119 protein-coding genes and 2 tRNA genes (2 of these 121 cut by a window edge) are annotated in these 112293 nt (G+C 64.0%); 77 read left to right on the top strand and 44 right to left on the bottom strand.

What is annotated here, in order from left to right; genetic code table 11:
• The 3 genes from ACWA1U_RS04395 to ACWA1U_RS04405 all read right to left on the bottom strand — a co-directional run.
• Positions 1–615, bottom strand: partial view of an SDR family oxidoreductase gene (locus ACWA1U_RS04395; protein ID WP_463724131.1) — the 5' portion only. The gene continues 183 nt to the left of window position 1, outside the view; only the first 615 of its 798 coding nucleotides appear in the window; it begins with the start codon at positions 613–615; its stop codon lies off the left edge, out of view.
• Positions 616–732: 117 nt separating this feature from the next.
• Complete coding sequence (locus ACWA1U_RS04400; protein WP_463724132.1) at positions 733–1173, bottom strand: Hsp20/alpha crystallin family protein; 441 nt, start codon at positions 1171–1173, stop codon at positions 733–735.
• A 174-nt stretch (positions 1174–1347) separates the two neighbouring features.
• Positions 1348–1421 (bottom strand) — tRNA-Val (locus ACWA1U_RS04405).
• Positions 1422–1585: 164 nt separating this feature from the next.
• On the opposite strand from ACWA1U_RS04405, the gene ACWA1U_RS04410 reads away from it, so the two are divergent.
• The 4 genes from ACWA1U_RS04410 to ACWA1U_RS04425 all read left to right on the top strand — a co-directional run bounded on the left by ACWA1U_RS04410 (position 1586) and on the right by ACWA1U_RS04425 (position 4375).
• Positions 1586–1828, top strand: coding sequence for a DUF2630 family protein (locus tag ACWA1U_RS04410; RefSeq protein WP_463724133.1), 243 nt, complete (start codon positions 1586–1588; stop codon positions 1826–1828).
• A gap of 27 nt (positions 1829–1855) precedes the next feature.
• Complete coding sequence (locus ACWA1U_RS04415) at positions 1856–2464, top strand: flavodoxin family protein (protein WP_463724134.1); 609 nt, start codon at positions 1856–1858, stop codon at positions 2462–2464.
• Between the two features lie 46 nt (positions 2465–2510).
• Positions 2511–3335 carry a formate/nitrite transporter family protein gene (locus ACWA1U_RS04420; RefSeq protein ID WP_463724135.1) on the top strand — a complete coding sequence of 275 codons (825 nt, stop codon included), beginning with the start codon at positions 2511–2513 and terminating at the stop codon, positions 3333–3335.
• 143 nt (positions 3336–3478) lie between these two features.
• Positions 3479–4375 carry an alpha/beta fold hydrolase gene (locus tag ACWA1U_RS04425; RefSeq protein WP_463724136.1) on the top strand — a complete coding sequence of 299 codons (897 nt, stop codon included), beginning with the start codon at positions 3479–3481 and terminating at the stop codon, positions 4373–4375.
• Between the two features lie 16 nt (positions 4376–4391).
• Here the strand turns inward: ACWA1U_RS04425 and ACWA1U_RS04430 are convergent, their stop codons facing one another.
• Both ACWA1U_RS04430 and ku read right to left on the bottom strand, forming a co-directional pair.
• Positions 4392–4640, bottom strand: coding sequence for a hypothetical protein (locus ACWA1U_RS04430; RefSeq protein ID WP_463724137.1), 249 nt, complete (start codon positions 4638–4640; stop codon positions 4392–4394).
• Positions 4640–5497: a non-homologous end joining protein Ku gene (gene ku, locus ACWA1U_RS04435; RefSeq protein ID WP_463724138.1), complete on the bottom strand. Its 858-nt coding sequence runs from the start codon at positions 5495–5497 to the stop codon at positions 4640–4642. The genes ACWA1U_RS04430 and ku overlap by 1 nt, the downstream gene beginning before the upstream one ends.
• Before the next feature lie 47 nt (positions 5498–5544).
• Here ku and ACWA1U_RS04440 point away from each other — a divergent pair, with 47 nt between their 5' ends.
• Positions 5545–6024, top strand: a complete 480-nt coding sequence (locus tag ACWA1U_RS04440) for an SRPBCC family protein (protein ID WP_463724139.1) — start codon at positions 5545–5547, stop codon at positions 6022–6024.
• Between the two features lie 152 nt (positions 6025–6176).
• Here the strand turns inward: ACWA1U_RS04440 and ACWA1U_RS04445 are convergent, their stop codons facing one another.
• Together ACWA1U_RS04445 and ACWA1U_RS04450 are read right to left on the bottom strand one after the other, a co-directional pair.
• On the bottom strand, positions 6177–6890 hold the full coding sequence (locus ACWA1U_RS04445) for a S1 family peptidase (RefSeq protein WP_463724140.1): 714 nt from the start codon (positions 6888–6890) through the stop codon (positions 6177–6179).
• Positions 6891–6898: 8 nt separating this feature from the next.
• Positions 6899–7612 carry a S1 family peptidase gene (locus ACWA1U_RS04450; protein ID WP_463724141.1) on the bottom strand — a complete coding sequence of 238 codons (714 nt, stop codon included), beginning with the start codon at positions 7610–7612 and terminating at the stop codon, positions 6899–6901.
• 284 nt (positions 7613–7896) lie between these two features.
• On the opposite strand from ACWA1U_RS04450, the gene ACWA1U_RS04455 reads away from it, so the two are divergent.
• From ACWA1U_RS04455 to ACWA1U_RS04480, 6 genes are all read left to right on the top strand, one after another.
• On the top strand, positions 7897–10365 hold the full coding sequence (locus ACWA1U_RS04455; RefSeq protein WP_463724142.1) for an ATP-dependent DNA ligase: 2469 nt from the start codon (positions 7897–7899) through the stop codon (positions 10363–10365).
• 36 nt (positions 10366–10401) lie between these two features.
• On the top strand, positions 10402–11013 hold the full coding sequence (locus tag ACWA1U_RS04460) for a cyclodeaminase/cyclohydrolase family protein (protein ID WP_463724143.1): 612 nt from the start codon (positions 10402–10404) through the stop codon (positions 11011–11013).
• 53 nt (positions 11014–11066) lie between these two features.
• Positions 11067–11531 (top strand): SRPBCC family protein, encoded by a 465-nt coding sequence (locus tag ACWA1U_RS04465; protein ID WP_463724144.1) that lies wholly within the window; start codon positions 11067–11069, stop codon positions 11529–11531.
• Positions 11532–11671: 140 nt separating this feature from the next.
• Positions 11672–13234 carry a flotillin family protein gene (locus tag ACWA1U_RS04470; protein ID WP_463724145.1) on the top strand — a complete coding sequence of 521 codons (1563 nt, stop codon included), beginning with the start codon at positions 11672–11674 and terminating at the stop codon, positions 13232–13234.
• 123 nt (positions 13235–13357) lie between these two features.
• Positions 13358–14134 carry an electron transfer flavoprotein subunit beta/FixA family protein gene (locus ACWA1U_RS04475; RefSeq protein WP_463724146.1) on the top strand — a complete coding sequence of 259 codons (777 nt, stop codon included), beginning with the start codon at positions 13358–13360 and terminating at the stop codon, positions 14132–14134.
• Between the two features lie 10 nt (positions 14135–14144).
• Entirely contained in the window at positions 14145–15131 is a 987-nt protein-coding gene (locus ACWA1U_RS04480; protein WP_463724147.1) for an electron transfer flavoprotein subunit alpha/FixB family protein, read from the top strand.
• Here ACWA1U_RS04480 and ACWA1U_RS04485 read toward each other — a convergent pair.
• Complete coding sequence (locus tag ACWA1U_RS04485; protein WP_463724148.1) at positions 15128–15616, bottom strand: hypothetical protein; 489 nt, start codon at positions 15614–15616, stop codon at positions 15128–15130. The two genes, ACWA1U_RS04480 and ACWA1U_RS04485, sit on opposite strands and share 4 nt — an antisense overlap.
• A 214-nt stretch (positions 15617–15830) precedes the next feature.
• Between ACWA1U_RS04485 and ACWA1U_RS04490 the strand changes: the two genes are divergently transcribed.
• The gene (locus ACWA1U_RS04490) at positions 15831–17003 is read left to right on the top strand and encodes a cytochrome b/b6 domain-containing protein (protein WP_463724149.1); all 1173 of its coding nucleotides are present in this window, start codon (positions 15831–15833) and stop codon (positions 17001–17003) included.
• 18 nt (positions 17004–17021) lie between these two features.
• Here ACWA1U_RS04490 and phnE read toward each other — a convergent pair whose 3' ends face one another.
• From phnE to ACWA1U_RS04510, 4 genes are read right to left on the bottom strand one after another with little or no spacing between them, the layout of a single operon-like run.
• Entirely contained in the window at positions 17022–17855 is an 834-nt protein-coding gene (phnE, locus tag ACWA1U_RS04495) for a phosphonate ABC transporter, permease protein PhnE (protein WP_463724150.1), read from the bottom strand.
• Positions 17852–18646 (bottom strand): phosphonate ABC transporter ATP-binding protein, encoded by a 795-nt coding sequence (locus ACWA1U_RS04500; RefSeq protein ID WP_463724151.1) that lies wholly within the window; start codon positions 18644–18646, stop codon positions 17852–17854. The genes phnE and ACWA1U_RS04500 overlap by 4 nt, the downstream gene beginning before the upstream one ends.
• Entirely contained in the window at positions 18639–19547 is a 909-nt protein-coding gene (locus ACWA1U_RS04505; protein WP_463724152.1) for a phosphate/phosphite/phosphonate ABC transporter substrate-binding protein, read from the bottom strand. The genes ACWA1U_RS04500 and ACWA1U_RS04505 overlap by 8 nt, the downstream gene beginning before the upstream one ends.
• 11 nt (positions 19548–19558) lie before the next feature.
• Positions 19559–20722 (bottom strand): TIGR03364 family FAD-dependent oxidoreductase, encoded by a 1164-nt coding sequence (locus ACWA1U_RS04510; RefSeq protein WP_463724153.1) that lies wholly within the window; start codon positions 20720–20722, stop codon positions 19559–19561.
• Between the two features lie 164 nt (positions 20723–20886).
• Between ACWA1U_RS04510 and ACWA1U_RS04515 the strand changes: the two genes are divergently transcribed.
• Together ACWA1U_RS04515 and ACWA1U_RS04520 are read left to right on the top strand one after the other, a co-directional pair.
• Positions 20887–21642: a GntR family transcriptional regulator gene (locus ACWA1U_RS04515; RefSeq protein WP_463724154.1), complete on the top strand. Its 756-nt coding sequence runs from the start codon at positions 20887–20889 to the stop codon at positions 21640–21642.
• 11 nt (positions 21643–21653) lie between these two features.
• Entirely contained in the window at positions 21654–22319 is a 666-nt protein-coding gene (locus ACWA1U_RS04520; protein ID WP_463724155.1) for a phosphonatase-like hydrolase, read from the top strand.
• 69 nt (positions 22320–22388) lie between these two features.
• On the opposite strand, the gene ACWA1U_RS04525 is transcribed toward ACWA1U_RS04520, so the two are convergent.
• Positions 22389–23624 (bottom strand): metallophosphoesterase family protein, encoded by a 1236-nt coding sequence (locus ACWA1U_RS04525; protein WP_463724156.1) that lies wholly within the window; start codon positions 23622–23624, stop codon positions 22389–22391.
• A gap of 123 nt (positions 23625–23747) precedes the next feature.
• Between ACWA1U_RS04525 and ACWA1U_RS04530 the strand changes: the two genes are divergently transcribed.
• Positions 23748–24239, top strand: coding sequence for a tetratricopeptide repeat protein (locus ACWA1U_RS04530; RefSeq protein ID WP_463724157.1), 492 nt, complete (start codon positions 23748–23750; stop codon positions 24237–24239).
• Positions 24240–24272: 33 nt separating this feature from the next.
• On the opposite strand, the gene ACWA1U_RS04535 is transcribed toward ACWA1U_RS04530, so the two are convergent.
• Entirely contained in the window at positions 24273–25163 is an 891-nt protein-coding gene (locus ACWA1U_RS04535) for a LysR family transcriptional regulator ArgP (protein ID WP_463724158.1), read from the bottom strand.
• Between the two features lie 68 nt (positions 25164–25231).
• Between ACWA1U_RS04535 and ACWA1U_RS04540 the strand changes: the two genes are divergently transcribed.
• Positions 25232–25831 carry a LysE/ArgO family amino acid transporter gene (locus tag ACWA1U_RS04540; RefSeq protein ID WP_463724159.1) on the top strand — a complete coding sequence of 200 codons (600 nt, stop codon included), beginning with the start codon at positions 25232–25234 and terminating at the stop codon, positions 25829–25831.
• A gap of 4 nt (positions 25832–25835) precedes the next feature.
• Here ACWA1U_RS04540 and ACWA1U_RS04545 read toward each other — a convergent pair whose 3' ends face one another.
• Complete coding sequence (locus tag ACWA1U_RS04545; RefSeq protein WP_463724160.1) at positions 25836–26924, bottom strand: GTP pyrophosphokinase; 1089 nt, start codon at positions 26922–26924, stop codon at positions 25836–25838.
• Between the two features lie 154 nt (positions 26925–27078).
• Between ACWA1U_RS04545 and ACWA1U_RS04550 the strand changes: the two genes are divergently transcribed.
• Positions 27079–27831 (top strand): alpha/beta hydrolase family protein, encoded by a 753-nt coding sequence (locus tag ACWA1U_RS04550; protein WP_463724942.1) that lies wholly within the window; start codon positions 27079–27081, stop codon positions 27829–27831.
• Between the two features lie 57 nt (positions 27832–27888).
• Positions 27889–28323 (top strand): PGPGW domain-containing protein, encoded by a 435-nt coding sequence (locus tag ACWA1U_RS04555; RefSeq protein WP_463724161.1) that lies wholly within the window; start codon positions 27889–27891, stop codon positions 28321–28323.
• A gap of 151 nt (positions 28324–28474) precedes the next feature.
• On the opposite strand, the gene ACWA1U_RS04560 is transcribed toward ACWA1U_RS04555, so the two are convergent.
• Entirely contained in the window at positions 28475–30043 is a 1569-nt protein-coding gene (locus ACWA1U_RS04560; RefSeq protein WP_463724162.1) for an HNH endonuclease signature motif containing protein, read from the bottom strand.
• Between the two features lie 121 nt (positions 30044–30164).
• Positions 30165–30404, bottom strand: a complete 240-nt coding sequence (locus tag ACWA1U_RS04565; RefSeq protein WP_463724163.1) for a hypothetical protein — start codon at positions 30402–30404, stop codon at positions 30165–30167.
• A 140-nt stretch (positions 30405–30544) separates the two neighbouring features.
• On the opposite strand from ACWA1U_RS04565, the gene ACWA1U_RS04570 reads away from it, so the two are divergent.
• The 7 genes from ACWA1U_RS04570 to ACWA1U_RS04600 all read left to right on the top strand — a co-directional run bounded on the left by ACWA1U_RS04570 (position 30545) and on the right by ACWA1U_RS04600 (position 34672).
• A complete protein-coding gene (locus ACWA1U_RS04570; protein ID WP_463724164.1) occupies positions 30545–31468 on the top strand; it encodes a carbohydrate kinase family protein in 924 nt (307 codons plus the stop codon).
• Positions 31465–31992, top strand: a complete 528-nt coding sequence (locus tag ACWA1U_RS04575; RefSeq protein WP_463724165.1) for a YbhB/YbcL family Raf kinase inhibitor-like protein — start codon at positions 31465–31467, stop codon at positions 31990–31992. The genes ACWA1U_RS04570 and ACWA1U_RS04575 overlap by 4 nt, the downstream gene beginning before the upstream one ends.
• A gap of 27 nt (positions 31993–32019) precedes the next feature.
• A complete protein-coding gene (locus ACWA1U_RS04580; RefSeq protein ID WP_463724166.1) occupies positions 32020–32247 on the top strand; it encodes a zinc-ribbon domain-containing protein in 228 nt (75 codons plus the stop codon).
• A gap of 67 nt (positions 32248–32314) precedes the next feature.
• Positions 32315–33121, top strand: a complete 807-nt coding sequence (locus ACWA1U_RS04585) for an HAD family hydrolase (protein WP_463724167.1) — start codon at positions 32315–32317, stop codon at positions 33119–33121.
• A gap of 45 nt (positions 33122–33166) precedes the next feature.
• The gene (locus tag ACWA1U_RS04590; RefSeq protein ID WP_463724943.1) at positions 33167–33961 is read left to right on the top strand and encodes a glycerophosphodiester phosphodiesterase; all 795 of its coding nucleotides are present in this window, start codon (positions 33167–33169) and stop codon (positions 33959–33961) included.
• Positions 33962–34016: 55 nt separating this feature from the next.
• Complete coding sequence (locus ACWA1U_RS04595) at positions 34017–34229, top strand: hypothetical protein (RefSeq protein ID WP_463724168.1); 213 nt, start codon at positions 34017–34019, stop codon at positions 34227–34229.
• Positions 34226–34672 carry a MarR family winged helix-turn-helix transcriptional regulator gene (locus ACWA1U_RS04600; RefSeq protein WP_463724169.1) on the top strand — a complete coding sequence of 149 codons (447 nt, stop codon included), beginning with the start codon at positions 34226–34228 and terminating at the stop codon, positions 34670–34672. The genes ACWA1U_RS04595 and ACWA1U_RS04600 overlap by 4 nt, the downstream gene beginning before the upstream one ends.
• Here ACWA1U_RS04600 and ACWA1U_RS04605 read toward each other — a convergent pair.
• A complete protein-coding gene (locus tag ACWA1U_RS04605) occupies positions 34669–35271 on the bottom strand; it encodes a class I SAM-dependent methyltransferase (protein WP_463724170.1) in 603 nt (200 codons plus the stop codon). The genes ACWA1U_RS04600 and ACWA1U_RS04605 overlap by 4 nt on opposite strands.
• A 57-nt stretch (positions 35272–35328) precedes the next feature.
• On the opposite strand from ACWA1U_RS04605, the gene ACWA1U_RS04610 reads away from it, so the two are divergent.
• Positions 35329–36708: a dihydrolipoyl dehydrogenase family protein gene (locus ACWA1U_RS04610; protein ID WP_463724171.1), complete on the top strand. Its 1380-nt coding sequence runs from the start codon at positions 35329–35331 to the stop codon at positions 36706–36708.
• On the opposite strand, the gene ACWA1U_RS04615 is transcribed toward ACWA1U_RS04610, so the two are convergent.
• From ACWA1U_RS04615 to ACWA1U_RS04635, 5 genes are all read right to left on the bottom strand, one after another.
• A complete protein-coding gene (locus tag ACWA1U_RS04615; RefSeq protein ID WP_463724172.1) occupies positions 36689–37693 on the bottom strand; it encodes a hypothetical protein in 1005 nt (334 codons plus the stop codon). The two genes, ACWA1U_RS04610 and ACWA1U_RS04615, sit on opposite strands and share 20 nt — an antisense overlap.
• 71 nt (positions 37694–37764) lie before the next feature.
• Complete coding sequence (locus tag ACWA1U_RS04620) at positions 37765–38457, bottom strand: aspartate/glutamate racemase family protein (protein WP_463724173.1); 693 nt, start codon at positions 38455–38457, stop codon at positions 37765–37767.
• Positions 38458–38666: 209 nt separating this feature from the next.
• Complete coding sequence (locus ACWA1U_RS04625) at positions 38667–39995, bottom strand: uracil-xanthine permease family protein (RefSeq protein ID WP_463724174.1); 1329 nt, start codon at positions 39993–39995, stop codon at positions 38667–38669.
• Positions 39996–40106: 111 nt separating this feature from the next.
• Positions 40107–41738: a phosphoglucomutase (alpha-D-glucose-1,6-bisphosphate-dependent) gene (pgm, locus tag ACWA1U_RS04630; protein ID WP_463724175.1), complete on the bottom strand. Its 1632-nt coding sequence runs from the start codon at positions 41736–41738 to the stop codon at positions 40107–40109.
• A gap of 80 nt (positions 41739–41818) precedes the next feature.
• On the bottom strand, positions 41819–42322 hold the full coding sequence (locus ACWA1U_RS04635) for a hypothetical protein (protein WP_463724176.1): 504 nt from the start codon (positions 42320–42322) through the stop codon (positions 41819–41821).
• A gap of 81 nt (positions 42323–42403) precedes the next feature.
• Here ACWA1U_RS04635 and ACWA1U_RS04640 point away from each other — a divergent pair, with 81 nt between their 5' ends.
• Complete coding sequence (locus ACWA1U_RS04640) at positions 42404–42562, top strand: hypothetical protein (protein WP_463724177.1); 159 nt, start codon at positions 42404–42406, stop codon at positions 42560–42562.
• A gap of 82 nt (positions 42563–42644) precedes the next feature.
• On the opposite strand, the gene ACWA1U_RS04645 is transcribed toward ACWA1U_RS04640, so the two are convergent.
• Together ACWA1U_RS04645 and ACWA1U_RS04650 are read right to left on the bottom strand one after the other, a co-directional pair.
• The gene (locus tag ACWA1U_RS04645) at positions 42645–44111 is read right to left on the bottom strand and encodes a peptide MFS transporter (RefSeq protein WP_463724178.1); all 1467 of its coding nucleotides are present in this window, start codon (positions 44109–44111) and stop codon (positions 42645–42647) included.
• A 58-nt stretch (positions 44112–44169) separates the two neighbouring features.
• A complete protein-coding gene (locus tag ACWA1U_RS04650; RefSeq protein ID WP_463724179.1) occupies positions 44170–45570 on the bottom strand; it encodes an amidase in 1401 nt (466 codons plus the stop codon).
• A gap of 85 nt (positions 45571–45655) precedes the next feature.
• On the opposite strand from ACWA1U_RS04650, the gene ACWA1U_RS04655 reads away from it, so the two are divergent.
• The 4 genes from ACWA1U_RS04655 (at position 45656) to ACWA1U_RS04670 (ending at position 48406) form a co-directional block, all read left to right on the top strand.
• On the top strand, positions 45656–45982 hold the full coding sequence (locus tag ACWA1U_RS04655) for a rhodanese-like domain-containing protein (protein WP_463724180.1): 327 nt from the start codon (positions 45656–45658) through the stop codon (positions 45980–45982).
• A complete protein-coding gene (pheA, locus tag ACWA1U_RS04660; RefSeq protein ID WP_463724181.1) occupies positions 45979–46926 on the top strand; it encodes a prephenate dehydratase in 948 nt (315 codons plus the stop codon). The genes ACWA1U_RS04655 and pheA overlap by 4 nt, the downstream gene beginning before the upstream one ends.
• Before the next feature lie 47 nt (positions 46927–46973).
• Positions 46974–47945, top strand: a complete 972-nt coding sequence (locus ACWA1U_RS04665) for a DNA topoisomerase IB (RefSeq protein WP_463724182.1) — start codon at positions 46974–46976, stop codon at positions 47943–47945.
• A gap of 86 nt (positions 47946–48031) precedes the next feature.
• Positions 48032–48406, top strand: coding sequence for a hypothetical protein (locus ACWA1U_RS04670; RefSeq protein WP_463724183.1), 375 nt, complete (start codon positions 48032–48034; stop codon positions 48404–48406).
• On the opposite strand, the gene ACWA1U_RS04675 is transcribed toward ACWA1U_RS04670, so the two are convergent.
• Complete coding sequence (locus tag ACWA1U_RS04675; RefSeq protein ID WP_463724184.1) at positions 48403–49509, bottom strand: diacylglycerol/lipid kinase family protein; 1107 nt, start codon at positions 49507–49509, stop codon at positions 48403–48405. The genes ACWA1U_RS04670 and ACWA1U_RS04675 overlap by 4 nt on opposite strands.
• A gap of 68 nt (positions 49510–49577) precedes the next feature.
• Here ACWA1U_RS04675 and serS point away from each other — a divergent pair, with 68 nt between their 5' ends.
• Together serS and ACWA1U_RS04685 are read left to right on the top strand one after the other, a co-directional pair.
• Positions 49578–50843 (top strand): serine--tRNA ligase, encoded by a 1266-nt coding sequence (serS, locus tag ACWA1U_RS04680; RefSeq protein WP_463724185.1) that lies wholly within the window; start codon positions 49578–49580, stop codon positions 50841–50843.
• 98 nt (positions 50844–50941) lie between these two features.
• Positions 50942–51799: an HAD family hydrolase gene (locus ACWA1U_RS04685; protein ID WP_463724186.1), complete on the top strand. Its 858-nt coding sequence runs from the start codon at positions 50942–50944 to the stop codon at positions 51797–51799.
• A 6-nt stretch (positions 51800–51805) separates the two neighbouring features.
• Here ACWA1U_RS04685 and ACWA1U_RS04690 read toward each other — a convergent pair whose 3' ends face one another.
• The 6 genes from ACWA1U_RS04690 to ACWA1U_RS04715 form a co-directional block, all read right to left on the bottom strand.
• Positions 51806–52432, bottom strand: coding sequence for a hypothetical protein (locus ACWA1U_RS04690; RefSeq protein WP_463724944.1), 627 nt, complete (start codon positions 52430–52432; stop codon positions 51806–51808).
• A gap of 43 nt (positions 52433–52475) precedes the next feature.
• A complete protein-coding gene (locus ACWA1U_RS04695; RefSeq protein WP_463724187.1) occupies positions 52476–53264 on the bottom strand; it encodes a hypothetical protein in 789 nt (262 codons plus the stop codon).
• Positions 53261–54223 (bottom strand): hypothetical protein, encoded by a 963-nt coding sequence (locus ACWA1U_RS04700; protein ID WP_463724188.1) that lies wholly within the window; start codon positions 54221–54223, stop codon positions 53261–53263. Before ACWA1U_RS04700 ends, ACWA1U_RS04695 begins: the two co-directional genes overlap by 4 nt.
• Positions 54224–54324: 101 nt before the next feature.
• Entirely contained in the window at positions 54325–54894 is a 570-nt protein-coding gene (locus tag ACWA1U_RS04705; RefSeq protein WP_463724189.1) for a dihydrofolate reductase family protein, read from the bottom strand.
• A 7-nt stretch (positions 54895–54901) separates the two neighbouring features.
• Positions 54902–55402: an RDD family protein gene (locus ACWA1U_RS04710; protein ID WP_463724190.1), complete on the bottom strand. Its 501-nt coding sequence runs from the start codon at positions 55400–55402 to the stop codon at positions 54902–54904.
• Between the two features lie 24 nt (positions 55403–55426).
• Positions 55427–55993, bottom strand: coding sequence for an inorganic diphosphatase (locus ACWA1U_RS04715; RefSeq protein ID WP_463724945.1), 567 nt, complete (start codon positions 55991–55993; stop codon positions 55427–55429).
• A gap of 165 nt (positions 55994–56158) precedes the next feature.
• On the opposite strand from ACWA1U_RS04715, the gene dacB reads away from it, so the two are divergent.
• The 23 genes from dacB to dhaM all read left to right on the top strand — a co-directional run bounded on the left by dacB (position 56159) and on the right by dhaM (position 80012).
• The gene (dacB, locus tag ACWA1U_RS04720) at positions 56159–57580 is read left to right on the top strand and encodes a D-alanyl-D-alanine carboxypeptidase/D-alanyl-D-alanine endopeptidase (protein WP_463724191.1); all 1422 of its coding nucleotides are present in this window, start codon (positions 56159–56161) and stop codon (positions 57578–57580) included.
• Positions 57581–57705: 125 nt separating this feature from the next.
• The gene (locus ACWA1U_RS04725) at positions 57706–58815 is read left to right on the top strand and encodes a zinc-dependent metalloprotease (RefSeq protein ID WP_463724192.1); all 1110 of its coding nucleotides are present in this window, start codon (positions 57706–57708) and stop codon (positions 58813–58815) included.
• A complete protein-coding gene (tilS, locus tag ACWA1U_RS04730; protein ID WP_463724193.1) occupies positions 58812–59852 on the top strand; it encodes a tRNA lysidine(34) synthetase TilS in 1041 nt (346 codons plus the stop codon). The genes ACWA1U_RS04725 and tilS overlap by 4 nt, the downstream gene beginning before the upstream one ends.
• Before the next feature lie 17 nt (positions 59853–59869).
• Positions 59870–60421 carry a hypoxanthine phosphoribosyltransferase gene (hpt, locus tag ACWA1U_RS04735; RefSeq protein ID WP_463724194.1) on the top strand — a complete coding sequence of 184 codons (552 nt, stop codon included), beginning with the start codon at positions 59870–59872 and terminating at the stop codon, positions 60419–60421.
• A 178-nt stretch (positions 60422–60599) separates the two neighbouring features.
• Positions 60600–62705: an ATP-dependent zinc metalloprotease FtsH gene (ftsH, locus tag ACWA1U_RS04740; RefSeq protein WP_463724195.1), complete on the top strand. Its 2106-nt coding sequence runs from the start codon at positions 60600–60602 to the stop codon at positions 62703–62705.
• A gap of 46 nt (positions 62706–62751) precedes the next feature.
• On the top strand, positions 62752–63369 hold the full coding sequence (gene folE, locus ACWA1U_RS04745; protein WP_463724196.1) for a GTP cyclohydrolase I FolE: 618 nt from the start codon (positions 62752–62754) through the stop codon (positions 63367–63369).
• 14 nt (positions 63370–63383) lie between these two features.
• Complete coding sequence (gene folP, locus ACWA1U_RS04750; protein WP_463724197.1) at positions 63384–64289, top strand: dihydropteroate synthase; 906 nt, start codon at positions 63384–63386, stop codon at positions 64287–64289.
• Complete coding sequence (gene folB, locus ACWA1U_RS04755) at positions 64289–64654, top strand: dihydroneopterin aldolase (RefSeq protein ID WP_463724198.1); 366 nt, start codon at positions 64289–64291, stop codon at positions 64652–64654. The genes folP and folB overlap by 1 nt, the downstream gene beginning before the upstream one ends.
• The gene (folK, locus tag ACWA1U_RS04760; RefSeq protein WP_463724199.1) at positions 64651–65145 is read left to right on the top strand and encodes a 2-amino-4-hydroxy-6-hydroxymethyldihydropteridine diphosphokinase; all 495 of its coding nucleotides are present in this window, start codon (positions 64651–64653) and stop codon (positions 65143–65145) included. The genes folB and folK overlap by 4 nt, the downstream gene beginning before the upstream one ends.
• A 3-nt stretch (positions 65146–65148) precedes the next feature.
• Complete coding sequence (locus tag ACWA1U_RS04765; protein ID WP_463724200.1) at positions 65149–65640, top strand: DUF3180 domain-containing protein; 492 nt, start codon at positions 65149–65151, stop codon at positions 65638–65640.
• A complete protein-coding gene (locus ACWA1U_RS04770; RefSeq protein WP_463724201.1) occupies positions 65633–66148 on the top strand; it encodes a PH domain-containing protein in 516 nt (171 codons plus the stop codon). The genes ACWA1U_RS04765 and ACWA1U_RS04770 overlap by 8 nt, the downstream gene beginning before the upstream one ends.
• Positions 66149–66186: 38 nt before the next feature.
• A complete protein-coding gene (locus ACWA1U_RS04775; protein ID WP_463724946.1) occupies positions 66187–67698 on the top strand; it encodes a PH domain-containing protein in 1512 nt (503 codons plus the stop codon).
• A complete protein-coding gene (locus ACWA1U_RS04780; RefSeq protein ID WP_463724202.1) occupies positions 67685–68620 on the top strand; it encodes a Rossmann-like and DUF2520 domain-containing protein in 936 nt (311 codons plus the stop codon). The genes ACWA1U_RS04775 and ACWA1U_RS04780 overlap by 14 nt, the downstream gene beginning before the upstream one ends.
• Positions 68617–69528, top strand: coding sequence for a pantoate--beta-alanine ligase (gene panC / locus ACWA1U_RS04785; RefSeq protein ID WP_463724203.1), 912 nt, complete (start codon positions 68617–68619; stop codon positions 69526–69528). Before ACWA1U_RS04780 ends, panC begins: the two co-directional genes overlap by 4 nt.
• Before the next feature lie 133 nt (positions 69529–69661).
• A complete protein-coding gene (lysS, locus tag ACWA1U_RS04790) occupies positions 69662–71116 on the top strand; it encodes a lysine--tRNA ligase (RefSeq protein ID WP_463724947.1) in 1455 nt (484 codons plus the stop codon).
• Positions 71117–71400: 284 nt separating this feature from the next.
• Positions 71401–71721 carry a histone-like nucleoid-structuring protein Lsr2 gene (locus tag ACWA1U_RS04795; protein WP_463724204.1) on the top strand — a complete coding sequence of 107 codons (321 nt, stop codon included), beginning with the start codon at positions 71401–71403 and terminating at the stop codon, positions 71719–71721.
• A 124-nt stretch (positions 71722–71845) separates the two neighbouring features.
• A complete protein-coding gene (locus tag ACWA1U_RS04800) occupies positions 71846–74353 on the top strand; it encodes an ATP-dependent Clp protease ATP-binding subunit (protein ID WP_463724205.1) in 2508 nt (835 codons plus the stop codon).
• A gap of 162 nt (positions 74354–74515) precedes the next feature.
• Positions 74516–76603, top strand: a complete 2088-nt coding sequence (locus ACWA1U_RS04805; RefSeq protein ID WP_463724206.1) for a S9 family peptidase — start codon at positions 74516–74518, stop codon at positions 76601–76603.
• Between the two features lie 18 nt (positions 76604–76621).
• Positions 76622–77131, top strand: coding sequence for an amino-acid N-acetyltransferase (locus ACWA1U_RS04810; RefSeq protein ID WP_463724207.1), 510 nt, complete (start codon positions 76622–76624; stop codon positions 77129–77131).
• 30 nt (positions 77132–77161) lie between these two features.
• Entirely contained in the window at positions 77162–77407 is a 246-nt protein-coding gene (locus ACWA1U_RS04815; protein ID WP_463724208.1) for a CsbD family protein, read from the top strand.
• A gap of 224 nt (positions 77408–77631) precedes the next feature.
• Positions 77632–78633 (top strand): dihydroxyacetone kinase subunit DhaK, encoded by a 1002-nt coding sequence (dhaK, locus tag ACWA1U_RS04820; protein WP_463724209.1) that lies wholly within the window; start codon positions 77632–77634, stop codon positions 78631–78633.
• Positions 78634–79290, top strand: coding sequence for a dihydroxyacetone kinase subunit DhaL (gene dhaL, locus ACWA1U_RS04825; RefSeq protein WP_463724210.1), 657 nt, complete (start codon positions 78634–78636; stop codon positions 79288–79290).
• Positions 79287–80012 (top strand): dihydroxyacetone kinase phosphoryl donor subunit DhaM, encoded by a 726-nt coding sequence (gene dhaM / locus ACWA1U_RS04830; protein WP_463724211.1) that lies wholly within the window; start codon positions 79287–79289, stop codon positions 80010–80012. Before dhaL ends, dhaM begins: the two co-directional genes overlap by 4 nt.
• 4 nt (positions 80013–80016) lie before the next feature.
• Here dhaM and ACWA1U_RS04835 read toward each other — a convergent pair whose 3' ends face one another.
• Entirely contained in the window at positions 80017–80505 is a 489-nt protein-coding gene (locus ACWA1U_RS04835; RefSeq protein ID WP_463724212.1) for a hypothetical protein, read from the bottom strand.
• Positions 80506–80572: 67 nt separating this feature from the next.
• Entirely contained in the window at positions 80573–81514 is a 942-nt protein-coding gene (locus ACWA1U_RS04840; protein ID WP_463724213.1) for an HhH-GPD family protein, read from the bottom strand.
• 131 nt (positions 81515–81645) lie between these two features.
• On the opposite strand from ACWA1U_RS04840, the gene ACWA1U_RS04845 reads away from it, so the two are divergent.
• Positions 81646–82326: a hypothetical protein gene (locus tag ACWA1U_RS04845; RefSeq protein ID WP_463724214.1), complete on the top strand. Its 681-nt coding sequence runs from the start codon at positions 81646–81648 to the stop codon at positions 82324–82326.
• Between the two features lie 3 nt (positions 82327–82329).
• Here ACWA1U_RS04845 and disA read toward each other — a convergent pair whose 3' ends face one another.
• Positions 82330–83406 carry a DNA integrity scanning diadenylate cyclase DisA gene (gene disA / locus ACWA1U_RS04850; protein ID WP_463724215.1) on the bottom strand — a complete coding sequence of 359 codons (1077 nt, stop codon included), beginning with the start codon at positions 83404–83406 and terminating at the stop codon, positions 82330–82332.
• A gap of 240 nt (positions 83407–83646) precedes the next feature.
• Between disA and ACWA1U_RS04855 the strand changes: the two genes are divergently transcribed.
• Positions 83647–84048, top strand: coding sequence for a VOC family protein (locus ACWA1U_RS04855; protein WP_463724216.1), 402 nt, complete (start codon positions 83647–83649; stop codon positions 84046–84048).
• A 42-nt stretch (positions 84049–84090) separates the two neighbouring features.
• Here the strand turns inward: ACWA1U_RS04855 and radA are convergent, their stop codons facing one another.
• The 3 genes from radA to ACWA1U_RS04870 are packed head-to-tail and all read right to left on the bottom strand — an operon-like array spanning position 84091 to position 87429.
• The gene (gene radA, locus ACWA1U_RS04860; protein ID WP_463724217.1) at positions 84091–85467 is read right to left on the bottom strand and encodes a DNA repair protein RadA; all 1377 of its coding nucleotides are present in this window, start codon (positions 85465–85467) and stop codon (positions 84091–84093) included.
• Positions 85468–85523: 56 nt separating this feature from the next.
• Positions 85524–86651 carry an FUSC family protein gene (locus tag ACWA1U_RS04865; protein WP_463724218.1) on the bottom strand — a complete coding sequence of 376 codons (1128 nt, stop codon included), beginning with the start codon at positions 86649–86651 and terminating at the stop codon, positions 85524–85526.
• Between the two features lie 10 nt (positions 86652–86661).
• Positions 86662–87429, bottom strand: coding sequence for a hypothetical protein (locus ACWA1U_RS04870; protein ID WP_463724219.1), 768 nt, complete (start codon positions 87427–87429; stop codon positions 86662–86664).
• Positions 87430–87683: 254 nt separating this feature from the next.
• Between ACWA1U_RS04870 and pstS the strand changes: the two genes are divergently transcribed.
• The 4 genes from pstS (at position 87684) to pstB (ending at position 91818) form a co-directional block, all read left to right on the top strand.
• Complete coding sequence (gene pstS / locus ACWA1U_RS04875) at positions 87684–88808, top strand: phosphate ABC transporter substrate-binding protein PstS (protein WP_463724220.1); 1125 nt, start codon at positions 87684–87686, stop codon at positions 88806–88808.
• Between the two features lie 165 nt (positions 88809–88973).
• A complete protein-coding gene (pstC, locus tag ACWA1U_RS04880; protein ID WP_463724221.1) occupies positions 88974–89906 on the top strand; it encodes a phosphate ABC transporter permease subunit PstC in 933 nt (310 codons plus the stop codon).
• Positions 89907–91010 carry a phosphate ABC transporter permease PstA gene (gene pstA / locus ACWA1U_RS04885; RefSeq protein ID WP_463724222.1) on the top strand — a complete coding sequence of 368 codons (1104 nt, stop codon included), beginning with the start codon at positions 89907–89909 and terminating at the stop codon, positions 91008–91010.
• 28 nt (positions 91011–91038) lie between these two features.
• Entirely contained in the window at positions 91039–91818 is a 780-nt protein-coding gene (gene pstB / locus ACWA1U_RS04890) for a phosphate ABC transporter ATP-binding protein PstB (protein ID WP_463724223.1), read from the top strand.
• A 163-nt stretch (positions 91819–91981) separates the two neighbouring features.
• Here the strand turns inward: pstB and ACWA1U_RS04895 are convergent, their stop codons facing one another.
• From ACWA1U_RS04895 to ACWA1U_RS04905, 3 genes are all read right to left on the bottom strand, one after another.
• The gene (locus ACWA1U_RS04895; RefSeq protein WP_463724224.1) at positions 91982–92992 is read right to left on the bottom strand and encodes an anion permease; all 1011 of its coding nucleotides are present in this window, start codon (positions 92990–92992) and stop codon (positions 91982–91984) included.
• A complete protein-coding gene (locus ACWA1U_RS04900) occupies positions 92993–93610 on the bottom strand; it encodes a DUF47 domain-containing protein (protein ID WP_463724225.1) in 618 nt (205 codons plus the stop codon).
• A 424-nt stretch (positions 93611–94034) separates the two neighbouring features.
• A complete protein-coding gene (locus ACWA1U_RS04905) occupies positions 94035–94682 on the bottom strand; it encodes a hypothetical protein (RefSeq protein WP_463724226.1) in 648 nt (215 codons plus the stop codon).
• A 242-nt stretch (positions 94683–94924) separates the two neighbouring features.
• On the opposite strand from ACWA1U_RS04905, the gene ACWA1U_RS04910 reads away from it, so the two are divergent.
• The 3 genes from ACWA1U_RS04910 (at position 94925) to ACWA1U_RS04920 (ending at position 97404) form a co-directional block, all read left to right on the top strand.
• A tRNA-Lys gene (locus ACWA1U_RS04910) sits at positions 94925–94997 on the top strand.
• Positions 94998–95484: 487 nt separating this feature from the next.
• A complete protein-coding gene (locus ACWA1U_RS04915) occupies positions 95485–96090 on the top strand; it encodes a hypothetical protein (RefSeq protein ID WP_463724227.1) in 606 nt (201 codons plus the stop codon).
• A 36-nt stretch (positions 96091–96126) separates the two neighbouring features.
• Positions 96127–97404 carry an endonuclease/exonuclease/phosphatase family protein gene (locus ACWA1U_RS04920; RefSeq protein WP_463724228.1) on the top strand — a complete coding sequence of 426 codons (1278 nt, stop codon included), beginning with the start codon at positions 96127–96129 and terminating at the stop codon, positions 97402–97404.
• 6 nt (positions 97405–97410) lie between these two features.
• Here the strand turns inward: ACWA1U_RS04920 and ACWA1U_RS04925 are convergent, their stop codons facing one another.
• Both ACWA1U_RS04925 and ACWA1U_RS04930 read right to left on the bottom strand, forming a co-directional pair.
• Positions 97411–98295, bottom strand: coding sequence for a diacylglycerol/lipid kinase family protein (locus ACWA1U_RS04925; RefSeq protein ID WP_463724229.1), 885 nt, complete (start codon positions 98293–98295; stop codon positions 97411–97413).
• Positions 98296–98405: 110 nt separating this feature from the next.
• Complete coding sequence (locus ACWA1U_RS04930; RefSeq protein WP_463724230.1) at positions 98406–98909, bottom strand: hypothetical protein; 504 nt, start codon at positions 98907–98909, stop codon at positions 98406–98408.
• Positions 98910–99043: 134 nt separating this feature from the next.
• On the opposite strand from ACWA1U_RS04930, the gene ACWA1U_RS04935 reads away from it, so the two are divergent.
• From ACWA1U_RS04935 to ACWA1U_RS04950, 4 genes are read left to right on the top strand one after another with little or no spacing between them, the layout of a single operon-like run.
• Positions 99044–100570, top strand: coding sequence for a pyridoxal phosphate-dependent decarboxylase family protein (locus ACWA1U_RS04935; RefSeq protein WP_463724231.1), 1527 nt, complete (start codon positions 99044–99046; stop codon positions 100568–100570).
• Positions 100567–101910: a lysine N(6)-hydroxylase/L-ornithine N(5)-oxygenase family protein gene (locus ACWA1U_RS04940; protein WP_463724232.1), complete on the top strand. Its 1344-nt coding sequence runs from the start codon at positions 100567–100569 to the stop codon at positions 101908–101910. The genes ACWA1U_RS04935 and ACWA1U_RS04940 overlap by 4 nt, the downstream gene beginning before the upstream one ends.
• On the top strand, positions 101907–102449 hold the full coding sequence (locus tag ACWA1U_RS04945) for a GNAT family N-acetyltransferase (protein ID WP_463724233.1): 543 nt from the start codon (positions 101907–101909) through the stop codon (positions 102447–102449). The genes ACWA1U_RS04940 and ACWA1U_RS04945 overlap by 4 nt, the downstream gene beginning before the upstream one ends.
• Complete coding sequence (locus ACWA1U_RS04950; protein ID WP_463724234.1) at positions 102446–104290, top strand: IucA/IucC family protein; 1845 nt, start codon at positions 102446–102448, stop codon at positions 104288–104290. The genes ACWA1U_RS04945 and ACWA1U_RS04950 overlap by 4 nt, the downstream gene beginning before the upstream one ends.
• Before the next feature lie 101 nt (positions 104291–104391).
• Here the strand turns inward: ACWA1U_RS04950 and ACWA1U_RS04955 are convergent, their stop codons facing one another.
• Positions 104392–105690 (bottom strand): multidrug effflux MFS transporter, encoded by a 1299-nt coding sequence (locus ACWA1U_RS04955; RefSeq protein WP_463724235.1) that lies wholly within the window; start codon positions 105688–105690, stop codon positions 104392–104394.
• A gap of 195 nt (positions 105691–105885) precedes the next feature.
• On the opposite strand from ACWA1U_RS04955, the gene ACWA1U_RS04960 reads away from it, so the two are divergent.
• The 8 genes from ACWA1U_RS04960 to ACWA1U_RS04995 form a co-directional block, all read left to right on the top strand.
• Positions 105886–106704, top strand: a complete 819-nt coding sequence (locus ACWA1U_RS04960) for an ATP-binding cassette domain-containing protein (RefSeq protein ID WP_463724236.1) — start codon at positions 105886–105888, stop codon at positions 106702–106704.
• Positions 106705–106766: 62 nt separating this feature from the next.
• On the top strand, positions 106767–107861 hold the full coding sequence (locus tag ACWA1U_RS04965; RefSeq protein ID WP_463724237.1) for a sugar ABC transporter substrate-binding protein: 1095 nt from the start codon (positions 106767–106769) through the stop codon (positions 107859–107861).
• 71 nt (positions 107862–107932) lie between these two features.
• A complete protein-coding gene (locus ACWA1U_RS04970; RefSeq protein ID WP_463724238.1) occupies positions 107933–108949 on the top strand; it encodes an ABC transporter permease in 1017 nt (338 codons plus the stop codon).
• Positions 108946–109947, top strand: a complete 1002-nt coding sequence (locus tag ACWA1U_RS04975) for an ABC transporter permease (protein WP_463724239.1) — start codon at positions 108946–108948, stop codon at positions 109945–109947. Before ACWA1U_RS04970 ends, ACWA1U_RS04975 begins: the two co-directional genes overlap by 4 nt.
• On the top strand, positions 109944–110897 hold the full coding sequence (locus ACWA1U_RS04980) for an aldo/keto reductase (RefSeq protein WP_463724240.1): 954 nt from the start codon (positions 109944–109946) through the stop codon (positions 110895–110897). The genes ACWA1U_RS04975 and ACWA1U_RS04980 overlap by 4 nt, the downstream gene beginning before the upstream one ends.
• Positions 110890–111603 (top strand): ThuA domain-containing protein, encoded by a 714-nt coding sequence (locus tag ACWA1U_RS04985; protein WP_463724241.1) that lies wholly within the window; start codon positions 110890–110892, stop codon positions 111601–111603. Before ACWA1U_RS04980 ends, ACWA1U_RS04985 begins: the two co-directional genes overlap by 8 nt.
• Positions 111603–112094 (top strand): hypothetical protein, encoded by a 492-nt coding sequence (locus ACWA1U_RS04990; protein WP_463724242.1) that lies wholly within the window; start codon positions 111603–111605, stop codon positions 112092–112094. The genes ACWA1U_RS04985 and ACWA1U_RS04990 overlap by 1 nt, the downstream gene beginning before the upstream one ends.
• Positions 112087–112293 carry the beginning of a LacI family DNA-binding transcriptional regulator gene (locus ACWA1U_RS04995; RefSeq protein WP_463724243.1) on the top strand. 795 nt of this gene lie beyond the right edge of the window, so the window shows 207 of its 1002 coding nt (coding positions 1–207); it begins with the start codon at positions 112087–112089; its stop codon lies beyond the right edge, outside the window. The genes ACWA1U_RS04990 and ACWA1U_RS04995 overlap by 8 nt, the downstream gene beginning before the upstream one ends.

Genomic DNA, 112293 nt, shown 5'->3' on the forward strand with positions numbered 1-112293 from the left:
GCTGATCTTGTAGGGATCCTGCCCTTCGGGCGAGTCCGGACGAACATGCACGCCGCCGGGCAGCACCGCGTTGACCGTGATCCCCTGATCCGCGAGTTCAATCGCCATCGTGCGGACCAGACCTCCCAGCGCGTGCTTCGAGGCGTCATAAGCGGAGAAGGTCACTTTGGGCTGCTCTTGGTGAACGCTCGTGACGGCAATGATGCGGCCGCCCTGCCCGGCTGCGACCATACTCCGGGCAGCACGCTGCATACACACGAAGGCACCGTCCAGGTTGGACGCAAGGATTGTGCGCCACGTTTCGTAGTCGGTCTCGAGGAAGTGCTGGGGCTTATTCATCCCCGCGTTGTTCACGAAGACGTCGAGGCCCCCGAGCTCGCTGATCAGCCCATCAATCACGTCACCGCAGGCAGGAGCATCTGCTGTATCGAGGTGGGCGACCACAGCTTCACGGCCCAACCCGCGCACCAGCCCGGCGGTCTTTTCTGCCCCCTCCTGGCCCGTATGCCAGGTGATGCCGACGTTATATCCGGATTCAGCGAGGGCGACGGCGGTTGCCTGGCCAATACCGGAGCTGGAGCCGGTCACGATTGCAGTCTTCTGTGAGTCAGTCATGCACTCCATCTTCATGGCGCCCGAACGCCCGCGCAACGCCCCTAATCGCCCGCCCCATGAAACGAACGACGACGACGGCCCGCGGACCGTCGTCGTCGTTCTCTGTTGTTCGCGGGCTCAGGCCTCCACGGCGCTGTTGCCGGAAATGGCCTGGGCGTCCTCGCCTGTGAGAATCTCGATCTTGCGCGGCCGGGCACGTTCGCTGACCGGGATGGTCACGCTCAGCACACCGTTCTCATACCGCGCGGAGATTGCGTCGATGTCGATACCCTGCCCGAGGTTCAGCTGCCGCAGGAACGAGCCGCTCTCACGTTCGCGGGTAAGCCACTTGACGCCCTCGGTGTTCCGAAGGGTCCGCTCGGCGCGGATGGTCAACAGCTGCCCGTCAACGTCAATGTCGACAGATCCTGGGTCAATGCCCGGAAGGTCCGCGCTGAGAATGTAATGATCACCCTCTCGGAACAGGTCAATCGGCATCACGCGAAGGCCCTGGCGAGTATCCAGCAGGGCGCCGGCGACGCGGTCTAGTTCACGAAACGGATCGAATTTCATTGCCATGATGGTTCACTCCCTATGCGATTTGAGGTTTGCGAGTTGAGCGTCATTCGCTCAACTCGGTAAAAAGATTAGCACTCTACGGTCCCGAGTGCTAAGCCTTTTTGTTCGCTCAGGATGAACCGGCTGAACACGAAAAAGCCCGCCCCGCTTGCAGCGGGACGGGCTCGTGAACAGTGCCTGCGCGGGGCCTCGATCCCCGGGCCTTCCGCGTGTGAAGCGGATGCTCTACCAGACTGAGCTACACAGGCGAATAGTTCCCAGTTAGTTTAGGTCATTCACTTAGGCAGCGCCCAATTAGGGACGGCCAGCGGTAGATATCCGGACGAATAGTAAGTAGCCTGATTATTCCAGCGAGATCCATATTCAGGGCCAGGCAGCAGGGGGTTCTGAGCCGGAACGAAGGAGGAAGTCGATGAATGATCAGGACATTCTGGCACGCATCCAGTCACTGGTTGATGAGGAGCATGAGCTGCGCAGCCCTGGCGAGTCCGGTGTGCCGGACGAGGACCGCCCGGCGAGGCTCCGCAGACTCGAGGAAGAACTGGACCAGTGCTGGGACCTCCTCCGTCAACGACGCGCCAAGCAGGACGCCGGCGAAAGTCCTCAGGACGCAGAAACCAGGCCGGTCAATCAGGTCGAGGGATACAAGCAGTAAGCACGCCCCGCCAACCGAAGGAACTCAATGGATAACCTGAAAGCATTCGCATTGATCTGCACGCTTACGCCGTCACCGGACACATCGAGCAGCGAACTCATGGCCAACCTCATCCTCGACAAGCTGAAGGAACAGGGGGTGACGACGTCGTCGGTCCGGGTTGTCGACCACAACGTCGTCCGGGGTGTCCAGATCGACATGGGCAGCGGCGACGAGTGGCCCAAGTTGCGCCAGCAAATCCTTGACGCCGATATTTTCCTGCTGTGCGCGCCCATTTGGGTGGGTCATATGAGCAGCGTCGGCCAGGGCGTCTTCGAGCGTCTCGACGCTGACCTCTCCTCCACAGATGAGGAAGGCCGCCCGATCATGTACAACCGTGTGGCACTCACAGCCGTTGTCGGGAACGAGGACGGCGCGCACCACGTCACGGCCGAGATGCATCAGGGCCTCAACGACATCGGCTTCACCATTCCTGCACAGGGCGGCGTCTACTGGGTGGGCGAGGCGATGCAGAAAGTAGACTTCAAGGACCTGGACGAGGTGCCGGAAGCGGTCGCTTCGTCCATTTCCTCTATGGCCGCCAATGCGGTACATCTCGCTAAATCGCTCAAGGTGGCCCCGTACCCCGCTCCGTAGGTCCATTGGGAAAAAGGGCGGAGACACTACAGACAGGCAGGCCGGCTTGAACCACGACGACGACGGCGACGCCCGGCGCAGGGAGCTTGGTGACAACGCCGGGCCGGTAGAGGAGGACATCGAGGAGTCTTTCGACCGGACCGTCGACGAGGGTGCGCAACGCCTTCACAGGACCTTCCCGGATGTGCTGATCACCGGCCTGTTCGGCGGTTTTGAGATCGGCATCGGGGTGATGGCTTACCTGGCAGTGCTGCACGAGACCGAGAACCATCTGCTGGCGGGGGTGGCCTTCAGCGCTGGTCTCATTGCGCTGCTCCTCGCCAAGAGTGAACTGTTCACCGAGGGGTTCCTGGTCCCCATTGCAGCTGTGACCGCGAAAAAAGCCAGCCTCGCCCAACTCGGCAAGCTTTGGGGCGGCACGCTGTTTGCGAACCTCGTGGGTGGGTGGATCTTCATGGCCCTGGTGATGACCGCGTTCCCGCAATGGACCGAGACCGTCACCACGTCAGCCGAGCACTACGTTGACGCCGGTCTGAGCTGGCAAACGGCGTGCCTGGCGCTGCTCGGCGGCAGCACCATCACCCTCATGACGCGCATGCAGCACGGCACCGACCAAATGAGCGGAAAGTTGGCGGCCGCCGTCGTTGGGGGTTTTGTTCTCTCGGGACTGCAGCTCTTCCACTCAATCCTGGACTCACTGTTGATCTTCGGAGCTATCCAATCTGGTGCCGAAATCAGCTACCTGGACTGGCTCGGCTGGTTCAGCTACACGGTTGTGTTGAACATCGTCGGGGGCATTCTCCTGGTCACAGCGCTCCGCCTGGTCCGTGACCGGAAATTGGTGGAGAAGGAACGCGAAGAGGCGTCTTAGGGCGGCTGATTTACCGGACTTTAGGGTGAATATGACGCTACCGGGTACCCTTCCGGCATAGTTGCTGATACGAATTGAATCTAATTGTCTGGACTCAATTCGCGGTGGTAGGGGGAATCTTCCGCTTCGGGAGGATTCCCCCTATGCACGCTGCTGTACTTCACGATGGCACCCGCCTGCCCGTGACCGTTGCTGGCCGAGGACCTGCGCTGTTGGTCTCACTCGGTTTGACGCCCGCTTCCGGCAATACGGCAAGGACTATGCTGGCAGAAGGGCTCGACACCCAACCGGGCCGCACGCTGCTCGCAGCGCTTTCGGTCCACTTCACAGTTGTCGCCTTCGATTATGAAGCGCACCGTATACAGCACCCGGCACCAAAAACCCTGACGCCCGAAGCGATCAGTTCAGACCTGCTTGCGGTCGCCGACGCCACCGGAACCGCTTCCTTCGCCTACTACGGTTACTCGTGGCTGGGCATTGCTGGCATCCGGCTGGCGATGGTCTCAGACAGGGTTTCCGCGCTGGCGGTCGGCGGGTTCCCGCCGGTGGATGCGCCTTTCGAAGCGCTCTGGCGGCTGTCCGTTCAGGCCCACCGCGCCGCCGTCGGGCGTTCACAGGCAACCAACCCCGCCACCTCAGCCAGCTTCCTCCGCCCGGGGGAACTGGTGCAGCCGGTTGGGGAGGAGGAGCGTGCCCTCCTGCCGATGCGGGCGGCACAGGCGCGCCAGTTCGTGACCCTGTTCCGTCATTTGAAGGACGACGACGGCGCCCCGCCCAGTGTGCCTTGCCCCGCCCTGTGCTTCGCGGGTTCGGAGGACGTGGTGGCTGGGCTGGACGGGCAGATCTCCATGGCGGCACCCCTCCGCAAGCGGCGGGGAGAGCTCGAAAACTTGGGCTGGGGCGTTGAGGTGCTGGAAGGCCTGGATCAGGTGGATGCCATGCAGCCCGGGGTGGTTCTCGACGTCGTAGTGCCTTGGCTGCGCAGGCAGGTTGGGGAGACGTCGAAGAGCCGGGTGGCAAGAAAGGCCAGCGACAACTAAGGGATCCGGGGGGCTGCTAGCTTCGCCGTGCGAGCCAGCCCAGGGTCGCTCCGCCCAGCGCCTTGCGCAGCACGCTCTCGCCCTCGGATAGTTCCAGCGCCGCCCAGACCATGAGACAGGCAGTACTCGCAGCCGAAAGCACCCGGCGGTTTTCCTCCTCCAGTGCCATCATCGAAGCCGCACCGAGCAACGCCCACCCGACAATGGGGGCGTTGGGCGGCTGGGCGATTGTCTGCTTTCCGAGGTCATTCCTAATGAAGCCCATTACGCACCCTTCTTCGTTTTCGACTTCGAGCCCGCGGACGCCTTCTCCTTGGGAGCTGCTGCGCCCTTCTTCTCGCGGTTCTTTTCGACGCTCCTGCGGAGGGCCTCCATCAGGTCCAGGACGTTCCCGCCTTCGACCTCATCGCTGGTCTCGCCGAACGTTTCGTCGGTGTCGAGAGCCTCGCCCTTCTCCAGCTTGGCCTCGATCAGTGTGCGCAGCTGTTCCTGGTACTCGTCCTTGAAGTTCTCGGGATCGAAATCCGAGGAGAAGGACTCGACAAGCGCAGCCGACATCTCCTTTTCCTTCGAAGAGATCCGCACCTTCTCATCCAGTGAGGGGAACTTGGCCTCACGGACCTCGTCTTCCCAGAGGAGGGTCTGCAGCATCAGTACATCCCCACGGACGCGCAGCGCCGCCAGGCGGGACTTCTGCCGGAGCGAGAACTGGACAATCGCTGTACGCTCCGTCTCCTCAAGCGTCCGGCGCAGCAGGACATACGCCTTGGTGGACTTCGAATCCGGCTCCAGATAGTACGCGCGGTCAAACATGATCGGATCGATCTGGTCGCTCGGCACAAACTCCACGACGTCGATCTCGCGGCTCTTCTCCACCGGTAGCGACGCGAAATCCTCCGCCGAGAGCACAACGGTGCGCTCGCCGTCGTCGTACGCCTTGTCAATGTTCTTGTACTCGACCACTTCGCCGCAGATCTCGCACCGGCGCTGGTATCGGATGCGGCCGCCGTCCTTGTCATGGACCTGGTGAAGGCTGATGTCGTGATCCTCGGTGGCGCTGTAAACCTTCACCGGCACGTTGACCAGCCCAAACGCCACTGCGCCCTTCCAAATAGCTCTCATGTTCCTAGTGAACCAGTGAAGAGCCACGCCGGTCTACGATTGCTTAGGTGAACTCAGAACCGATGGTTACCAGGACGCTCGCTGACGGCCAACCCGCACTCTGGTTCGAAATGCGCTTCGGCGTTCCAGCCAGGGTGCTGTGGAAGCACCTCACCGACCCAGCGAAGCTCAAGTACTGGTTCCCGTGCGAGCTGGACATCCTCCCCAAGGCCGGCACCACAGTCACCTTCACATTCCCCGGCCAGAAGCCCATGGAGGGTACCGTTCTCGAGGCCGAGAAGCCGCACCTGCTGGCTTACACCTGGGACGAGGAAGTGCTGCGGTGGGAGCTGGAGAACGACGACGACGGCTGCCTCCTCACGCTGACCAACACGGTGCAGGAGGGCCAGGAAATGGCGCTTTCTGCAGCTGGCTGGCACCTGACGCTGATGGGGCTGGACGATTACCTCAACGAGCGTTCCCTGGGACAGGACCCGGCTAAGTGGGATGAGTACGTGGCCCGGTACCGGAAACAGCTCGCGGACTGACTACTTCAAACGTTTGCTGCCTTAGGCGCTCACTGGCTTAAACGCTGAGTGCATTAAACGCTGAGTGCATTAAACGCTGAGTGCATTAAACGCTGAGTGCGCACATAATCAGTCTTCCGACGGCGATTATGTGCGCACTCAAGTGTTGTTTCCTAAGAGCCGGTCACTCCTGAGATCGAAGTGATCCAGCTGATTGCGTGGGGGACCGAGGAGTACCAGGAGGAAGCGGTGGTGCTTGACCCGCCGCTTGCGCTGGTGGATGCTACGCCGACCACTTTCCCTGCAACCACCAGTGGTCCGCCGGAGTCGCCCTTCCAGGCCTGGCCGTCGACGCCGCTGTGCCGGTAGGCTGGTCCGCCGTAGGCATCGTCCTCAAGGGATTCGATATAGACCGACGCCGTCTTCAGGACAGGTGAGGCGGGCCCGGTGGGGGTGGTTCGTCCCCAGCCGTAGATATTGCCGGATGTCTGCTGCGTCAGCTGATCCTTCTCGAGGCTGGCGTAGGTGCCCGAAACTGCCCGCGAGAGTTTCAGCAGCGCAATGTCCCCGCCGCCGTAGGAATAGGTCTGGGCAACGGACACGCGCGTTCCGCCACCCAGGTTCGCAGATCCCACATTCACGGACATGTTGCTGCCGAGGCAGTGCTTGGCCGTCAGTACCCACTGTGCCGAGATGTGTGAAGCGGTGCAGTTGAAGGTTCCATTCAAGTTGACCTGGGCTGCGAACGGTGCGGCGGAAATGCCGACTTCCTTGCCGCCCACAATTGTGGTGCCGGCTTCATCGGGAGCAGCCGTTGCCACCCCGGATGGACCCAGCAGAGCCGTGGTTGCCAGTGCCGCAATGGCGGCGAACTTGAGCTTCCTCATGGCCGCTTCTACCTTCCGCTCACGCCGGAGATGGACGTGATCCACGGCATCGCATTGTGGACCGCAGTGTAGTTTGCGGGGCGGTTGTAGGTATCGGGGTCGCCGCTGCCGGTGGACAGGACACCCGTCTGCTGGCCGTTGACCATGAGGGGTCCGCCGGAATCTCCCTTGAAGACCTGGCCGTCCTGGCCGATGGTCTGCAGGGCGGTTCCACCGTAAGCGTCAGTTGAGTAGGCGGTGATGTTGACCTTGGCTGTCTTCAACGTCGGCGAGGCATCGCAGACACCGCAAGTGCGGCCCCAACCGAAAGCGGTTGCGGGTCCTGCCTGGGTGACCTGGTCCTTGTCCAGGGTCACTACCGATCCGTTGTAGGGCGAGCTGAGCTTCAGGAGGCGCGCATCCCCACCGGACCAGGCGCGGTCTTCGATGACCGTGCGCACTACTCCGCCGGAGCCATTCGACGCGGTGCCAAGACGCACTGAACGGGTGCCTTCACAGTGGCGTGCAGTGAGAACCCACTGGGAAGAGATGAGCGATCCGGTGCAGTTGAAGGCGGTGCCTGTGGTGTTGACGTGGATCTGTACTGCGTAGGGTGCCGAGCTGATAGGAACGGGCGATCCGCCGACAATGTCGGTTCCTGCGGGCGCTGCAACAGCTGCTGTAGGGGCAAGGAGGCTTCCCGCTGCGAGAGCGGCGGCTGCGAGTAATTTGATCGATTTCAAGGGACAACTTTCAGTTCTGGCACTGGCGCGAGGGTGACGAGCCTGTGCTGGCAAAGGTGGACCGATCGCGGGTGGGCTGGCCAGCGGTGAACCGGATCAGGGTAACCGTAAGGAAACTTCTGTCGCCTGATCCACCTTTCCGAGTGTTTGATCCGATCTTCATCAAAACAATCCCAAAACGAACGTTAGGTATTGACAGCCCAGATTCGGGACGCTTGGATGACGCTTCCGCGACCTTGGGAGCGCCGCTGGCGCAAAGCCCGCATCCCTACAAGACTGTGTCCATGGCTACCAGCGCGCAGCAGACGGTCACCGTCGATGGGCGGCGCCTGAAGCTGACCAGCCTTGACCGGGTGATGTACCCGGAGACCGGCACCACCAAGGCCGATGTGCTGGCTTACTACGCCGCCGTCGCCGATTGCCTGATTCCCCATGCGCGGAACCGGCCCGTCACCCGCAAAAGGTGGGTCAACGGCGTCGGGACCGAGGAAAAGCCGGGAGAAGTGTTCTTCCAGAAGAACCTCGACAAATCGGCGCCGTCGTGGATTCAGAGCTTCGGGATCGAGCACAGCGACCACACCAACGTGTATCCGTTGCTGAATGACCTGGCGACGCTGACCTGGCTTGGCCAGATTTCCGCGCTGGAGATACACGTTCCGCAATGGAAATTCGGAGCCGACGGTGAGGTCACAAACCCTGACCGGTTGGTGCTGGACCTCGACCCCGGGCCGGGTGCTTCGCTGCTGGAATGCGCTGAGGTGGCGCGGCTGGCACGCGAGATCCTCAACGACATGGGCCTCGATCCACGCCCGGTGACCAGCGGTTCGAAGGGCATCCACCTGTATGCGCCGCTTGACGGAAAGCAGTCATCCGATGAGGTGTCCACCGTGGCGAAGGAACTCGCCCGCGTGCTTGAGGCTGACCATCCGGAGCTCGTGGTCAGCGACATGAAGAAGTCGTTGCGCGGAGGGAAGGTGCTCCTCGACTGGAGCCAGAACAACCGCAACAAGACCACCATCACGCCCTACTCCCTGCGCGGCAAGGCGCATCCCATGGTTGCTGCCCCGCGCACCTGGGAGGAACTCGATGATCCCAACCTGGCCCACCTGGATTACGGGCAGGTGATGGAGCGGGTCCGGGACCTCGGTGACCTGCTCGCCGACATGGAGCCCAGAATTTCCACCGGGTCCAAAAACTCCAACAACAACAACAACGACGACGACGACAGTGCTGCCGCTCCCGCGCCTGACCGGCTGCACACCTACCGTTCCATGCGGGACGCTTCAAAGACGCCGGAACCCGTTCCGGATGCGGTTGGTGAATCCGGAGGCAACAGCTTTGTGATCCAGGAACACCATGCCCGCCGCCTGCACTACGACTTCCGTCTCGAACGCGATGGCGTGCTGGTTTCCTGGGCCATTCCGAAGGGACCGCCGACCACCGCTGACCAGAATCATCTGGCCGTGCAGACAGAGGACCATCCCTTGGACTACGGATCCTTTGAAGGAGTCATTCCGAAGGGGGAATATGGCGGTGGTGAGGTGTTCATCTGGGATTCGGGCACTTACGAGGCGGAGAAATGGCGGCCAGGCAAGGAAGTCATCTGCACGTTGACAGGGCGCGATGACGGCGGCCTCGCCAAGGGCGGAAACGCCGTTCGGCGGTTTGCGCTCATCCACACCGGCGGGCCTACCGAGGCGGCCGAGAAGAACTGGCTGATCCACCTGATGAAGGAACAACCCGGCCAGCCTTCGCCCCCTGCCTTCAAGGAGCGCGTGAAGGAGGACCTGCCTACCCTGAAGCCGATGCTCGCCTCCTCCGGTTCCCCCGGCCTCATCCGGTCAGAGGAGAACTGGGCATTCGAGATGAAGTGGGACGGCATCCGGGCGTTGGCCACGGTCACGCCGGACGGTGTCCGGCTGACGAGCCGCAACGGCAATGATCTCACCAATGCCTACCCGGAACTCGCCGACCTCGGGCAGTACGTCAACGGTGAGCAGGCACTCCTCGATGGTGAAATCGTCGCCATCAACAAGGCTGGCCGCCCAGACTTTGGCCTGCTTCAAGGCCGGATGAACCTCACCAAGAAGTCGGACATCGAGGCCGCGCGGAAGCGGATTCCGGTCCATTTCCTGCTCTTCGACCTGCTGCACCTGGACGGTTCCTCCCTGCTGGACCTCGGGTACGCCCAGCGACGGGAGGTGCTCGAGGACGCCGTCGACCCTCCCCACGACGGACACGTGCAGGTGCCTCCCGCTCTCGACGCGACGCTCGACGAAGCAGTCGAGGCGAGCAAGGAACTTGGCCTCGAGGGGATCATGGCCAAGCGGACCAAGAGCGCGTACGCGCCCGGCCGGCGGTCGGAATCGTGGGTGAAGATCAAGCATTCACTGACGCAGGAGGTGGTGGTGGTCGGCTGGCGGCCCGGTAAGGGCAACCGGGCCCACAAGGTCGGTTCCCTGCTGGTCGCCATCCCGGACGGTGTGGAGCTGAAGTACATTGGCCGGGTGGGTTCCGGGCTGACAGAGCGCGAGCTCGCGGAGATCGGCTCACGCCTGAAGAAAATGGGCCGCAAGACCGCACCGCTCGACGACGTTCCGGCCCTTGACGCTTCTGATGCGCGTTGGGTTCGCCCGGCGCTGGTGGGTGAGGTGCAGTTCAGCGAGCGTACGTCCGCTGGAAAGCTGCGCCATCCGGTGTGGCGGGGGTGGCGGCCGGACAAGAAGCCGTCGGACGTCGTCGTCGAAATCTAGGATCGAGAATCGATTCTGGGAGAAGGAGGGTTGAGGATGGCTGGTTCAGAATCGATAGACCACTATCTCGTGCGGCTTGGCTCGGGCGAGCCGACGCCGGGTGCCGGCGCAGTGGGTGCCATCCATGTAGCCCAGGCTGCGGCCCTTGTCGCAAAGGTGGCCCGCTTTTCCGAGCGGGACGACGACGTCGACGCCGTCCTTGCGGAGGCAACCGACCTTAGGCGTGCGGCAGTGGACACTGCGGAGTCCGACGAGGAGAAGTTCCGCCGGGTAGTGGACTGCTACAAGCTGCCGACGAATTCGGACGAGGAGCGCGCCCGGCGAAGCGCAGCAATCCACGAAGCATTGGTCGAGGCGACGCTGCCGGCGAGGTCGCAGCTGGACCTGGCTGCCGCCGTCGTCCGCTTGTGTGTTGCCCTCGCGGACCGGTGCAAGCCGGATTTCCTCAGCGACGTCGCTGTTGCTGCCGAGACCGCGCGTGCGGCTGCTGCGACGGCTGGGATCGTGGTGGAGGCCAACCTGGCTTCGATTGGTGAGGACGTGATCCAGGAATCCCTCGCCGAGCACACCCGCAAGGCCGCTCGGGTGGTGCATCATGCGGAGGAACTTTCCGCGAGCGTAAGGCGTCGGATTCTGCACCCAGAATAAAGTAAGCTTGCTGATGGTTAATGTAGCAACACGTCTCAACACCAGGAGGAATCATGGCAGAGCAGAGCATTTCCGCTACCCGCACCATCGACTCATCGGCCAAGGCGATTTTCAACGTGCTGTCCAACCCGGAGCGGCACGCGCAGATTGACGGCTCCGGAATGGTGCAGTCCGACGCGAAGTCCAACCGCATCACCGGCGTGGGACAGGTGTTCACCATGAACATGCACTGGGACAAATTGGGCGGTGACTACAAGACCGACAACCATGTGACTGGTTACGACGAGAACAAGCTTGTCTCCTGGAAAACCGCCGACGAGGGCGAGGAACCCGCCGGCTGGGAGTGGCTCTGGGAGCTGCAGCCACAGGGTCCTGATTCCACTGACGTGACCGTCACCTACAACTGGAGCGCCGTCACAGACAAGGCCGTGTTGAAGAAGGTCCAGTTCCCCGTGGTCTCCGAGCACGCCCTGCAGTCCACGCTGGACAAAGTTGCCGCTGCGGTCTCAGAGGCATAGGCACTTAGCGCACGACGACGCCGGTCCCCTTCCTGGGGGACCGGCGTCGTGCGTTGCAGGAAAGGGCGATGACCTGTGGATTCCGGGGGCGGGTGCCCGCCCTTCGTGTAGCGTCAATTGTGGCGGCATCGCTGCCAGTCATGAAAAGTCTTATCGAGGGGGAAATCTTGGACATTGCTTTGTTGATCACCATCGGGGTGGTCGTCGGCGCCATCATTGTCATCGGCTTGCTCGTCGCGATCATTGCCCGGATGGCGCTGCGCATCGCAAGCCCGTCTGAAGCCCTGATCATCACCGGCAAGGGCGACCAGGAGAGTCAGCGCGTGGTCTTCGGCCGCACGTTCATCAACCCGTTCAGCCAGCGCGCGTACTCCATCTCCCTGGCTTCCCGGCAGGTGACCCTCCAGATCGAGGGCATCTCCATGAACGGCATCAAGCTTCACCTGACGGGTGTAGCCCAGATCAAGGTGGGCGGGGATGAAGAAGCCGTTCGTCGTGCAGCCCAGCGCTTCCTGAACCAGCAGGACCAGATTGACCACTACACCCAGGAAACCCTCTCGGGCTCGCTGCGTTCCATCGTCGGAACGTTGACCGTGGACTCGATCATTAAAGACCGTGCTTCCTTCGCCAAGAGCGTCAAGGAGGAGGCCGAGCACTCCATGCACAACCAGGGCCTGGTCATCGACACCTTCCAGATCCAGTCCGTGAATGATGATTCCAGCTACCTAAAGAACCTCGGTAGGCCCGAAGCCGCGCTCGCCGAGAAGCTCGCGAAAATCGCTGAAGCCAACGCTGCGCAGGAAGCTGCACAGGCCTCGGCCATTGCCGATGAGCAGGTTGCCCTCGCAGAGCAGCGCCTCGCGATCCGCCGTGCCGAGCTGAAGGAAGTTGCCGACGCACGGCAGGCCCAGGCCGACGCCGCCGGGCCGCTTGCCGCCGCTGACCAGAAGGAGGCGATCCTCCTCAAGGAACAGCAGGTCGCGTCCCGTCAGTCAGAGCTGAGGGAGCGGGAGCTGGACATCGAGATCCGCAAGCCCGCGGATGCAGACAAATACCGCGTGGAGCAGGAAGCCGCCGCGAAGCTGGAACAGCGCAAGCGCCAGTCTGAAGCGGACCAGGTGGAGGCGGAAGTGCTCCTCACCAAGCGGAGGCTGACGGCAGAGGGCGACAAGGTATCGGCGGAAGCCGAAGCTGCGGCAACCACTGCCCGAGGCAACGCCGCAGCGGCGGTGACCCGCGCCAACGGTGCCGCCGAGGCGGAGATCATCAAGGTCCGTGGTCAGGCTGAGGCCGACGTCGTACGGCAGAAGGCCGTTGCCGAAGCAGAGGGCATCGAGGCTCAGGCCCGCGCCTACGAGCAGTTCAATGACGCGGCTGTACTCAACAAGGTCATGGAAATGCTCCCTCTGGTGGCCCGTGAAATCGCGGCTCCGATGTCCGCAATCGACAACATGACGGTGATCTCAAGTGACGGCGCCAGCCAGCTGAGCAAGAACGTCACCGGTGGGCTGCAGCAGACCTTCCAGCTGCTGAAGGACACCACGGGCCTTGACGCTGTGGAGATGCTGAGGAACTGGGGAGGCGATGGAGAGAAAGCATCTGCTTACTCCCGCTCGACACCTCCGCCGTCGTCTTCCGCGGCAGCAGAGCCTACGGCGAAGGTGACCCGCGCGCACGCTGCGGACGGGGAAACCAACTCCTAAGCGTTACCTTGATGCACCCCCGGCCACGGCCGGGGGTGCATTTCACTGTATTCTCAATGCGGGAAAACTCGACGGGCCTGCGGTGCACACACGGCCAGGCGCTGTCATACATAAGGAGGATCAATGAGGATCATCGTTCTCATGAAAGAGGTTCCCGACACCTACGGGGAACGCACTCTGGACCTTGAGACCGGACTGGCCGACCGCGGTGCCACGGAGGCCGTGCTCGACGAGATCGGCGAACGCGCCCTCGAGGCCGCGCTGTCGCTGACGGGCGACATCGAGGACGTGGAAATCGTCATCGTCTCCATGTCACCGGAATCCGCCACTGCAACCCTGCGCAAGGGCTTGGCCATGGGTGCAGCGAAGCTGGTGCACGTCGCGGACGAGTCCCTTGCCGGTGCGGACCTCACCCTCACAGCCGAGGTGTTGGCCGCAGCGATCCGCCGCACTGGATTCGACCTCGTGATCACTGGCAACCTTTCGACCGACGGTTCAGGCGGCGTCCTGCCGGCCATGATCGCCGAGCTGCTCGGCGTTCCGCACGCCAGCGCCCTGACCTCCGTGGAGATCTCAGCTGAGCGCATCACCGGGACCCGGGAGAGCGACATGGGTGTCATGAAGATCGCCGCTCCGCTGCCCGCAGTCATCTCGATCACCGAACGCTTCCCTGCTGGCCGCTTTCCGAACTTCAAGGGCATCATGGCCGCAAAGAAGAAGCCGGTCGAGACGCTTACAGCAGCTGACCTGGACATCGATCCTGAAGCACTCGACGTACCCCGCGCCATCATGACCGCCGTCAACGAACGGCCCCCGCGCGCTGCAGGAACCAAGATCGTCGACGAGGGCGACGCCGGCGAGAAGCTGGCAGAGTTCCTGATCTCGAACCGACTGGCATAAGGAGCGGACCATGACCTCATTTGCTGAAGATTCGATCCTTGTCCTCATCGAGACAACGCCATCGGGCGGGCTCGCCAAAAGCGCTGCCGGTCTGCTGGGCGCAGCTTCGGGAGTTGGAACGCCGGTTGCGCTGGTTATAACCTCCAAGGACAACGCAGCAGCAGCCGCGCAGGAAGCCGGCGTCCTTGGAGCCGCCAACGTGCTGACCGCCTCGCCTGAGGGTGCTGGTTCGTGGCTCGCGGTTCCAACGGTCGATGCGCTCGCTGCGGCCGCCGAACTGGTTCGCCCCGACGCGGTGCTCATCTCCAACTCGCTTGACGGGCGGGACTCCGCCGGTCGGTTCGCCGCGCGGACGCGCTCGGCCGTGGCAACCGACGTCGTCGGGGTAACCCGTGACGAGCAGGGCGTCGTGGCCCATCATTCTGTTTACGGCGGTGCGTACAACGTTGACTGCGCACCGACCTTCGGCGCGCCGGTGATTACCGTACGCGAGGGCGCTATCGAAGCCCGCGCCGAGGAGAAGACGCCCACAGTAGATTCGCTTGAAGTGGCCTCCTCGGGGACGGCTGCGGCGGCCATCGAATCCTTCGAGGAGGCCACTGCTGCCTCCACCCGCCCGGAACTGCGGGGTGCAACCAAGGTTGTGGCGGGTGGTCGGGGGCTTTCCTCGGCGGAGCAGTTTGCATTGGTCGAGGAGCTGGCGGATGCGCTGGGCGCTGCGGTAGGGGCCTCCCGTGCCGCCGTCGACGCCGGATACGTGCCGAACAGCTACCAGATCGGCCAGACCGGGGTCTCGGTTTCGCCGCAGTTGTACGTCGGGCTCGGAATTTCCGGCGCCATCCAGCACCGTGCCGGCATGCAGACGGCAAAGACCATCGTCGCGATCAACAAGGATCCTGATGCTGCGATTTTCGAGATCGCCGACTTCGGTGTGGTCGGCGACCTCTTCACCGTGGTGCCGCAGCTGATCCAGACCCTCGCAGCACGGAAGGGCTAGCAGATGGCGACGTACGGTCGCACGATACGCCGCGGCCTTCCGCGCACCAGTGGCGGTGAGCAGTGGCCATCGGCGGAAGCAGTAACAGCGTTCGACGGCGAGGCGGCGCCGGCCTCATCTGGTTCACCGGCGCCACTCGCTCCGGCTCCTTCCTCGACTACACCTGCCCCATCGGCTTCGCCTGGCGAGCCGGTAGCCGAGTCACCAGCGGAGGACTCTGAGAGTACAACGACGACGCCGCCCGGCTCCGTGCCTGCCTCGGCAGCAGCAGCAGCTGTGGCTGCACCAACATCAGGCGCCGTTGCTGCACCGGCACCAGGGGCTAAAGCAGCATCGCCGCCGATTCGCCGTGGGCTTCCGCGGGTTGCCGGGGGCGAGCCCTGGCCACCAGCTGGAACTGTAACTTCTTCTGCCGCAGGAACCCCTTCAGCTCCAGCTGTTGCCGGTTCCTCTCCTTCTGCCGAAGAACCGGTCGCTCCTGTCAAGGAGCCAACGGCGCCCGGAACCACTGGAAACGCCCAGTCGACCCCGACCTCGTCGATTCCTGATGCATCCCCGGCGCAAACAGCTCCTGCAGCGGCGGTTGTCGCACCGACAAATGCCGCACCGGATAGCGCGGCAGGGGCTGAACAACAGCTTCGTCGCGGGCTTCCGCGAACTGCCGGGGGCGAGCCTTGGCCGCCAGCGACCGCCGTCGTCGTGCCGGTAAAGACTGCGGCAGCACCGGTAGCACCGGCAGCAAAGCCGGAAACGCCCGGCAACGGAACAACGGAGAGTGCAGCGCCCGAGGGCGCGAAAGCCCCTGCCGCGGAGGCGCCAACCAAGGCGGCTCCTGCCGATGCAGCTGCTGAACCAGTCCCTCCTGCGCCAGCCGCTCCTGAAGCTCCGGCTCCTTCCACTCCCATATCTCCCGAACCGGCACGTACTCCCGCCGCTCCCGAACGCGCCGCTCCCGTTCCTGCCTCCCGCAAGCCGAAGAAGCCGCTCAGCCGCAAGACCAAGCTCCTGGCGGGGACACTCGCATTGCTCGTTACAGCACTGGTTTTTGTGTTTTTCACCCGCTGGCTCGTAACGCTCGGATTCATGCAGGATTTCCTCGCAACCTATCCGGGGGAAACCCACCTGCCGGAGGGCACGGAAGCTGGATTCCCGGCGTGGGTGCAGTGGCAGCACTTCTTCAACTTCTTCCTGATCGTGCTGATCATCCGCTCGGGGTGGCAGGTTCGAAGGGAAACGCGTCCGCCTGGTTATTGGACTCCGAAGTGGGCGAAGGGCGGCTCGGGGAAGATCAGCATCAACCTGTGGTTCCACCAGTCGCTCGACATCCTTTGGCTGCTGAACGGGCTGATCTTCGTGATTCTGCTGTTTGTCACCGGCCACTGGGCGAGGCTCGTGCCCACCACGTTGGAGGTTTTCCCCAACGCCGTCTCGGCGCTCATTCAGTATGTGTCGCTGGATTGGCCCACTGAGAACGGCTGGGTGAACTACAACAGCCTGCAGCAGCTTGCCTACTTCGCCACGGTGTTCATCGCGGCTCCGCTCGCGGCGATCACCGGAGTGCGGATGTCCGGGATCTGGCCGAAGGAGGCCAGGACGCTCAACCGGGTCTACCCCGTGGAATGGGCGCGGGCCGTTCACTTCCCCGTGATGCTGTACTTCGTGGTCTTCATCATTGGGCACGTGGCTCTGGTGTTCGCGACCGGTGCGCTGCGCAACCTGAACCACATGTACGGCGGGCAGGACGTAGTGAATTGGACAGGGTTCTGGATCTTCTTTGTGTCCCTGCTTCTGGTGATCGGAGCATGGTTCGCTGCCCGGCCGGTGATCCTGGCGCCGATTGCAGGTCTGTTCGGGCGGGTCAGCTCGCGCTAGGCGAGCCAACCTATGCCCTCAGGCAGCGAGCTTCCGCCGCACGAGCGCTGACACCTGGTCCACCAGCACAATCAGGATCAGCACCACGATGATGTGCGTGAGCATCTCATCGAACTGGAACGACTTGATGGACTGGTTGATCAACAGCCCGATTCCACCGGCGCCAACCAAGCCCAGCACCAGGGAAGAGCGCACGTTCACGTCGAACCGGTAGAGCAGCAGGCCGACGAATTGCGGCACCACCATCGGCAGCGTCGCGTGGGCAACCTGCTGCGTGCGGTTGGCACCGGCTGTCCGCAGCGCTTCCTGCGGACCCTGGTCAATCTCCTCCATGGACTCCGCCCACAGCTTCCCCATCACGCCGGTGTTGTGGCAGATCAGCGCCAGCACACCGGCAAAAGGACCGAGCCCGACGGCGGTCACGAAGATCAGCGCGAACACGATGTCCGGCACGGCACGGAAGAAGGAAAGCACCGCACGCGCCGCCTGGTAAACCGCCGGATGCGGCGACGTGGTGCGCGCACCGAGAACCGCGAGCAGGATCGCAAACGGGATGGACAGTGTGGTTCCAAGGAGCCCGATCCACAGCGTCACCACTGTCGCCTCGAGGCTTGGGCCCAGCACGTCCCAGCTCAGGTCCGGCGGAAACGCCTCCGAAAGGAAGCGCGCCATCCCTCGCCATCCCTCGATCAGGCGGGTCGGCCGGAACTCGGTGCCCTCGAACGCGAACACGTGGAGGACACCGACGACGACGACGGCAGCCACCAGCGATCCCGCACGCCACCCGCGGCGGGGGTCGCGCGGAACGGGCATGCGGCGATGCTGGGGCTCGGTTTCGAGCGTGGTGCTCATGTCAGGTCCGTCCGGTCTGGCTTGTACAGCTCGTCGAGCTGGGCTTCGGTGAGCTCCGCGGTGGGCGTATCGAAGATCATCCGCCCGCCGAGGAGGCCTATTGCGCGGTCAGCGTGACGGCGCGCGAGATCCGGCTGGTGCAGCACGGCAGCTACGGCAAGGTTTTCGGTGTGCGCCAGGTCGTGAAGCAGAGCCATGACCTGCTCGGCTGCGTGCGGATCCAGGGCGGATACGGGTTCGTCCGCGAGCACCAGGGTTGCACGCTGACACAGCGCGCGGGCCACGGCGACCCGTTGCTGCTGCCCGCCGGAGAGTCGGCTGACCTTGTCCAGCGCGCGGTCTGCAAGCCCCACCCGGTCGAGACAGGCCATAGCTTCCTCGCGAATGTCCCGTGGGAACAGTGCAGGAATCAACGAGCGTGACGTCGGGATGCGGCTGAGAGCGCCTGCGCACACGTTATCGAGTGCTGTTCTACGTGGCACCAGGTGGATTTTCTGGAAGACCATTGCCGCCTGGCGGCGGGCGGCCTGAAGCTGTCCGCCGCGCAGGGTGTCCAGCACTGTCCCGCCCAGGGTGATGCCGCCGTCGTCGGGCACTGCCAGCCCCATCACGCACTTGAGCGTGGTGGACTTCCCGGAGCCGTTTGCGCCAAGGAAGGCAACCAGTTCGCCGTGGCGCACATCGAAGTCGACGCCGGAGAGGACGGTTCTGCCCCCGTAGCGCTTGGTGAGACCGCGGACGCTCAGGGCGGTCGACTGCGTGGCTGGCGCGTCCATGAGGAGGCTAGACATCTTCTTCGGTGAGTTCCATGGTTTCAGCCAGGTCGAAGAGTGGCTGGTAAGTGTCCTTGGTGACCTCGACCAGCGGTCCGGGAGGTGTCACGTCGAGGAACGCGCCAACCTCTGCCACATCCTCGGGGGAGAGGTTGAGCAACGCGTCCCGGACTGCTTCCTTGAAGGCAGGGTCCATGTCGCCGCGGACCGTGATTGGGTCATTCGGGATGGGCTCGGACTTCCAGATCTGCTTGAACTGGCTGGGGTCGAAGGTGCCTTCGCCCTCAGCGGTCGCGAGCGTCTGCGAGTTGATCTGTGCCGCCTCAACTGCACCGTTGGTCAGTGCGAGCAGGGCTTCGGGGTGGCCGCCGGTGTAGTCCATCTTGAGGTCGGCGTCTTCGATGCCGGCCTCGCGCAGGGCGAAGCGGGGGAGTACGTCGCCGGAGCTTGAGCCGACGCTGCCGAGGGCGAGCGACCTGCCGCGGAGATCCTCGATGGACTCGATGTCGGAGTCAGCCGGCACCCAGATGCCGCCCGTGTAGGAGCTGAGTTCGCCGTCGGACGTTCCGAAGGAAACCAGGGGCTCAGCCCCGGCGCGCTGGCTTGCGAAGACGTAGCCGATCGGGCCGAACTGCCCGATGTCGAGCTTGCCATTCTCCATGGCCAGGACCTCGGCGGCGTAGTCCTCAACCACCTGGACGTTGACGGGGCAATCGAGTTCCTTGGACAGGGCCTCGGCGAGGACCTGGTATGCGGGTTCGAGCTTCGCGGGATCCTCGTAGGGTTCGATGCCGAATTCCACGGCTCCGTTGGGGCAGAGGGGATTGGCATCGTCGGCGGCTTCGGTTGAGCCTCCGCAGGCACTCAGGGTCAAGGCGACGGTCAGGGCAGCGGGAACGGCGAGCAGGTGCTTTTTCATGGGGGTTTCCTCTAGAACGATTGAACGGATGCGTTGGCGAGAAGTGAATTGAGTGTGCGTTCGGCGAGACCAAAGGAGACGGTCATGCCGACGCCGGAAGTGACAGTGACGGCGGTGACCCCCGGCTGTACCTCGCGGACAAAGAGCGGGCCATTGGGGCTGGAGGCGTAAATACCCTGCCAGCGCTCAATGACTTGGAGGTCAACGCCGAGGAGGCCGCTGATTTCCTGGTTGAGTAGGTCGGTGGTGCCTTCGGTCAGGAACGGTGCTGCGGTGTGCTGATAAACGTGGGAGTCCCCAAGGATCAGCGAACCGTCAGGACGCTGCGTGAACATGACGTTTGCGCCAATGTTCTGCAGCGCCCGGCTGGTGGTGGCGCGCAATTCCTCGGCCGATGGCATTTCAGTGAAAGCGTCGTAGCGGAGCATCGACGTTGCGGTGAGGACGGCTGGGCCGAGATCGAGACCGTCAGGTTCTTCGGCGCGGGTCATCTGAAGAGTGCAGCGCTCGATGATGTGTTCAGCCGCTTCGTCCGGGAACAGGTAGTCGACGTCGTGTCCCACGCAGACGATGGTCTGCCTCCCGTGCACCGTGCCGCGGCTCGTCTGGACGGCGCCGTCGTCGAACCCGAGGGCACTAGTCCTCCACAGGAAATTGACTCCCCGGACCTCAAGCCAGGCCGCAAGCTTGGCGACCGTGGTGCGCGGGTCCACCCGGAGGTCATCGCGGAGGAACGCTCCGCCGAGGATCGCAGGGTCCGGTGTGCCGCCGTCGGACGCGAGGTGGGCCGTAACCTCCGCGGCGGAGAGCACGGTGATTTGTCCGGCCTCGCGGACATCGGCAAGTTCACGCAGTATCGCAAGTTCGACGTCGGTGCGTGCGACGACGACGGCGCCGGCCTCCGACGCCCAAAAGCCCGCACGGGCCGCGAAGTCGAGCCAATGCGTGCGGGCAGCCTGTGCGAGTTCGTAGAGTTCGCCGCTCTGGGCGGTGATGCAGCAGTGGCCGAAGTTGCGGATCGACGCGCCAACAGCGCGCTCGTCGCGTTCGATGACGGTGACTTTGAGGCCGCGGTCGAGGGCAAGGGCAGCGTGGGCGAGGCCAACGATGCCGGCGCCGATGATGACAATGTCCACGTCGGCGTCGTGGATAGCGGGGGTTTTTGCGGGGTTCACGAGTTGATAGTGCATGCTGCCGATGTAGTGCTGCAAGCAAATTTGACACTTGTGCATACAAGTTCATACAAACTTCTCTTTTGCCCGACCTGGTTCACGTAGAGTTCACTTTGCGAGGCTCCGTTCCGGCGATTACTGATAAATGCCAGTTGTAAAATCAAGTCGTGGATAACGTTCTGAACCTGCCAATTCATCAGCGGTTGGGCAGCGAGTTTCGCGAGCGGATCTCGCAGGGGATATGGCCGCCTGGATCGCAGCTGCCAAGCGAGGCTGAGCTGTGCCGCGAATTCGGAACTTCGCGTGGACCGGTGCGGCAGGCACTTGCGGCGCTGCGCACGGAGGGCATCGTCACCGGTGGCCGAGGCAAGCCGCCCATGGTTCGCGGCCAGGTGCAGTCACAGCCGTTCTCCACATTCATGTCCTTCACCGAGTGGGCGCAGTCGATCGGCAAGGAGCCAGGTCAGCGGACGCTTGAAATTGCCCGGCGGGCGGTGTCCGGTGAGGCAGCCACCCAGTTGGGTATTGCCGAAGGTGAACCCGCCGTGCACATCCTGCGGCTCCGGTTGCTAGACGGGGTTCCTGCAATGATCGAGCGCACCACCTTCGAACTGACCGTGGGCAATCTGCTGTTCGCTTTCGATACCGACTCCGGATCGATTTTCGCTTTCCTCAAGTCCCAGGGCGTGGATCTGTTCACCGGACGGCACACGATCGACGCCGTTGCCGCCAATGAACAGGAGGCCGATCTCCTGCAGCACCCCGTCGGTTCCCCGCTCCTTCGGGAGCGCCGGCTGACCAGCTCGGCTGCCGGCATCGGGCTCGAGTATTCGGACGACCGCTACCTGCCCGGCCTCACCAACTTCACCATCGAGAACAACGTCCAACACCGGGCCAACCTGGTCCGGGTCCATACAGCATGAAGGAACACCCGTTGATCAAGCTCGCCACCTTTGACATGGCCGGAACAACCATCGATGAGCACGGAGACGTCTACGTCGCGCTCGCCCAGGCGGTGGAGAGCACCGGTGTCACCACCACCGAGGAAAACGTCCAGCATTGGATGGGCGCCGATAAGCGGGAAGCAATCACCGCACTGATCACCCTCGGTGGGGGGACACCCACGGACGAGTTGGTCGACGCAGCTTTCGACCGTTTCCGCGTCATCCTCGCCGGACTCTATGAGGCAAATCCGCCGTCGGCCCTCCCCGGTGTTGAGGACGCCTTTCGCGAACTCAAGGCCCGAGGGATCAAGGTGGCGCTGACCACCGGCTTCTCCCAGGATGTTGCGCAGCCGCTGCTGGAGGGCCTTGGCTGGTCCAACGCCGACTTCATCGACGCGGTAGTCTGCGCAGACGACGTCGCCCTCGGCCGGCCCGCCCCTTACATGATTCACCGGGCCATGGAACTGACGGGCGTGCAGTCCGTCGGTGAGGTTCTCGCCGCCGGTGACACGGTCAATGATCTGCAGGCCGCAACCAACGCCGGCGTCACTGCAATCGGTGTGCTGACCGGCAAGCTTGGCCGCGCCGACCTAGAGCAGCACCCGCACCACCACATCGTTGACAGCGCCGCAGACGTTCCAGCGCTGCTCAACTAGGGTTCAGGCAAAGTACGACGGCGCGCGGCTTGCCTCCCGTGGGAGGGGCCGTGCGCCGTCGTCGTTCGCTTAGCCCTTGAGGTAGTCCAGCTGTGCCTTTGCGAGGGGGAGCGGTTCTTCAAGTGGGCGCCCGGCAGGCCCGACGTCGATCCCGTAGTCCTTCGCGAAGACAACCCGGGTGTCCTTCAAGACACCGGGATGGTTCTCCTCCAGCTCGAAGACGCGCGCGCCACGGAGCTGGTTCTTGTTGGTGCCGCCCAGGCCGTACGGCGCGAAGCCGGTGCCCGGTGCATAGCCGAGCAGGATGCCGTAGTAGTCACCCACGTAGGTGTTGATGTGATCGTGGCCCACGAAGACGCCCTTGACGTCGCCGCGCTCCTGGAGCGCTGAGTACATGCCGGAGTTGAACGGTCCGGGGCACTCGTCCTCGTTGCGCTCGCCGACGATCTTGTGCTTGGTCAGTGCGCGCCGGTGATCGGCTTCGGTGCGGGAATCCACGGAAGCGAACCACATGAAGCGGTGCTCCCACAGTGCGATGTGGAAGAACATCAGAGACGGAACTTTGCCGCCGTAGCGCTTCTCGAGGGCGATTGAGCGTTCGCGGTACCAGGTGACCTGGTCGGCGCGGATCCAGTCCCAGTCCGGGTAGCCAGCGAAGTCCTGCCCTGCGATCTCATCGGGTGCGTACCGGCCGCCGTCCACCAGCCACAGGTTGAATGCTGCATTGCGTCCGCGCGAAGACCGGATGAGGAGATTGTCGTTACCGGTGCCGGTGAGGTCATCGGAGTCCTGGCGGTTGAGGTTGTGGCGGTAGCTCTGGACGAACTTGAGCATGCGTGCCTCGTCCATGCCCGTGGCCGGGAGGGAGTCCTCGTCGTGGTTGCCCCACGTGAGCGCCCAGGGAATTTCCCGCTGTTCCATCGGCAGGACCACGTGGTTGAGCGCCTGCATGACCTGGAGTTCTGTGGTCATCCCGCCGGTGATGACGTCGCCGTTGATCAGCGCGAAGTCGGGCTGCTCGGCGTCGAGCGTTTTGTTCATGAGCTCGATGGTCCGCTTGTCGGTGCGGTGGGTGTCTTGGGTGTCATTGAACTGGATCACCTTGAAGCGGCCGTCGCTGTTGAAGGCCAAGGGCATGTCGTTTCTGCCCTTGCCGTTCTTGTTGCTGCCGTTGCCGTTGTTCGCGACGGCGGGGGTGACCCCCATGACGCCGGCCAGCGCCGTCGCGCCGCCTACCGCCAGTGCGCCGCGGCGGCTCAGATTTGGCGTTCGTTGCCCCTGCTCGGGTGTGGTCTCGTCGGTCATGGCTGCGTCCTCTCGGTCGGTTCATACGTCCCCGCACATGATCCTGAGCCGGGGACAACAAACGACGACGGGCAAGTAGCGGGAAGCTGAACTTTCGCTTTGCAGCTGTGGCAAGCTGGCGGGATGACCGACGCAGCGTGGCACCAGAAGATCGACCGCTTCTACGAGCACGAGTTCGACGACGCCGACCCGCACGGTTCCATAGCGAAGATGCAGGCCCTGATCTCCGAACGGCCCGACGGCGACGCGGAGGCACTCTTCGAACTGGCTGGTGTACACGATGCACTAGGGCTCGAAGATGCTGCAATTCCCCTCTACCGGCAGGCGATGGAGGCGGGACTCGAGGGCATCAGCGCCCTGCGCCTCTCCATTCAGCTCGCCAGCACCCTGCGCAATGTGGGCAACTCCGCCGAAGCGGTCTCGATTCTCGAGTCAATGCCCCACGCAGGTTCTGACGAGGGGGCGCGCCAGGCATTCCTGGCCCTCGCCCTGCACGACGAAGGCCGGTACGGCGACTCCCTGAGGACAGCGTTGCTCGCGCTCATCCCCACGCTTGACGGCTACAAACGCTCGCTCACCGAATACGCGGCGGCACTTCCGACGACCAGTTCGTAGTCCGGTCCGCGCGCAGAATGACCTGAGACTCACTCACGGCCTCCGCAGCGCCGCGTCGGCTCCGGCTCGGATCGCCTCCGCGACGGTCTCAAGCGCGTTCGACCCACGGCGCCACTGCTGCCAGTACAGCGGAACATCCACGCAACCGCGGGGTACGAGCGCTGTCAGCTGCCCAGCCGCAGGATCATTTGCCAGCTCCAGTTCGGGCATGAGGCCCCACCCCATCCCCAGGCGGATCGCCTCCGCGAATTCCTGCGCCGCCGGGACGTAGTGCCGTGGCGGGGTCAGCCTACGCCTGGTTCTGCTCCGGATGTAGCGATCCTGGAGGTCGTCCTTTCGGTCGAAGACGACTACGGGCGCCCGACCAAGGTTCTCAACGGTTGCACCATCGCTGAACCACTCCCGCTCGAAGCCTTCACTGCACACCGGGATATACCGCATGATGCCGAGCGGCCGCGACGTACAACCCTGGACTGGCTTCGCCTCGGATGTGATCGCCCCGGCGGCTGCACCGCTGCGAAGCAACGCGAGCGAGTGCTCCTGATCCTCGCGCAGGATCTCCAGCTCCAGTGACTCCGAAACCGCGGCCAACGCCTTCAGCGCCCACGTGTGCAGCGAGTCCCCGTTGATCACGACCACCAGATGCTGGCGCCCAACCTGCCCTCCGCCGTCGATCTCGGCAGCCAGGTCAGCCGAGAGCATGGTCAGCTGGAGCGCGTAGCGGACTATTGCCTCGCCGGCCTCGGTCGCCTGGAGTGGCCGGCTGCGGCGAAGAACAGGACGCCCGACGGCGGTTTCCAGGGCCCGGATGCGCTGGCTCACCGCGGACTGCGTGATGGACAGGCGAGCCGCAGCCGCCTCGAAGCTGCCGGTGTCCACAATGGCCGCAAGCGCTATTGCCTGCGAGGGATCGATGTTACGCATTAGCAATGCTAATCATGCGATAGAAACTTTAGCTGTATTGATCCAACTGAAACGTCTACCGTTGAAAGGTGCTCACCTCTGCTGTAACCGGACTGACTGCCGGCCTCTCCCTGATCATCGCTATCGGATCCCAGAACGCCTTCGTGCTGAGACAGGGGCTGACGCGCTCGCATGTGGCGTTGGTCGTCGTCGTATGTGCCGTGTCCGACATCGTTCTCATCACCCTCGGCGTTGGAGGACTCGGCTTGGTGATTGAGCAGGCTCCCATTCTGCTGGAGCTCATTCGCTGGGCGGGAGCAGCGTTCCTCACTGGCTATGCGGTCCTTGCGGGGATTCGCGCAGTCCGTGGCGAGCAACTCGACGTGAGCCAGGGTGAACGAAAACGGTCCTGGCGCGGTGCGCTACTCACGTGCCTCGCTCTCACGTGGCTCAACCCGCATGTGTACCTGGATACGGTGCTCCTGCTCGGCTCGCTGGCTAACGCCCAGGGCGACGGGCGCTGGTGGTTCGCGCTGGGTGCCTGCATCGGCAGCGCTGTCTGGTTCACAGCTTTGGGTATTGGCGCGCGCTACCTCGCCCCAGTGTTCAACCGGCGCATCGCGTGGCGGGTACTCGACGGAGGGATCGCCGTCGTCATGCTGGGTCTGGCAATTTCGCTGGTGGTCTAAGCCCTCAACCCCGGGCGCGGAAGTGCCGGATCTGCCGGAAGCGCCGCTGCAGGCTATCCCGCCGGGATGAGCCAGCCTCTGTGGGGGGACCGGCGGTCAGCTCAATGTGCTGCTCCCCGAAGTTCCACAGCAACACGTCATCGAGCAGTCGATCAGGCCCTGGCGAATACCGGTGGTCCAGGGCACGGCGGACGGACGTGATGGTGTCGGCCTGCAGCAGCGAGGCGAGGGCCGTCGTCGTCGTAATCCTGTGAGCGGCGAGGAGTTCGGCGGCCCAACGCCAGTCGTCGTCGGACTTCCGGTCCACGTGCGGGAGCAGGGTCTGCCACACCTCGCGGATGCGGTCCGGGGTGAGCTCCACGCTGCCTTCCCCGCTGGGGTCCCAGAATCCCGTGACCTTTTCATACCGCGAATGGAGGTCGGCGAACGTGGACTCGACGCTTTCGAGCATGGCCGCCGTGGCCGTGAACTGGCGGTCAAAATAGGGGCTCCACGCCTTTGGGTTGAAGGACTTGAAGCGGATGTCGTGTTCGATTTCCGACCAGGCGTGCGCCAGTACCGTGCGGATCTGCGCCTCGAACAAGTAACTGCCTGAATCTGACCCGAGCAGCTGCTGGTAGGCGCGGACGGCGTCGTTCTGGATGGTGCGCAGGATCAGGTGGCGGCTGGAGTAGCCATAGGTGCCCGATTCGATGGAACCGATGTCCTTCTCCCGGTCGCCACGGCAGTCAAACTCGTGGCGCTGACGTTTGATCAGGTTGGCAGCAATGTCCACCTCGTGTGGCAGCGTGGTGATGACCCGGACGCCAACCAGATCCGTGAGGTTGCGCAGTGGATCGGGGAATACCAACGACGGCGGTCCGTCACCATCCGCGAGCATGCGCGAGGCTTTGTCCCGGAAGGATTCGACTGTTTTGGTGCGCGCAGTGACGAACAGCGGGCGCAGGTCCGTGCCCGTGAAAATCTCCTGGATGCTGTCGCGAACCTCCCGGGTGACAGCCTCCAGCGCAGGCCGCACGCGCTCGAACTCCCTGACGCTCTCCTCGACGGCCGGCCTTAGCCCCTCATCCAACTCATCCCATGCACTCACCAACCCATCTAAACACCCGCCACTGACAGCGGCTACGCTTCGAAGGGTGACCCAGCTACCGCGCCGCGCTGTCCTTGGCGGCGTCCTCCTGTCCGCAGCCCTGTCCGGATGCGCCCCCGAACCCCCGGGGCAGGCACTCCCGACGAGTAAGGAACCCATGACACCCCAGCGCTACACCTATGGAAGCGACCCCAGCCAGTTCGCGGACCTGTACCTTCCTGCCGGGGAGGCGCGGGGCGTCGTCGTCATCATTCACGGGGGCTTTTGGCGCAGCCAGTACACGCTGGACCTTGGGGTTCCCCTCGCCGAGGATCTGGCTGGCCGCGGTTATGCCTGCTGGAACCTTGAGTACCGCCGCGTCGGTAACGGCGGCGGTTGGCCGGCGACCTTCGAGGACATTGCTGCTGGAATCGACCTGCTCGCTGAAGCAGCCGGAGAACACGGCTTTGCCACGAGTACGACGACGGCGCTCGGCCACTCCGCGGGCGGCCACCTCGCGGTGTGGGCGGCAGGGCGGGCGTCCCTACCGGCAGGCGCCCCTGGGGCCGGCGATCCTGCTGTGCCCTTGACCGGCGTCGTCAGTCAGTCCGGGGTACTGAACATTGAGCGGGCCGTTGAGGAACGCCTCGGGGGCGGCGCGGCGGAGGGCCTGCTCGGTGAGCCCGATGGTGAGAAGTACCGGCTCGCCGACCCGATGACGGCAATTCCGCTGGCCGTGCCGGTCCTGGCGCTACACGGCGAGGATGATTCGACGGTGCCGTTGAGCCAGTCCGAGTCGTACGTCGAGGCTGCGACGGCTGCCGGAGCCGACGCTGAGCTGGTCCTTATTCCAGGGGATCATTTCGCGATGATCACTCCGGGGACGGACGCATGGGAGCGCGTTGTCGAAGCTGTTGAGCAAGTTGCATAGTGGCTCATATACCGACGCCGGCGTGGCGTATTCAGCGAGTTGTGGGATCCTGCTGAGATGAGTCCGCGATCCCGTCTGCAACGGGTTGCCCGCCGCACCGGCCTTGAGATCCTTGGCTGGACCCTTGTCGTGCTCGGAATCGCGGCACTGGTTCTTCCTGGTCCCGGCTTGTTGATGCTTGTGGGCGGTCTCGCGGTGCTGTCGCAGCAATACGCGTGGGCGGAGCGCCGGTTGCATCCCGTCAAGGAGCGCGCTTACCAGGCCGCCCGGATTGGCGTAAAAACCTGGCCACGCATTGCGGTAAGCGCGCTGGGAGCCTTTGGCTTCATGGCCGTGGGCATCATCTGGATGACGCAGCCACCCATGCCCGGATGGTGGCCGCTTGATGAGCAGTGGTGGCTTCCCGGCGGCTGGGGGACAGGGTTGAGCCTGGTGCTGTCGGCGATCATCGCGCTGACACTGCTGGTCTACAGCATTCGCCGTTTTCGGTAGAAGGCAGTTTCCGGGCGCGCGAGACTAACTCGAGAAATAACGTGTCCCCGCCCTAAACAAGCCCCGCCGCGCCAGACAAGATCCCGGTCGCTCTGAAAAGGCGGCGCTGTGGTTCAGTGTTCCGCAATAGCTCCTCCATAACTCCGCCGCCCTAAAAGGGCGGTGGCAGTTCGGGTCTGGAAGGGTAAGTTCTTCCACTCATGTTGCTGGTGTGTGAAACACCGGAGCTTTCTCGATCTCCCTCACCACCGGCGTCGTAGTCGATTCCCCAAGTTCCTTCGCTCTTGAGCATGTGGTGCTGCTTGCATCTCGGTTTGAGGTTGCTGAGTTTCGTGGCGCCGCCATGGGACCAGGGCGTCGAATGGTCTACCTCGCACGACCACGACGACCGATTGCAACCGGGATGGATACACGTAGGGTTCTTGATGCGTACCCAGTCCTGAAGGTGCTTGGGTGGGCGGTACGTGTCCCTACCAACGCTCAGAACTGCACCGGTCTCCGGATGAACCAGGATGCGGGTGAAGCTTGGTGCATGAGCGGCAAGGTGCCGGGCTGTCTCGGGATCAATGGGGCCGTATCCGTCCAATGATCCGTTCTGGCAACCGTCCACATTGGGAGCGTCTGCTGCACCGGCACCGGCACCTGAGTTCACGCTCAACTCGTTGTCTGGGCTCAGTCGGGACTGCGACTGCCCCGACGTAGAAAGACTTTGCCAATCCGCCCGCCGGTGGCCGAGGAGTGTCATGACCGGAACGGTGACAAAGACAGTGGCGCCGACCCCTCGAAATCCGGTGCCTTTCTTGGGATCTCCGGTGCAGGTATGTGTCAGCACGTCCGCGAAGACATCCGCGCGCAACTGAGCGAGCGTGCGCTGTTCCTCGGGTCCCTGCAACGAACGGGCTGCGGCACTGACCCGGTTGTAGATTCCATGGGCTTGCTCTGCCGGCAGGTACGCGTTGAGCCAGGCCATGCCGTCCTGGTCGGGTTGCACGGTGACCTCACGGTCTTCTGCAGCCCGTTCTTTCCGCTCAATGATGGATTCGGGGTGCAGCTGTTCCCGCAGCTCGCGGCAATGCCGGGCGAGTTGAGGCCGGGTGAGCGTGTGCGCGGAGTCTAGGACTTGCCGCTGGAATACGTTCCTCGCCTCTGCCGGGACAGAGCCTGACTCCTGCACAATGACCTGCGCCTGCGTTGGGCTGATGTGGCCGGCTTCCAACGCTTCCCACGTCTCCGGGAGATCTTCGCTCAGCCGCAGCGATTCACCCAGAATCCGGTGGGCAGTGCGCCCGGGAACGCGTAGCAAGGGAGCGATTTCCTGGGCCGCGACGGTGAAGCTGAACTGCGGGTGCGCTTCACCTGTTCGTGAAGCTTCATAGCCGTCCACCTGATGAAAGACCTGCGCGCTTAGAGCAGCCTTCTGCGCAGCTACCCATGACTCCAGCCGGTCAGCGGCCCGCAGGAGATCCAGTGCGTCCGGCAGGCCCTGGAGCCACGGGTTCTGGTTCGAAAGCATCCGCAGCAACGTCTCCGGCGGTGCTTCTTCGACGCGGGCTCGTTCTTCCTTGTCCACGTCCGAGTTCAACGCGAGCCCGTTCCGATAGAACCGCCGGCCCGGACAGAACAATCCCCTGCACCAGGCCGCCTCACCGCAGTTACACGCCTTATTCGAGCGGGCACCGCCAACTGAGGTGACCGCCTCCGGAGCCTCAGTTCGAATCATGAATACAGTCCATGACCCGCCTCTGACAGATTTCCGGCGCCGATGAAAAAGGGCCAAGATGCGGCCATTCTGACCAACCCGTCAGACGGCCGGCGATGAAGAGCGCAACGGGGCGGGGTGACTAGCTGTTTTTGGGTTTGACGACGCTGTCTTCGTCCTCTTCCAGCGCGGGCTGGTCGCTCAAGGAGTCATCTTTGCCTGCGTTCTGCGGGTCGTCGGTGATGCGTTGGTCCACCGCCTCCCTGAAGTCACTGTCCGCTTGCTGATCTGTCTGAGGAGTCTTGATGTTCGCAGGAGACGGGTTGGTGGTGTCCGCTGGTGTTTGGTGTTCGTCAGATTTTGGGTGCTGCTGCTCGTTCACGTTTTCCTCCTGTGGTGTAGCGGGTGGATGCGAATGACGGATGAGTCACCCCACTTTCCACAAGATAAGCACGCTTACTATTGCTTTAGCAAGGAAACTTCTTTCGACAACCTGTCAGACGGCGATGCTAGGTTGAATCGGTGCTCACGGTTATTGGCGAAGCCCTTATTGACGAAGTCATCAGCGACACTGCGCCACCCCGCGCCCACGTGGGCGGAAGTCCGCTGAACGTTGCCATCGGGCTGGCCCGGCTGGGGCACGCCACCCAGTTCCTCGGCAGGTACGGGAACGACGACGGCGGCCGCCGGATCCTCGACCACCTCGCGGACAATTCGGTATTGACCCCACTGCCGCCTGACGAACGCCCCACCAGCGTGGCTTCGGCGCGGCTGGACCCAGTGGGTGGGGTCCGCTACACCTTCAAGTTGGACTGGGTCCTGCCGGAGCTGGCAGGCGCCCTCTTCGACGGCACCACCCTGGTGCATGCCGGCTCCATTGCCTCCATGCTGACGCCCGGTGCAGAGGATGTCCTCGCTGCCGTGAAAACGGCGCAGACCTTGGCGACCATCAGTTATGACCCAAACTGCCGGCCAACCATCATCAACGACGCCGATTACGCGCGGGAGCAAGCGGAACGGTTCGTGGCACTCGCAGATGTGGTCAAGGCATCGGACGAAGACCTCGAGTGGCTGTACCCGGATGTTGACCCGCTCATCTCCGCGCGCCGCTGGCGTGCGCTGGGTCCCGCCGTCGTCGTCGTTACCCGGGGTTCGAAAGGTCCGTGGGCCGTCGTCGAGCGCGGAGAGTGTGAACTCCCGGCACCGCCCACGTCGGTGGTGGACACGGTCGGCGCGGGGGATTCGTTCATGGCCGCGCTGCTCAGTGCGCTGTTGGACCTGGGGCTGGACGGCGCGCAGCGAAGGAATGACCTGCATTCGTTGTCCGTTGAGCAGGTACAGGGGGTGCTGGGATTCGCCGCCGCTGCAGCAGCAGTGACGGTGTCACGCGCCGGCGCGAACCCACCAACGCGAGACGAACTGAGAGCACAAGGAGAGTACGCATGACCCGCGACCCGTACGCAGATCTTCCCGAGGTTCCTTCCTTCAACGTCACCAGCGAGGACATCCAGCACAACCAGCCGTTGGACATCCAGCACGCATCCGGCAGGATGGGCGCAGGCGGCCAGGACGTCTCGCCGCAACTGAGCTGGTCCGGGTTCCCCGAGGGCACCAAGAGCTTCGCTGTTACCGTCTATGATCCCGATGCCCCCACCGCGAGCGGCTTCTGGCATTGGGCAGTTTTCAACATTCCGGCCAGCGTCACGTCGCTGCAGTCGGGCGCGGGAACTGAGGGCGGAGCCGCCCTCCCCGAAGGCGCGGTCCAGCTGAAGAATGATGGCGGGTTCCCCGGATTTGTGGGCGCCGCACCGCCTCCTGGGCACGGCACCCATCACTACCATGTGGTGGTCCACGCCGTGGATGTGGAGCAGTTGGAGATCCCCGCTGAGGGCTCGAACGCCTTCCTCGGCTTCAATCTTTTCTCCCACACCCTTGGGCGCGCGCGTATCATCGGCACCTACGAACAATAAGTTCGTTGAACTGCCGGGAGGCCTGTCATGCTGCTTTTGTTCGGATTCAGAACTGCCGTGAAGGAGCTGTTCCGCAGCCAGGCTGTGTGCCCCAACTGCGGTCAGCATGCATCCCAGCGAATCGATGAACGGTCCACCCGCTTCACGCTCTTTTTCATCCCGTTGTTCAGAACCAGCCGGAAGTTCTCGCAGACCTGTGCCTATTGCGGCGTCACCTCCGCGCTGTCCAAAGGCCAGAAGGATGCACTGGCGTAGGCAGCACTGGAACGGCCGGGCGCGTGCGCTTGGGTAGGCTTAAGTCCTACAACGCAAGGAGTTACGCATGCGCCTGGTCGCCAGCGATATGGACGGCACAATTGTGGGACACAACGGCCGGATTTCGGAACGCACAGTCGAGGCCTTCGAAGCATGCGCGGCTGCGGGAGTCGAAATTGTGTTCGTCACGGGCCGGCCGCCGAGGTGGCTCGACCCGCTGCGGGAGCTCGGGTTCACGGGCACGGTGATCTGCTCCAACGGCGCACTCACCTACGATCTCGGCGAGGAGAAAGTCCTCTCTTCACATCTGCTCGACGGCCCAAGCGTCCTCGAAGCACAGGAAATAATCCGCGGGCTCTACCCCGCAGCAACGTTCGCAGCCGAGACGATCGATGAGTTCCACATCGAGCCCGGCTTCGCTGACACTGGCTCGGTTGAACTGCTCGGCGGCATCGAACCGCGCCTGCTGAGGCATTCCCTGAACGGTGACGGCGTGATCAAATTCCTCGCCCGCGAACACGACATCACTCCGGACGAATTCCTCCACGGTGTGGCCCCCGCCGTCGAACATCTCGTGTCGACCACCCACTCCGCACCCCGGGTCGCGATGCTGGAGATGAGCCTGCCCGGCATCAACAAGTCGGTCACGCTGGCCAAGTTTGCGGCTGGCCTCGGCATCGGTCAGCAGGACGTCATCGCTTTCGGCGACATGCCCAACGACATCCAGATGCTGGGCTGGGCCGGGCACGGTTACGCGATGTCCTCGGGTCACCCCGACGCACTCGCCGCAGCGAACCTCCGCGCCCCAGCGTTCGACGACGACGGCGTAGCCCAGGTTCTTGAGGAGCGGCTGGCGGCGCTCCGCTCGGTCTAGGACCACCGGTTCAGTGGCGGTGTCCAGCAGATTGCAGGCCAGGTGATGCTGAAACCGTACCTGGATAACCGCGGGCCCGACGGCGTCCAGCGTCCCATTGCGCTCTCACACCGCGGCTTCGCGCCGGGCGGACTGGAGAACACGCTGTCCGCCATGGAGGCAGCACTCAACCTCGGGTTCGCCTACCTGGAGATCGACATCCGGACCACCCGCGACGGCGTCGTCATGGTTTTCCACGACGAGAACCTCGAGCGCGTGACTGACGGCTCCGGGCGGCTGGCGGACTACTCGCACGCTGAGCTCAGCGCTGTACGGGTGCGCGGCCAGGAACGCATTCCCACGCTTGTGGAAGTGCTGGAGCGCTGGCCACAGGTCCGGCTGAACATCGACGTCAAGGATGATGCTTCGGTCCAACCGTTCGCGGACGTCATTGAGAAGCATCGCGCACACGGCAGGGTACTCGTTGCGTCTTTTTCGGACCGGCGAAGGCTCAAGGTTCTCAAGCGCCTGAGCCAACCAACGGCGTCGTCCGCTGGGATGGTGGTCAACGCCTTGATCAAGGTGCTTTCGCCGCTGGGGCTGACGCGGCTCATTGCCCTTGCGGCTCGCGTCGACTGCCTGCAGGTTCCACGTCATTTCCGCGGACTGCACGTTACCAGCCGGAGCTTCATCAGGCGATGCAACCGGGCGGGACTGCCGGTCCACGTCTGGACTATCAACGATCGGCAGGCCATGGAGCAGCTGCTCGACGACGGCGCAAGCGGGTTGGTCTCGGACCGGGCGGACACGCTGGCGAGCGTCATGATGGACCGGGGGCACTGGCCTCAACCGTTTAGTTAGTGTACTAACAATTAGTGAGCTAAGATGAGGGCGTCCGATCGAAAGGGGCGCCCGCATGTCAAAGAACACCTGGTCTGCACGGTTGATGAACGCCACAGGAAAGCTGCGCCTGGTGTTCGGGCCTGCGGACCGAAGCACGCTCGGCGGCCCGGTGAAGTACGTTGACGACGCCGCCCACCGCGCGCGCCAGCAGCAGCTGCAGCAGTGGGACGTTGTGCGGAACGCTGACGGGTCAACCTACCTGGTGAGCAGGCGGGACGAGAAGTGAGCGCGGACGAGGACCTCCTTCTCGAACGGCAGTTGTGCTTCGCCTTGTCCGTCGCGTCCCGCAGTGTGATCGCTGCCTACCGTCCAGTGCTTGAGGAGCTGAACCTGACGCATCCGCAGTACCTGGTGATGCTCGCGCTGTGGGAGAAGAGCCCGCGCATGGTCCGTGAACTCAGCGACTCACTCGCCATGGAACCGGCAACGCTCTCGCCGATGCTGAAACGCCTCGAGGCCAATGGGCTGGTTACCCGCGAGCGGGTTCCCGGAAACGAGCGGGCGCTAGCCGTCGGGCTTACCCCTGAGGGGCGTAATCTCAGGCAGAAAGCGCTCGCCGTTCCGGGCACCATGATGGCCAAGCTCGGACTCACACGGGAACAGGTGGAGAGCCTGAATGCCATGATGCATCAGGTCATCGCCGCGACCAGGCAGGCTGAAGCACGCTAGGGCAGCGTTCCGGCCCGAACCTGCAGGTGACCGCCGCGCGCCGAGGCCCGGACGACGTCGTCGCACTCGTCCTCGACAACCGTCCAGGGGTGCGCCTCGATGTCCGAGCCGCCGAGGGCGCACGCCGCCCGCGCGAAAGGCGTCAGTACCCGGAAGGTCCCCACGGGCCGCTGCATATCGACGATGCACACCCGGGTGCCGGGTCCGAGTGGCCGGATGGCGCTGTTCCAGACCCGGCGCCAGGTGGGGATGAGGGAAAGTACATAGGTGCTGATGACGGCGTCGATGGGTGGGAGGCCCGGGAAGTCTGGGAGCGGCTTGGTGAGGTCGGCACGCACAAGACGGACATTTGGAACGTTGATTCGCTGAGCCTGCTTCAGCATGGCTGCGCTTCCGTCGACGCCGATCACGCGGCCGGTCGGCCCGATGCCAGCGAGCAAACCCGGGAAGTTCAAGCCGGTTCCACAGCCGAGGTCCAGCACGGTCATGCCCGGTCGCAGGCCCAGCGCCTCGATGCCCGCCCGGCGCCCGGCACCGTACACCGGCCACTCCCCGGAGAGCGCGTTGTAGAAGGGCGCGAAACGTTCGTAACGGTCCATCAGCTTTCCTCCTGTCCGCTCAGGTGACAGGCTAGCCCAAACGGAAGGGGAAGCCGCGTGTGGGATCTGATCGTGGTTGGCGGTGGAACGGCGGGGATCGTGGGCTCCCAGACAGCCGCCGCCCTGGGCGCCAGAGTGTTGTTACTGGAGGAGGAACGCACCGGCGGAGACTGCCTCTACACCGGGTGTGTTCCGTCCAAGGCGCTTCTCGCCGCCGCGTCCGCTGCGGCCGACGCCCGCTCAGCCGGGAAACTCGGCATCCATGCCCAGCCGCGCATCGACTTCCCGCTGGTCATGGAACACGTCCGCGCGTCCATCCAGCACATCGAACCGGTCGATTCACCCGAGGCGCTCCGTGAGGCCGGCGTCGAAGTGTGGAAGGGCCAGGCCACCCTCACAGCGGGCGGAGTTGTCCGCTTCGAGGGCCGCGAACTGGAAGCCCGGAACGTACTGATCGCCACCGGTTCGGCACCGAAAATCCCCGACATCCCCGGGATCGAGAGCATCCCGGTACTGACTAACGAAAACGTGTGGGAACTGGAGGAACTTCCGGCCCGGCTTGTGGTCCTCGGCGGTGGGCCGGTGGGATGCGAACTGGCACAGGGATTCGCGCGCCTCGGATCGGCTGTGACGCTCATCCATACCGGAGACCGTCTGCTTCCGCGGGAGGACCCGGACGCCTCGGCACTGGTCCACGCTGCGCTCAAGGCCGACGGCGTCGACATCCGCACAGGCACCAGCGCTACTGCCGCACAGCCGGGAACGCTTACGACGTCGGACGGCCAGGAAATGGCCTTCACCCACCTGCTCGTGGGCGTCGGGCGGACGGCGCGGACCGGATGGCTGAAAAGTTCAGGCGTTGCGCTGGACGAAAGCGGCAGCGTCATCACCAGCAAGCACCTCCGCACCAACCTGCCGAACGTCTGGGCAGCCGGCGACGTCACGGCCAATCCCCGTTTCACGCACACGGCTGGTGTGCACGCGAGCGTCGCGGCGTCCAACGCCGTCGTCGGGCCCTTCCGCACCATCCCTTCGGTCAATCCCCGGGTAACGTTCACCGATCCGGAGGTTGCCGCCGTCGGAGACGCCACGGGTGCACGGACGCAGACCATCCCGCACACGCACGTGGACCGAGCAGTGGCGCAGGGGCGGATGGAGGGTTTCACTAAGGTGGCGCTCGACCGGCGCGGGCGGATTGTTGGAGGCACCGTCGTCGGGCCCCGAGCCGGCGAAACCATCGGCGAACTGAGCCTGGCTGTGAAGCTGAAGACGGCGTCGTCGGCGCTGACCGGCGTCACGCACGCCTACCCGACGTACAACGACGGCCTGTGGAACGCGGCCATCGCCGAAACGAGTGCGGTGCTGCGGAAGCCGGTTGTGCGCAAGCTCGTCCGAGTGATTTCCCGCGTGCGGGCGCTCAAAGAACGGGGTCGGTGATGGTCCGCAGTTGCTGCAGGGCAAACGGGCCGTACTGCTTCATCGACTCATCATCGGCGTGAATCAATAGCCGGAGCCAGGACGCGTACCGGTTGATCCGAGCAAGCTGAAGGGCCGGTTCGAGCGAGTCCCGCAAGGCGTTCATCGGGGCATGACCGGTCCAGCGCTGGAGGTACGCGTTGAGTACGCGCCGGATCCTTGGGTCTTCGGCGGGAGCCTTCCAGCTTTCCGTCATCACCTGCAGCGGCACGTACAGGCTGCTCAGCGGGTGCGCCCAGAAGGAGTCGCCGAAATCGAAGAAGCGCAGCGGGTCGGTGCTGACTCCCGGAATGAAGGCGTTGTTGGAGTGCAGATCGTTGTGTTCAAGCGAAAGCGGGACGCCGAGTGCACTGACTCGGGCAGCCGCCTCCTCGATCGCCGGGACGCTCGCGTACACCTGGTCCGCTGCTTCGGCGTCCAGATGCAGGGGGTGCTCCACCGGCAGGCCGCTGTGGAGGAGAAGTTGGTTGCTCACGAAATTTCCCGCAATCGCCGGCGCCATCGACACGAGGCCGGCTGATTTTAGGCGTTCCCCGTGCGGGGCCACCTCCTGTTGAAGGTCAGCAAAGTCCGACACGACGCGGGCCCAAAGCGCGTAGTCCGTCGACTCGAGCGTCGCGAGGGTGGCCCCGTGGTCCGGGGAAATCATCCACCCCTTCGTCGCTTCGATGGCCAGGGGCGACACCACTCGGGCCGGCACCAGTTCCGCGAGCGCGGCAACAATCGCAGCCTCCTGGAACTGCCCGGGATTGTTTTCCTTGAACCACATGGTTCCGTGGTCGGTTGGGACAGTCAGCTGCACGGACCAGAAGCGGATCCGGGGCTCGCTCAGCGGGCCGGTCTGAACAATGTTGTACGCCGCGAGCACCTGCGTCACCCAGGTCTGAATCTGCGATCGCCAGCCAGCACTCGCCCACAGTTCGATGGGATGGGGAGCTGGAGACACCGTCTCATTGTGTCACTGGAGAGCCAGACGAAACGGAACGATGACGACGGCGCGCGGCCGACTTGGCTGGTTCAGCCCGCCAGCGCGGCGTCGACCGCCGCCTGGGCGTGGAGCGCCGTCGTCGGGTAAAGCGGGACGTTCGTGTCCGTGGCGGAGATGAGCAGCTCTATCTCGGTGCAGCCGAGAATGACGCCTTCGGCTCCTCGAGCTGCCAGGTTGCCGATGATGCGTTGATAGTCGCGACGGGAGGCGTCGGACACGATGCCACGGCATAGTTCCTCGTAGATGACGCGGTGGATTGTGGATCGGTCCTCACGCTCCGGCGTCAGGACGTGGAGCCCATGTGCTGCCAGCCCGTCCAGGTAGAAGTCCTGCTCCATGGTGAACGCCGTGCCCAGCAGTCCGACCGTCGTCGTACCTGTGGCGGTGACCGCGCGGGCGGTGACATCGATCAGGTTGATGAACGGGATGGTGACGGCGGACTCGATTGCCGGAGCGACCTTGTGCATGGTGTTGGTGCAGAGCACCAGTAGCTCGGCACCGCCGCGTTGAAGGTCGACGGCGGCGGCGGCAAGGGTGGCACCGGCTTCCTCCCAGCGGCCTTCTGCCTGGAGAGACTCGATGGCGGCGAAATCGACGGATCTCAGCAGGCAGTCCGCAGAGTGCAGACCGCCAAGGCGCTCCTTGACGAGCTCATTGATGAGCCGGTAGTACTCCGCGCTGCTCTCCCAACTCATCCCGCCAATCAGGCCAATCCGCAACATGGACTCATTCTGTCACTGGTGCTGGACCCGCAGGCGGGTTCTACCAAAACCTTTAGCCGAGGGTCAGCACCAGAAGGAAAAGCCCGAGCGCGAACATCAGCCCCGCGAAGAGACTTCCTCTTGAGCGCCGGCGTGACTTGATCCTAGATGGAGAGATTCTTACTACACGGAGGCCCCGTCGTCGTGCGCTGTAGTGGGGCGCGATTACGTCAGCCGAGTTTCGAGGGCTTGCTGCCGTGGTCCTCGGCTTCCATTTCTTCCGGTCCGGCGACGTGTTCGCTGCCGCGGGCGCGGGCAATGCCGCTCATCCCATGGAAGATGATGAGCGCTGCGGCGGTGCCCAACGCGATCCCGGCGAAGCTCAGGTCGCCCACCGTCCAGGTGAAGTCCGCGATGCCGATGACCAGCGCAACTCCTGCCGTCGAGAGGTTAATCGGGTTGGAGAAATCCACGCGGTTCTGCACCCAGATGCGCACGCCGAGAATGCCGATCATGCCGTAGAGAACGACGCCGGCCCCGCCTAGGACGCCCGCCGGCACCGTCGCGATGAGCGCGCCGAACTTGGGGAAGAGGCTGAGGAGGATGGCGATAATGCCCGCGACCCAGTACGCCGCCGTTGAATACACGCGCGACGCCGCCATCACGCCGATGTTCTCGGCATACGTTGTGGTGCCGGACCCGCCGCCGGACCCAGCGAGGACCGTGGCGAGGCCGTCCGCCATGAGGGCGCGTCCGGTGATTGGATCGAGGTCGCGGTTGGTCATGGCCGCCACCGATTTCACGTGTCCGATGTTCTCGGCGACCAGGACCAGGACGACGGGGATGAACAGGCCTGCCACGGAGAGGTGGAACTCGGGCGTCTGGAATGGAGGAAGGCCGAACCAGGCGGCGTCGTTGATGGCGGTGAAGTCCACCTCGCCGCGGATGACGGCGGTCAGGTAGCCCACCAGCACGCCGATCAGGATGGACAGCCGGCCAAGGATTCCCTTGAACAGCACGGTGACCAGGAGGATGGAAACCACGGTAACCAGGGCGGTGAGCGGCGCCTGCTCGAAGCTGGCCTTCGCGGTCGGAGCGAGGTTGAGGCCGATGAGCGCTACGATCGCGCCGGTCACGATCGGCGGCATGAGGATCTGGATCCAGCGCGCTCCGGCCCGGTGGACCACCAGCCCGATCAGCGCGAGCACCACGCCGGCCATCACGACGCCGCCAAGCGCCCCGGCTGCCCCGTGCTGGTTTTGCGCCGCGGCGATGGGCGCAATGAACGCGAAGCTCGACCCGAGGTAGCTCGGCACCCGGCCCGCGGTGATAATCAGGAACAGGAGCGTTCCGACGCCGGAAAACAGCAGCGTGGTGGACGGTGGGAACCCGGTGAGCAGCGGAACCAGGAAGGTTGCGCCGAACATCGCCACAACGTGCTGCGCGCCGATGCCGATGGTGCGCGGCCAACTCAGGCGCTCATCCGGTGCGACGAACTTCCCGGCCTGGACGTTCCGTCCGTCTCCGTGCAGCGTCCAATTGGTGCCTAATCTGCTCATGGCTGTGCCCTTCAGGGGGTGAGTGGGGATCTCTCGAAATCCTACCCTCCAGTTTTTGTCGCCTAGTTGTTGCCTGACGAGGCCTCAGGCAACAACTAGGCGACAAAACTCCTAGCCGATGACGCCGTCGACCAGTGCCTTTGCCTCTTCCTGCACGCGCTTGAGGTGGTCTTCGCCGAGGAAGGATTCAGCGTAGATCTTGTACACGTCCTCGGTGCCTGATGGCCGTGCCGCGAACCACGCGTTCTCCGTGGTCACCTTCAGCCCGCCGATGGGCGCACCGTTGCCGGGCGCTTCGGTCAACCGGGCGATGATGTCCTCGCCCGCGAGGGTGGTTGCAGACACGTCCGACGGCGAGAGCTTGCCGAGTGCGGCTTTCTGCTCGCGCGTGGCTGCAGCGTCGATCCGCGCGTACACGGGGGCGCCGAAGCGCTGGGTGAGTCCTTCATACTGCTGCGACGGCGTCCTGCCGGAAACCGCCGTGATCTCGGAGGCGAGTAGCGCCAGGAGGATGCCGTCCTTGTCGGTGCTCCAGGCGGAACCGTCGTGCCGCAGGAAGGACGCTCCAGCGGATTCCTCTCCGCCGAAGGCCACCTCCCCGGAGAGCAGCCCGGGCACGAACCACTTGAACCCGACCGGCACCTCTTCCAGCACGCGGCCCAGGTCTGCTGCCACCCGGTCAATGATCGACGACGAAACGAGCGTCTTTCCGATCATCGCGTCGGAGCGCCACTGCGGCCGGTTCCGGTACAGGTACTCGATGGCCACGGCGAGGTAATGGTTGGGGTTCATCAGGCCGGCGTCGGGGGTGACGATGCCGTGTCGGTCGGCGTCGGCGTCGTTCCCTGTGGAAATGTCGTAATCCCCGGCGCGCTTGATCAGTGAGGCCATCGCGTACTGGGAAGAGCAGTCCATGCGGATCTTCTCGTCCCAGTCCAGTGTCATGAAGGCCCACTGGGGGTCCACCGTGGGGTTGACGACGGTCAGGTCGAGGTTGTGCCGTTCACCGATCGCACCCCAGTAGTCCACGGCCGCGCCGCCCATCGGATCAGCGCCGATGCGCACGCCCGCGCTGCGGATGGCTTCAAGGTTGAGTACGTTGGGGAGGTCTTCGACGTAGTGCTGCAGGAAGTCGTAGGTGCCCACGTTGGCGGCCCGCTGCGCCTCCGCGATCGGCACACGTTTGACGTCCCGCAGGCCGTTTTCGAGCAGCTCGTTGGCGCGGGCGGCGATCCAGTTGGTCGCATCCGAGTCCGCTGGTCCGCCGTGCGGCGGGTTGTACTTGAAGCCGCCATCGGCCGGCGGGTTGTGCGAGGGCGTGATGACAATGCCATCGGCCTTGTCGGTGCGGGTGCCGTTGTACCCGAGGATGGCGTGGGAGAGCGCCGGCGTGGGCGTATAAGCTCCGCGCGCGTCGATCCGCACCGGGACGTTGTTGGCGGCAAGCACTTCGAGCGCGGTGTTCTGCGCGGGTTCGGACAGCGCGTGCGTGTCGCGGCCCATGAACAGCGGACCGGTGATGCCCTGGCCGGCCCGGTACTCCACGATCGCCTGGGTGATCGCCGCGATGTGCCCCTCATTGAAGGAGGACTTCAGCGATGAGCCGCGGTGGCCCGAGGTGCCGAACGCCACGCGCTGCGCGGGGTCACTAAGGTCGGGTGCGACGTCGAAATAAGCGTCCAGGAGGGCGCTTACGTCCACGAGGTCGCTGGGTTGGGCAACGGTTCCTGCTCGATTAGCCATGGAACCTAGCATGCCATTGGAGGGAGGGGTCAGGTCAGCAATAGCGCGAACATTGCGTGGGGATCCCGCGATTCGGGGTGTCACGGCAGCAGGAGCGTCACCGGGTCAGTCTCCATCGGTCCGCCGCACTCTTCACTCCCGCCGACGCGCACCCACTCCAACGCGAACACATCTTCGGCGAAGACCTCACCTTCGGCACCGAGCACCCGAACCGTCACTTCCTCAGGCGCAGACATCCCGAAGTTTATGACCCAGCGGTCCATCTCAACCTCCACCGCCGTGTAGGGCAGGATTGAGAGATCCTGGGTCGGCGCGGGCGAGGACCTGGGCGTACTGGAGGATCCGGGAGGCTGCACAGTTTCGAAGGGAGCCTCTTCCGTGGGTGGGCCAATCACCTGTGAACAGACGCCGTCCACACACCCCTGAACCTCTGCCACCGCTGAAGCGTCACCCTCAAGGTTCACGGTGAGATTGTTCAGGTACGCGATCGCGGGGCATGCAACGCCCCCGCCTCCAACCTGGGCACATCCCGTGCTTAGGGCGGCTACAAGTACGACGACGACGCCAAACGACACTCTCCCCATGCCTCCAGTGTCCCACCGGGGCCCTAGTACACAACCACGCGCCGGAGTACGTTGGAATGACCGTCTACGAAAGGTTGTGTGATGAGCGAGAACCCCACCAGTGACGAGGTTGACGAGACTGTTGACCCCCAAGAAGCGAAGGTCCCGCCGACAGCGGGCAGCGCCGACGCCATCGATGAGGGTGGCTACGGCGGCCCAGGCCCGGAGAACGAGACCGGCAAGAAAGACGACGGCGCCTGAGCAGCCACAACAAACAAGCGAACGACGACGGCGCCCTCGAAGTTGAAGCGGAAGGCGCCGCCGTCGTCGTAATGGGTAAGGGTTAGCGAACGCCGCTCATCATCTTCTTGATGGCAGGCGTGGCTACCATCAGTGCAATCCCGAGCACGATCGCCGTGATGCCGCTGAACGAGAAGTAGGGGACTTCGTTCTGCTGGTCGTAGTAGCCGGCAAGAATGCCTGCGACGGTAGTTCCCAACGAGATCGACAGGAAGAACAGCGCGACCATCTGCGTCCGGAAGGCACGTGGCGCCAACTTTGTGGCGACTGACAACCCAATCGGTGAGATGAAGAGTTCTGCCCAGGTGAAGAACAGCAGGATCATCACCAATGCGAGCAGTGGCGTGCTGTTCGCGCCGCCTCCGGAGAACGGAATGAACAGCAGGAACGCGATGCCCATGAAAATGAGGCCGAGTGCGAACTTGAGGGGCGACGATGGCTGACGCGAACCCAGCTTCGTCCAGAACGTTGCAAACACTGCGGCGAAGATGATGATGAAGATCGGATTGATTGACTGCACGAAGCTCGGTGGCATCGTCCAGCCGAACACGTCGCGGTTCAGGCTTCGGTCGGAGTAGAGGGCAACGACTGTGAACTGCTGCTGGAAGAGTGCCCAGAACGCCGCGCTGGCGATGAACAGTGGAATGAAGGAGAACACGCGACGGCGCTCCACGCTTTCCAATTTCGGGCTCCGAAGTATCACCACGAAGTAGCTCACGGTCGCGGCAATCGCGACATACGCCATGGTCTGTGCCAAGTTGGCTGGGGTGACCAGGCCAGTGGTGAAGGCCAACACGATCATCACGACAGCGGCGACCGCGATGAGGCCCAGCTTGCTCAAGCGACCCGACGGCAGCGGGTTGGCCACCTCATGGGCGCTTTGGGGCAAGTTCCTGCGAGTCAGCGAATACTGCACCAGACCTATTGCCATTCCTATCGCGGCAAGGCCGAACCCATAGTGGAAGCCCAGCTCCGTCTGGGCTAGCCCGGTCAATAGCGGGCCGATCAGTGCGCCGAGGTTGATTCCCATGTAAAAGATGGAGAACCCGGCGTCCCGACGCTCGTCGCCCTCTTTGTAAAGGGTGCCCACCAGGGAGGTTGCGTTGGCCTTCAGGCCACCGGATCCAACTCCGACCAGTACCAGGCCGACAGCCAGACCGACCCCGCCCGGTAGGAGTGCTAGGGCGATGTGCCCGGTCATAATCATCATCGCCGAGTAGAACAACACCCGCTCAGAGCCCAAAAGGCGGTCGGCCAGCCACGCTCCGAGAATCGTTGAAAGATAAACACCGCCGCCGTAAGCACCCACCAGCCCGGTTGCGATACCTTCGTCGATCCCGAGGCCACCGTCGGCCACGGAGTAGTACATGTAGTAGAGGAGGATGGCCTGCATGCCGTAGAAGGAGAACCGTTCCCACAGCTCCACGCTGAACAGGTTTGCAAGCATCCGGGGGTGGCCCAGAAATGTCTTGTCCGCCTTTTGGGCGACACTATCTTGAGTTGTGCTCATTTACTCCATGGTGCCAGTGGCTTCCCCGACCTGTCATATCGGTAGGTTCTGCAGGCAACTATCCTGCGCGCTTGGGAACTGCCTGCTCCAGCTGGGCTGAAACCGCCAGGAGGTTTGCCTCCGCGCTGGGCCCGCCGATCAACTGAATGCTCATCGAGAGACCCGCGGGTGTCGTGTGCACTGGCACAGAAATGGCAGGCAGCCCGCAGACGTTCACCATGGACGTGAAGGGGGAGTACTGGCATTGGAGCATGTAGTCGCTATCAGCATCGGCCGAGGTGTACCAGCCGATGGGCCTCGGGTTCAGGCCGAGCGACGGCGTGACGATCATGTCGTATGCCGAGTACTGCGCGATGGTTTCCTGCTCAAACTGCCGCAGGATGTCCACCGCGGCGGCAAGGTCTGCAGTTGAGCGCGTCTGTGCACGACGGCGAAGCGTCCGCGCGAGCGCCGTCAGGTGCGGTTCGCGGGACGGCGGGATGCGCGCTACTGCGAGCCCTGCCGTCCACACCGTCTGGAACGCCTCGTGATACCGCTCGTCGTAGCGGAGGTCCGTCTCGACCACGTCATGCCCGACGGCGGAGAGCGCCCTGAGTCCGGCGTCGTATCCGGCGCGGGCGTCGTCGTCGAGCTCTATCGGGAAGGCCGTCGCGAAGGGCGAGAGCATGCTCGCTCCAATGTGGTAACGCCCGTCCGCCCGCAGCGCGGCGTCGAGGAACGGGCCGTGGCTGACGGCGCTTGTTGCGTGATAATTCGGTTCGCTGACCATGGCATCGAGCAGGAGCGCAGCGTCCGCCGTCGTTCTCGCGAGTGGCCCGGCGACAACGAACTGGCCAAGGTCGCTTTGCCCGGACCCGGACGGGACGCGGCCACGGTTCGGCTTGAGGCCAATCAGGCCCGTCGCAGCAGCGGGAATCCGTACCGATCCTCCGCCGTCGGTTCCAGGCGCGAAAGGGACCATGCCAGCCGCCACCGCAGCGGCGCTCCCACCGGAGGAGCCCCCCGAACTCAGCGAGGGGTCGAGTGGGTTGCGGGACGGCGGCGCGATCAGGTTCTCGCTGTAGCTGCTCAACCCGAACTCGGGCACTTGCGTCTTGCCGAGACTGATGGCGCCCGCCCTTCGCAGCACAGACACCAAGGGGGAATCCGCCGGGGCGACCGCATGCTCGAGCGCCGCGCTTCCATGGGTAGTGACGACGCCGACGACGTCGGTCAGGTCCTTGTGCGCAAGCGGCAGGCCGTGGAGGCTGGGCAGGGCCTCGCCGCGTGCCTGGCGCTGATCGGCAAGCTTTGCCTCGGCCAGTGCGGCCTCCGCCGTAACGGTGATGAAGGCGCCCAGGCCGGGATTGAGTGAGTCGATGCGGGAGAGGTAGTGCGAGGTCAGCTCCCAGGCGCTCAACTCACCGCTGCGCAGGGCATCCCGTTGGGCGAGGGCGGTCAACTCGTGCAGTTCACTCACGGTGCATCAGCAATCGATAGTTACGGGTGGGGTTCGCATCCCACTATAGGCTTGGGTGCAGTTCGGACAGATAGGAGTGAGGAACATGAGCGAAGGCGAGAACGTGTCCATCGACGCTATCAGCGAGGACACCACCGTGCTCGACGTACGCGAGGACTACGAGTGGGAGGCCGGGCATATCAAGGACGCCCTGCACATCCCGGTTGACCAGGTTCCAGCCCGCATCGATGAACTCGATCCCGACGAAGACGTCCACGTCATCTGCCGCACCGGCGGACGCTCCTTCCGCGTCACGCAGTGGCTGGTGGGCAATGGGTACTCGGCTGTAAATGTCTCCGGCGGAATGGATGCCTGGGTTGAGGCGTCGAAGCCCATCGTGTCCGAATCCGACGCCGAACCCCGCGTCCTGTGACCGCCTACGCCTACCTCGGTCCCGAGGGCACCTTCACTGAGGCAGCACTCCTGCAGGTTCCTGGCGCCGACACAGCAGAACGCGTGCCCGCCACCACCGTGAACGCTGCGCTGGAGCTGGTACGTTCCGGGCGGGTCAATGCTGCGATGGTCCCCATCGAGAACTCCGTTGAGGGCGGCGTTTCCGCCACACTGGACGCGATTGCCAGCGGTGAACAGCTGAGGATCATCGGGGAAGTGCTCGTTCCGATCACCTTCGTGCTGGTCGCAAAACCCGGTACCGAGGTGGGCGACATACGCGTTGTGGCTACCCACGGGCATGCCTGGGCGCAGTGCCGGGGCTGGACCGAAAAGCACATTCCAACAGCTGAATATGTCCCTGCCTCTTCCACGGCTGCCGCGGCCCACGCCCTGCTCGACGACGACGCCGGCCACGACGCCGCCATCTGCTCGCCCCTTGTCGCCCAGCGTCTTGGACTTCGGGTGGTCGCCGACCACATTGGGGACGTGGCGGACGCCGTAACCCGCTTCATCCTCGTCAGCAAGCCCGACGTACTTCCCGCCCGCACCGGTGCTGACAAGACGACCCTGGTGATTCCGCTTCCCGAAGACCATCCCGGCGCCCTGATGGAAATCCTGGACCAGTTCGCCGCCCGCGGTGTGAACCTGAGCCGGATCGAATCCCGGCCCACCGGACTCTTCCTCGGTGACTACTTCTTCAGCATTGACGCGGACGGCCACGTGGCGGATGCGCGTGTAGCTGACGCACTGGAGGGCCTGCATCGAATCAGCCCCGGCCTTCGGTTCCTCGGGTCCTACGCCCGGGCGGACCGGCGCGAGTATGAAGTAGCCAAACATACCTCCGACAACGCATTCCAGGCTGCCAACGAGTGGGTGGACTCCCTGCTGCGCTCCACCAAGCCCGGCGCGGAAGACGTACGCTAGTTTTCCAGCGCACCGGGAGGCCGCTGCATACGAATCAAGGAGGCGGCGTGCCGAGACTTCGACGCAGTGATTGCAACAAGCCAGGGTTCACACGCCGTCGTCACGGAAAGGGTTTCAGCTACCGCAATCAAAGCGGTGAGCCGCTCGATCCGGATGAATTGGAGCGCGTACAGGCGCTGGTCGTTCCACCTGCCTGGAAGGACGTCTGGATCAGCCCATTTCCTAACGGGCATATTCAGGCTCTGGGAACCGACGACGCCGGCCGCCGCCAGTACATCTACCACGAGGCCTGGCGGGTGAAGAAGGACCGCGAGAAGTTTGACCGTGCGCTCGAGTTCGGCGAGCGGTTGCCCAGCGCCCGGCGGGCCATCACCCAGCATCTGCGGGCCAACGGCAGCGAGCGTGAACGCGCTTTCGCTGCAGCGCTGCGGATCGTCGACTCAGGTGCCCTCAGGATAGGTTCGGCACAGTACGCCTCGGAAAACGGGTCCTTCGGCGTAACTACGCTCCGGGTGGACCACGTCAAAGTCAGCGGCCCCGTGATCACCATGCGGTTCCCTGGCAAAAGCGGCCAGCAGTGGGACACCACTATTGAGGACGCCGACCTCGCAGCAGCGTTGCGTCCGATGCTGCGCCGTGAGGACGCGGACACCATGCTCGCCTACCGTCTGGCGGATGATTCCTGGCACTCAGTCGAGGCCTCACAGCTGAATGAATTCCTCCGCCAGGTGACGGGCGGCGGGTTCACCGCAAAGGATTTCCGGACCTGGCAGGCTACCGTCGTCGCCGCCATGGAGCTCTCTCGCCAGGACCTCAAGGCGACCAGCCGGACGGCTCGCCAGAAGGCCGTCGCGGCTACCATGCGCTCCGTCGCTGACCACCTCGGGAATACCCCCGCCATCGCCCGCAGTTCCTACGTGGATCCGCGGATCGTCGACCGCTTCATGTCCGGGGAAGTCATCCCGGTCGCGAGCTATTCTGCATCCGAAAAGTCTGTTCGCGAGCTGCTTAATGACTAGCAAGCCTTTGCGGGCTACTCATTGGTAAGTAGGCTGATGGTGAGCGCCCGGCCAGTGGCGTGAACCTTTGATGAAAGGCAGGCACCATGAGCGAGCAGTCACGGGAAGAGGTCAACCCGAACAAGGGTGACGGATCCACGTCAGATCCAAACTGGCATGGCGACGCCGGGGACCAGGCAAACGACCTTCGTTTCGCGGAGGAGCAGCAGCTGATCAACAGCCAGTCCCAGAACGCTGACCCCAGTGCCGAGGGAGCAGATTCAGTGACCGGCGGGTACACAGGCGCTCAGCGTGCCGATGGCGTCGGCGACTTCACCGAAGGCCAGGACGCCCCTGATGAGGGTGAATACACAGACGCTGACGGCCAGACTGATGCGGACGCCGAGCGCGAAGGCGGGTACACCGACGTCGACTCCGTTCCTTCGCTGCAGGAGAATTCAGGCGAGGATACCAAGCGCTAGTTTTCGGCTTTCGACCCGCTGAACATTCCCACTGATGGTCCGGTCGCCCGCCCAGGCACCCGGACCATCAGTGCGCCGGGGAGTACCTCCGCGCTGAGGGAGGTCACGTCGCCGGAGGTGTCGCCGTCGAGCTGGGTACCGGTTGCCTCCGGAATCTCGACGTCCACACGCTTCACCCGGTGATAGTTGATGACGGGAATCGGGCCGGGATGGCGGAACACGATCTTCGCCGCGACCCAGAGCCAGCCGAGGATACTGCGTGGACTGGTGATGACGACGTCGAGGTAGCCGTCGTCGATGGTCCCGTCCGGCACAAAGGTGATTCCACCCGGGAGCTTCCCGCAGTTCGCGAAGAGGACGCTGTGCACCTTGCGGGTCTGCCACGGGCCACCGTCCATGCTGATGGTCATTCGCTGACGCTTGCCCGGAAGGCTCCGCACGCCCGCCTCGCTGTAGGCGAGCCAGCCGAACTTCTTCTTCAACACATCCTTCGTTGCAGCCACCACCACGGCGTCGAGCCCAACACCACCCACGACGAGGAAAATGTGCTGCCCGCTCACCCCGGTGCGTTTGTTCCGAAGCTCCACCTGTCCCATGTCGATCCGCCGGCTGGCCCCGTGCAGCGCCTGCCGGACGCTTCTCGGGATGTCACTCACCGCGATCTCAAGGTTCCGCGCGAGGAGGTTTCCGGTGCCGAGGGGGATCAGGCCGATTGCCGCATCGGAGTGCACCAGCGCTGCGGCCACCGCACGGACGGTGCCGTCGCCACCCGCGGCGAGAACGACGTCGTACCCTTCCTCCACAGCGCGCCGCGCCTGGGCGCCGCCCGGCTCCGCGACGGTGGTTTCCAGTACCAGCGGAGGATCCCACCCGGCGTCGGAACATGCCTGCTCCACCAGCTCCCGGGCGAGCTCCGCGCTCAGCTTCACCGGGTTCAGGATGAGCGCGACCCGCTGGCGATCGCCGGTGATCGCAAGGGAAGCGGCCGACGACGGCGCCTGCCGGTAATTCTCGCGGCGCAACTTTCGTACTCCCCACCAGCTGAACGCTGAAGCGGCTACGGCGACAACCGCCAGGATAAGGATGATCCACTCAAGGGGCATGGTTTCCCCAGAATAGCGTTCCTGGGAATCGGCACCGGCACCGGAAGCGGATTGGGTAGGCTTGGCGGGTGATCGACGTAAACGACCTCCGCGATAATCCCGACAAATTCCGCCTCTCGCAGCGCTCGCGTGGCGCGGACGAGTCCCTTGTTGACGCGATCATTTCTGCCGACTCCCGCCGTCGTGAGGCCGTCACCCGCGCCGAGACGATGCGGGCCGAGCAGAATGTCTTCAGCAAGCGCGTTGCGAAGGCCCAGGGGGATGAGAAGCAGGCGATCCTTGCCGAGGTCAAGGAGCTGGCCGCGGCAGTGAAGGCTGCCGCAGCTGAAGCCGAGGCGTCGAAGTCTGAGTCGGAGTCGCTTTTGCGCCGGCTGCCCAATGCCATCCTCGACGGCGTACCCGCTGGAGGCGAAGATGATTTCACGGTCCTCAAGACCGTCGGCACCCCGCGCGAGTTCGACTTCACGCCACGCGATCACCTGGAAATCGGAGAGCTCATCGGCGCCCTCGATATGGAGCGCGGCGCGAAAGTTTCGGGTTCGCGTTTCTACTTCCTGAAGGGAGTGGGAGCCCGGCTCGAGCTGGCGCTGCTGAACATGGCCATGGACCAGGCCATCGAATCGGGTTTCACGCCCATGATCACGCCCACGCTGGTTCGCCCCGAGACCATGCAGGGCACGGGGTTCGACGTTCAGCATGATGCGGAGATCTACCGAATTGCCGAGGATGACCTGTACCTCACGGGAACCTCGGAGGTGGCCCTGGCCGGATACCACTCCGACGAGATCATCGACCTCACCGCGGGCCCCCTGCGCTACGCCGGCTGGTCCTCGTGCTACCGCCGTGAGGCCGGCTCACACGGCAAGGACACCCGCGGAATCATCCGCGTGCACCAGTTCAACAAGGTGGAAATGTTCACCTACACCACCGTCGAAGACTCCCTCGAGGAGCACGAGCGGATGCTTGCCTGGGAAGAGCAGATGCTCGCGAAGGTGGAGCTGACGTACCGGGTCATCGATACCGCAGCCGGTGATCTGGGCTTGTCCGCCGCCCGGAAGTTTGACTGCGAGGCCTGGATTCCCACGCAGAACGCCTACCGTGAGCTGACCTCAACCTCGAACTGCACCAGCTTCCAGGCGCGGCGGCTCAATATCCGTGAACGCGTGGCCGGGGCCAAGTCCACCCGTGCCGTGGCGACCCTGAACGGCACCCTCGCAACCACGCGCTGGATCGTGGCCATCCTTGAGCATCACCAGAATCCGGATGGGTCTGTCACCGTGCCGGCTGCTCTCCGCCCGTACCTTGGCGGAATGGAAGTCCTGCCGGTCCTGTAAGCGCCGTGGCCGCAGCGCACCCCGCCCGTAACCGCAGGTTGGCCAAGCTGTGATCTGTTACCCACCCAAGTGTCGCCGGGATCTGGTTCACTTTAACGATGACAACTACATTTCCCGCTGGCATCGATGACCAGCAGCAGACAACCAGAAAATTGATCGCCCTCGACGTCGACGGAACGCTCGTTGACCACGAAGGCCAAATGTCGGATGAAGTGCGCGATGCAGCCACGGCCGTGGTCGATGCTGGCCACGCCGTCGTCATCGCCACTGGCCGCTCGCTGGGCGCCACGCTCCCGATCATCCAGAAAATAGGTCTCACCAAAGGCCACGCTGTGTGCTCGAACGGCGGTGTGACCCTCAGGATCGATGTCGACGGGCTGGAGGACGGCTACGAGATAGTCAGCCGGGTGGTTTTCGACCCGAAACCGGCGCTCATCGCCCTGCGCAAAAGCCTGCCGACGGCCAAGTTTGCCCTCGAGGATGACGAAGGCCGGTTCCTCTCCACTGAACGTTTCCAGGACGCGAGCTTCGGTGCGGAAGCCCAGAGTGTCGACTTTGAACGCATGCTCGAAGCCCGTGCTGTCCGCGTGGTGGTGTTCAGTACCGACAGCACCGCCGAAGAGTTCGGCAGCGCCGTCGAGTCGATCGGCCTGCACGGCGTCACCTACTCCGTGGGTTGGACAGCGTGGCTGGACATTGCGGCATCGGGCGTCACGAAGGCCAGCGCACTCGAACTCGTACGGCGCCGGCTCGACATCGATCCCTCCGACACCGTCGCGATCGGTGACGGCCGCAACGACATCGAGATGCTCTCGTGGGCGGCCCGCGGAGTGGCGATGGGCCAGGCTCCTGAGGAAGTGCTCGCCGCAGCTTCGGAAGTCACCGCGTCCGTGTACGACGACGGCGCCGCCAAGGTCCTGCGCTCCCTCACGAAGCGCGGGTCCGAAGAGCGCTAGTGAGCGCTAGTACGCGAGCGCGGCCGGCGGCAGCGCCACGGGTCCGTAGGCTAGGTCGAGTAGCCGGGCGGCCGCCGGTCGCGTCGCCCATTCTTCAACCCAGTGCGAGCGGATCACCGCCTTGCTGACCGCTTGCGTAGTGATGCCAAGTTCCTGCGCGATCAGCTTCTGCTGCCCGCGCGCGCCCGGCGTCAGAAGGTCCAGCACGGTCCACTCAGCGTCGGTCCGGGTGTAGACGATCTGCCCGAGCAGGCGCAGCACGGCTTCTGCTTCGGCAGCCACATCAGAATCCGGACCCTCGACAGCAAGCGGAATCCGCTCACCGGTTTTCTGCGCCCGGTTCACCGCGCGTCGAGAATAGACCAGCCCGTACCCTTCGGCGTCGACAATCCGGTCGGGGATCGGGGTGTGGAGTTCGCCGACGCCGATTCCGACGTGCCACCTCCGGTGCCGGATTGCCTTCAACGTGATGTCCACCGCCGCCGCAGCACTGCCGACAACCCCCTGCAGCTCGTCCCCCACGGAGCGCTGGAACGGCACGACGGCGTCGAGGAACCTGAACTCCCGAAGGAGCTCGGGCACCAGGTCACCCACTTCACGGGAGTCCCGCTGGTTAATCGTCACCACGAACAGCATGAGCCCAAGTATGCAGCAGGAAGGCCCCAAATCAACCGATTTACGTTGATTCGACCGGTTCGTCAGCTACTGCCTGCAAAGCGCTAAGCAGCGAACTCCGTGAAACTTCGGTCACGGTGAAGCTGACCGAACCGCTTTCCTCAGCCGCTTCCAGCGTCTGCACCGAATCGACGCCGGTGTAGACCGTGAGGTTGGTGAAGGTCTCCGGACCGCCGGATGCACCGGTGTAGACGGTGACGGCGCGGCTTTGTTCGAGCAGCGGCGCGCCTACTTCCTCGAACTCGCTTTGCGCGATGACGGTGGGCTCGCCGTCGTTCGCTGCTACCTGCTCGGGGTCGCCGAGGATTGCGAGCCGCTCGGCGAGGCGTGAGGTGGGGTACACCACGAAGCCGTGCACTCCGCCGTCGTTCACTTCTTCCTCGAGGACTATGGCGTCGTGAACATAGGCGAAGAGCCAGTGGCGCCCGGCCTGGGACGAACGCTGACCGGTGACGATGCGGCTCGCGGTGCGGCGGAGCGTCATGATGCCCGTGACGCGTTCGGTGGCGTTCAGGCGGGTGGGCTCGTTGTAGCCCTCCTCGACCACGGGGAACGCGAAGCCCTTGGACATCAACGAACGCAGCGCGACGGTCGCGGCGAGGTACTTCTGCTCCTCGTGCTTCTCGAGGAACGGCAGGGCAACGAACTGGTCCCTCTCGATCCCGTCCAGCGCGACGATCTCCTCGTCGGTAAGCGTGGGCAGGTCTTCGCTTTCCTCGAAGGACATCGCAAGAACCTTGCGTGCACTCTCGAGGTCGCGGGTGGTCCACTCGATCGGTTGCGTGGTCATGAGAACAGTCCTCCAATTGATCCGATCGGATCCTCAACGAAATCACCGACACCTTCAGTCACATTATCTGCAAGGTCGCTGGCGCCTTCCCACGCGTCTCCCGCGATGTCCATTGCACCTTCCCCAACGTCCCCTATGAAGTCGGTGGTCGAGTCCCAGGCATTGGAGGTCCACTCGGTGATGTTGTCCCAGTTGTCATAGACATAATTGCCAAGCGCCCAAGCGCCGGCAACGAGCCCGGCCCCGATGACAATGCCCGCACCCACCGGACCCAGCAGCCCCGCAGCCATGAGCAGGGTTCCGCCGGAAGCGATGACACCGAGCCCTCCAGCGACGCGGTCTCCACCGCCGCGCCAGCCGTCGTGCTCCGGGTTGATCATGTCGTGGATACCGGTGTAAATGCCGAGCGGTGCGAGCAACGGGCCGGCAAAGCGCGAGAATTTGGTGAACTTGGACGTCTCATCGAGAAACTCGGTGGCGAGCGAAATATTTCGCATATCTGTGACGTCGAGGATGCGCGAGTTGACGATGAACTTCTGCAGGTCGGCAAGTTTGAAGGCCTTGTTGACGTCCAGGCCGAACCCAACGGCCTGCCCGAGAGCGTCCCAAATGCTGAAATCGCTGTCGGTGTTCCCAGCAGGCGTGCCTGGCAACCCTGGGGTTCCAGGAGAACCGCCGATGGCACCGGATCCGGAGTCGCTGGTGGTTTCCTGCTGCCGGGCCTGTTCCAGGAGGTCCCGCGAGCCACGGTCCAGCGTGTTGGCGGCGAGCATGATCGCCGTCTGGTGGCTGTCCCAGGATGCCCGCAGTGACTCGGCGTCAGGACCAGCCCACCCCGTGTTGTTGATGACACCGACCGTGAGGGTGGAACGGATGCCACGGAGAGTCTCGGCCGAGTGCGAGAACCGCTCCGCCAGCGACTCAAGCTGTTCGACGTTAGCGCCGAGTAATTCCGACATGGACACCTTCTGGTCAGGACCGACAATTTAGGTTATTGAACCTACCGGGAAGGCACAGTCCCTGCCATGGGCAGCGCTCCCCATGCAGGAATCGCTGGCCCTCAGCTCCGGGCGTAAACGTGCAGCTGAACGCCTCCGCCTATCGACCGGGCTGACTGGAGCGTCAGTTCCTGCGGCGCGAAATCGGATGCGACCAACGGGATTCCGCTGCCGGCAAGGACGGGATTGATTTTCAGGTGGAACTCGTCGATCTCGGGCATCAGCTGGCCCGCGAGGTTCCCGCCGCCACAGAGCCAGATGTCCTTCCCCGGACGCTGCTTGAGTTCCCGGATGAAACCGAGCGGATCCTCGTTCACAAAGGTGACCGCAGGGTCTGGTGGAAGGCTGCGGCTATGCGTCACGACGTAGTGGTCGAGATGCGGATACGCACTCGTCAGGCCGATATCGAGAGCCGGCTGGTGGGTCGCCCTGCCCATGACGACGGCGTCGAAGTGGCGGGCTTCACTGCTCACACCAAGAGCTTCCCTGATGTGTGCCGGGCACGTCTCCGGGTATTCGGCGAAGTAGGCAGCCAGCGTGTCCGGGTGGTTGGGGATGAAGTCCGCGCTTCCGTCCGGGCTGGCGATGAAACCGTCAGCGGAGATGGCAACGAGGTAGATCAGCTTTCGCATCGGACGCCTAGGAGCGGTTGCGGACGTCAGCGACGACGTACCGGCGGAAGCGGGTTTCGTTCACAAGGAAGCTCGGTCCTCCGGCCACCAGGAGGCCGCCAACCAGAACGAACACCATGACCGGCCAGATCAAGGCCGTGAGCAGCATCCGCCAGGCACTTTGGAAGGGTCCCATGGGCTTACCGTCCAGGTGACGGAGATTGCGCACGCCAGCCGCCTTCGCGCCGAGCGTCCGGGAGAAACCCGAGACGAACCCGTACCCGAGCGCGCTGAGCGCGTAGCCACCTCCGACGGCGATCCCGGTCGCCGTATCACGGGTGAGGCCTGCCGCGGCCGTCGCAACCGCGATAACAAAGAAGAGCACCACGAACAGCGCAAGGACCACGAGGACATCGAGAACGTATTTGCCCGTCCGCTGACCGCTTGTTGCCTCAACAAAGGGCCGGCCGTCCTTGAACCGGCCCTCCCGCCACGGCGGTAGCGGCTTGGCGTGCGTTGATTGGCTCATGGCTTCCCCCAATAACTCCAGGTGCTAGCGGCCCTGGGGATCGTTGTCGGCGTTGTCGGCGTCGGTAGCCACGGAGCGGCCCTGCGGCTCGTCTTCCTCGCTTGCCTCGCCGAGCGCCTGGAAACGCTTCAGCGACGCCTCAACCTCGGCTTCGGCCTCCTCGCGGCCGGCCCAGTCGGCGGCCTCAACCCACTTGCCGGGCTCCAGGTCCTTGTACTTGGTGAAGAAGTGCTTGATCTCGTCCAGCAGGAAATCCGAGACGTCCGAGAGGTCCTTGATGTGGTCGAAGCGCGCGTCAACCGGAACGCACAATACCTTGGCGTCGCCGCCGCCGTCGTCGACCATGTTGAAGACGCCGATGGGGCGGGACTCGACCAGAACGCCCGGGTGCAGGTCGAAATCCTGCAGCAGAACCAGCGCGTCCAGCGGATCGCCGTCCTCGCCGAGGGTGTTCTCGAAGTAGCCGTAGTGCGTGGGGTACTGCATGGAGGTGAACAGGACGCGGTCAAGGCGGAGGCGGTGGGTCTCGTGATCGATCTCGTACTTGACGCGTGAACCTTTGGGGATCTCGATAGTGACGTCGAGCTGCATGGCCATGGGAACTCCTGCTGTGGGCGGGTAGGGACTGGTTGGGTGCGCGTCACGCGTCGGTGCATGCTCCCGGTCTACTGTTAAAGATATAGGCCGCCGCGTTCAACACCGATTCATGACCTGCCCCCAACCACCCCAACCACCCCGCCACTAAGGACGAACTCGATGAAGCGCAGCGCCAGGGTGCTCACGGCGATACTGCTCGCTGTGGTCCTCGGGGTGCTGGCAGTTCCAATCGCTGCCCATTACGGCCCGCAGGTGGTGGAGGCCCTGGAAGTGCGCAGTCCGCCGCCCGAACCCACGGTTCCCGCAATCCAGCTGCCGCCGGAGGAGGTAACCCCGCCAACCTTCGCCGGCAGGCTCGATCCGGCAGCGCCCGTTCCCAACGCTGAAGTGCTCGGGAAGTTGCTCGCCGAAGCGCTGACGGTACCCGGCGGCACTCCGGTGAGCGGCGTTGTCCTCGACGCGGCAACCGGCAAGTCCCTCTTCGACCAGGCCGGAAATGAACCCCTGCTGCCGGCGTCGAACATCAAGCTCCTCACCGCCACCGCAGTGCTCTCGAAGCTCGACCCTGACACGCGCCTGACGACGTCGGTCCACCGGTCTGCCGGATCGGACACACTGGTGCTGATGGCAGGAGGGGATTCACTTCTGGGGTCGGGGGAGTCGGATCCGGACGCAGTGATCGGCCGCGCGGGCCTCGCCACCCTCGCCGCGCAGACGGCAGGGAATCTCAACGACGCCGGCCCGTACCAATTGGTCCTCGATGACGGACTGTTCGTCGGCCCGGCGCTCAACGCGAGCTGGCAGGAGGGTGACATCGCAGCGGGGGAAATTGCGCCCATCTTCCCGCTGGCCATCAACTCGTCCTGGCTCGATGAGTCACAGCAGCGTGGTGCGCGCTCGCCGGACGCCGCGCTCACGGCCGCATCCGTTTTCCGGGAAGCTTTGCTTGCTGCGGGCGTGGACGTGGTGGAAGGCGTTGAGCGACAGGCCGTTGGCGAGGACGCCATGGTGATCGCCTCCGTCGAATCCGCCACTGTGGAGGAACAGACGGAGCACATGCTGCGCACCTCAGACAACTATCTGGCCGAGGTGCTTGCCCGCCTCGCCGCCGGCGCAAGCGGCCGGCCGGCGTCGTTCGGTGGCGGGCTCGAAACCATCGCCGAGGTAGTCAACGGCCTCGAAGTGCCCAGCGAAGACCTGATCCTGGGTGACGCCGCAGGCATGTCGCCGAGGAACAGGGTTTCCGCAGGGCAGCTTGCCGGCGTCGTGCGGATCCTGCTCCGCTCGGATAACCCCGCGCTGCGGCACGTGCTCCACGGCCTTCCCGTTGCGAGCCTCTCCGGCACCCTGGCGGAGCGTTATAACGACGACGGCGCCCCCACCTTCGCCGGCGCCGGCCTGGTGCGTGCAAAGACCGGCACCCTCAACGCGGTCACGGCGCTGAGCGGTCACGTGGTCTCGGCGGACGGGCGGCTGCTCGCGTTCTCCTTCATCGCGAGCGGACTGGACGGGACAACGGAACCCGCGCGCAACGCCGTCGACGCCGCGGCAGCCGTCCTCGCAACCTGCGGGTGCAGGTAATCCCCATCGAGTCAGCAGAAATGACTAGGAATAGCCCTTCCATCAGCTATTTCCGCTGACTCGATGCGCCTGGGACGCAACAGGCAGCGGGCAGCCTCCCAGACTAATGTGGTCGAATGTTCTCCATGGACAGCAGCACCCCTCCTCAGCTCGTCAACTGGGACCTGGCCGCCAGCAGCGCCGCGAAACTGGCCCCTCCCGGACCGAAACTCAGCGCCAGGGAGGTAGCCGCCGTCGTCGAGAATCTGCGGGAGCTCGCGGACCTGTCGGTTGAGCACGTTCACCGCATCACCGGGCTCGAGGCGGCACGGGATCTCCGTGATTCCGACCTCATCATCGTGGACCGTGCCTCCTGGGCGAAGGCAAACACGCAGAGCTTCACGGTTCTCATGGCGCCGGCGATCGATCACCTCATGAAGACCAAAGCGGACCAGCTGAAGGCCGCCAACGCCGCCCTCGGCAGTACGGTGACGGGCGCGCAGATGGGTACCATCCTCGCTTTCCTCTCCAGCAAGGTGCTTGGCCAGTATGATCCCTTCGTGCCCTCCAGCCGCGGCACCGGCGGGCGGTTGATGCTCGTTGCCCCGAACATCGTCGCCGTCGAGCGCGAACTCAACGTCGAACCAGCGGACTTCCGCCTCTGGGTGTGCCTCCACGAACAAACGCACCGCGTTCAGTTTGCAGCCGCGCCCTGGCTGAAGGACCACATGCTCGAGCACATTTCCGAGCTCACCGTGGGGCTGGCCAGCAAGGCCGACACCCTCGCCGAGCGCCTCAGCAGCGCGCTGAAGTCCCTGCCGTCGAAGGGACAGGTAAAGGGCCAGCAGGACGACGACGGCGTGCCCCCTAACGACGGCGGCATCCTCTCCCTCCTCCAGGAACCGGAGGACAAGGCGCGGCTGTCCCACCTTACGGCCGTGATGAGCCTCCTCGAGGGCCACGCGAATGTGGTCATGGACGCAGTGGATTCGAGCATCGTACCCACCGTCAAAACCATCCGCCGGCGCTTCAACTCCCGCGGTAAGTCACGCGGCCCGCTGGAGAAATTCATCCGCCGGCTGTTGGGGCTCGACGCCAAAATGCGCCAGTACAGCGACGGCGCCAAGTTCGTGCGGTCAGTGGTTGGCTCAGTGGGCATGGAGGGCTTCAACCGCGTGTGGGAGCGCGCCGAGAACCTGCCCACCGAGAAGGAAATCCACTCGCCCCAGCAGTGGGTTGCCCGGATGGGCCTGTGATCCGCAGGCCCCGGCTGCACCCGCTGGTCGGTACCGCCCGGAACGTGGTCCAGGCCGCACTGGATGAGGCGCAGATTCCCGTTGGCTCCCTGATCCTCGTCGCCTGCAGCGGCGGCGCCGATTCCCTCGCCCTGGCGGCGACCACCGCGCACTTCGCCCGGAGCGGACGGTACCGGGTGGGCGCCGTCGTCGTCGATCATGGCCTTCAGCCCGACAGCGCGGACGTTGCCCGCACCGCGCAGGAGCAACTCAAGGAACTGGGCCTCGACCCCGTGGAGGTGCGCCGGGTGCAGGTACCGGCCAAGGGGATGGGCCCCGAAGCTGCTGCCCGAACCGCCAGGTATGAGGCGCTGGACGCTGCGGTCGCCCACCATCAAGCGGACGCCGTACTGCTGGGGCACACCCTCGATGACCAGGCCGAACAGGTGCTCCTCGGACTCTCCCGTGGATCCGGAACCAGGTCCCTGGCCGGCATGCCTGCCCGCAGGGGCGTGTACCTCCGGCCTTTCCTTGCACTGAGGCGGGCCGACACGGAGGAGATCTGCGCGTTCAACGGCCTGGAACCCTGGCACGACCCCACCAACGCAGATCCAGCCCTCACCCGCTCCCGTGTGCGCGCCCAGGTGTTGCCCTACCTCGAAGACTCGCTTGGCCCCGGCATCGCCGAAGCGCTCAACCGCACCGCCCGGATCCTCGCCCAGGACGCCGCCTACCTCGATGACGTCGCCGTGGGTGAGTATGGGCGCCTGAAAAAAGCGGACGACGACGACGGGAGCCTCCTTCTCCCCGAAGAGGAGCTGCGTGCCCTCCCGCCTGCGCTCCGGCAGCGGGTCCTGGCGCTCGCCGTCGTCGAACTCGGGGGAGTTCAGCCAAGTTATGAACGCCTGCTTGCCGCGGAAAACCTGCTGCGGCGCACCGGCTCGGCGGGTCCGGTTCAGCTCGGCGGGCACGTCAGCGCGTTCCGCCAGGTCCGGGGCGTCCGCGTTCCCCAAGGCGACTCAAGCTATGGCAACCTTGTCCTTAGGAAAACCCTCTAAATTCCCGGGAGTAATTGGTGGATTCACACGACGTCCAGGCGGACCTCAAGCACGTTCTCTACACCAGGGAAGAGATCCAGCAACGGGTCCAGGAGCTGGCCGCCGAGATCGATCGCGACTACGCAGACCGCGACGTCCTCATCGTCGGTGTCCTGAAGGGCGCCGTGATGGTGATGGCGGACCTTGCGCGCGCCATGCACTCACACGTCACCATGGACTGGATGGCGGTTTCCTCCTACGGCTCCGGCACGCAGTCCTCGGGCGTGGTGCGGATCCTGAAGGACCTCGAGACGGACCTCATGGGCAAGCATGTGCTGATCGTCGAGGACATCATCGATTCGGGCCTCACCCTCTCCTGGCTCAAGGCCAACCTGCTCTCCCGCGGACCTGCATCGGTCGAAATCTGCACGCTCCTGCGCAAGCCGGAAGCAGCCAAGGTTGCCATCGATGTGAAGTACGTCGGTTATGACATCCCCAACGAGTTCGTAGTGGGCTACGGCCTGGACTTCGCTGAAAAGTACCGCAACCTGGACTTCATCGGCACCCTCGCCCCGCACGTTTACGAATAGGTTTCCTACCGGGCACTTCGCAGGCCCGGTCCGTCCTGTACGCCCAGAGGGAACTTTCCCCCGCCCACGTGCGTGGATTCTCCAGACGATGTAAAGCTGGTACACGGTTGGTCGCGCCGAATTGGGCAGGCCACACGGCTAGAAAGCAGGAGGGACAGGGCAATCAGCCCTGAATTGCATGAAATCCAAGAACATTTTCAAAGGACCCCTTTTCTGGATAGTGCTCGCGGTCGTGGCACTCCTGTTGATCCTGCCTACCGTGTTCAACAACAACGGCGCGCGCGTGGACACCAACGTGGGCCTCGACCTCCTGGCCGATAACCAGGTGGAACAGGCCAAGATCTTCGACGGTGAGAACCGGGTGGATCTAACCCTGCGGGATGACTATGAAGACAAGGGACGCAGCGTCTTTTTCTTCTTCAGTGATAACCGCGGCGAGCTTGTGGTCGACGCGATCAACGAGTCCGACGTCGAGGGCTTCACCGACCAGCCCATCGAAAACAACTGGTTCACCAGCATCCTCGGGCTCATCCTCCCCATCCTGATCCTTGGCGCCATCTTCTGGTTCCTCCTCAGCCGCATGCAGGGTGGCGGGTCCAAGGTCATGCAGTTCGGCAAGTCCAAGGCCAAGCTGATCAACAAGGACATGCCGCAGGTAACGTTCAACGACGTCGCAGGTGCAGATGAAGCCGTCGAGGAACTCCATGAAATCAAGGAGTTCCTGCAGGAACCGGCCAAATTCCAGGCGCTCGGTGCCAAGATCCCCAAGGGCGTACTGCTGTACGGTCCGCCGGGAACAGGTAAAACCCTCCTCGCGCGCGCTGTCGCAGGTGAGGCCGGCGTGCCCTTCTACTCCATTTCCGGTTCGGATTTCGTCGAGATGTTCGTCGGCGTGGGCGCGTCCCGTGTCCGCGACCTGTTCGAGCAGGCCAAGTCCAACGCTCCGGCGATCATCTTCGTTGACGAGATTGACGCCGTCGGACGCCACCGCGGTGCCGGCGTCGGCGGCGGTAATGACGAACGCGAGCAGACCCTGAACCAGTTGCTCGTGGAAATGGACGGGTTCGACGCAAACACCAACGTCATCCTCATCGCCGCAACCAACCGCCCTGACGTCCTGGACCCAGCGCTGCTGCGGCCAGGCCGCTTCGACCGGCAGATCGGGGTCGAGGCCCCTGACATGGGCGGCCGGGACCGCATTCTGCAGGTCCACTCCAAGGGCAAGCCAATGGCACCCGGAGTGGACCTCCGGTCGGTCGCGAAGAAGACGCCCGGGTTCACCGGCGCTGACCTCGCCAACGTACTCAACGAGGCAGCACTGCTGACAGCCCGGTCCAACGCGCAGCTCATCGACGACCGCGCCCTCGACGAAGCCATTGACCGTGTCATCGCCGGTCCGCAGAAGCGCAGCCGTGTCATGAAGGAACTCGAGCGGAAGATCACTGCCTACCACGAGGGCGGGCACGCGCTGGTCGCTGCGGCACTGCGCAACACGGATCCGGTGACCAAGGTAACCATCCTGCCGCGCGGCCGTGCGCTCGGATACACCATGGTGCTGCCGGCAGACGACAAGTACTCGATCACCCGAAACGAACTCCTCGACCAGCTGGCCTACGCCATGGGCGGCCGCGTGGCAGAGGAAATCGTCTTCCACGATCCCTCCACGGGAGCCTCGAACGACATCGAGAAGGCAACTGCCACCGCCCGCAAGATGGTCACCCAGTACGGCATGAGCGAGCGGATCGGGTCCGTCAAGCTCGGTCAGGGTGGCGGGGAGCCGTTCCTTGGCCGCGACATGGGCCATGAGCGGAACTACTCGGATCACATCGCGTACATCGTGGACGAGGAAATCCGCCGCCTGATCGACAACGCTCATGATGAGGCATACGCAATCCTGACGGAGAACCGCGATGTCCTCGACCGTGTGGCGCTGGAACTGCTCGAGCGGGAAACGCTGAACCAAGCTGAGATTGCAGAGGTCTTCGCTGACATCCGCAAGCGCGACGCCCGCAGCATCTGGCTCTCCAAGGACAGCCGCCCCGTGCACTCGCTTCCACCGGTAGTGACCGCCAAGGAACGGGCTGAGGCGCAGGCCACCGGCGAGCCGGATCCGGACAGCGTCCTTCCGCAGGACCAAATCGCTGACGCCAACCTCCCGAACGGCTTCGACGTCCAGAGCGACGGCCTGCCGGCACCGGAATCCGGGTCGGGCGGTAGCGACGGCACTACGGGAACCTCCGGAACGGGTGACTCGAGCGGCACCCACCAGCCGCGTAATGACTGACCAGACGTAACAGGACGGCTATGGGGGCCGGGTTAGGATGCTTTCCGTGACCGATTTTGATGACGAGATGGTCGACGCTGCCCTGGCAGCCAGCGGCTCCACTGTTGACCTTCCCCGAATCGAACGAGCGGTAAGGGAGATTCTCGCTGCCATCGGTGAGGATCCTGACCGGGACGGCCTGCTCGATACACCGAAGCGGGTAGCGAAAGCGTACGCGGAGTTCTTCGCCGGCCTGCACCAGGATCCCAAGGACGTCCTCTCCATCACCTTCGACCTCCACCACGAGGAACTCGTGCTGGTGAAGGACATTCCTTTCTACTCCACCTGCGAACACCACCTAGTCCCGTTTCACGGGACGGCGCACATCGGGTACATTCCCTCTGACGAAGGGAAGATCACGGGCCTCAGCAAACTCGCCCGCCTGGTTGAGATCTTCGCGCGCAGGCCCCAGATCCAGGAACGCCTGACAACGCAGATCGTGGACGCGCTTATGGAGCACCTCCAACCCAAGGGCGCCATTGTGGTGATCGAATGTGAGCACTTGTGCATGTCGATGCGCGGCATCCGCAAACCAGGAGCGAAGACCGTCACCTCGGCAGTCCGCGGACAGGTCCGCGACGCCGCCACGCGCGCCGAGGCCATGAGCCTCATACTCGGAAGATAGGACGGCATACTTTTATGGATTCACTCGCGGCAGCACCAGGAACCGGGCCGGCAACTTCGCCCCTGCCGGTCCTCCGGCCTACCCGGGTCCGCAGGTCGTTCAAGGACCTGCCAACCAACCGCACCCTGGTCATGGGCATCCTCAATGTCACCCCTGACTCCTTCAGCGACGGCGGCAAGTTTGCGACGGCGGATGATGCCATAGCCCACGGCCTTCGCATGCATTACGCGGGCGCCGACATCATCGACGTTGGCGGCGAATCCACCCGTCCCAACGCGGAGCAGACCCCGGTTGAGGACGAGCAGGCCCGCATCCTCCCCGTTGTTGCCGCCCTGGTGAAGGCGGGTGCCCTCGTCAGCGTGGACACCCGGCACGCCGACACCGCAGCCAAGGCGCTCGACGCCGGAGCGGGCATCGTCAATGACGTCTCCGGCCTCGACTTCGATCCTGCAATGCCCGCCCTGATTGCCGAGCGCGGCGTGCCCTACGTCCTCATGCACAGCCGTGGAAACGCCCAGACCATGGACTCCCTGGCACAGTACGAGGACGTCGTCGAGGAAGTCATCGCTGACCTGATGAGTGTCCGCGACAAGTTCTACGAGGCAGGCGTATCTCCCGAGCAGATCATCCTTGACCCGGGGATCGGGTTCGCCAAGAAGGATGATCACAACTGGCAGCTGCTGCGTTCGCTGGAGCGGTTCGAGGTGCTCGGCCACCGGATCCTCGTGGGCGCCTCCCGCAAACGTTTCCTCGGGACCCTCCTCACCACCGCAGGCAAGGCAGCGACCCCGCATGAGCGGGGCAACGCCAGCATCGCCGTTTCCGCGCTGGCCGCTGCGGCCGGCGCGTGGTGCGTCAGGGTGCACGACGTCGGCCCTAACCTCGATGCCGTCAAGGCCGCCGCCGCTTGGACCAAGTAGTGCGCAGGGACACGATCGCGCTCAGCGGTATCACCGCCGTCGGCTACCACGGTGTATTCGACCATGAGCGCCGCGATGGCCAGCCCTTCGTGGTTGACGTGGTGCTGCACCTGGACCTGCGCCCGGCCGGAATATCGGATGACCTCACGAAGACCGCACACTACGGTGAACTCGCCGAGCAGGTGGCAGGGATTATCACCGGTGTTCCGCTGAACCTGATCGAAGCGCTGGCTGAGCGGATCGCCACGCACGTACTGGGGGCATTCGCCGTGTGCGCAGTCGAAGTCACCGTCCACAAGCCCAAGGCACCTATCGAAGTGCCTTTCGGCGATGTCGCTGTGTCCATCTTCCGGGAACGCACATGAGCAGCACCATCCGTTCGGTCCTGGCGCTCGGCAGCAACCTCGGCGTAAGCGGTGACACGCTCTCCCTGGCGGTGGCTGACCTGGTCGATTCTCCGAACGTCCGATTGCGTGCGGTGTCACCGGTCGTTCAGACCAAAGCCGTCGGCGGGCCGGAGCAGCCCGATTACCTCAACATGGTGATCGAGGTTGAAACCGACCTTGAACCGTATGCGTTGCTGGAGCACTGCCAGGCCGTGGAGAACAAGCATCAGCGCGTGCGCACGGTCCGCTGGGGCCCGCGCACACTCGACATCGACATCATCACCTACGGGACGCTGGTGTCCGATGACGAAGTGCTGACCATCCCGCACCCCCGCGCTGCCCAGCGGGCGTTCGTGCTGCAGCCCTGGGCTTGGATGGATTCGACGGCCACGCTTGCCGGCCGTCCGGTCACCGAGCTGGCGGAGCAGGCGGACGATCTCCCCGGCCTCGTTCCCTTCGAAGGGGTCTAGCGCGTGGGTTCGATCCGAATCAGCTGGCTCGCGATCATCGCGCTGATCGCGGCGGCTGCCGGGTGGCTGATGAACTGGTGGGCAACCCACAACGGGTTCCCCACGCCGTCCCTCCCGCTGAGTTCCCTACTCACAGTCGTGGCCGTCATCGCGGTGACCATCATCTTCGGCCTGCGGGTCCGGCGCTGGCGTAACGGAAACCGGACGCGGAACCTCAGCCCTATCCTTGCGGCACGCACTGTGATCCTCGCGCAGGCTTCCGCTTACGCGGGCGCGCTCAGTACGGGCTGGCACTTCGGCATCCTGCTTGACCAGCTCGCCCTGTTGAGTGTCCGAGGCGGCCCCGGTCCCATCTGGGGGACGCTTACCCTTCTGGTGGGCGGTGTTGCGATGATTGTGGTGGGGCTGGTGGTCGAGAGCTTCTGCAAGCTACCGCCGGACGACGAAGACGGGGCCACAAAGCCCCGGCAAACCGGCGAGGGGGAATATGCGTAGGGAAGAGCCAATAGACCCGGCGGGCATCGAGTGGACGCCGGTGTCACCGAAGTACCTGAAAGTACAGCTGGCGGGGTGGGGAATCGGAACCCTGATCTACCTCGTGATGGCCTCGGTGCCGCTCGTTCTGTTGCTCAGCGGCGTGTGGTCCCGCTTCCCGGCCTGGCTCGCATGGCTGTTGCCCGCCGTCGTCGTCGTGCTCGCCCTGTGGCGCGGCGTGCTCCTGCCGCGGCAGGTCCGCGCAATCGGCTATGCCGAGCGTAACGAGGATCTGCTGATCCGCCGCGGGGTCTTCTTCCAGCGCACCATGGTGGTGCCTTACGGGCGCATGCAGTATGTCGACGTCGGCGTCGGCCCGGTCGAGCGCGCGCTGGGCCTTTGCACGGTGAAACTGCATACCGCTTCGCCTGGAACCAACGCAGAGATTCCCGGGCTTCCCTCCAGCGAGGGGGCGCGGCTCCGCGAGCAGCTCTCCGCCCGCGGCGAGGCGAAGCTGGCGGGACTGTGAGCGACGCCCAGCCTGACCCTGAATTGCTTGCCGGTTCCATGGATGAGTGGAAGCGGGTGCACATTATTTCCCCGTTCGTCCGGGGGTGGCTCGCCATTGTGGCACTGTTCTTCCTCGGCGGGCGGGACTGGGCCGAAGACATCCTCAGGGGAGATCCCCCGGAATTCCGCGGCTCTTCCGTTGGGCTGACCTGGGCCGTCGCGATCTTCCTCGGCGTTGTGCTCCTCATCGCAGCCGGATTCCTGCTGTCCTGGTACTTCACGCGCTACCAGGTGACCGAGCAACACGTCCGGGTGAACTCGGGTGTGCTTTTCCGGCAGAACCGGCAGGCACGCCTCGACCGCGTGCAGGCCATCGACGTGGTGCAGCCGTTCCTGGCGCGGGTCTTCGGTCTGGCCGAGCTCAAGTTCGACGTCGCCGACGCCGGGGAATCGGCTGTGCGGCTCTCCTTCCTGAAGCTGGCGGAAGCTCAAAAGCTGCGCGCCACCATCCTCGCCCGGGCCGCTGGCGTGACTGTCGACCCGGACAATCCGCACGAAGTGCAGGAGGCACCGGAGCAGGAGGTGCTCGCTTTAAGCCCGGCGCGTGTTATCGGCGCAGCCGCGCTTTCGGGCACCACCATCGCAGTTTTTCTGTTGGTGGTGGCTGTTGTGGTTTCAGTTGTTGCCTTTGAATCTGCAGCGCCATTGGCGGGGCTGCTGCCCATCGGGATCGGTGTGGTCGGAGCGTACTGGAACGCGCTGAACACCGGGTTCAACTTCCGTGCCGCCATCTCACCGGACGGCATCCGCATCCGTTACGGGCTGTTGGACACGCGGACCCAGACCGTTCCGCCCGGGCGCGTCCAGGCTGTCGGCGTCGTCCAGTCCCCGCTCTGGCGTCTGAAGGGCTGGTACAAGGTCACCGTCAACGTGGCGGGGTACGGTCTCTCGACAAGTGGTGAAGCACAGGCACGCGCCACGCTCCTGCCTGTCGGTACCCGCGATGAAGTGCTGCAGATCCTCGCGCTGGTCCTCCCCGACCCGGGAACCGAGCACCCGGTCGAGGTATTCACCGCCGGCCTTTCCGGACGGGATTCCGACGGCGGTTTCGTCACCACCCCGCGTCGGGCACGCCCCGTAGCGCCGCTCGCCTGGCGGCGGAACGGTGTCGCCGTCACCGAGACCGCGCTTTTGGCGCGCACCGGCGCCTGGTGGCGGCAGCTCGCCGTCGTACCCCACGAGCGCACCCAATCCATTGCGCTGCACGCGGGTCCGCTCGCACGGCGTTTCCAGGTGGCCGACCTGATCTTCCACACCACGCCGGGCCCGGTCTCACCGCGGGTACGGCAGATTGACGCCAGCCAGGCGTGGAACCTGTTCAACGAGCAGGCGGTCCGTGCCGCCGATGCCCGGCGGCGCAGCGGCCCCGAGCAGTGGATGCGGCAGGCGCCGGCTGGGCAAACGGCGGCTAATTTGCCCGAAAGCCCTGTTGAAAGCCCTGTTGAAAGCCCTGTTGAAAGCCCTGTCGAAAGCTCCAACGAAAGTCAGCAAACCCGTGACGAGTCCTGATCCCCGTTCACCGCACGAGCAACGCGCGCCCCGCAGCAAGCCGGGCCGGCTTGGAGTAGGGGTTGTCGGTGCCGGCCGTGTGGGTGCTGTTCTTGGAGCCGCGCTCCGTGCCGCGGAGCACGCCGTCGTCGGCGTTTCAGCTGTCTCAGAGGCAAGCCGGGAGCGAGCCGAGAACCTGCTACCCGGCGTGCCGCTGCTTGAGATCCCCGAGATCATCGAGCGTTCCGAACTGGTGCTGCTGGCAGTGCCCGACGACGCGCTGCCGGGTCTCGTCGCAGGACTTGCGGCGGTGGGTGCCTGGCAGCCGGGCCAACTGGTGGCGCACACGTCGGGACGTTTCGGGACTTCCGTTCTCGAGCCCGCCCGGAAAGCCGGTGCCATCCCGCTTGCGCTGCACCCCGCCATGACCTTTACCGGCATGAGCCTGGACCTTTCCCGGCTTCCCGACTGCAGCTTCGGCGTCACCGCTCCGGCGGCCGTCCTTCCGGTCGCGCAGGCGCTGGTGGTGGAGATGGGTGCGGAGCCCGTGGTCATTGAGGAAGCAGACCGGGTTACCTACCACGCAGCGCTCGCGCACGCCTCCAACCATCTGGTAACCATCGCGTCGCAGTCCACGCAGCTGCTGACCGGGATCGGGGTCGAGCGGCCGGACCGGCTGCTCGGCCCGCTGATGAGGGCCTCGCTTGAGAACGCGCTCGCGGCTGGCGAGGGGGCGCTGACAGGCCCCGTGGCACGCGGAGATTCGGGGACGGTCGCGGCGCACGCGGACGCCCTCGCTGCAGCGCCTGATGACATCCGGCAGGCGTACCGGGAACTCGCGGCCGCCACTGCCCGACGCGCGGTGGCACGGGGGCTCCTCTCTGTGCAGCAGGGCCAGGCCATCGCCCGGGCGCTGGACCTGACCGGAGAGGACCGGCCATGAATCCGCGCGTCGTGACAACAATTGCCGAACTTCGGGCAGCCACCACCGCGCTCCTTAGCGCCACCGGCGGTTCTCCTTCGAGCCTCGGGCTGGTGCCCACCATGGGCGCGTTGCATGCGGGGCACGCGGCGCTCGCCACGACGGCACGGAAGGAGAACGACGTCGTTGTCGCCTCCATCTTCGTGAATCCCCTCCAGTTCGGTGACCCGAATGATCTTGACCGCTATCCGCGGACGCTCGAGGCCGACATCGAGCTCCTGGGGGGCTGCGGCGTCGACGTGGTCTTCGCGCCGTCGCAGGCTGAAATGTATCCCGCCGGCAAACCGCTGGTGAGGCTTTCCGCGGGAACGCTGGGGGAGAAGTTCGAGGGGCAGTTCCGGCCCGGCCACTTCGACGGCATGCTCACCGTGGTGGCGAAGCTGCTCCACAGCGCATGGCCAGCGGCCGACGCCGGTTACCGCGCCTACTTCGGGCAGAAGGACGCACAGCAGTTGGTGCTCATCCGCCGGATGGTGCAGGATCTCAACTTCGCGGCGGAGATCTGCGCCGTGCCGACCGTCCGTTCCGGCGAGGGGTTGGCGCTCTCCAGCCGCAACCGATTCCTCAGCGAAAAGGAGGCCGACGCCGCTCTGGTGCTTTCCCGCGCGTTACGGCTGCTCGCGGACCGGGCGCAGCGGTGCGTTCCACTGGACCTGGACTCCGCCGTCGCACTCGTGGAAAGCGAGCCGCTCGTGGCACTGGAGTACTTCGAGGTGGTGGATCCCGAGACGCTCGAGCCGCTGGGCTTCAATTGCCGGGAAACTCCGTTCACGGGTGTTGGCCTGGCACTCGTGGCCGCGAGGGTTGGCGGCGTGCGGCTGATCGACAACCTGCCCCTCTACGCAGACCCAACGGGCACACGGAGTTGAACCGGTAATCTTAGTTACCGTGACCACGGAACCCAGCCTTTCCACCGCAACAACCCCCACGCCGGAATCCGGTACTGCTGAATCCAGTTCTGCTCAGATCAGCGGGTTCAGCACTGAGGAATTCAACGAGCAGATGCGCATCCGCATGGAGAAGCGCGCACGCCTCCTGGAGCGTGGTGACGAGGCCTACCAGGTGTTGCCCGAGCGCTCGTCTTCGCTTGGCGAGATCCGCAGCAGGTTTGCGGACCTCGAAGCGGGTGACTCCACCGGTGAGCGGGTGAGTGTTGTTGGCCGCGTAGTCTTCCTCCGGAACACCGGAAAACTCTGCTTCGCCACCCTGCAGGAAGGCGACGGCACGCGGTTGCAGGCGATGCTGAGCCTTGCGGCAGTCGGCGAGGACCCGCTCGCCGACTGGAAGGCGACCGTTGACCTTGGCGATCACGTGCAGGTCACGGGTGAGGTCATCAGCTCCCGCCGCGGCGAACTCTCGGTGATGGCGGAGAACTGGAAGATGGCGTCGAAGGCGCTGCGTCCACTGCCTACGCTGCACGCCGGCGTGAATGAGGAAACGCGTGTGCGTCAGCGTTACGTTGACCTAATGGTCCGGGAAGAGGCCAGGGAAATGGTCCGGACCAGGGCTGCAATAACCCGCAGCATCCGTGAAACGCTGCATTCCCATACTTATATCGAGGTTGAAACACCCATCCTGCAGTTGGTACACGGAGGTGCGACCGCAAGGCCATTCGAAACACACGTCAATGCGTTCGACCAGAAAATGACGCTTCGAATCGCGCTGGAGCTCTATCTGAAGCGTGCAGTTGTCGGCGGAATTGACCGAGTGTATGAGATTGGCAGAATTTTCCGCAATGAGGGCGTTGACTCAACGCACAGCCCGGAATTCACGATGCTCGAGTGCTATGAGGCCTACGCTGACCAGTTCGTCATGGCCGACCGCATGAAGGAGATTATCCTCAATTGCGCAGATCTTTTGGGGGGCCGGCAGATAGAAACTGCGGCGGGCACCATCGACCTGGATGGGGAATGGCGTTGGCTCGGAGTTTATCCGGGCCTGTCGGAGGCTGTAGGGCAGGAAATCACGCCAGCTACTGACAAAGCGACTTTGCTGGCGCTGGCTAAGTCGCGGGACGTTGCGGTTGATGCGGCATGGGGCGAAGAGAAGCTGGTCCTTGAGCTCTTCAGCGAAATCGTGGAGCCAACCCTGTTGCAGCCGACGTTTGTGTACGACTATCCGCCCTCCGCCCAACCGCTGGCCCGGCAGCACCGCGAGAATCCGCAGCTGATTGAAGCGTGGGACCTGATTATCGGCGGCATGGAGCGTGGAACCGCGTTCTCCGAGCTCATCGACCCAGTGATCCAGCGGGAACGGCTCACCGAGCAATCACGCCTGGCCGCCGCGGGGGATGACGAAGCCATGCAACTGGACGAGGATTTCCTCCGCGCCCTCGAATACGGGGCCCCGCCCATGGGAGGAATTGGCCTCGGCATCGACCGTTTGGTGATGCTTTTCACAACTGCAGGCATCAGGGAGACCATTCTCTTCCCGCTCCTCAAGCCGGAACTGGGCTAATCCATGGAGTATCTTGCAGTACTTCTGCCATCCGTTGCCGTTGGAGCGATTTTTTACTTTGTAATGCGCGCGATCTTCAATGCGGACAGAGCCGAGCGAGAAGCGGAGGCTACGGAACGTGCAGCTGTCACAGAATCCCGGCCGGCCCCGGAATCTGCGCCGGTGAACAGGGAGGACGGCGATTCCCAGCCCAAGGCCTGAATTGTCCCGCTGGCTTTGACGTGCCAATTTTTACGGACGATAATCAATGTGGATTAATCATTGGGCTTATTTGAGGAGTTATCGTGGCGCAGAAAGTCAAAATCATACTGATCGATGACCTCGACGGCGGCGAAGCTGAAGAGACCGTGCGCTTCGGTGTAGACGGTACGCAATACGAGATTGACCTTTCCTCCGCTCACGCCAAAGAACTCCGTGATGCGCTGGCCCCATATGTTGGAGCAGCCCGGCGGGAAAGCCAGGGTAAAGGCCGGCAGAGTGCGCCCGCCCGCAACCAGGAAGCCGCGCAGATTCGCGAGTGGGCCAAGGGCAACGGATACAACGTTTCCGCAAGGGGCCGGGTCAATTCAGAAATCATCGAGGCCTACCGCGCCGCGCAGCGGTAGCTCCCCGCAGGCCTGCCAGCACCGGTCCCAGTAGACGCGTCCTATCTCGCCTGTGGCGAACACGCTCCCCAAGGCTCCTGCATACACGTAGCATCGAATTACGCGTTAGCTAGGAGTGTGGCTCATGTTTGAGAGATTTACGGATCGTGCCCGTCGAGTTGTAGTGCTGGCCCAAGAAGAGGCCCGCATGCTCAACCACAATTACATCGGCACCGAGCACATCCTGCTTGGGCTAATTCATGAGGGTGAGGGCGTCGCCGCAAAGGCGCTTGAATCGCTCAGTATTTCCCTTGGCGCTGTGCGGGAGCAGGTGCAGGAGATCATCGGGCAGGGCCAGCAGGCGCCGTCCGGTCATATCCCGTTCACCCCGCGCGCCAAGAAGGTGCTCGAGCTTTCGCTCCGCGAGGCTCTGCAGCTGGGGCATAACTACATCGGTACCGAGCACATTCTGCTCGGGCTCATCCGCGAGGGTGAAGGTGTAGCCGCCCAGGTCCTGGTGAAGCTCGGAGCTGACCTGAACCGTGTCCGCCAGCAGGTCATCCAGTTGCTGTCCGGCTACCAGGGCAAGGAACCCGTTGCCTCCGGCGGCCAGCAGCAGGAAGGCACTCCCGCTGGTTCGGTGGTGCTGGACCAGTTCGGCCGCAACCTCACCCAGGCTGCCCGCGAGGGCAAGCTTGATCCGGTGATCGGGCGCGAGCTTGAGATGGAACGCGTCATGCAGGTCCTCTCCCGCCGCACCAAGAACAACCCGGTGCTCATCGGTGAGCCCGGCGTCGGCAAGACGGCCGTCGTCGAGGGCCTCGCGCAGGCGATCGTCCGCGGCGATGTTCCGGAGACCATCAAGGACAAGCAGCTGTACACCCTGGACCTCGGTTCACTGGTGGCAGGCTCGCGGTACCGCGGTGACTTCGAGGAACGCCTCAAGAAGGTGCTCAAGGAAATCCGCACGCGCGGAGACATCATCCTGTTCATCGACGAGATTCACACCCTCGTCGGAGCCGGTGCCGCCGAGGGCGCTATTGATGCAGCTTCCATCCTGAAGCCCATGCTTGCCCGCGGTGAACTGCAGACCATCGGCGCCACCACGCTTGATGAGTACCGCAAGCACATCGAGAAGGACGCCGCACTTGAGCGCCGCTTCCAGCCCATCCAGGTCCAGGAGCCCTCTGTAGCGCATGCCATCGAGATCCTGAAGGGCCTACGCGACCGCTACGAGGCTCACCACCGCGTATCCATCACCGATGCTGCGCTCGCGTCCGCTGCGAATCTCGCTGACCGCTACATCTCGGACCGCTTCCTGCCGGACAAGGCTATTGACCTGGTTGACGAGGCCGGAGCGCGCCTGCGCATCCGCCGCATGACGGCACCGCCTGAGCTCAAGGAGATTGATGAGCGCATTGCGGACGTGAAGCGGGAGAAGGAATCCGCTATTGACGCCCAGGACTTTGAGGGTGCGGCACGCCTGCGGGACCGCGAGCAGAAGCTTCATGACGAGCGCACCGATAAGGAGCGCCGTTGGAAGTCAGGCGGACTGGATGACATCGCCGAGGTTGACGAAGAACTGATTGCCGAGGTTCTCGCCAACTCCACCGGCATCCCCGTCTTCAAGCTCACGGAGGCAGAGTCCTCCCGCCTGCTCAAGATGGAAGACGAGCTGCACAAGCGGGTCATTGGCCAGGATGACGCCATCAAGGCGATCTCCCAGGCCATCCGACGCACGCGCGCCGGTTTGAAGGATCCCAAGCGTCCAGGCGGCTCATTCATCTTTGCCGGTCCCACCGGTGTCGGTAAGACTGAGCTGGCCAAGGCACTCGCAGAGTTCCTGTTCGGTGATGAGGATTCACTGATCACCCTCGATATGTCGGAGTACTCGGAGAAGCACACCGTTTCCCGTCTCTTCGGTGCGCCTCCGGGGTACGTGGGTTACGAGGAGGGCGGGCAGCTTACCGAGAAGGTCCGCCGTCGTCCGTTCTCCGTTGTCTTGTTCGACGAGGTGGAAAAGGCTCACGCAGACCTGTTCAACTCGCTCCTGCAGATCCTTGAAGATGGCCGTCTGACTGACAGCCAGGGCCGCGTGGTGGACTTCAAGAACACCGTGATCATCATGACCACCAACCTCGGTACCCGTGACATCTCCAAGGGCGTCATGACCGGCTTCCAGTCGGGCACAGACACCAACACCAGCTACACGCGCATCAAGGCGAAGGTCACGGAGGAGCTGAAGCAGCACTTCCGTCCTGAGTTCCTGAACCGTGTGGATGACACTGTGGTGTTCCCGCAGCTCACCCAGGACGAGATCATCCAGATCGTGGATCTGTTCCTCGAGCGGTTGAGCAAGCGCATGGCCGACAAGGGCATGACCATGGAACTTACTCCGGCCGCCAAGGTTCTTCTGGCCACCCGTGGCTACGATCCCGCAATGGGTGCGCGTCCCCTCCGCCGCACCATCCAGCGCGAGATCGAGGACCAGCTCTCCGAGAAGATCCTGTTCGGTGAGATCAAGTCCGGCGAACTCGTGTCGGTGGACGTTGAGGGCGAAGGAGACGAAGCCCGGTTCACCTTCGTGGGCCACGGCGCACCCAAGGAGATCGAGGACTCACCGGCGGCTATCGAGGCCACCGTTCCTGACTAAGTCAGCCTGAGTAGACCAGCTCAATCTGCATAAAGACATCCCGTACCGGCAGAGACCGGTGCGGGATGTTTTTTGCTGCGTGATCGGTGCCTTGAGCAATCGCATTACTCTCTCAGTGAAGAGGGGTGTGAAATGGCGCACTTCCGGTGGTAGTCATGGAGTATGACCTTCGACACCACGTCTCCAGAATCCGTGAAGCCGGCAACCCCGTTCCACGACCTCGAACACTACGTCGCCATCCCGCGGCTCGGCGGCCTGGCACTGAGCGCAGACGGCCACCGCCTAGTTACCTCGGTAGCTACGCTCAACCCGAAAGGCACGGGCTACGTCACAGCCCTGTGGGAGCTCGATCCGGAAGGCACTACCCCGGCCCGCCGGATCACACGCAGCGCCAAGGGCGAAGCCGGAGCTGCCTTCCTGGCCGACGGAGATCTGCTCTTCACCTCTGCCCGCCCCGACCCGGACTCCGAGGACGAGCCGGTGACTGCCCTCTGGAAGCTCCCGGCCCAGGGCGGCGAGGCCCGTGTGGTCCTCTCGCGGCGTGGTGGGGTGCAGGGTGTGGTCGCGGCGGCGAAGGCGGACGCCGCCGTCGTCATCGCTGAAGTGCTTGCTGGTTCGACAGATGAATCGGATGACGACGAACGCCGGAAAGCGCGCAAGGAAGCGGGGGTCGAGGCGATCCTGCACAGCGGCTATCCCGTGCGGTTCTGGGACGCTGACCTTGGGCCCTCCGAACCCCGCTACGCCATGCTTAAACCGGGCGAACGCGAGGACGCGTTGCCGACGACCATCGACGAGCAACCCCGGATGTCGCTCCGGAATATCACCCCCGGAGTCGATTCGTCCCTGCGCAACAACTCGCCGCGGATCAGCCCTGACGGGACCTTCGTCATCACTGGCCAGACCGTACCCGTCGGCAAAGGGGATCAGCGCACTGTCCTGGTCCGTATCGATACTGCGACGGGTGAGCGCTCCGTGATCCTCGATGACCCCGACTTCGACTACGACGCCGGCCCCATCAGCCCCGACAACTCGACCGTTGCGGTGTCGGTAAGCCGCCGCACTGGTCCGCACACCCCACCGAACGTGGAACTGGGCCTGCTGTCGCTCAATGGCCGGTCACTCACGCCGCTGGCACAGGAGTGGGACCGTTGGCCCTCGCCAGCCGCCTGGCTTCCGGACGGTAGCGCCCTGGTCGTCACAGCCGACGACGACGGCGCCTCGCCGGTCTTCGTGGTCGACGTCGCTTCGGGGGACGTCCGCAGGGTGACGCAGGACGCGTCGGCGTACACCGACGTCGTCGTAGCGCCAGAGGGAAACACGGCGTACGCGCTGCGCAGCTCCTATGAGTTCCCTGCCGAGGCCGTGCGGATCGACCTCAGCAGCGGCAGTGTTACGCCTTTGTCAGGCCCCGTGGAGCGATCCTCTCTGCCAGGACGGTTGGAGCGTGTGGAGACGACGGGTGAGGACGGCCATCCGGTTAAGTCGTACCTGGTACTTCCTGAGGGCGCCAGCGAATCGAACCCGGCGCCGTTGCTGCTGTGGATCCACGGTGGCCCGCTTGGTTCGTGGAACGCGTGGACGTGGCGCTGGTCGCCGTGGCTGCTGGCAGCGAAAGGCTACGCCGTGCTGCTGCCTGATCCCGCGCTGTCCACCGGATATGGCCAGAAATTGATCGAACGCGGGTGGGGAGCTTGGGGAGGCGCGCCTTACACGGACCTCATGGCGGCAACCGACGCCGTCGTCGTCCGCCCTGATATTGACGAGACCCGGACGGCCGCAATGGGTGGTTCCTTCGGCGGGTACATGGCCAACTGGGTTGCGGGGCATACAGACCGCTTCAGGGCGATCGTGACCCACGCGAGCCTGTGGGCACTGGACCAGTTCGGGCCGACCACCGATGCGTCCTACTACTGGGAAAAGGAAATGACGCCGGAAATGGCACTCGCCAATTCTCCGCACGCGCATGTGGAGGAAATCAATACGCCAATGCTCGTGATCCATGGGGACAAGGACTACCGGGTGCCCATCGGCGAGGGGCTGCGGCTCTGGTATGAACTGCTGTCCAAATCTCAGCTTCCCGCGGGCCCTGACGGGAAGACCGATCACCGTTTCCTGTACTTCCCTGATGAGAACCACTGGATCCTCAAGCCGCAGCACGCGAAGGTCTGGTACGGCGTCGTCGAGCACTTCCTTGCGCAGCACGTACTGGGGGAGAAGGTGGAGCTGCCGTCGGAACTGGGCATTTAGAGTCCCTAGACTGAATTGGTGACTTCTTCCTTCCGTATCCGCCGCGCCACTACGGCCGATGTGCCCGTCATCAAGCAGCTCGTTGCCCCGCTCGCCGAGGAGCGCGTCCTCATCGCCAAGGAGACGGTCGCCTACTACGAGGGGCTGCAGGAGTTCAAGATCGCCGAGAACGACGACGGCGCCGTGTTGGGCTGCGGTGCCCTCCACGTGATGTGGGAGGACCTGGCGGAGATCCGCACCCTTGCTACTGCTGAGGAAGCGCGTGGCAGGGGTGTGGGTGGTGCGCTCGTGGCGGCCCTGCTTGAGGAAGCGCGTGTCATCGGTGTGGGCAGGGTGTTCTGCCTGACCTTCGAGGAGGCGTTCTTCCGCAAATACGGATTCCAGGTGATGGCAGACCAGTCCGCAGTGGATCCAGTGGTCTACTCGGAGCTGCTGCGCTCGCATGATGAGGGCGTTGCGGAGTTCCTCGACCTCGCCCGGGTGAAGCCGAATACGCTCGGAAACACGCGCATGATCCTCGAACTGTAGCCAGACCGCCTCCATCCCGATAAAATAAGCGTGCTTGGTATTTGTGATTCGAGCAAGTCCTCCGGAACCGGAGGATGGAACGTCGACGAAAGGCGGATCGCCATGGGTGCAGACGACAAGACACAAAACAACGCTGAGAAGTTGGGCGGCAAGGTCAAGGAAGGTCTCGGCAAGGCCACCGGTAACCGGGATATGGAAGCCGATGGTCAGAAGGACCAAAGCAAGGCCGACCTCAAGAACGCGGGCGAGAACGTCAAGGACGCGTTCAAGAAGTAGCCGCACCAGCTGACAAAGACTGTGGGAAGGGATCCGTAAGGACCTTCCCACAGTTATGTCCGAGCCATTTGGTGAGACTGTTCACCTCCCTGACTTCTCCTGCCTCTGGGCAAGTGCGGCGGCTGCGGAGTACTCTGCAGAATGTCCGTTGGTGCACATCCGCGTGCTTTGCCCCGCGCCCGTCGGACAGAATCCCCAGGATTGACGGCACAAGGAGACTCAGGATGAAAAAGCTCATCAACGACCCGCAGTCGGTAGTGACCGAATCCTTGGAGGGGTTTGGCGCGGCCCATGCCGACCTCGTGGAGCTGCACACCGACCCGACGTTCATTACGCGCCGCGGAGCGCCCGTGCAGGGGAAGGTTGGGCTGGTCTCCGGCGGCGGCAGCGGCCATGAACCACTGCATGGCGGATTCGTGGGGCGGGGAATGCTCGACGCCGCGGTCCCTGGCGAAATGTTCACTTCGCCAACGCCTGACCAGATCATCCCGGCGACGCTCGCCGTGAACGGTGGAGCCGGCGTCCTGCACATCGTCAAGAACTACACCGGCGACGTCCTGAACTTCGAGACCGCAGCGGAGATGGCCCAGGCTGAAGGCGTGGACGTCAGCACCGTGCTGATCAACGACGACGTCGCCGTCGAGGACTCGCTGTACACTGCCGGCAGGCGCGGGGTTGGTGGAACGGTCCTGGTTGAGCGAATTGCGGGAGCCGCAGCGGAGCGTGGCGACGCCCTCGACGCCGTCACCGCGATTGCCCAGCGGGTCAACGACAGCGTGCGCTCGATGGGAGTGGCGCTCGCCGCCTGCACAGTCCCGCATGCGGGCGTGCCGAGCTTTGACCTTACCGATGACGAGATCGAAATCGGCATTGGTATTCACGGCGAGCCTGGCAGGCACCGCATCGCCATGGAGAACGCTGACGGAATCACCGACCGCCTCCTTGAACCTATCCTCACCGACCTCGGCTCAGCCAGCGGCGACCGCGTATTGCTGTTCGTCAACGGGATGGGCGGCACTCCCGCAAGCGAGCTGTACATCGTGTACCGCCGCGCGCGCCAGGTGCTCGCTGAGCGGGGCATCACCGTTGAACGGTCCCTGGTGGGCAATTACATTACGGCGCTCGAGATGCAGGGTGCGTCGATCTCGGTTCTGAAGCTCGACGATGAAATGGTGGAACTCTGGGATTCGCCGGTACTGACGCCGGCTCTGCGATGGGGAGTGTAAATGGCATTGGACGTCCGCTGGGCTGAAGCCTGGCTTCGTGAGTGCGCAAGCGTGCTGACCGAGCACCGTTCAGAACTGATCGAACTGGACCGTGCCATTGGCGACGCCGACCACGGAGAGAACATGCACCGGGGTTTCGGGGCGGTGCTGGCAAAACTCAACTCCAGCACAGACGGCCCCTCCGACACCCCCGCGGCTGCCTTGAAGCTCACCGCAATGACGCTGATGTCCACGGTTGGCGGGGCCGCAGGCCCGCTGTACGGCACGGCGTTCCTCCGCGCAGCCACAGCCTTGGGTGACACGCCGGAACTGGATGCTGCCGCCGTCGTGGGCTTGCTTACGGCAGCCCGCGACGGTGTCGTGGCGCGCGGGAAGGCTGAGCCGGGCGACAAGACCATGGTGGACGCCTGGACCCCGGCGGTCGAGGCGGCGCAAACGGCGCACTCTGCCGGTGCCTCACCGATCGAGGTGCTGCAGGCCGCCGCAAACGCAGCGCAGGCAGGCGCAACTGGAACCGAACCCCTGATCGCCCGTAAGGGCAGGGCGAGTTACCTCGGGGAACGCAGCGCCGGGCACCGTGACCCGGGTGCGGTGTCGACGGGCCTGATCCTGCAGGCCGCGGCAACTGTAGCCGAGCGGGCGGAGCAGGGGCAGTGACGGTCGGGTTGGTCATCGTGTCCCACAGCGTCCTGATAGCCGAAGGGGTGGTTGAGCTCGCGGGGCAGATGGCGCCGAATGTTCGGATTGTCGCTGCCGGCGGAACAGGCGACGTGCCCGCGCGCATCGGCACAAGCCTCGAGAAGGTACAAAAGGGACTGATCGCGGCGGAGCAGGGTGACGGCGTCGTCGTTCTGACTGACCTTGGTTCAGCGGTGATGACGGCGGAAATGACGCTCGAGTTCCTCCCGGCAGACGCACGCTCGCGTATCCGGCTGCCACGGGCTGCGCTCGTGGAGGGTGCGGTCGCTGCTGCTGTATGTGCCCAATCCGGTGGCTCCGTTGATGAAGTTGCGGCGGAGGCCGAATCCGCTGTCGTCTCGATTGATCCTGAGTCGCTGGAGCCCTTCGTTTCCCACGGCGCTGCCGCGCCCGGATCCGTTCCGGTGGAGGAGCCCTCGGGCCCGGTCGTAGAAGGTAGCTGGACCATCCGTAACAAGATGGGGCTGCACGCGCGGCCGGCCGCGGTGATCGCCCGCGCGCTGACCGACCTCGACGCCGAGGTAAGCATCAACGGCGTCGACGGCAAGTCAGTGATGCTGCTGATGAGCCTGGCCCTCGGGGAAGGCTCCGATCTTCGCGCTGAGGCTGCAGGGCCGCAGGCGCAGGACGCGATCGACTACATCGGGCGCGAGGTAACGGCGGGTTTCGGGGAGCTCTAGCGCATCAGGGCGTGCCCTCGACGGGGCCAGTGAGTCCGTCCCCGCCGAGCGTCAGTGAGAGCTGCAGCGCTTCGCCGGGACAGTTAGGCCCGTTAGGGTATACAGCTTCCGGAGTGCCCGTGGTGGTGTAGCGGGACCCGCCGGACACCAGGGTCACGTCAACCGGCCGCCCGCTGAACCCGTCAACGGGCACGAAACCCACCATGGTCCCGTCAGGACGTGCGCTGGCGGAGCAGCTTCCCTCCGGCTCGTCGGAGTCGCAGCCGAGGTCCACCGTTTCGCTACCCGGGTAAAGCTGAAGCTCGTAGGTGCGGCAAGCACCGTCGCAGACCTCAAGCGTGGGTTGGTCCAGCGTCAGGCCCTCGATAACGGTGACCGATACGCCCTCAGCCGCTCCCACAGCAGTGCAGGCCATGCCTGGACCGCCCGGGATCCCGCACCCGGCGCAGAGCACGACGGCGGTGACCACCAATCCCGTCCGAAAGTGTGCCATGCGAGCAGGATAGACCCGCTCCGCTTCGCCGCCGGGAACGATCAGGTATCGATCCCGGGTGGAATACTCACGCAGGCAACCGCAACCCGTGCGGCGTCTCCTCAGCCAGCCCATCGGCCAGGAGACCGTTCAGCGCACGCTCCAACTGTTCCACCGGCGTGTTGAGTCCGTACAGCTTCTCCAGCTCGACGGCGGTACCGTACGCAAGGTCAACCGGCCGCTCAGCGATGACCTGTCGTGGAATCGGGTCCCGCGCATGCCGTAGGACGTGCATGATCGCCCCGCGCACCTGCCGGTCCGTCCCCGCCCAGGCCTGGCCCTTCGGAACGTAGGTTGGTGCCGGCCGGCCTGCAGCCACCCACGCACACCGGTCCAACACCGGGCATTCCCCGCATCTCGGCGCGCGGGCAGTACAGACCAGGGCACCCAACTCCATTACGGCGACGTTCCAGCGGACGGAGGCGGCGTCGTCGTCGGGCATCAGGGACGCCGCACGCCGCATCTCGGCTGCGGTCAGGGATGGCGCGGGAAGTGCCTCACCGCCGATCAGGCGTGCTTGCACCCGGCGGATGTTGGTGTCCACAACCGTCTCCCGGCGACCGAACGCGAACGCCGCTACGGCAGCCGCCGTGTAGGTACCGACGCCCGGGAGTGCGAGCAGCTCGTCGTACGTGTCCGGGACATCGCCGTTGTGGCGCTCGACGACGACGGTAGCCGCCGCGTGCAGGCGCAGCGCCCGTCGGGGATACCCGAGCCGGCCCCAATGGCGCAACGCTTCACCGGATGCAGACGCGGCGAGGTCCGCGGGAGTGGGCCACCGTTCCATCCATTCCATCCAGACCGGGAGGACCCGCGGAACCGGCGTCTGCTGCAGCATGAATTCGCTGACCAACACACCCCAGGGCGTGCGCTTGGGCAGGCGCCATGGAAGATCGCGGGCGCCGTCGTCGTACCAGTCGCTGAGGCGGCGGTGCAGCGAACCAGCGTCCACGTTGTTCTCCTCCGCCATAGGGTCAATCGGCAGGATCCACCCTATCCGGCGCCGCGCTTGCGGGCCTCACACCGGGTGGCTGGCAGCTATGTGTGGCTGCGTCGGCGTGGTGTTCGCCCCTTCGCCGCAGGTGTCCTTAGCCTTGAAGCATGAGTTCGGCAGGAGGCACAGGCAGCAGCGGTGTTTCCGCACCCCGGCAGAAGCCGAGCCCGAAGGTACTCCGACGACGCCGGCAGGTCGCCGCCGTTCTTGCCCTCCTGATGGTGGGCGGTCTGGTCTGGGCCGGCTTCGCGGTTGTCGGACTGATTCGCGGTGACGGTGACCAGGCGGCCGCTTCCACCGAGGAGACCACCGCACCCGTGACGGAAATAACGGGGGAGGCGCCGCCGTCGTCGTCGGCCTCTCCCACTCCCACGCCAAGTTCCTCCCCAACCCCGACCGAACCGGTGTGCAACCCGGCGTCAGTCGAGGTAACCGCCTCAACGGACGCCCAAACCTATGCGCCGGATCAGAAACCCGTCCTCACGCTGACCGTGACCAACAAAGGGGACGCCGCGTGCCCGGTGAACGTCGGCACCTCGCAGATGGAGTTCCTGATCACCAGCGGCCAGGACCGGATTTTCTCGTCCAGGGACTGCCAGGCGAGTTCGGAGGATCTTGAACTGTCGATCGGACCAGGTGTGTCGGAGACAGCACGGTTCACCTGGGAGCGGGTCCGAAGCGCGGAAGGGTGCACGGCTGTAGAGGCGGTGCCCGGGCCTGGGCAGTATGTCCTCAAGACGCGAATCGGCGAACGCATCAGCAAAGAGGTTTCCTTCACCCTCCAGTGAGGACTACATGAAGCGGTCGAGCAGGCTGGTCTCGGCTATCCGCGAGAGGCCCTCCCGTACGGTGCGCGCCCGTTGTTCACCGATCCCGTCAACGGCCATGAGGTCATCGATATTGGCCGCCATGAGGTTCTGCAGCCCGTCGAAGTGGTCCACCAAGCGGTTTGCGACCGTAGGCGGGACGGCTTTAATGCCGGACAGCAGGCGGTAGCCCTTCGGCGGGACCACGGCTTCCAGCGAGTCGGTGGACGGATTGAACCCGAGCACGCTCGCAATGGTGCCCAGATCAATGAGGTCCGTCGAACTGAACGCCTGCAGTTGCGCGAGCTGCTCCTCGACCGGTCCCACCTCGCCGCCAAGCCCGGCGTAATCCCGCAGCACCATCTCGCTACCCGGACCGAGGCCGGTGGTGAGCTCCTCAACCTGCAGCGAAAGCAGCCGGCCGTCCACGCCGAGCTCGAGGACGTACTGCGAAATCTCCTCCGAGATGCGGCGCACCATCTCCTGGCGCTGAAGGGTGACCGCCACGTCACGGACCGTTACCATCGCCTCAATCTCCAGTGCGGAGAGTGATCCGGTGACCTGGTCCAGCCGTGCCCGGTAGCGTTCGAGAGTTGCGAGTGCCTGGTTGGCGCGGGCCAGCACTGGTTCCGAGCCTTCCAACACGTGGCGAAGCCCGTCAACGTACAGCGCAATGATCTGCATGGACTGGCTAACGGAAATGACCGGAACACCCGTCTGGATGGCCGTCCGCTCGGCGGTACGGTGACGGGTTCCCGATTCCTGTGTCTCGATCCGGTGATCCGGCACCAGTTGCACGCCGGCGCGGAGGATGTTGCTGGCGTCCCTGTCGCAGACGATGGCACCATCCATTTTGGCGAGCTCACGCAGCCTTGTGGGGGAGAAGTCGATGCCGATGTCGAAGCCGCCCGAACAGATGGAGTCCACCGTGCGGTCGAACCCGAGAACGATCAACGCTCCCGTCCGCCCGCGCAGAATACGCTCGAGCCCGTCGCGCAGCTGCGTACCCGGGGCCACACGGGCCAGGGTTGCCTTCAGCGCGTCCTCCGGACTGCGTACCATTTCACTCCCTCTCAAGGCCGCAACGGATTCGCTGACCAGCCGTTCTCATACTAGTGGTGAGCACTCGGGTTGCTTATGAAACGAACGCAGCTCAAATGTGTAACGTTTGCCCGTGACGGACCAGGACTGGTCCAGGACTCAGATGCAGGTGGACCGATGATTTCCGCCGGGTAAGGCCGTCTAAAGAGCGTTGGACGAATTTGTCTGGCCAATCGCTGCAGGACAATCAGGAGGAAAAGCATGGGTGCACCCCTCGTTTACGTCAGTTTCCCGGGAAATGCGCGAGCTGCGCTGGAGTTCTACGCGGACGTGTTCGGCGGGACGCTGGCACTGTATACCTACGAGGAGTTCAGCAGGACCGACGGCCCACCGGATGCTGTAGCCCACGCTGAACTCGGGGGAGTAGTGAGCCTCGCCGGTTCAGACGCCGCGGCAGGAGAAAAGCCGGTGCGGTGCGAGGGGCTTATGCTCTCGTTGCTTGGGACCGCCGATCCTATGGTTCTGCGCGGGTGGTTCGACCGCCTCGCCGATGGAGGTTTCATCACCGATCCGATGTCACAGAAGCCGTGGGGCGGAACGGATGGCCAGGTCACTGACCGGTTTGGCCTCTCCTGGCTGATTGGGTACGAGCCGGCTGAGTGAGTGTTCGGGCCCGGGAGTTACTGTTCCAGACTGCGCCCGTGCCTAGAACAGCAGCTCCAGTGCCTCCGTCAGAGTGCTGACCTGCTTCACCGTGAAGCCGGGCGGGATGCGGCCGGGCCCGTTGGGCGATTCAGGTACGACGGCGTGGGTGAAGCCCAGGCGTTCGGCCTCCTGGATCCGGCGCGAGATACCAGGTACCGGGCGCACTTCACCGGCCAGGCCAACCTCCCCGAAGGCGATCATCCGGGCGGGTAGGGACTGGTTGGTCTTTGCCGAGGCGATGGCCAGTGCAACCGAGAGGTCAGTGGCCGGCTCGCTGAGTTTCACTCCACCCACGGTGGCGACGTAGCTGTCGTCCTTGTGAAGTTGAAGTGACGCCCTGCGCTGCAGCACGGCAAGGAGCATGGACACCCGGGATGCATCCAGCCCGCTCACGGCGCGGCGGGGCTGCGCGTTCGCGGACTCAGCGAGCAGGGCCTGCACCTCGGCCAGCAGTGGCCGACGCCCCTCAAGCGTGACGGTGATGCACGTTCCCGCGACAGGCTCCTTGGTGCGGGAGACAAAGAGCCCACTGGGGTCAGCCAGCCCCACGATGCCTGTCTCCGTCAGGTCGAAGCAACCAACCTCATCGGTTGGCCCGTAGCGGTTCTTCACCGCGCGCATGAGGCGTAGCCGCGAATGCCGTTCCCCTTCGAACTGGCAAACCACATCCACAAGGTGTTCCAACAACCGTGGGCCGGCAATAGAGCCATCCTTGGTCACATGGCCCACCAGGAGCGTGGTCATCCCGCGCGTTTTCGCGGCGTTGATGAGCGACGCCGCAACCTCCTTGACCTGCGTCACGCCGCCAGCGCTCCCGTCCACCGCCGGGCTGCTGAGGGTCTGGACCGAATCCACGATGAGCAGCGCGGGATCAACGCTTTCCACCTGCCCGAGCGCCTGGCTGAGGTCCGATTCCGCCGTGAGGTACAGGGTGTCCGCGAGCGCACCGATGCGTTCCGCGCGAAGCTTCACCTGCGCCGAGGACTCCTCCCCTGTGACGTAGAGAACCGTGCGGCCGAGCCGCGCGACCTTCGCCGCGACATCCAGCAACAGGGTGGACTTTCCGACGCCGGGTTCACCGGCTACGAGGATGACTGCGCCCGGAACAAGGCCGCCTCCCAGCACCCGGTCCAGCTCCCCAACCTGCGTGGGCTGGTAGGAGGCAGTGGTTGAATCCACCTCGGCAATCCGAAGCGCCGGGCGCGCGACTGTTGTTGCCGCCGTCGTACGCGCTACTGAAGCCGCCGCCGTCTCCTCGACGCTGCCCCACGCCTGGCACTCGCCGCACCTGCCCACCCACTTAGCGGTGGTCCAGCCGCACTCACCGCAGCGGTAGGCGGGGGCTTGGACGCGGGAACGCGAGGTCTTTGCGGGCATGGATCAAACGTACCGGCTGGCCGTGACAATTTTCGTGACCAAGCGGCGCCTGTGGATCAGAGCCGCGGAAGGTAGGAAGCCGCGTCCTCGTGGGACAGCCCGGTGGCCTCCAACAGGTCGACAACCAGCGGGCGGTACAGGATCACCAGGCCCTCGCCTTCCAGGCGCTTCACGTCCAGGCGCGCCGGGTGCAGCAAGGTGGCCACCGAGGCGAGCTCCTCGCGTGCACGGCGGAGGTGTTCGTCGCGCTCCGAGGCTGTGGAGGAGGAGAGGGCCAGCGCGAGGACGTCAACGGCGTCGGCCGTTTCATCGATCACCTGCGCGAGGGAATGCACGGCCTCGTCCGACAACGCCGCGTGGTTGATCACAGAAGTGAGCCGCCGCGAGAAGACCCTGCTGTTGCGGACCGCCAGGTCGATGTACTCGATCGATCCGCCCAGCTCGCCAAGTTCGTCGCGGTGCCGCCGGTAGGCCGGAGACAACCGGGCAACCTCTCTCGCGGCGCTCATCGACGAGGACAGGCCGTCCATCAGTGGCTGGCAGTTCCTGGCGCGGACCAGCGCATGCCACGCCTGCGTCGCATCACTTTGCAGCAGCGCCCGTGCGTTCTCCCGCAGCACGCCGGCCAGTTCGCCGAGTAGTTTCCGGACGTCGCCCTTGGGCTCGCGGCGGGGGTCCCGCGGCGCGAGCACGGTGATCAGCAGCGCAAAAGCACCCCCAATCACGGCATCCACACTCCGCGTGAACGGCCCACCTTCCGGCGCGGGCAGCAGGACCACCAGTAGCGACTGCAGTGCCAGCTGGGTGGTGAAGATGGTGCCGCTGTCGAGGAACCGCGCAAGCAGTACGGAAATGAAGAGTACGACGGCGGCCTGCCACAGTCCCGTGCCGAGCGTCGCCAGGAGTATGTCCCCGACGGCGATGCCCAGCGTGCAGCCGATTCCCACTTCCAGGACCCGGCGCAGCCGCGGATCGCGGGAGAAGCCGAGTGCAATGAGCGACGACGTGGCTGCGAACAGGGGCCCCTCGTGGCCGAGCACCCGGTCCGCGAAAGCGTAGGAGCCAACGGCGCACACGGTGATCTGGAGTGCAGGGAGAAGGGAAGCGCGGCTCCGGCGCAGGCCCACCCGTGAGCGGTTGCGGATAAAGGACCGGGTCCGGTCCAGCCGCGAGCGCCGAGTCATGCCTCTGACCCTACCGCCGTGAGCGGTCCAGGAGCACAAAAGTGGTGGAGCGGCCCACCGTGCACAACCGGAGAGCGGCCAGCGGCGCCACCAGCAGCAACGCACCGGCTACCAGTTCCAGATACTCCTCAAGGTGGTACAGGACGGCGAGCACCACCGTCGGCGTACCCAGCTGAATCAGCTCACCAGCAGCGAATTCAAGCCCGACGCCGGCGAACACCAGGGTGGCGATGCCGAGGACAATCAGTCGGGTGGATGCCTCCGGGAGGAAGCGCGCGCTCAGCACCGCCATGATCAGGACCAGTACAGCCACCGGGATGCCGAAGATCAACCAGACGAACGTGAAGTCCTCGACGGCGACAAACTGCATTGCCAGGCCATCGAGCCGCTCGTGCAGCCACGTGCCTTCGTCGAGGCAGAGCAGGAACACCATGGCGGCAAGAATCCACCAGGCGCCACCTCCACGCACCTTCTGGTAATGGGCCAGGATGGCCGCGAACAGTAGGGTGACCGTAGCGGACGTGAGCTGGGCCACCGTCCACCAGGTGGGGAAGTTGCCCTCGTAGTTCACGTCAAAGTACACGCTGAACAGTGATTGTCCCCGTGGTTCGCCGGTCATCAGAGGTGACACGAGACTGAAGCCCACAACCAGGGCGTGGGCAATGCAGAGTCCAACCAGCAGGCGGCGCCACCGGGGCGGATGCCCGGGCCGCGCTTCCACGGATTGGAGGGCTGGCTTCTCCGTGGGCAGGTTGGGGAAACTGCTCTCGGAGGTCATCCTTCGAGTTTAGTGAAGAACAGGTTAAGAAAGCCCAAATGCTCCGTGTCGGCCATAGCCCATTACGCGGAAATGGCAAGACCTTCGGACCGTACTGCACCAAATGTCCGCCTGCCATTCACCTTCCGTTTACTTTGGCCCGTCAATCCCGTTACCTGTGGTGCCTAACGTAATGCCAGTACCAATCACGTACAGACAGACAAGCGTGCGCACTCAGCACCGGTTGTTCAATCCCTGGAAGGGGCAATATTCAAGTGAAGGCTCTTCGCTTTGGCCGCGCAGCGGCAGTAATCTCGGTAGCCGCTCTGGCTCTCACCGCTTGTGGCTCGGACGACGCCACCACTCCCGGAGCCGGCAGCCCCGCAAGCTCCGACAATGCCGCACCCGAGGGCACAGTCTCCGGCACCCTGACCGGCGCGGGTTCATCCGCACAGAATGCGGCGATGACCGCTTGGAAGACCGGCTTTGAAGGACTTAACCAGGACGCCACCATTCAGTACTCGCCTGACGGATCCGGTGCAGGCCGCGAAGCATTCCTCGCCGAGGGTGTTCAGTTTGCCGGTTCCGATGCGTTCCTTGACGACGAAGAGTTCGAGGCTTCCAAGGAAATCTGCGGGCCCGACGGCGCCATCAACATCCCTGCCTACGTTTCCCCGATCGCCGTGGCCTTCAACCTGCCCGGTATCGACGAGCTGAACCTCGACGCGACCACCATCGCTTCGATCTTCGCTGGCGAAGTTGAGAACTGGAATGATGAAGCAATCGCGTCGCAGAACGAAGGCGTAGAACTCCCCGACCTGCCGATCACCGTTGTGCACCGCGCAGACGATTCCGGTACCACCGAGAACTTCGTCGAGTACCTCTCCGCTGCTGCGGCTGATGCCTGGACCTATGAAGTTTCCGGTGACTGGCCCGCAGAGATCGTGGCCGAGAACGCCCAGGGCACCAACGGCGTCGTCTCCACCACTTCCTCCACCGAAGGCGCCGTTACCTACACTGACGCTTCCGCCGTCGGCGATCTGGGTCAGGCAGTCGTGAAGGTTGGCGAAGAGTACGTGCCGCTGAGCGCCGAAGCCGCCTCGCGCGCCGTTGAGGTTGCAGAGCCCGTCGAAGGCCGCGGCGACGTCGACATGTCCCTCGAGCTGCAGCGCGACACCACCGAGTCCGGTGCCTACCCGATCGTGCTCGTCTCCTACCACATCTACTGCACCGCATACCAGGATCAGGAGACTGTCGACCTCGTGAAGGCATTCGCCACCTACGCGGTCAGCGAAGAAGGCCAGGCCGAGGCTGAGGGTTCGGCGGGAAATGCGCCGATCTCCGAAACACTGCGCGAGCAGGCTGTTGAAGCTATCGAGTCCATTCAGGTTGCTTCCTAACTAGCCAGAGACGGCCCCGCCTGGCCAGTATTGGCCGGGCGGGGCTGTTGGCTGTCTGCACCCCTACCGGGATGCAGGTACCTTGTAAGAGCGAACTGAGGATTCAGGCCCGTTGTTCCGATTCGATAATTTTGATAACCCCGCGCAGCGCCGAAAGGTCCCCACGTGTCCACGAATACTCTGAAGCGAGATGGTGGTGCAGGTCAGTCCGGAGACAAAATCTTCTCCGGGGCAAGCCTGCTTGCCGGCTGCCTGATCCTGGCGGCGCTCTTCAGCGTCGCAGTCTTCCTGATCATTGAAGCGCTGCCGGTCTTCGGCGCGGACCCCGCCGACATCAGCGGCGGGGAAGGGTTCTTCACCTACATCTTCCCGATCGTCATCGGCACCGTCATTGCCGCCGCGATCGCACTGTTGATTGCAACGCCACTGGGGATCGGCGTCGCCCTCTTTATCTCGCACTACGCGCCTCGGAAGTTTGCCCAGGGTTTCGGGTACCTCATTGACCTGCTCGCGGCCATTCCCTCCGTTGTCTATGGCGCCTGGGGGTATGCGGTCCTGGCCCCGCAGCTGGCGCTGGCCTACGACTGGCTGGCCAGCAACGCCGGCTGGATCCCGATCTTCGAAGGCCCGGCAAGCCAGACCGGCCGCACCATGCTCACCGCGGGCATTGTCCTGGCCGTCATGGTCCTGCCGATCATCACCTCACTGAGCCGGGAAATCTTCCTGCAGACTCCCAAGCTTCACGAGGAAGCAGCGCTCGCGATGGGCGCGACCCGGTGGGAAATGATCACCATGGCCGTCCTTCCATTTGCCCGTCCAGGCATCATCAGCGCAGCGATGCTGGGCCTTGGGCGCGCGCTCGGCGAGACCATGGCCGTGGCGCTGGTGCTCTCCGGAGGCGCCCTGACGCCCAGCCTCATCCAGTCTGGCAACCAGACCATCGCTGCCGAGATCGCGCTCAACTTCCCTGAGGCGTACGGGCTTCGCCTGAGCGAACTGATCGCTGCTGGCCTGGTGCTGTTCGTCATCACGCTCGCCGTCAACATCGTCGCGCGCTGGATCATCAGCCGACACAAAGAATTCTCGGGGGCAAACTAAATGGCCAACGCAACTCTTACTCCACGCCGTTCGCAGCTCACCAAGGGGAAGCTGCCGCCCTACGCGATGTGGGTGGTGCTCGCCGCGTCCCTGGTCCTTGGAGCTGCGCTCGCCGCTCTCGTGGGGTTCAGCGTAATCTCATGGGCACTCTTGAGCGCGCTGATCTTCATCGTCGCCGGAACGGTTGTTACCGCCGTGACAGAAGGCGGACGCAAAGCGAAGAACCGCCTGGCGCTCTTCCTCATCTACGGTTCCTTCATCGTTGCGCTACTGCCGCTGCTTTCCGTCATCTGGACGGTTCTGGAGCGCGGAGTCCCCGGCCTCACCTACAACTTCCTGTTCACGTCCATGAACGGCGTGACCGGTGCCATCGACAACCAGAGCGTCGAGGGGGGCACCCCCGTGCTTGGCGGCGCCTACCACGCGATCGTCGGGACGCTGCAGATCACCCTGTGGGCAACGCTGATTTCCGTCCCCATCGGCCTGCTCGCTGCTGTCTACCTGATTGAATACTCCACTGGCGGCAAGCTTGCACGGGCAATCACTTTCTTCGTCGATGTGATGACAGGAATTCCGTCCATCGTCGCCGGCCTCTTCGCTGCTGCGCTCTTCGGCCAGCTGTTCGGTCCGGGCACGCGCACGGGCTTTGTTGCCGCCGTCGCACTTTCAGTGCTGATGATCCCTGTGGTGGTCCGCTCCACCGAGGAAATGCTGAAGATTGTTCCCAACGAACTCCGTGAAGCCGCGTATGCGCTGGGCGTGCGGAAGTGGCGCACCATCACCAAAGTGGTGATTCCGACGGCTATCTCGGGAATTGCCTCCGGCGTCACCCTTGCCATTGCCCGCGTGATCGGCGAGACGGCTCCCATCCTGGTGACCGCCGGGTTTGCGAGTTCCATCAACTGGAGCGTCTTCGGCGACTGGATGAGTACGCTGCCAACCTTCATCTACTACCAGATCCTCACGCCGACCTCCCCGACCGCAACAGACCCAAGCACCCAGCGTGCGTGGGCGGCCGCCCTGGTGCTGATCATCATGGTCATGCTCCTGAACCTCGTGGCGCGCCTGATCGCCCGCCTTTTCGCTCCCAAGACCAGCCGCTGACCCGCCGGCACAACCAGAAGGATCCGCATTGTCCAAGCGCATAGACGTCAAAGACCTCAACGTCTACTACGGCAAGTTCCTTGCCGTGGAAGACGTGAACATCAGCATTGAGGCGCGCTCCGTGACCGCCTTCATTGGCCCGTCCGGCTGCGGCAAGTCAACGTTCCTCCGTACCCTGAACCGCATGCACGAGGTCATCCCCGGCGCCCGCGTTGAGGGTGAGGTGCTGCTTGACGGCGACAACCTCTACGACTCCGCTGTTGACCCCGTAACGGTCCGCAGCCAGATCGGCATGGTCTTCCAGCGGCCCAACCCGTTCCCCACGATGTCCATCCGGGACAACGTGTTGGCCGGAGTGAAGCTGAACAACAAGCGAATCTCAAAGGGAGACGCCGATGCCCTGGTTGAGAAGTCCCTCCAGGGTGCGAACCTGTGGAACGAGGTCAAGGACCGCCTCGCCCGTCCGGGTTCCGGCCTTTCTGGCGGACAGCAGCAGCGCCTGTGCATCGCGCGCGCCATCGCGGTTTCCCCCGAGGTGATTCTCATGGATGAGCCGTGCTCCGCGCTGGATCCGATCTCCACCCTCGCAATCGAAGACCTCATCAACGAGCTCAAGAGCGAGTACACCGTGGTGATCGTTACCCACAACATGCAGCAGGCCGCACGCGTTTCCGACAAGACGGCGTTCTTCAACATCGCGGGTACTGGCAAGCCCGGCAAGCTCATCGAATACGGCGAAACCACCAACATCTTTAACATGCCGCAGCAGAAGGCAACTGAGGATTACGTCTCGGGCCGCTTCGGATAAGTACGGGCTTTGTCCCGGGCGTGGTACTTACGTGGACCGGTTTGCCCAGGTTCTAGCGCCTAGTCGGCGTGTCGCAGACCAACACGCCGGGGTTCGGGCAGAAACCCGGCTGGAACATGGGAAGTTCGGCCCGCTTCAGGGCGGGATTGTGCTGGTCGGGGCGCTAGAGCAGCGGACTCATCGCGAGGTAGAGCACAGCTGCGAGCAGCGCGGTGGCTGGCGCCGTCGTAATCCAGACCATGAGGACCGACCGCACAACCCGGCCACGTACGGTCGCATAGCGCTGGTTTGCACCGGCACCGACGATGGCAGATGTCATCGTGTGCGTGCTCGAAAGCGGCATGTGGAGTGAGAGCGCGCCGACGAACAGCATGAAAGCGCTGACTCCCTGCGCTGCCATTCCACGGAGGGGATCGATGCGCACCAGCCGGTTCGCCAAGGTGTGCGTGATCCGCCAGCCGCCCAGCAGCGACCCCGCGGCAAGCAGGACCGCAGCGAAAATCTGCACCCAGAGTGGGACGCCGGCGCCCGTGTACAACCCCGCGCCCGCCAGGGCGAGAACGACGACGGCCATGGTCCGCTGCCCGTCCTGCAGTCCGTGACCCAACGCGAACGCACCCGTGAGTACGGCCTGCGCGGTCCGGGTGCCCTCGTTGACTTTCCGGGGGGAGTTGTGGCGGAGTAGCGACGTGGCGGGGAATACGACGATGTACGCGAGCAGGTAGGCCACCAACGGTGAAAGCAGCAACGGCAGGGCGATCTCGAACAGGAACACCCGGTCCGAACCGGCGATGGAGGTTCCGCCGAGCACTGCTGCGGCGCTGCCAGCCCCGATCAGCCCTCCGATGAGGGCATGGGTGGATGACGACGGCTTCCCACGCCACCAGGTGAAGATTCCCCAGGAGCACGCGGATAGCAGGGCGGACAGCAGGATGCCCAACCCACTCTGCCCGTCGGGCAAGTCGATGCTCCCGCCGGTGAAGACGGTGGACAAGCTGGCGCTCAACAGCGCACCGACCAGGTTGAACAGTGCGGCGAGCAGGACGGCGACCGTGGGCGTGAGCGCGCGCGTCCTGATCGAAGTGGCGATGGAGTTGGAGACGTCGTGGAAGCCGTTGATGAAAGCAAAACCGCCGGCCAGGACTATGACTGCGACGAGGAGGAAGACCTCCACCTACGATTCCTTGACGAGGATCGCGCCGATGTGCGTTGCGACCTTTCGGATGTCCTTGGTGACATCGACGAGTTGGTTGGCAACATCCCGGTGCCTGGCGTAGACGAGCGGCTTGTGATCCGAGAGCAGCTCCGCGCACCAGGTCCGGTGGGTGCGTTCGGCGCGCTTGGCAAGCCGGAGGATCTCGATCCAGTAGTCCTCAAGGTCATCGAGGGAGTTGAGCTGGCGCATCGCTTCGGCGGTGAGTTCTGCCTGGCGGTTGATGACCTCGAGCTGCTCCGTTGCCCGCCGGCTGAGTTTGCTCAGTTTGTACAGCGCAATGAGCTCAGCGGCGCCGTCGAGCTTTTCCATTGCCTCGCTCAGGAGGCGCGAGATTGCGTACAGGTCTTCGCGGGGCAGCGGGTTAATAAAGCTGGTCCGCATTGACGTCAGCAGGGCGAAGTGCAGGTCGGTGGATTTCGCCTCGTGCTGGTGCAGTTCCTCTGACAACTGGTCATAATCCTGGGTGCTGGCTCCGAGGATCCCGGACATGCTGCGCACACCGAGCACAAGCTGTTGGGCCATGCTGGAGAGCAGTTCGAGCCCTGCGTTCTCCTGTGGAAAGAGGCGAAGCTTCACTAAAGTCACCTAGGGTTGCACGGACGGTTGCGGCCTAAGAATACCTGTCCACGCCGCTGTGCAGGCTCGCCCAATGCTACGCAGGCGTTGCAGTGGGGCATAAAAATGGCGCCGAACCGGGAGCGCCTCTCGGCGGAAGGCCGCTCGAAGCGGCTAAATGTTGAAGCCCGGGGGTTCCACGGTTCGACACCAGTTTCAGTCTGCTACTCGACTGCCTGCATGTCAACGCGTACGACGACGGCACCTGATTTTCGGTGGTTTGTCCGGCTTTTGTACGGGTCAGGTATGAGCGCGCAAGCGAGCAACGGGTCGTTGCTTGTGCGCAGATTCGTTGTGTCGATGCCACTACGGATGGGCGAAGTCAACGATTCTGGGGCCCGCTTGAGCCCGGGATTCCCGCCTTGTCGATTCCGCCCGGTCGGCGTCAGTCCAGCTCACCCCGGCGCCAGGAGGCCGCCGCATGCTCAAGGTCTTCGGCGGTCCTGACCAGCTGGTGTGAGCTCTTGGTGAGCTTGCTGGCGTGCGCGCCGTTGGAGGCCTCGGCGTCGTCGGCGTGGTTGGTCTGGCCCAGCGCCACTACCCGGCAGAACGCGGCGAAACGTTCCAGAGCGACGTCGAACTCGCCGTCAAAAGCGCCCGACAGGATGGTGTCGGCCATGCTCTGGACCTCATCGGCACCGGGCGGCTCGGCGACACCCGCAATCACCTTGGAAACCTGCGCTACTTCCTTGCCGGCCTTGAAGTAGGCGGCGATACGTTCCGGGTTCTGCTGGGTCGCGGTGCGGAGAGCGTAGAGCCTCCAGAGAGCGCCGGGTAAGGACCGCGCAGGGCTTTCTGCCCACATTTCGGCGATGGCCTCGAGACCCTGCTGATCGGCCAGCTTGACGAGGCGTTCGGTGACGACTGGATCGTCTGCCTCCCGGCCGTGATGCACCAGTGCGTGGGCCGCAAGGTGGGCAGCTTCGGAGACGCGGGACGGGTCTGCGCCGCCTGCGAACACCTCAAAGTCCACGGGCGCGAACGGCTTTGGCTTGTGATGCCGGGGGCTGTTGTTGGTGTAGTCGCCGTCCATGTGTCGAGAATACTCCTGCACCCAACCCCCGGCCATAGGCGTGCTCTCTCCCTCGTTCCCGAGGCAGCAATTTCGATCGATAACGTCATACGTGCCTGATCATCTGACGCATTACTCGTTATCGACCGAAATTGACGTGGGGACCAGACGGGCAAGACGCAGTGCCCGGTCGACCGTCGGTTCTGCGGGCACGCGTCGGGTGCGATAAAGTGGACAGGTCATTCGGGCTGCCCGAATGGCGTGGGCCTTTAGCTCAGTTGGTAGAGCATCGGACTTTTAATCCGTGGGTCGTGGGTTCGAGCCCCACAGGGCCCACTTCCATGTCGGGTACCCCGCCGCATGCCGGCGGGGACTCTGCGCCAAGATCTAACCAGCCACACCGTTCAGCACGAAAGACGTCAGGAATCCGATCGAGGCGATGAGCCCGTCCACAGCTGCTGCCGCTCGAAGGCTTCGGGAATCATGGTGTCGGCCACCATCGCCAGGATGGCACCGGCCGCAATCGCGTAATGAAAGCAACCAACCCGCCGGGCACGCCGAACCTCCCGTCAAAACGTAATGAATCGACTCTCCAATTGGTGACCGTCTCAACACTCAAACGGTAGGAGAGCGGTCAGGGGACCCGCGCGAGCTTGCGAGCGTGGGGTAGAACGCGAACGCTTTTGGAGAGTCGATCACAAAGTGCGGACCAAGCGTCGCACAAGAGCGATGTGCCAAGCCCAAGCCATTGACTCACGCCGCCCGGGAGTCTGTACTGGAAGGGCAGACACGATCGGCACGGCAGTGCCGGGAGGAAGACCTGATGCCGGCCCTACTGGCGGTACCTTTCCAGGCGGCGCTCGCCGTCGTCGTTATCTGTGCCCTTTCCGCCATGACGGCCGCCGGAGTGTCGCGCTGCCTGGCGAAGGATGACCGCGAGGGTGCCTTCTGGTTCGGATTCACGGGCGGCTTCGCGTCGCTGGGCGCAATAATCGTGGCGGTGGCGCTCATCCCGAATGCTGGGCCGGTGATCGGTCTCGCAGGGATGTTGAGCGTTGGAATCGCGGGCGGCTGGGTATGGCGGGCGGAGCATGAGCGGGCGGAGCGCCGTCGTCGTCGGCCTGCAGAAGAAGCACACGAGGCAGTCCGGGCGAGGCACGAATCCGTCCTTCAGCGCTGGGTGAGCTACGAGCTCGACCCCGCGTCCGCGATCGACTTCCCGGACATGACCAACCTGAAACGTTCTGAGACCGCGCAACTCGTGCGGAGCATGCGGACGGCTGCCGCGCTGAGGGAGCAGACGGCCGGGAACGACGACGACGGCGCCAAGCCGGCCTACGCACGAGCGGTCACCGACCTGGAGGCCGCCTTCGAGACCGCGGAGCGGGCCGCCGGAGCCCATTCGACCCCTCACAGGAACGAACGTTAGGCTGGGCAAGCCACGCACGAACGAAGGGGTACATCCATGGGTTCAGCGCGTACACCGCGTCAACGGGCGGCGGCTTTCACAGCTGCCGGCATCCTTGCCGTCACAGGAATCGGAGTGTCAGCACCTGCCACGAACGCCGCACCAGCCAAAGCGGATCAAGCAGGCAGTCCGGCCGGAAAGAGCAAAATGAACGTCCGGTTTGCCACGTACAACGCGAGCCTCAACCGCTCAACAGAGGGCGCTTTAGTCGAGGACCTGAGCACGCCCGCAAACGAGCAGGCGCAGAACATCGCCGAGGTCATCCAGATCAACAACCCGGACGTTGTGCTCATCAACGAGTTCGATTACGACGCCGCACACACCGCCGCCGATCTCTTCCGCACCAACTACCTCGAGGTCAGCCAGAACGGCCGCACCCCCGTGAAGTACCCGTATGCCTACACGGCTCCCTCGAACACGGGCATTGCGAGCGGCAAGGACCTGAACAATGACGGAACGGTCGGGGGTCCTGATGATGCCTTCGGTTTCGGCGCTTTCGAGGGGCAGTACGGCATGGTGCTCTACTCGAAGTACCCCATCGACACAGAGAAGGTCCGTACATTCCAGAACTTTCTCTGGAAGGACATGCCGGGCGCTCTCCTGCCGGACAACCCTGCGCGGCCAGGGACAGGCGACTGGTTCTCCGACGATGAACTGGACGTGGTCCGCCTCTCCAGCAAGTCGCACTGGGACGTGCCGATCACCGTAGGTGGTTCCACGGTTCACGTGCTCGCCAGCCACCCGACTCCGCCTGTTTTCGATGGCGACGAAGACCGCAATGGGCGGCGCAACAGTGATGAGATCCGCTTCTGGGCCGACTACATCCGTGGAGGCAGGGACGCCGCTTACATTTACGACGACGACGGCAGTCGCGGGGGTTTGCAGCGCAAGGACAATTTCGTGGTGATGGGCGACCTCAACAGTGACCCTCGCGATGGCGACTCCCGGGCCGGCTCAATCGGCCAACTGCTCGGGCTGAAGGAACTTCGCGACCCGTTGCCTGAGGCAGAGGGAGCCGCAGAGGCTTCGGTGCTGCAGGGCAGGGCCAACCTGGACCATCTCGGCGACCCTGCCCTGGACACCGCAGACTTCGAGGACGTCAGCGCCGGCAATATCCGCGTGGACTACGTGCTGCCGTCCAAGGGCTTGAAAGTGCGCGACGCCGGAATCTTCTGGCCACGCGCAGGTACACCAGGGTCCGAGCTCACCGGCATCTACCCGTTCCCTACCAGCGATCACCGCCTGGTTTTCGTTGACGTGGAAGTCAAACGGTAAGCAGCACTAGCCGATGATCGGCAGCGCCCGCGGAATGCTTTCAATCTTGATGTCAGCGCCGGCGTCGGCTGACCGGACTTCACCATCGATCTGGTAAGGGATGGGCTTGAGCGTGGAGAATTCGTACTTCTTCATGCTGGGCTGGTCACCCAAGCCCTTGGTCGTTGCATGGAAAGCCCTCAGCAGGATGCGCCATTTCGCCATGTGGGGGAAGGTGATGACTTCGAACATTCCGTCGGCGGGGTGATCATCGGCCTCGCTGAGGGTGGCGTACTTCGCCATTTCGGAGATATTGGCGAAGATGATGCTGTCGAACTTCCTGCGCACGCCGTCGTTCTGGCGGATCTCAAAAGGCTTGTATTTCGAGAAGGTGCGCACAACGGAGAACATCTCCTTCATAGCGCCCTTGCTTCCCTTCTCGAGGTCGATCGCCACGATCGGAGTCAGCCCAAAGCCGATGTAAGAGTGGGCATGCACGCTCTCGGCCCCGGTGGTAATGCGGAGCAGGTCGATACGACGCACCGCACCTTCAGCGATGGCCTGCGCAAGGGGCTTCCTCCCGATGACCCGGCTGTGGTCGTTGGCATTACCCGCGGCGAGCACCGCACTCACGGCTTGCGGGTTGCCAGCGGCCATGACCCCATTGATGACCTCGTTGTATCCGCCATCGCCGCTGACAGAGATGACCAGCGAGTCGCCGGAGGATGCCGCCTCGCGGGCCAGCTCCACGGCGTGCCCTGCCCGTTCAGTTGGTTGGAGGCGGATCTCGGGAGCGTAAGGCAGGGAAGTGCCGAGTTCCTCCCGTAGTTCTTCGGCGAGCGTGGGTGCGTCGCCGGTGCTGTTTGGGTTGTAAATGATGGTGATGGCGTCGAACTGCCGGGGTGAATCCATGGGAATCCTTTCAAGGGTGCAGGCACCGCTGACACTACGTGCCCCGATGGAAAAAAGAAAGCATGCTTACCATTTTGAGGGCAAGCACTGGTGGCGTGGGTCAGAAGAAGCTAACGAGGACGGCGGTCCCAGAGTAGTGCGCTAAGCCCCCCTGCGACCGCCAGAATGATGCAGCCACCCATCAGAATGCCTCCAGCGGACTGACTGGCGATGTAGATCCACTGCGGATAGGGCCCGGTGAGGACACTTTCATCCACCTGCAGGGGGGCAAAAAATGCCCACAGGCCAAGGGCCAGCGCGCCCAAACCAATGATCCAGAGCACTGCAAGGAACGGATTGATCCTCCGGATCGCAGACCTGCGGGTTTTTGGAACTGCGGGCGGAGGACTGCTGGCGCCCTCGGGCAGTACCTCCACAATGCTTGCCGGATCGGTGTCAACCGGCTGATACGCGCTCGGCGGAGGTGGGGGAGGGGCAGGCTGCAACCGGGTTCCGTTCGGCGATGGTGAGGCGTGCGACTGCGGGTTCAAGCCGTTTGACTGTGGCTGCGGGGAACCGCCGCGCTGGTAGATCGGGCTGTACCGATTGTCGATGTGCGGGGTGTTCTCGCCCATGGTTCCTCCTCGAAGGCCGTCCATTGAATGTACTAGCTTTCCCCTTCCGTCAGCCATGAAATAGTTCCCGGGTTTGGATTTCACGGCTGTTTTGGTAAGGATAGCCTTAGCTAACCCAAGACCCGTGAGGAATCATGAACAAGTCTCTGCTCGACCCTGCCCCGATAGGCGAATTCGACCATCTGGAACGCCTGCTCGACGCCGCCCCGCATCTGATGAACCAGCGAAACGCCACGCTTTACGCCTCGGAACTGGCCAAGGGAATCGAAGCCGTTGCCGAAACCTTTGCCTCCAGGCAGTCCCCTTTCGGCGGCCGCACTCCAGCTGAGGTGTCAACCGCCGTCGACCAGGTGGACCTCGACAGCCCCCTCCACAACACTAGGGACGCGCTCGCCGAACTGCAGGAGGTCTACCTCCGCGATGCCGTCTACTTCCACCACCCCCGCTACGCAGCACACCTGAACTGCCCGGTGGTCATCCCGGCCCTGCTCGCGGAAACCATCCTCACTGCGGTGAACTCGTCCCTGGACACCTGGGACCAAAGCGCCGGCGCAACGCTCATTGAACGCTCGCTCGTTTCCTGGACAGCTGACCGGCTCGGCCTCGGCCCCGACGCCGATGGCGTCTTCACCAGCGGCGGCAGCCAGTCCAACCTTCAGGCCCTTCTTTTGGCGCGGAGCCGCGCGACAGAGCCGACGGGCGCAGCAGTGACGACGCCGACGGCGGCTGCCGGGGGAGCGTCACGGACCCCACTGGACAAGCTGCGCATCTTCGCCTCCGACGCCGCCCACTTCAGCGTACAGAAATCGGCGCGGATGCTTGGGCTGGGCGAGGACGCCGTCGTCGTCATCCCCACCGATCACTTCCGCCGCATGCGCCCCGAGGCGCTCCGGGCGGCACTGGAGGAGACTGTCCAAAACGGCCTGGTACCGATGGCAGTGGTCGCGACCGCCGGCACCACCGACTTCGGCAGCATCGACCCGCTTCCGGAGATCGCCGAGCTGTGCGCGGAGTACGGCACCTGGATGCACGTCGACGCAGCCTACGGCGGCGGTCTCATCACCTCGCTGCAGCACCGCGCCCGCCTCAAAGGGATCGAGCACGCGGATTCCGTGACCGTCGACTACCACAAGACTTTCTTCCAGCCGGTGAGCTCCAGCGCCGTGATCGTGCGGGAAGCAGCGACGCTCGGCCACGTGACTCATCACGCCGATTACCTGAACCCGCGCGGCGAGGTCTTTCCCAACCAGGTCAACAAGAGCCTGCAGACCACGCGCCGCTTCGACGCGCTGAAGCTCTGGCTCACCCTGCGGATCATGGGCGCTGATGGAATCGGGGCGATGCTGGATGAGGTGATCGCGCTCGCGGAGCAGTTCGGTGCTGAAATTGACGCGACGGCGGACTTTGAACTCGCCGCGCCGCCACAGCTCAGCACACTCGTCTTCCGCTACCGGCCGGCAGAACAGCTGACCGTCACCCAGGACGCCATCCGGAAGGCCATCTTCGCCTCCGGGGAAGCGGTGGTTGCCGGAACAGTGGTTGACGGCGAGCAGTACCTCAAATTCACGCTCCTCAACCCGGACACCAGCATCCGGGACCTGCGCGAAATCCTCGACTTGATCCGGCAAATGGCCGCGCAACTGAAGGGGGCCCGGGCATGAACGACCGGACGTATGACTTCATCGGGATCGGCGTTGGGCCCTTCAACCTGGGCCTCGCAGCGTTGACGGCACCCATCACGGAGTTGGACGGCCTCTTCCTGGACCGCGCCGACCGCTTCGAGTGGCACCCCGGCATGATGCTCGAGACCGCACACCTGCAGGTCCCGTTCATGGCGGACCTGGTGACCATGGCGGACCCCACTTCGCCCTACTCCTTCCTCAACTACCTCAAGTCCGCAGGCCGCCTGTACCCGTTCTACATCCGCGAGAACTTCTACCCGCTGCGCACCGAGTACAGCCGATACTGCGCGTGGGTGGCCGGGCAGTTGCCCAACGTCCGGTTCGGCAGCGAGGTAGTGAACGCGGAACACACCACAGAGCACGACGACGACGGCGCCGGGCTCTACCGCCTCACCGTCAAGGAGGGTGGGGGGCAAGTCCACTACCGCACCCGCCGCCTCATCCTCGGGACCGGGACAGCACCCACCGTTCCCGCGCACTGCGCCGCACTAGCTGCGGATCCAGGCTCCGGCGTCGTGCACTCGGGACGTTACCTGGAGCGCAAGGCGCAGCTGCAGGCGCTTGAGTCCATCACGGTGGTGGGCAGCGGCCAAAGTGCGGCGGAGGTGTACTACGACCTGCTTCAGGATATGGACGCTCACGGCTACCGGCTGGACTGGGTAACGCGCTCGCCGCGCTTCTTCCCGCTTGAGTACACCAAACTGACCCTTGAGCTGACATCGCCGGAGTATGTGGACTACTTCCACTCGCTGCCGGCGGGCACCCGCCAGGGCCTCGGCAAAGCGCAGAAGCAGCTTTATAAGGGCATCAACGCGGACCTCATCAACGACATCTACGACCTGCTCTATCTGCGAAGTGTCGGCGCGGCACCACGGACGTCGCTCTATACGAATGCGTCGCTGGAGGCTGTTGAGCGCACGTCGTCGGGGTACGAACTGAAGCTGGTGCATACGGAACAGGGCAGCGGCTTCACGCTCGGCACGGCAGGGGTGGTGCTCGCCAGCGGGTACAGCTACCAGGAGCCGGGCTTCCTCGCGGGCATCAGCCACCGGATTGCGCGGTTGCCGGATGGACAGTTCGACGTCGGCCGGAACTACGCCGTTACGCCAGGCCAAATCTTTGTCCAGAACGCGGAACTGCACACCCACGGCTTCAGTGCACCCGACCTCGGGATGGGCGCCTACCGTAACTCGGTGATCATCCGCGAGATGCTCGGCTGGGAGTATTACCCGGTGGAGGAGCGCATCGCGTTCCAGCAGTTCGGCGTGCCTTCGCAGACTCCGACAGTCCCGGACGCGACGGTCGGGGCGGTTCAATGAACTTCACCCTCAGGCCAGTCGACCCCGCCCAGGATGGACCCCTCCTCCACAGGTGGGTAACGGACCCGCACGCCCGCTTCTGGGACATGCAGGACGCCACGATCGCCGACGTCGAGCGCGAATACGCCGCGATCAACGCGTCCCCGACCCATGACGCGTTTCTGGGCCACCTGGACGGCAGCCTCACGCAGCCAGCATTTCTCATGGAGCGCTATCTGCCCGCCCATGACCCGGTGGGACAGACCTACCCAGTCCAAGCGGGCGACGTCGGCATGCACTTCCTGGTGCCGCGAACCGACGTGCCCGTCCCGGGCTTCACGACGGCGGTCATCACTTCCATCCTCGAGTACCTGTTCTCCGACCCGGAGGTGCAGCGCGTGGTCGTGGAACCCGACGCCCGCAACACACGGGTCCACGCACTGAACGCCCGCGTGGGGTTTGAACCCCACGCAACGGTTGAGCTTCCGGGCAAACAGGCCCTGCTCAGCTTCTGCACCCGCGCCCAGTTCCTCGCCTCCTTCCAGGAAGTTTCCCCATGACCCTCGCCACTGTCCCTGCTTTTCCCGCTGCGCCCACGCCAACCCACGGCGGGTTCCTCACTCCCGCCGCCTGGGCGGACGCCAACCGTCACCTGACCTGCAAGGCAATCGCCGAGTTCGCGCACGAGCGCATCCTTGAACCCCAGGGCACCGGTGGCGAAAACTTCATCCTCACCTCCGACGACGACGGCGCCACTTACCGGTTCTCGGCCCGCCGCCGGGCGTTGGACCACTGGAGCATCGATCCGGCAAGCCTGACCTGCGAGCTCAACGGTGAGCCAACCCAACCGGACGCGCAGCAGTTCATTCTCGACATGCGCAAGCGGCTCGGCATTCCCGATGAGTTGCTGCCCGTGTACCTAGAGGAGATCGGCAGCACCCTCTCCGGAACCTGCTACAAGCGCCAGTTCCAGCGCTACACCGCGGCGGAACTGGCGGCGGGAGTCACCGGCGGTGCTGACCAGGCAGCGGATTTCCAGGCGGTGGAAAGTTCCATGACGGAGGGCCACCCCTGCTTCGTTGCGAACAACGGGAGGCTGGGATTCGGCGCCGCGGACTATCTCGCCTACGCTCCCGAGTGCGGGGCGCCGATCCACCTGGAGTGGATCGCGGTTCACAGGAGCAGGGCCGAGTTCTCAGCGGTTGAGGGCTTGGACTACCGGGACCATCTGCTGGCCGAGCTGGGCGGGCGGCTTGCAGCGTTCGAGGCGGAAGTGGAAGCGCGCGGACTCTCACCCGAGGACTACTTCCTCATGCCGGTGCACCCCTGGCAGTGGGAGAACAAGCTGCGCGTCACCTTCGCGGCAGATATTGCGACTCAGCATATTGTCCACGTGGGCACCGGCGCAGAGACCTACCAGGCGCAGCAGTCCATCCGCACGTTCTTCAACCGGGACTTCCCGGAGCGGTCCTACGTAAAAACCGCACTGTCGATCCTCAACATGGGTTTCATGCGCGGACTCTCCGCGGAGTACATGGCGGTTACGCCGGCAATCAACCAGTGGCTGGCGGAAGCGCTTGCCCCGGACGCCGTTCTCCAGGAACAGGGGTTCACGCTGCTACGGGAGACAGCCGCAGTGGGTTATCGGCCACAACATCTCCACGCAGCGACATCGCCCGGGTCCCCATACCGCAAGATGATTGCGGTGCTGTGGAGGGAAAGTCCGTTGCCCCTGCTGGGCGAGGGTGAGCAGCTCATGACCATGGCCGCCCTGCTGCATCGGGACGTCGCCGGCACGCCACTGGTGTCCGAGCTGGTGCGCCGCTCCGGACTGACCGGCGCCCAGTGGCTGCGCTCCTATGCCGATGCCTACCTGATCCCCGTTGCGCATTGCCTGTTCGCCTACGAGCTGGCCTTCATGCCGCACGGAGAAAACCTGATTCTCATCCTGCGGGACGGTGTGCCGGTGCGGACGATCATGAAGGATCTCGGGGAGGAAATAGTAGTCATGGGTGACCGCATGGAGGTGCCTGACCACATATCGCGCATCAAGGCTGCGGTACCGGAGAAGGAACGGGTGCTGGCGGTGTTCACCGATGTGCTCGACTGCTTCCTCCGGTTTTTGGCAAGCACAATGGCCGACGACGGCGTGGTCCCCGAAGATGAGTTCTGGGCGGTACTGGCTGAATCCATCCAGGATTACCAGCGGCGAAACCCGGAACTGGAGGAGCAGTTTGCCAAGTACAACCTCTTCGCCGCCAGCTTCGACCTTTCCTGCCTGAACCGCCTGCAGCTGAAGAACAACAGGCACATGCTGGACTTGAGTGACCAGTCCGGGGGGCTGCAGTTCGCTGGAAAATTGACGAATCCGCTTGCCGGCTATTCCGTGTCAGGCACCTGACTCCCACCGGTTGCTGGAACTGGACCATTGCACCGGATCTCGCGATTACATGCCAGAACTTCCCATACCACCGCACAGTCAGGAGGATAGGTACAGCACAATCAGCGGCGGTAATTCACCTGAGCGGGAGCCTGGAACGCCCCGGGATGACGGTGTGGCTGCCCCCTGATGCCGGTGAGCAGCAATACCGCCGCTCCGGCGGCGCAGCAAAGCATGACGACGGCGGTGGGCACCGGCGAGGATAGTCCGAACGCTCCGGTGACCGGCGCGATGATCGCGGCGCCGGTCATGTTCGATGCGCCCAGTAGGGAGGCTGCCGTGCCGGCGCGGAGACCATGGTGTTCAAGGGCGGTCGCCTGCAGGGCAGGACTTATGAGTCCGAACGACGTCGTAAAGAGCATGATCGGTGCCATCAGTCCCCAGACGCCCACGTGCGGCGCGAGGCTGAGGCTCAGCAACAACACGGTGGCGGCGGTGACGAGGGCGACAGCTCCTATTCGTACCACCAGGACCGGGGAACCACGTCGGGCGATGAAGCCGCCTATCTGTGCACCGATCACCATCAGGGCGCCTTGTGCGCCGAACAGCAAAGCATAGCCGCGGGGGCTCAAGCCGTAATACTCCTGAATGAGGAAGGCGCTCCCCGACATAAAGGACATCATGGCGGAGAACAACAACCCGCCAGCGAGGGCAACGGAGCGGAATTGTACGTCTGCGACCAGGGTGCGGTAGTCATCCCGCAGACGCACGCCTTTACGCTGCAGTCTGCGCTCCATCGGGTTGGTCTCGTTGCGCAGCAGAATGGCGCCCGCCACGCAGAGCAGCACCAGACCGTAGGCCAGAAGGACCCAGAAAAGTCCGCGCCAGCCCACAACCTCGAGCAGTTGGGCGCCTAGCGCGGGCGAGGCGACTACGAAAACACCCGACACGATGGCCAGGCGCGCGAGGATGATCATCAGCTGCTTGCCGCTATAGAGATCGCGGACTATGGCAAGCGCGATCACGGCGCACGCGGCCGATCCAATTCCTTGGAAGGCCCTGCTCGCGATGAGCCATTCCATCGAAGGCGCTAAAGCGCACGACGTCGTTGCTACGCAGTAGACGACGATCATCGCCGCGAGCGGTCGGGCGCGTCCGACGGCGTCCGACACCGGCCCGGAGGTCAACTGACCGATGCCCATGCCGATGAACGCGGCGGTGAGAGTCAGCTGAACGGCGGACTCAGGGGCACTAAATTCCCGCCGGATGGCCGGGAACGCTGGCAGGTATAGGTCCATGGTCAGGGGCCAGATCACCTGCAGCATCGCCAGAGCTGCGGTTACAAGCAGAACCCTTGGGTGCCGGGTTCGGGTAGGTGTATTGCTCCCCCGTCCTGTGACCGGGTGATCGCTGTGTTCCACGGCTCTCCTTTCGATGGATAGCGCTTTCCTGCGACATCCTCGCACACACAACAGGGGGTGGCATGTGCCTTGCGTCATATCGGGCGGGATACGAGAAACTTCTCGCGTGGCTCTTGACGGCCGATGCCCTATGTGTAAATCTTCTCACTAAATCGTTCTATCTAAAACGTTTCAATTCGGACAAAGAGGTCTGCAGTGACGGATGAATCGAGTTCTCATAGTGAGGACATCGTGTTGCAGGCAGACAAGATCGAGCGCCGGTACGGCGCAGTAGTAGCCCTCGCTGCCGCATCGATGCAGCTGCGCAAGGGTGAGGTCATGGGGCTCGTCGGAGACAACGGCGCAGGAAAATCCACTTTTCTGAAGGTTCTCTCGGGTGCTGTAACCCCTGACTCCGGCATCATCAAGGTTGCAGGGCAGCCGGTTACCTTTCGTCGTCCCTCAGATGCGCTGGAAGCCGGTATCGAGACGGTCTACCAGGACCTTGCTCTGGTTGACACCATGTCGGCTGTGCAGAACGTATATCTCGGGCGTGAGGAACTCTCGAATAATCCTCTTCTGCGGACCCTGAACATAGTCAACGACAAAGGGATGCGGGCACGCTCCCGTGAGGTGCTCGCAGATCTTGGCGTTGGTATCCAGTCGGTGAACGTCTCGGTCCGCGGAATGTCCGGCGGGCAACGCCAGTGCCTGGCAATCGCCCGGGCCCTGCTGTGGGGCCGACAGATCGTCATCCTTGATGAACCCACTGCGGCGTTGGGTGTGCGTGAGTCAGCTCAGGTTCTCGAACTCATCGGCCGCTTGCGTGACCGAGGCATCAGCGTGATCCTCGTCAGTCACAACATGCAACAGCTTGTGCAGGTCGCTGACCGAGTGACGGTCATGCGGCTTGGCAGGACCATCGCAACCCGCGATGTTGCCGACGTCACGCCGGAGAAGATCGTCGGACTTATCACCGGTGCGATTCCAGCCGACATTGAAACGCCCGAAGACACAAACCTCATCGTCACCTGAGGCGCTCCGACGTACCAGAAATACCCTTCACACCATCGAATTGACCCTAGGAGAACACTGCAATGATGCATTTCACCACGCGCGGACGTATGGTCCGTACCGCCCTCACCGGTTTGACCTTATCTGCCCTTGCCCTCACAGGGTGCAGCACGGTTGGGTCATCCGCGGGAACCTCTAGCTCCGGTTCTGACGATGACGGAACCTTCACCCTCGGATTCGCGGTTGGAGGCCAGCCGGACGCCGATTGGCAGGAACTCCAGGGCGACGTCGCCAAAGGCCTCGCAGACCAACGTGGCTGGGACTTCGTCGAACTCTCCAACGACAACAGCGAAGCAACGGCCACAACCAACGCCGACCTCTTCATCCAGAAGGGTGTCGACATGGTCATGATGTTCAACGGCCAGCCCTCGGCGAACCCCGTGATCGCCAAGAAGTACGAAGACGCCGGCATCCCCGTCGTGACCTTTGACATCGCCCAGCCCGGCTGGTACTTCGTTGGCGTCGACAACGCCTCAGCTGGAACCGAAGGAGGAACCAAACTCGCCGAGCTGGCACAGGAGAAGTGGGACTGCGACGTCGATCTGGTCATTTCCGCTGAGGGAACTGCAGCTGGTCAAATCAACGAGTGGCGCACTGGCAACGCACGAACCGCCATTCAGGAAACCTGCCCAGACATCCCCGAGGAGAACTACGTCTCCTACGAGGCAGACGGCAACCTCACCACCTCCCTCGCCAACGCTCCGGGTGTCTTCGCGGCCCACCCCGACGCCGAGAACATCCTCGTCGTGGGACTCAACGACCAAGCTGTCGTCGGCGCACTCCAGGCAGCAACCCAACTCGGCAGGGACGGCTCGATCATGGGCTGGGGCCAGGACGGCGGGCTGATCACCGGAGACAATGTCGACCCCAACCTCGCCGGAAGCGTTATGTACTTCCTTGAGGGTTACCCCGCCTCCGCCTTCGAAATCGCCGACCAGATCGCCGAAGGCAACGCACCAGAGGTCAAGGACGCCGGCGACAACGCCGCCGTAAGCGTCAAGCCCTGTCCGGTGACTCAGGAACAGGCGGCGTCCATCCCCGGCATCGATGAGCGCGTTTCCGAACTCGCCTCCGCACCCAAGGGAACCACCGAACACGACCTCTTCTGCGACTTCTAGATCGACTTTCGAATCACCTGATACCCACCGACCATGACAGCGACCGGATCGGTCAGAGACGACACCACACCATGACCACATCTCACCTCCCCCCGACCGATCCGGTCGCCATCAAGCCGGACCAGCCCCACATTTCGATCAGGGACGGGCGCACCTTCACCTCGTTCCGCGACGCGGTCAGCATCACCGGCGTATGGGTTCTGCTCCTGGTAGCCACACTCATAGCCCGCCCCGACTTCCTCTCGAACCAGACCCTGCTCGCTGTCACCTTCACCATGTCCATCTCTGGGGTCCTCGCCGTCGCCCAGGCCCTGATCGTCATCAGCGGAGGCCTCCTTGACCTCAGCCTCCCCGTATCCCTGACCCTGAGCGCCTGGGCCACGGTCAGCGCACTGAACGCCGGACTACCAACAGTTGTCGCCATCCTCGGCGGCCTGGGGGCCGGAGCCTGCTGGGGGCTGCTCAACGGTGCCATCGTCGTCTTCGGGAAACTGAACCCGATCATCGTGACCCTCGCAACCGGATTCGGCGGACTGGCGATCATGCTGATCCTCTTCAAATCCGCACAGATCCCCTCGACATCCGCGTTGCGGGCATACGGACTCGGACGCTTCCTCGGACTGCCGAACATCTTCTGGCCAATGGTGATCACGATCATCCTCTTTGGCCTCGCCCTGACATACACCCGTTGGGGTCGCCGCCTCATCGCGATCGGAGGTAACGCCCGCGCCGCCAAAGCACGCGGTCTGAACTTGCGGCGGATACGCCTGGCGACCTTCGCCGGAGCCGGAGCCGTCGCGGGCCTCGCAGGCGTGCTCTTCTCAGCCGTCAATCCAAGCTTCACGCCAGCCTCCGGGACTGGGTTCCAACTCATCGTCATCGGAGCGGTCATCCTCGCCGGCATCAGCCTCTCCGGTGGAAAAGGAAACCTACTCGTACTGCTGCTCAGTGTCGGATTCCTCGCAACCATTCCAACCTCGATCGCGTTCTTCGGTCTGCCCCCGGCCTGGTCACTCGTCTTCCAGGGTGCACTGCTCATCATCGCCGTCGGCATCGACGGCGCCCGACTGAAGAGGACAAGCCGATGACCACACTCGCCTCCCCGCTCTTCGAAGACCGACCCCAGTCCTTCCGGCAGAGAACGCTCCACTCCTTCAACGGACCCGTCGGAAGCATCACCGCCACCCTTACCGTCACCCTGCTCGTCGGACTGCTATGGGTCGGACCCGAATTCTTCGCACCCTCGAATATCCAGATCGTCGGCGTGAGTGTCGCCATCCCGCTCATCGTCGCTGTTCTGGCTTCGTTCGCGCTGCTGGCAGGCGTCGTGGACCTTTCCATCGGATCGATGGTCGGATTCGGGGCGGTGATCTTCAACCAGCTCGTTGCCACAGGCCTCAACCCGTGGCTGGTCGCTGCCATCACCATCGGCGTGGGCGCCGTGGTCGGACTGACCAACGCCTTCGTTATCGTCTACTTCGGGGCCGAACCCCTCGCAGTCACCCTCGGCATGCTCACCCTGCTGCGCGGACTCAGCCAGGCGATCGTCGTCAGCGCCCCGCCCACGACCCTCATCGACCCGCTCTACAACGTCACACAGGGAGCACTCCTCGGATTCCCTACTCTCCTGCTCATCGGCATAGGCATCACCCTCGTCGCCGCCGGGTTCATCGGTAAAACCAGGGTCGGCCGCAAGGTGCAGGCTGTCGGCGGTGACCACCGAGCAGCCGCCCGGGCCGGAATCTCCGTAACGAAGGTGCGCGTCAGCGCCCTCGTCGTCAGCGCCGTCGGAGCGTCCATCGGCGGAATCCTTTACGTGGGACAACTCGGGTCAGCCTCGAACATTCTCGGAACCGGACTCGAATTCCAGATCTACGCTGCCCTCATGATCGGGGGGTACTCCATCACCCGCGGCGGTGTCGGCAATCCACTCGGCGGCCTGCTCGGCCTGCTGGTCGTCGCTGGCATCACCAACATCCTCAACATCCAGTTCTTTGACCCCGACTACCTCGACCTGATCGTGGCACTCATCCTGCTCGCCGCCGTACTGGTCGACCGCTTCCGTGGAGGAGACGAATTCGAATGACCCAGCACACCCTCGAATCAGCACGCCTGGGACGTACGGGCCTGCACGTGTCCCGTCTTTGTATCGGAACGGCAGCATGGGGGGTGTCTTCTCCCGTGCACGAGCTCACCGTCAGCGAGGCCGACGCTGTGGCAACAGCCGGTCGGGCGTTCGCCGGACCCATCACCATCTTGGACACCTCGAACAACTACGGCGACGGAGAAAGCGAGCGGCGACTCGGCATTGCGATTCGTCGCTACGGGCTCCCTGACGGTTTCATCGTGCAGACAAAACTGGATCGCGACCCAACAACGGACACCTTCGACACCAAACGGATGCGTGCCTCGCTCGAGGAGAGCCTGGAACGCCTCGGACTGGACCGCGTGCCCATCCTCTACCTCCACGACCCGGAACATATCGGCTTCGACGCGGCTATGGCCCCCGACGGGCCAGTCGAAGCTCTGCAGCGCTTCCGTGACGAGGGCTACGCCGATCACATCGGAATTTCCGGGGGGCCGGCATCCATGCTTCAGCAATTCGTCGAGACCGAACATTTCGATGCGCTGATCACGCACAACCGATTCACCCTCGTGGACCGCACCGCGAACCGCCTCCTCGACGCCGCCGCCCACGCCAGAGTCGGCGTCATGAACGCAGCCGTTTACGGAGGCGGGTTGCTCGCCACTTGGCCCCGATCGACCAATCGCTACCATTACGCCGAAGCCCGCCCTGAATTTCTCTCCGCCGTCGATGCAATGGGCGCGGCCTGTGACAGGTACGCAGTGCCACTCCGAGCAGCCGCCCTCCAGTTCTCGACCAAAGATCCGCGTATCTCCTCCACTATTTGCGGAGTGGTATCTCCCGAGCAGGTGGACCAGGCCATTCTGGATCTGAACCTCAACATTCCAGACAACCTCTGGGACGAACTCGAGGCACTCTGCCCGGACCGGTCGACGTGGATCAATGACTGACGGACGCGCCAGCACAGCCGCCTCACGCGTCTCGGTGCTGTGCGGGGTTGACGTCCACAGCGACCCTTGGCACGCACTGGAAGCCACCAGCCAACAGATCGTCGATGTACTAAAGGGCGACGGATACCAGAGCGCGACAATCGTCACCACCGACCACCCGGCGCAGCTGGCTGCGGCGCTCGATACCGCCGACGTGCTCATAGTCAACGCAAGTAGTGACCTGTCCCGTGAACCGCATGACTCAACACCGGTCGTGGACCTCATCTCGAAGTATTCGCGGCGAGGAGGAGGGATCCTGGCATCCCATTCCTCAACCCTCGCCTTCAGAGACGATCCACGCTGGGCGGCACTGCTAGGAGGACGATGGGTCCCTGGAGAAACGATGCATCCGCAAATCGGGAACTCCCTGATCCAGGCAACCATGCACCGTGTTGATGGGCTCCAATTCGATGACTTCACGGTCTACGACGAGCGTTACACCCACCTCAAAGTGGCGGAGGAATCAAATATCCTGGCTTTCCATACCGAAGACGGAATCGTCCACCCGCTCATTTGGTCTCTGGAAGCATCAGGTGATCACGGCCGAGTCGCTTATAACGCGCTCGGCCACGGCGTTGAATCCTACGACTCCACAGCGCACCAAGAGGTCTTCAAATCGCTGGTGCGCTGGGTCGGAGACGCAGACGCTGCAGGAGGACGACTCTAATGCGCTATGACGGACTCACCGTCGATCCCGTCTTCTACGAGGTCATCTGGCTCGGACAGGACGAGACCCGCCAACCGTCTGGATTCGCTGACGCGCACATGGTCACGGAACCAGCCTGGCGGGTCGTCGCGGGCTATCTGATGCTGTCGGAGGCCTCGCACGACACCATCGAGCGTGCTTTGACAATATTCAGTCACGGACGTCGGGTGTCGAAACTTACAGGGGTGAATGACGGATCCTTCGTCCTCACCTTCAACCGGCCGCCATCGTTGGACGGACCCATCCTTCGATCACGCGCGGGCCTGGCGGTCGTGCCGGACACGAACACCACCATTTCCGTGTCGAGGGAGGATCCGTGTGTGGCCGTCATCGGTGCGCAGGACAACGGCGCGCTGGGATTTACGATCGTCCATGGCCCGGCCGAGGGTAAAGTCGAGAACAGAATTAGGCTCCTCGACAGCCTTCGACGTTTGAAGGAGCGCCATGGGTGAAATCGGCATGCGAGATGTCGCAGCAAAGGCTGGCGTGTCGGTCAGCACCGTATCGAACGCGCTGAACCGCCCCGAGCTCGTCTCAATTCGTGCGGCCGAACGCGTCGCGGAAGCCATCACGAACCTGGGTTACGTGCCGAACACTGCCGCAAGACAGTTAAGGGCCGGTCGTAGCAACGCGATCGGATTGGCGGTCCTC

Source organism: Arthrobacter sp. TRD_SC_6, assembly GCF_055361185.1.

Coding starts and splice junctions, on each gene's coding strand:
- ACWA1U_RS04670 (WP_463724183.1), top strand. CDS start 48,032: ATGAGCGAGCAGTCACGGGAAGAGGTCAACCCGAACAAGGGTGACGGA.
- ACWA1U_RS04415 (WP_463724134.1), top strand. CDS start 1,856: ATGGATAACCTGAAAGCATTCGCATTGATCTGCACGCTTACGCCGTCA.
- ACWA1U_RS04460 (WP_463724143.1), top strand. CDS start 10,402: ATGGCTGGTTCAGAATCGATAGACCACTATCTCGTGCGGCTTGGCTCG.
- disA (WP_463724215.1), bottom strand. CDS start 83,406: ATGGTACGCAGTCCGGAGGACGCGCTGAAGGCAACCCTGGCCCGTGTG.
- ACWA1U_RS04855 (WP_463724216.1), top strand. CDS start 83,647: ATGGGTGCACCCCTCGTTTACGTCAGTTTCCCGGGAAATGCGCGAGCT.
- ACWA1U_RS04920 (WP_463724228.1), top strand. CDS start 96,127: ATGGGTTCAGCGCGTACACCGCGTCAACGGGCGGCGGCTTTCACAGCT.
- ACWA1U_RS04640 (WP_463724177.1), top strand. CDS start 42,404: ATGAGCGAGAACCCCACCAGTGACGAGGTTGACGAGACTGTTGACCCC.
- dhaL (WP_463724210.1), top strand. CDS start 78,634: ATGGCATTGGACGTCCGCTGGGCTGAAGCCTGGCTTCGTGAGTGCGCA.
- ACWA1U_RS04870 (WP_463724219.1), bottom strand. CDS start 87,429: ATGACCTCCGAGAGCAGTTTCCCCAACCTGCCCACGGAGAAGCCAGCC.
- ACWA1U_RS04840 (WP_463724213.1), bottom strand. CDS start 81,514: ATGGCGGAGGAGAACAACGTGGACGCTGGTTCGCTGCACCGCCGCCTC.
- ku (WP_463724138.1), bottom strand. CDS start 5,497: ATGAGAGCTATTTGGAAGGGCGCAGTGGCGTTTGGGCTGGTCAACGTG.
- ACWA1U_RS04525 (WP_463724156.1), bottom strand. CDS start 23,624: ATGACCGACGAGACCACACCCGAGCAGGGGCAACGAACGCCAAATCTG.
- ACWA1U_RS04700 (WP_463724188.1), bottom strand. CDS start 54,223: ATGTCGGAATTACTCGGCGCTAACGTCGAACAGCTTGAGTCGCTGGCG.
- ACWA1U_RS04470 (WP_463724145.1), top strand. CDS start 11,672: ATGAAAAGTCTTATCGAGGGGGAAATCTTGGACATTGCTTTGTTGATC.
- ACWA1U_RS04695 (WP_463724187.1), bottom strand. CDS start 53,264: ATGACCACGCAACCGATCGAGTGGACCACCCGCGACCTCGAGAGTGCA.
- pstA (WP_463724222.1), top strand. CDS start 89,907: ATGGCCAACGCAACTCTTACTCCACGCCGTTCGCAGCTCACCAAGGGG.
- ACWA1U_RS04770 (WP_463724201.1), top strand. CDS start 65,633: ATGCGTAGGGAAGAGCCAATAGACCCGGCGGGCATCGAGTGGACGCCG.
- ACWA1U_RS04980 (WP_463724240.1), top strand. CDS start 109,944: ATGACCCAGCACACCCTCGAATCAGCACGCCTGGGACGTACGGGCCTG.
- ACWA1U_RS04505 (WP_463724152.1), bottom strand. CDS start 19,547: ATGAAAAAGCACCTGCTCGCCGTTCCCGCTGCCCTGACCGTCGCCTTG.
- ACWA1U_RS04430 (WP_463724137.1), bottom strand. CDS start 4,640: ATGGGCTTCATTAGGAATGACCTCGGAAAGCAGACAATCGCCCAGCCG.
- ACWA1U_RS04400 (WP_463724132.1), bottom strand. CDS start 1,173: ATGGCAATGAAATTCGATCCGTTTCGTGAACTAGACCGCGTCGCCGGC.
- ACWA1U_RS04645 (WP_463724178.1), bottom strand. CDS start 44,111: ATGAGCACAACTCAAGATAGTGTCGCCCAAAAGGCGGACAAGACATTT.
- ACWA1U_RS04835 (WP_463724212.1), bottom strand. CDS start 80,505: ATGGCACACTTTCGGACGGGATTGGTGGTCACCGCCGTCGTGCTCTGC.
- ACWA1U_RS04655 (WP_463724180.1), top strand. CDS start 45,656: ATGAGCGAAGGCGAGAACGTGTCCATCGACGCTATCAGCGAGGACACC.
- folP (WP_463724197.1), top strand. CDS start 63,384: ATGGATTCACTCGCGGCAGCACCAGGAACCGGGCCGGCAACTTCGCCC.
- ACWA1U_RS04475 (WP_463724146.1), top strand. CDS start 13,358: ATGAGGATCATCGTTCTCATGAAAGAGGTTCCCGACACCTACGGGGAA.
- ACWA1U_RS04480 (WP_463724147.1), top strand. CDS start 14,145: ATGACCTCATTTGCTGAAGATTCGATCCTTGTCCTCATCGAGACAACG.
- ACWA1U_RS04800 (WP_463724205.1), top strand. CDS start 71,846: ATGTTTGAGAGATTTACGGATCGTGCCCGTCGAGTTGTAGTGCTGGCC.
- ACWA1U_RS04985 (WP_463724241.1), top strand. CDS start 110,890: ATGACTGACGGACGCGCCAGCACAGCCGCCTCACGCGTCTCGGTGCTG.
- ACWA1U_RS04605 (WP_463724170.1), bottom strand. CDS start 35,271: ATGGACCGTTACGAACGTTTCGCGCCCTTCTACAACGCGCTCTCCGGG.
- ACWA1U_RS04625 (WP_463724174.1), bottom strand. CDS start 39,995: ATGAGCAGATTAGGCACCAATTGGACGCTGCACGGAGACGGACGGAAC.
- ftsH (WP_463724195.1), top strand. CDS start 60,600: ATGAAATCCAAGAACATTTTCAAAGGACCCCTTTTCTGGATAGTGCTC.
- ACWA1U_RS04635 (WP_463724176.1), bottom strand. CDS start 42,322: ATGGGGAGAGTGTCGTTTGGCGTCGTCGTCGTACTTGTAGCCGCCCTA.
- ACWA1U_RS04500 (WP_463724151.1), bottom strand. CDS start 18,646: ATGTCTAGCCTCCTCATGGACGCGCCAGCCACGCAGTCGACCGCCCTG.
- ACWA1U_RS04865 (WP_463724218.1), bottom strand. CDS start 86,651: ATGACTCGGCGCTCGCGGCTGGACCGGACCCGGTCCTTTATCCGCAAC.
- ACWA1U_RS04805 (WP_463724206.1), top strand. CDS start 74,516: ATGACCTTCGACACCACGTCTCCAGAATCCGTGAAGCCGGCAACCCCG.
- ACWA1U_RS04930 (WP_463724230.1), bottom strand. CDS start 98,909: ATGGGCGAGAACACCCCGCACATCGACAATCGGTACAGCCCGATCTAC.
- ACWA1U_RS04580 (WP_463724166.1), top strand. CDS start 32,020: ATGCTGCTTTTGTTCGGATTCAGAACTGCCGTGAAGGAGCTGTTCCGC.
- ACWA1U_RS04465 (WP_463724144.1), top strand. CDS start 11,067: ATGGCAGAGCAGAGCATTTCCGCTACCCGCACCATCGACTCATCGGCC.
- lysS (WP_463724947.1), top strand. CDS start 69,662: ATGCGCATCCGCATGGAGAAGCGCGCACGCCTCCTGGAGCGTGGTGAC.
- ACWA1U_RS04575 (WP_463724165.1), top strand. CDS start 31,465: ATGACCCGCGACCCGTACGCAGATCTTCCCGAGGTTCCTTCCTTCAAC.
- ACWA1U_RS04715 (WP_463724945.1), bottom strand. CDS start 55,993: ATGCAGCTCGACGTCACTATCGAGATCCCCAAAGGTTCACGCGTCAAG.
- ACWA1U_RS04455 (WP_463724142.1), top strand. CDS start 7,897: ATGGCTACCAGCGCGCAGCAGACGGTCACCGTCGATGGGCGGCGCCTG.
- ACWA1U_RS04950 (WP_463724234.1), top strand. CDS start 102,446: ATGACCCTCGCCACTGTCCCTGCTTTTCCCGCTGCGCCCACGCCAACC.
- ACWA1U_RS04585 (WP_463724167.1), top strand. CDS start 32,315: ATGCGCCTGGTCGCCAGCGATATGGACGGCACAATTGTGGGACACAAC.
- ACWA1U_RS04925 (WP_463724229.1), bottom strand. CDS start 98,295: ATGGATTCACCCCGGCAGTTCGACGCCATCACCATCATTTACAACCCA.
- ACWA1U_RS04675 (WP_463724184.1), bottom strand. CDS start 49,509: ATGCCCCTTGAGTGGATCATCCTTATCCTGGCGGTTGTCGCCGTAGCC.
- ACWA1U_RS04935 (WP_463724231.1), top strand. CDS start 99,044: ATGAACAAGTCTCTGCTCGACCCTGCCCCGATAGGCGAATTCGACCAT.
- ACWA1U_RS04555 (WP_463724161.1), top strand. CDS start 27,889: ATGAGTCCGCGATCCCGTCTGCAACGGGTTGCCCGCCGCACCGGCCTT.
- ACWA1U_RS04970 (WP_463724238.1), top strand. CDS start 107,933: ATGACCACATCTCACCTCCCCCCGACCGATCCGGTCGCCATCAAGCCG.
- ACWA1U_RS04550 (WP_463724942.1), top strand. CDS start 27,079: ATGACACCCCAGCGCTACACCTATGGAAGCGACCCCAGCCAGTTCGCG.
- ACWA1U_RS04965 (WP_463724237.1), top strand. CDS start 106,767: ATGATGCATTTCACCACGCGCGGACGTATGGTCCGTACCGCCCTCACC.
- folK (WP_463724199.1), top strand. CDS start 64,651: ATGAGCAGCACCATCCGTTCGGTCCTGGCGCTCGGCAGCAACCTCGGC.
- ACWA1U_RS04845 (WP_463724214.1), top strand. CDS start 81,646: ATGAGTTCGGCAGGAGGCACAGGCAGCAGCGGTGTTTCCGCACCCCGG.
- ACWA1U_RS04705 (WP_463724189.1), bottom strand. CDS start 54,894: ATGCGAAAGCTGATCTACCTCGTTGCCATCTCCGCTGACGGTTTCATC.
- ACWA1U_RS04905 (WP_463724226.1), bottom strand. CDS start 94,682: ATGGACGGCGACTACACCAACAACAGCCCCCGGCATCACAAGCCAAAG.
- ACWA1U_RS04945 (WP_463724233.1), top strand. CDS start 101,907: ATGAACTTCACCCTCAGGCCAGTCGACCCCGCCCAGGATGGACCCCTC.
- ACWA1U_RS04990 (WP_463724242.1), top strand. CDS start 111,603: ATGCGCTATGACGGACTCACCGTCGATCCCGTCTTCTACGAGGTCATC.
- ACWA1U_RS04915 (WP_463724227.1), top strand. CDS start 95,485: ATGCCGGCCCTACTGGCGGTACCTTTCCAGGCGGCGCTCGCCGTCGTC.
- ACWA1U_RS04595 (WP_463724168.1), top strand. CDS start 34,017: ATGTCAAAGAACACCTGGTCTGCACGGTTGATGAACGCCACAGGAAAG.
- dacB (WP_463724191.1), top strand. CDS start 56,159: ATGAAGCGCAGCGCCAGGGTGCTCACGGCGATACTGCTCGCTGTGGTC.
- phnE (WP_463724150.1), bottom strand. CDS start 17,855: ATGAGCACCACGCTCGAAACCGAGCCCCAGCATCGCCGCATGCCCGTT.
- ACWA1U_RS04590 (WP_463724943.1), top strand. CDS start 33,167: ATGCTGAAACCGTACCTGGATAACCGCGGGCCCGACGGCGTCCAGCGT.
- ACWA1U_RS04940 (WP_463724232.1), top strand. CDS start 100,567: ATGAACGACCGGACGTATGACTTCATCGGGATCGGCGTTGGGCCCTTC.
- ACWA1U_RS04620 (WP_463724173.1), bottom strand. CDS start 38,457: ATGTTGCGGATTGGCCTGATTGGCGGGATGAGTTGGGAGAGCAGCGCG.
- pgm (WP_463724175.1), bottom strand. CDS start 41,738: ATGGCTAATCGAGCAGGAACCGTTGCCCAACCCAGCGACCTCGTGGAC.
- panC (WP_463724203.1), top strand. CDS start 68,617: ATGAATCCGCGCGTCGTGACAACAATTGCCGAACTTCGGGCAGCCACC.
- ACWA1U_RS04710 (WP_463724190.1), bottom strand. CDS start 55,402: ATGAGCCAATCAACGCACGCCAAGCCGCTACCGCCGTGGCGGGAGGGC.
- ACWA1U_RS04725 (WP_463724192.1), top strand. CDS start 57,706: ATGGACAGCAGCACCCCTCCTCAGCTCGTCAACTGGGACCTGGCCGCC.
- ACWA1U_RS04425 (WP_463724136.1), top strand. CDS start 3,479: ATGCACGCTGCTGTACTTCACGATGGCACCCGCCTGCCCGTGACCGTT.
- ACWA1U_RS04685 (WP_463724186.1), top strand. CDS start 50,942: ATGACAACTACATTTCCCGCTGGCATCGATGACCAGCAGCAGACAACC.
- ACWA1U_RS04560 (WP_463724162.1), bottom strand. CDS start 30,043: ATGATTCGAACTGAGGCTCCGGAGGCGGTCACCTCAGTTGGCGGTGCC.
- ACWA1U_RS04975 (WP_463724239.1), top strand. CDS start 108,946: ATGACCACACTCGCCTCCCCGCTCTTCGAAGACCGACCCCAGTCCTTC.
- ACWA1U_RS04410 (WP_463724133.1), top strand. CDS start 1,586: ATGAATGATCAGGACATTCTGGCACGCATCCAGTCACTGGTTGATGAG.
- ACWA1U_RS04535 (WP_463724158.1), bottom strand. CDS start 25,163: ATGCGTAACATCGATCCCTCGCAGGCAATAGCGCTTGCGGCCATTGTG.
- ACWA1U_RS04775 (WP_463724946.1), top strand. CDS start 66,187: ATGGATGAGTGGAAGCGGGTGCACATTATTTCCCCGTTCGTCCGGGGG.
- ACWA1U_RS04445 (WP_463724140.1), bottom strand. CDS start 6,890: ATGAGGAAGCTCAAGTTCGCCGCCATTGCGGCACTGGCAACCACGGCT.
- dhaK (WP_463724209.1), top strand. CDS start 77,632: ATGAAAAAGCTCATCAACGACCCGCAGTCGGTAGTGACCGAATCCTTG.
- radA (WP_463724217.1), bottom strand. CDS start 85,467: ATGCCCGCAAAGACCTCGCGTTCCCGCGTCCAAGCCCCCGCCTACCGC.
- ACWA1U_RS04530 (WP_463724157.1), top strand. CDS start 23,748: ATGACCGACGCAGCGTGGCACCAGAAGATCGACCGCTTCTACGAGCAC.